The sequence below is a fragment of the Enterobacter sp. ECC-219 genome (assembly GCF_043966805.1).
Classification (GTDB): domain Bacteria; phylum Pseudomonadota; class Gammaproteobacteria; order Enterobacterales; family Enterobacteriaceae; genus Enterobacter; species Enterobacter cloacae_N.
Genome location: NZ_CP143680.1, coordinates 115344 through 224918, shown reverse-complemented (window position 1 = coordinate 224918; position 109575 = coordinate 115344). Strand labels below are relative to the sequence as shown.

The window sequence follows — 109575 nt, the reverse complement described above, 5'->3', positions numbered from 1 at the left end:
CCATCACGCTGAGTGAGCCGGACGTTGTGTTCGACCACTTCAAAGATTTGTTGCCCGCACTCGGGCTTTCGCACAGTGAACATCAGGAATTGAATAATGACTAAGCCCATCGTTTTTAGTGGCGCACAGCCTTCAGGTGAATTGACCATTGGTAACTACATGGGTGCGTTACGTCAGTGGGTCAGCATGCAGGATGACTACCATTGCATTTACTGCATCGTCGATCTCCATGCGATTACCGCCCGTCAGGATCCTGAGAAGCTGCGCAAAGCCACCCTGGACACCCTGGCGCTGTACCTGGCCTGCGGTATCGACCCAGAGAAGAGCACCATTTTCGTTCAGTCTCACGTGCCGGAGCACGCACAGCTGGGCTGGGCGCTGAACTGCTACACCTATTTCGGCGAGCTGAGCCGTATGACTCAGTTCAAGGATAAATCCGCGCGCTACTCTGAAAACATCAACGCCGGCCTGTTCGACTATCCGGTGCTGATGGCGGCTGACATCCTGCTGTATCAGACCAACCAGGTGCCGGTGGGTGAAGACCAGAAGCAGCACCTGGAGCTGAGCCGCGATATCGCCCAGCGCTTTAACGCGCTTTATGGCGACGTGTTTAAAGTGCCAGAGCCGTTTATTCCGAAATCCGGCGCGCGCGTCATGTCGCTGCTGGAGCCGACCAAGAAGATGTCCAAGTCTGACGATAACCGCAACAACGTTATCGGCCTGCTGGAAGATCCGAAATCGGTCGTCAAAAAGCTCAAGCGCGCGGTCACCGATTCCGACGAGCCGCCAGTAGTGCGCTACGACGTGCAGAACAAAGCGGGCGTCTCCAACCTGCTGGATATCCTCTCCGGCGTGACCGGGCAGAGCATTCCTGAGCTGGAACAGCACTTCGAAGGCAAGATGTATGGCCACCTGAAAGGTGAAGTGGCAGAAGCCGTTTCCGGCATGCTGACCGAACTGCAGGAGCGTTATCACCGCTACCGCAACGATGAAGCTTTCCTGCAGAAGGTGATGAAAGATGGCGCGGAAAAAGCCAGCGCGCGCGCGTCCGAAACCCTGAAAGCGGTGTATCAAGCGATTGGGTTTGTGGGCAAACCTTAAGCCTGCTTTGCCGGGTGGCGCTAACGCTTACCCGGCCTACGGGATCGTGTAGGTCGGGTAAGGCGGAGACGCCACCCGACAAATACCATCTTGCTTCCGATCTCTGCGTTAGAGATTCGAGAACCAGTTCAGCTTATCGCGCAGTTCAACCACGCGACCCACCACAATCAGTGCCGGGCTTTCGACCTGCTGCGCCAGTTCACCGAGCTGCGTCAGTGCGCCATTCACCACGCGCTGCTTGATTGACGTACCGTTTTCCACCAGCGCAACGGGCATATCCGCCTCCATGCCGTGTTCCAGCAGTTTCGCCTGAATGGTGGCGGCCTGGTTTAGCCCCATGTAGAACACCAGCGTCTGCTTTTCAGCGGCCAGATTATGCCAGTCCAGCTCGCAGCCGGTTTTGAGGTGGCCCGTCACCAGACGCACGCTCTGGGCGTAATCACGATGGGTGAGCGGAATGCCAGAGTAGGCTGAACACCCGGACGCTGCCGTTATGCCCGGCACCACGGAGAATGGAATGCCGGCATTGCACAGGGTTTCCAGCTCCTCGCCGCCGCGACCAAAGATAAACGGATCGCCGCCCTTCAGGCGCACCACGCGCTTACCTTTCTGCGCTTCGCGCAGCAGGATCTGGTTAATCTCCTCCTGCGGCACGCAGTGGTAGCCTGCGCGCTTGCCGACGAAGACGCGGTCGGCGTCGCGACGCACCAGGTTCATGATGTCATCGGAGACAAGGCGGTCATAAACCACGATATCCGCCTGCTGGATCTGCTGAAGCCCTTTCAGCGTCAGCAGGCCCGCATCGCCCGGACCAGCCCCGACCAGCACCACTTCACCACGGTGATCCAGCGGCTCGCTCAGCAGCTGCTCGGTCGTCTCTTCCACCGCTTTCGCATCCTGATTGGCCAGCGACTGCGCCAGCCTGTCGTTCACAAAGAATTTTTCCCAGAAGCGACGGCGCTCGCCAACGGTCGAGAAGGTTTGCTTCACGCGGGAGCGAAGCTGCCCGGCGTAATGGGCTATCTGACCAAGGTGCTGCGGCAAAATAGCTTCCAGCTTTTCCCGCAGCAGGCGGGCAAGAACGGGCGAGCGTCCACCGGACGACACCGCAATCATCAGCGGTGAACGGTCGATAATCGACGGCATGATAAAGCTGGCCTCTTTCGGCGCATCCACCACGTTGCAGAAGATACGGCGCGCTTCGCAGGCGTCGCTGACGCGCTGGTTCACTTCATCGTCATCTGTCGCGGCAATGGTCAGCCAGCAGGTATCCAGCAGGGACTCATCAAACTCTCCCTGCACCAGCGTGAGCATCCCTTCCTGAGCCCAGACGTCAAACTGCGGGGCGAAAGTAAGGGCATTGACGGTCAGTCGGGCTCCGGCTTCCAGCAGCAGGCGCGCTTTGCGTTCAGCCACATCGCCGCCGCCCACAAGCAGGCAGTCGCGATGGCGTAATTGACAGAAAATCGGCAGGTGGTCCACGACATTACCTCACAGCATTCAAGGAGGGGGTAAGAATTGACGTCAGGATAACAGCAGGAATCGTACAGAACATACGGTTTTTCCTGCCGTTACCCATAAGGGGTCATAAGCCTTTCCTATTGAAAAGGCGGAGGGTTACGCCTTGAGCTGCACCTTGCCGTCCTTAACGCGGACGTCGTAGTGCTTCACGGAGAAGCTTTCATCTTCCATGCAGTAACCATCGCTTAAACGGAAACGCTGCTTTTTCAGCGGGCTGGCGACCCACAGCTCACCCTGATGCTCGGCAATCAGTCCACGTGAGAGCACGCTGGCCTCGAAGAACGGGTCGATATTGCTGATGGCAAAGACCTGTTCATCGTGGCGAGGGCGGAAAATGGCGACCTGCTCGTTGCCCAGCAGCGCACACACGCCGGTGGCGGGCAGAATGTCGTTAATCTCGCAGATGTTTACCCACTGGCTCATGCGTTTTCCTCCACCAGCGTCACCGGAATACGTTCATACGGTGTCGCCGGACGATGCTGTTCACGCTCCGGTACAACCTGTACGTTCGGGTCGCGCTGGGTGCTGTTGATAAAGTGTTTGAAGCGCGTCTGCGCCGCCGGGGTGTTGACGGTTTCGGTCCACTCGCAGATCACCGCCTCGCGCAGGCGAGCCATCTCGGCTTCCAGCTGTTCGTTCAGGCCCAGCTTGTCGTCGATGATGACGGACTTAAGGTAGTCGATACCGCCTTCCAGGTTATCCAGCCAGGAAGCGGTACGGGTCAGCTTATCGGCGGTACGAATGTAGAACATCATAAAGCGATCGAGATACTGGATCAGCGTATCGCGATCGAGATCCGCCGCCAGCAGGTCCGCGTGGCGTGGTTTCATCCCGCCGTTGCCGCACACGTACAGGTTCCAGCCTTTCTCGGTGGCGATGATCCCCACGTCTTTACCCTGCGCTTCCGCACATTCGCGGGTACAGCCGGAGACGCCGAACTTCATTTTGTGCGGGGTACGGATGCCTTTGTAGCGGTTTTCCAGCTCAACGCCGAAGCCCACGCTGTCGCCGACGCCGTAGCGGCACCAGGTGCTGCCCACGCAGGTTTTCGCCATTCGCAGCGCTTTGGCATACGCGTGGCCGGTTTCGAAGCCTGCTTCTATCAACTGACGCCAGATTTCCGGCAGATCATCCTTCTGCGCGCCAAACAGGCCGATACGCTGGGAGCCGGTGATTTTGGTGTACAGATTAAATTCACGGGCGATACGGCCCACGGCGACCAGACCTTCCGGGGTGATTTCGCCACCGGCGGAACGCGGAATGACGGAATAGGTACCGTCTTTCTGGATGTTCGCCAGGAAGTTATCGTTGGTGTCCTGCAGCGGCGTGTGTTCTGGTTTGAGCACGTACTCGTTCCAGCAGGACGCCAGCAGCGAGCCGACGGTCGGTTTACACACTTCACAGCCGTAGCCCTGGCCGTGCTTCGCCAGCAGTTCGTCGAAGGACTTAATGCCCTCCACGCGGATCAGGTGGTACAGCTCCTGGCGAGAATACGCGAAGTGCTCGCACAGGTTGTTGTTCACTTCGATGCCCTGTTTCGCCAGCTCGGCGTTCAGTACCTGAGTCACCAGCGGAATACAGCCGCCGCAGCCGGTACCGGCTTTGGTTTCGGCTTTCAGCGCCGCAACGGTGTGGCAGCCTTTGTTGATGGCGGAGATCAGCATGCCTTTAGTAACGTCGAAGCAGGAGCAAATCTGCGCGCTGTCCGGCAGTTTATCCACGCCGATAGACGGCTTGCCGCTGGAGGCGTGAGCCGGGAGGATCAGCGCGTCCGGGTTTTCCGGCAGCTCAATGGCGTTCAGCACCAGCTGGAGCAGGTTACCGAAGTCGCTGGTATCGCCCACCAGCACCGCGCCGAGCAAGGTTTTGTTGTCCTGGCTGACGATGAGACGCTTGTAGACCTCTTTGCTTTCGTCGAGGTAAACGTAGCTGCGGGAGTTCGGGGTGCGGCCGTGCGCATCGCCGATACCGCCCACGTCGACGCCCAGCAGCTTCAGCTTGGCGCTCATGTCTGCGCCGGTAAAGGCGTTTTCGCTGCCGAGGATATGATCCACGGCGACCTGGGCCATTTTGTACCCTGGCGCGACCAGACCGTATACGCGGTTGTTCCAGCTGGCGCATTCGCCGATGGCGTAGATATCCGGGTCGGAAGTCTGGCAGGCGTCGTTAATCATGATCCCGCCGCGCTGCGCTACCGCCAGACCGCACTGGGTTGCCAGCTTGTCGCGTGGGCGGATCCCGGTGGAGAAGACGATGAAGTCCACTTCCAGCTCGCTGCCGTCGGCAAAGCGCATGGTTTTACGCGCCTCTGTGCCTTCCTGCACGATCTCTTTGGTGTTCTTGCTGGTGTGAACCTTCACGCCCATGCTTTCAATTTTACGCTTAAGCTGGTCGCCACCCATGTGGTCCAGCTGTTCGGCCATCAGCATTGGCGCAAATTCGATAACGTGGGTTTCAACCCCGAGATTTTTGAGCGCGCCAGCCGCTTCCAGACCCAGCAGACCGCCGCCGACCACCGCGCCGCGTTTGCTTCGACGCGCGCAGGATTCGATGGCGTTGAGGTCCTCAATCGTGCGATAAACGAAGCAATCCTGAGTCTCCGAGCCTTTAATGGGTGGGATCCACGGATACGAGCCCGTCGCCATGATCAGCTTGTCGTAAAAAACCGTACGCCCGGCGCTGGAGTGGATCACTTTTTCCTGACGGTTAATGGTGATGGCGCGTTCGCCCACCAGCACTTTTACGCCATGCTTCTCGTAGAATCCTTCGCGCACCAGAGAGAGCTCTTCGGCGGTATGATGGGAGAAGTAGGAAGACAGGTGCACACGGTCGTACGCCTTGCGGGGTTCTTCACAGAACACGGTAATATCGAACTGCTCAGCATCGGCTTTATCAAGAAGATCCTCAATAAAGCGGTGGCCGACCATGCCGTTACCGATGATAGCGAGTCTGACTTTGCTCATTTTTGCCTCGATTTCTTTTCTATTACTGCCTACCTTAACGATTCAGCAGGGGCGCTTATTGATGTAAATCAAATACGTCTTCGCCTACTCCTTAGGGGGTATGCGGCTGATTTGTCAGGATTTTTATAAGTTATGGAAATCGCAGGCTTTTCGATGTCGTCGATTTTGTGTACAAAACAATGGCGGATTTTTAAACAAAAATACGCGTAAACAATGTTGCGTTTATCAGGGGATAGGAAATGTCTACAACACCGCTTTGGCTTGTTCAGAATGTTCGCTTACCCGGCCGGGAAGGACTGTGGCAGCTTGCCATTGAGAACGGCCAATTTGGTGACATCACCCCAATGGACGACACTCACGCCGAGAGTTATGAAGTGTTAAATGCGCGGGGTGGTCTGGCTATTCCGCCGTTTATTGAGCCGCATATCCATCTTGATACCACCCAGACGGCGGGCGAGCCGAACTGGAACCAGTCCGGCACGCTGTTTGAGGGCATTGAGCGTTGGGCCGAGCGCAAAGCGTTGCTCAGCCATGAAGATGTGAAAGCGCGTGCCTGGAAAACGCTGAAGTGGCAAATTGCCAACGGCATTCAGTTTGTGCGTACCCACGTTGATGTTTCCGACCCGACGCTCACCGCCCTGAAGGCGATGCTGGAGGTGAAGCAGGAGGTTGCCCCGTGGGTGACGCTGCAAATCGTCGCGTTCCCGCAGGAAGGTATTCTCTCTTACCCGAACGGCGCGGCGTTGCTGGAAGAGGCGCTAAAACTGGGGGCTGATGTGGTGGGGGCGATCCCACACTTCGAGTTCACCCGCGAGTACGGCGTGCAGTCGCTGCATATCGCTTTCGATCTGGCGAAGAAATATGACCGCCCGCTGGATATCCACTGCGATGAAATTGACGACGAACAGTCGCGTTTTGTCGAGACGGTGGCAGCGCTGGCCTATGAGGCCGGCATCGGCCCGCGGGTGACCGCCAGCCACACCACCGCCATGCACGCTTACAACGGCGCTTACACTTCGCGGCTTTTCCGCCTGCTGAAGATATCGGGGATTAACTTCGTGGCTAACCCGCTGGTGAATATCCACCTGCAGGGGCGTTTTGACGATTATCCGAAGCGCCGCGGCATCACCCGGGTGAAAGAGCTGCAGGAGGCAGGCATCAACGTCTGCTTCGGCCATGACGACGTCTTCGACCCGTGGTACCCGCTCGGCACCGGCAACATGTTGCAGGTGCTGCACATGGGGCTGCACGTGTGCCAGATGATGGGCTATCCGCAGATCGACAGCGGCCTTAATCTGATCACCCATAACAGCGCCCGTACTTTTGGCCTGAGCGACTATGGTATTGAGACGGGAAATCCAGCGAACCTGATTATTCTGCCTGCGGAGAGCGGGTTTGAAGCAGTGCGCTGCCAGGTGCCGGTGCGCTGGTCAATCCGTCAGGGGAGGGTGATTGCCACTACGCAACTGGCGCAGACGTGGATCCAGATGGATATCGGGGGAGAAGAGGTGAGCTTTGCCAGAAACAGCCCCTCTGCCGAGCGCAAAGGGGCGTAGGGATTAGTGAGACGCCGCTGTCGCGTTGTGCTGGCGGTGGCGGGTCACAAAGCCCAGAACGAAGCACATGATGAACACCACAGCATACAGACCGTTAGCGGTGTGCAGCGCCGCCAGCGGGCCGCTGTGGGCAACGATCGGGCCCGTCACCACGAAGGTGAGCATGGTGCCGATGGTGCCGCAGGTCAGCACGAAGTTGACCAGCTTCGGCGAGGCCACTTTGGTCTGCAGGGAGCCCAGGGTGATGATCGAGGTGTAAATCGCGCTGGAGAAGAAGCCCAGGGTCAGAATGAACCACGGCATATGCTCCGGTGAACCGTTGATGAACAGGTACATCAGCACGGTCGCCAGGCCTGCGAGCACGGTCAGAATGCGCTGCAGGTCGAAGAAGCGCAGGATGAAGCTAAACGCCCACATGCCGAACATGTAAGACATCCAGAAATCGCTCACCAGTTTACCCGCATCGTTCAGGCTCATGCCCAGGCCTTTGGCGTATTCCGGTACCCAGGAGATAAAGCCCAGCTGGCCCAGGATGTAGCACAGGGCGGCGATGGAGAGGAACAGCACGCCGATGCCCCATTTCTCTTTCGCGACGGGCTCTGCAGTAGTTTGCGCTTTCTTGCCCAGCACCGGGAACTCACAACCGAAGGTCAGGATAAAGATCGCCACGTAGACGAGGCCGATGCAGGCGTATACCCAGTACCACTCAATGCTGCGCGCCAGCAGAACGGCGGCGACCATCGGGAAAATCATTCCGGCCATGCTGAAGAAGGAGTCGGTAAACAGCAGGCGCGCGCCGCGCTGACGGCCTTCATACATATGGGTAATCAGGAACGTACCGATCGACATGGTGATCCCGCTAACCAGACCAAGCACGAACATGGCGGCGGAGAACAGTGCAATGCTGTGGCTCAGCATCAGGCCCGCCACGGCGGCGACCATCAGCACAAAGCCAAAGCGCAGCTGTGTTTTCAGTGGGACAATTTCCATCAGCCAGGCATTCAGGAAGATAGAGATCAGGATCCCCGCGTTGAGGAAGGTGAAGGTATTACTCATGCTGGAAACGGGCAGCTGGAAGTAGTCTGCGATATTTCCCATCACCATCCCGGTGACGATCACCAACGCGCCGGTAAGGGCGTAGGAGAAAAAGCTGATCCATGTGAGCTTGATGCGATTGCTGTTAGTCATGTCTGGCCTGTTCAGAAAAAGAAAAGCGCCGAAGGGGCGCTGAGAGCGGGCAGATTTTAGTCGCTAAAGTGATCCATTCCTATCTTTTAAGGGTAATGATTATGTCATTGCAGGTTTTAATGTGATCTAAATCACATTAAGTGACGGTCTAACCAATCGTTTGCGCAGTAATAATTGTTTCAATTTCGTAAAATTAGGTAAAAGGCTGGTCTACGTTCATACTGCTCTTTAGAATCAAGCCATTCGCTTTTTATACTGCGCTTTGTTAAGGAATTCTCATGCTCAAATCAACACTGGCGGCTGTCGCAGCTGTGTTTGCTCTTTCTGCCGTTTCCCCTGCTGCGCTGGCAGCAAATGGGGACCCTCACGTTCTGTTGACCACCTCTGCCGGGAACATTGAGCTGGAACTGAATAGCCAGAAAGCTCCGGTTTCTGTGAAAAACTTCCTCGACTACGTGAACAGTGGTTTCTACAACAACACCACCTTCCACCGCGTGATCCCTGGCTTCATGATTCAGGGCGGCGGCTTCAACGAGCAGATGCAGCAGAAACAGCCGAACCCGCCTATTAAAAACGAAGCGGACAATGGCCTGCTGAACAAGCGCGGCACTATCTCCATGGCGCGCACTGCGGATAAAGACAGCGCTACCAGCCAGTTCTTCCTGAACGTGGCGGATAACGCCTTCCTCGACCACGGCCAGCGCGACTTCGGCTATGCGGTCTTCGGTAAAATTGTGAAAGGGATGGACGTGGCGGACAAGATTTCGCAGGTACCGACTCATGACGTTGGCCCGTACCAGAATGTGCCGTCCAAACCTGTCGTGATCCTCTCCGCGAAAGTTCTGCCATAAGCCTCTTCGACACGGGCGATCCTCGCCCGTGCTGTGTCCCCTCCCTGCGAAAGCGCGTTTTGCTGCTTATACTTGTGGCAAACGGACTATTCAGGGAGGCGTTAAGTGAAAAAACTCACCGACAAGCAAAAATCCCGTCTCTGGGAGCAGCAGCGTAACGTCAATTTTCAGGCCAGTTGTCTCCTTGAAAAAGGTAATGGTCCTTCAGAGCCCGGCATTGAGACGCTGGAGCTTGGGCCTTCAGCGCCCGGGTTACCGCATCTGTGCCTTATTCACCGTCATCTGTATCACAGAGAGATGAGGCAGGCAGGCGAATTCCGTACCGACGATATTTTTAAGGGTGACATTCCCTTTTGCCATTTTGAGTACATCGAGAAGATGGGTAATGAGTTGATGGCGGCGCTGGAAAGCGAAAAGTATCTTGTGGGTCTGGAAAAAGCGGCGTTTGTTGACAAAGTGAGTCACTACTACTGTGAAATCAACATGCTGCATCCCTTTATCCGTGGTAATGGCATTGCGCAGCGCGTCTTCTTTGAACAGCTGGCTATCCATGCAGGTTACGCGCTGAGCTGGCGGGATATCGATCCCGAGCAGTGGGTAGCGGCGAACCGAAGCGGCGCCATGGGCGATTTGAGCGCACTGAGCGCTATCTTTGCCAAAGTAGTGAGCGAAGCGCGGGAATCTGAGTAGAATAGGGCGGCATTTTTTTCGGGAGCCGCCATGATTCTGCTGATAGATAACTACGATTCTTTCACCTGGAACCTTTACCAGTATTTTTGCGAACTGGGTGCAGAGGTGGTTGTCCGCCGCAACGACGAGCTCAGCCTGGCCGATATCGAGTCGCTGGCTCCGCAGAAAATCGTCATTTCGCCGGGGCCGTGTACGCCATCGGAATCGGGCATTTCTTTGGACGTTATTCAACACTATGCCGGCAGGCTGCCGATCCTGGGCGTCTGTCTGGGTCATCAGGCGATTGCCCAGGTATTTGGGGCTACCATCGTGCGTGCCGCAAAAGTGATGCACGGAAAAACCTCGCCGGTTACCCACACCGGCACGGGCGTATTCACAGGGCTTAATAACCCGTTAACCGTGACGCGCTACCATTCGCTGGTGATTGACCCGCCGACGCTACCCGACTGCTTTGACGTGACCGCCTGGAGCGATACCCAGGAGATCATGGGGATTCGCCACCGCGAGTGGGATCTCGAAGGCGTACAGTTCCACCCGGAAAGTATCCTCAGCGAGCAGGGGCATGCGCTGCTGGCAAATTTCCTTAATCGCTGAATATCTGTTGCCTTGCTGTGATTTTTTATGCATATTTTGTGATTATATTTTCACAATCAATGTGACATAAAATGGATGGGCATGACATGGCAACTGAACAACCAGCAATTACCCGCGCGACATTCGATGAAGTGATTCTGCCGATTTATGCACCGGCTGAGTTTATCCCGGTGAAGGGGAAGGGCAGCCGCGTCTGGGATCAGCAGGGCAAAGAGTATGTGGATTTCGCGGGCGGTATTGCGGTTACGGCGCTGGGTCACTGCCATCCTGCGCTGGTGGAGGCGCTGAAAACCCAGGGCGAAACCCTGTGGCACACCAGTAACGTGTTCACCAACGAACCGGCGCTGCGCCTGGGCCGTAAGATCATTGATGCCACCTTTGCCGAGCGCGTGCTGTTTATGAACTCCGGCACCGAGGCCAACGAAACCGCCTTCAAGCTGGCGCGCTACTACGCGACAACGCGTCACAGTCCTTACAAAACCAAAATCATCGCCTTCCATAACGCCTTCCACGGACGCTCTTTCTTTACCGTCTCCGTTGGCGGCCAGCCGAAGTATTCCGACGGCTTTGGCCCAAAACCGGCCGACATCGTCCACGTGCCGTTTAACGATCTGCACGCGGTGAAAGCGGTGATGGACGACCACACCTGCGCGGTAGTGGTGGAGCCGATTCAGGGTGAAGGCGGCGTGACGGCGGCGACCCCGGAGTTCCTGAAAGGGCTGCGCGCGCTGTGCGACGAACATCAGGCGCTGCTGGTGTTTGATGAGGTACAGTGCGGGATGGGGCGTACCGGAGACCTGTTTGCTTACATGCACTACGGCGTGACGCCGGATATTCTGACCAGCGCCAAAGCGCTCGGCGGTGGTTTCCCGGTGAGTGCGGTACTGACGACGCAGGAGATCGCCTCCGCGTTCCACGTCGGATCTCACGGCTCCACCTACGGCGGTAACCCGCTGGCGAGCGCCGTGGCGGGAGCCGCGTTCGACATCATCAACACGCCGGAAGTGCTGAACGGCGTTAGCGCGAAACGCGAGCTGTTTGTGAAACACCTGAAAAAGATTGATGAACAGTACGACGTGTTCAGCGAGATCCGCGGAATGGGGCTGTTGATTGGCGCCGAGCTGAAGCCGCAGTACAAAGGCCGCGCGCGCGATTTCCTTCACGCTGCCGCGCATGAAGGCGTCATGGTGCTCAACGCGGGGCCGGACGTGATGCGCTTTGCGCCGTCGCTGGTGGTGGAAGAAAAAGATATAGAAGACGGGTTAACCCGCTTTGCCGCGGCGGTCGCGAAGCTCGTTAAAGGCTAATACTCGGTTCGCTTTAACCGGCGCGTTAACCAAATCCCGTGATGCGGGCGCTGACGCCATGCCACCGACGAAATGGTGTGCATGGTGTTCAGATGTCCCAGCACACGCTGCAAATGCTGCTCCAGCGTGCTCATCGGCCCGTAGGTTAACGTCTCCGGCGCTTCCAGAATGTTTGAGTCGCCCGATTCGCCCGGCGCGTCATACTCCAGACGCTGCTGACACCTCTGCAACGCAATTTCACACGACTGCAAATAGCGCTGCGCCAGACCCGGCGTCAGCATCGTGTGCTCGCGCGCCAGCGTCGTCATGGCGTTGATATGCTCGACGATAAACTGGCTGTGCGTCACCCACAGCTTCATATCCGCCAGATAATGTGAATTAAAGCCCGGCTCCTGCATCGCCTGATTCAGCGAGTTAAAGAGGGCGTTATGCGCCTGGTTGACCTTCATACGTTCGTAGGCAAGCGGGGAAGGCTGCGGATCGTCGCTCAGGATCAGACGAATGGCCTGCTGATCGGCCTCCAGCGCGTCGTGGGCGTTTTGCCTCAGCAGCCCGCTCTGCCACTGTGGCCACAGCCAGACCATACCGCCAAAGGCGATCAGGCAGCCAATCAGCGTGTCGATCAGGCGGGCAACGATGAACTGTTCGCCGTTAAGCGTAAGCAGTTGCAGGGTATATACCGCCGTTACCGTAAAGCCCACCATCGCCCAGCCGTAGTTTTTGCGAATGATTAGATAGCTCACCAGGGTGATAGCCAGCATGCCCGCCAGGGTATAGCCCTCGGGCACGTGAAAGTGCAGCGTCACGCCTGCAATAATCAGCCCCGCCATCGTGCCGCCCGCCCGGTGCAGAATGCGCACCCGCGTGGCGCCATAGCCGTTCTGGGTGACAAACAGCACGGTCATTAAGATCCAGTAGGGTTTCGGCAGGTGCAGCGCCATGCCCATCAGGCTGGCGATACTGAGCATGACGCTAATTCGTGCGGCGTTGCGCAGGGCGGACGATTTAAGAGAAAGATAGCTTTTGAGCGCCGGCAGCAGCGGCAGACGTTTTTGTTTATCCGCCATCAGGTCGCGGGGATAAAGCGGTCGCTGGGTGCGCAGCACGCGGGCGATGCGGCTGAAGTGCCAGGCGGCAAACTGGCCGACCGGATTTTCCGGGTGCTGACGGGCAATTTTCTCCAGCGCGCCGAGCTGTTTGTCCATGTTAAAGCGCGTGGGGTAGCGGTGATAAAGTATATCGTCAGCCAGCACCCGCAGGCGCGCGGAGACGGTCTGCGCGTTCCAGCGAATCACCGCTTCGGCATGGCTGCGCTCAACCAGCTTTTGCACCTCCTGCGGGTGATGAAGGCTAACGGAGATATGCTCCTGAAGGTCCAGCCCCACCTGGAAGGTACGCAGCAGCCGTTTGTACTCGTGGTTCTTGTTTGCGGCGAGCATATGCAGCTGCTGATAGCACTGGCTTATCAAATCCACCACTTTTTGCTGGCGCGTCAGCAGCGGCGGTAAGGATTTTTCCGGATCGGTATGCTGGGTGAGCAGGGTGTATTTGGCTTCGCAGTAATCCGCAAGCTGCACGTAGAGCAGGCTCAGAGATTCTCGCAGCGGCTGCTCTCGCCATAGCCAGAACCAGAACCAGTTAAACAGCCCGTACCACAGCGTGCCGAGGGCGTAGATCAGCAGCGGCTCCCACACGGGCATATTCCCGGCGAGGCTCAGGGTAAAGATGGCCGCAATGAGTGACGCTGGAAGCAGGCGAGCGTGCAGCGAGCTGATTTCCGCCGTGACGCCGAGGGTCATCGCCAGCACGGTCAGGATCAGTGGCAGGGGAATATCGCGAGCCAGTAACAGCTGCACCGCGAGGCTACAGCCTGCAAACAGGCAGCCACCGATAATCAGGCGTTTGAAAAAGCGCTTATGCGGCGTGTCCAGACCGGCGATGTTGCAGCAGGCGGGCACGAGGGAAAACAGCAGGCCCTGCTGAAGATGACCTAGGAGCAGGCCCACGGCCACAGGAAGACACAACACCAGCGTTTGTCGCAGTGCGTAGTTAACTTCCGGGTGATAGATCAGCCTGCGCCACATGGGGAAAAGAGACAAAAACGGCGTGACACCTCGCGATGGCACGCCGTTTAAGCAGGATTAACGGGTTCCGTAAACCACGATGGTTTTACCGTGGGCGGAGATCAGGTTTTGATCTTCCAGCATTTTCAGAATACGGCCCACTGTTTCACGGGAGCAACCAACGATCTGACCAATTTCCTGACGGGTAATTTTAATTTGCATGCCGTCCGGGTGGGTCATAGCGTCTGGCTGTTTCGCCAGGTTCAGCAGGGTTTGCGCGATACGGCCGGTCACGTCCAGGAAGGCGAGGTTACCCACTTTCTCTGACGTCACCTGCAGACGGCGCGCCATCTGGGAAGAAAGACGCATCAGGATGTCAGGGTTTACCTGAATCAGCTGACGGAATTTCTTGTAAGAAATTTCAGCCACTTCACATGCTGTCTTTGCACGAACCCAGGCGCTACGTTCCTGGCCTTCTTCAAACAGGCCCAGTTCACCGATAAAATCGCCCTGGTTCAGATAAGAAAGGATCATCTCTTTCCCTTCCTCATCTTTGATCAGCACTGCCACCGAGCCTTTGACGATGTAATACAACGTTTCCGCTTTTTCACCCTGGTGAATCAGCGTGCTCTTCGATGGGTACTTATGAATGTGGCAATGAGACAAGAACCATTCGAGAGTCGGGTCTGTTTGCGGTTTGCCAAGCACCATGCGCTGTTATCCTCTGTTATAAGCTGTCACCAGAGTCATCAGATGCATCCGGACTCTGGGGTTGCAATCGAATTCTTACCCATACCCTGGGAAGTCGGCTGTCGTAACGTTTCGCAGCCAGTAAAGTTTGATGTCCTCTGCATACATGTGTAACGTCAATGTATTACTGTAGCATCCTGAGTGTTTTAGCATAGCTTTCGCCGCGTGTCTCCTGGTGTCTCGCTTCAGCATGATGCAGGTCGCCTTCCATTGCGAGAAATGTAACGCACGCGTAATCTGTCACCAAAAATGCAACGTTGGAGTTAATGAATATGCAAGCGCGCGTGAAGTGGGTTGAAGGTTTAACGTTCCTGGGGGAGTCCGCGTCAGGACACCAGATTTTGATGGATGGTAACTCCGGCGATAAAGCGCCGAGCCCAATGGAAATGGTGCTGATGGCGGCAGGTGGATGCAGCGCGATTGACGTGGTGTCGATTCTGCAAAAAGGTCGTCATGACGTAACGGATTGCGAGGTTAAACTCACCTCAGAACGTCGCGAAGAGGCGCCACGCCTGTTCACCCACATTAATCTGCACTTTGTTGTCACCGGGAAAGCGCTGAAAGACGCGGCGGTTTCACGCGCGGTGGACCTGTCTGCGGAGAAGTACTGCTCTGTGGCGCTAATGCTGGAGAAAGCGGTAAAAATTACGCATTCGTATGAAGTGATTGAGGTGTGATTCACGGGGCATCGTGCGTGTTGATGCCCTCACCCTAACCCTCTCCCACGGGGAGAGGGAACATCTTTACGCGATCTGCTTCCCTTCCATCAACCGCTGAACCAGCGGCGTCATGATGAGCTCCATTGCCAGCCCCATTTTTCCACCCGGCACCACTAACGTATTCATGTGCGAAATAAACGAGCCCTGCAGCATCGCCAGCAGCCAGGGGTAATCAATGCCTTCAAGATTGCGGAAGTGGATCACCACAAAGCTCTCGTCCAGCGACGGGATGCTTTTCGCCGCGAACGGATTGGAGGTGTCCACCGTCGGCACGCGCTGGAAGTTAATGTGGGTGCGGGAGAACTGTGGCGTGAGGTAATTGATGTAGTCTTCCATGGAGCGCACCACGGAGTCCATCACCGCCTCGCGCGAATGGCCGCGCTCGCTCATGTCACGCGTTAGCTTCTGGATCCACTCCAGGTTAACGATAGGGACCACCCCGACCAGCAGATCCACGTGGCGCGCCACGTCGTGCTGAGGCGTAACCACGCCGCCGTGCAATCCTTCATAAAATAATACATCGGTGGGTTCCGGCAGCGGTTGCCAGGGGGTAAAGGTGCCTGGTACCTGGTTCCAGGGTACGGCTTCATCGTAGGTGTGAAGATACTTTCGGGACTGCCCGGTACCGCTCTGCCCGTATTCGCGGAAGGTTTGCTCCAGCAGACCGAAATCATTGGCTTCCGGGCCGAAGTAGCTGATGTGTTTACCCAGATCGCGCGCCTTGCGGATCGCCATGTCCATCTCCGGACGCGTATAGCGGTGAAAGCTGTCGCCTTCGACCTCCGCCGAACGGAGATTCAGCTGGGCGAAAATCTTGCGAAAAGCGAGGCTGGTGGTGGTGGTTCCCGCACCACTCGACCCCGTAACGGCAATAATGGGATGTCTGGCAGACATAGCAACTCCCTGACTGAAAAGGTTGGAAGATCAGCCGTGAAACGCGTTGCGGGGCATGATATTGACCGTCTCATGCAGTTCTGACCACACCAGCACCACGTCGCCGCTTTTCAGCTGGCGTTTAACATCGTTGACCTTTTGCTCAAGCGAACGCTCATGTTCACCATAATCGGTGCCTTCGCGTAATACAAAGCTTTCAATCAGATTATCGAGCGTTTCGGGAGCCAGATCTTGCCAGGGAATGATCATTTTGCACCGTCCAGGTAAGGAGTAAGCCAGTCAGGAATACGCGCCTCCAGCCACATTTTCGGGCGGCGCAGCGTGCCGCCGATAAACCCAACGTGGCCGCCATGTTCAGTTAACTGATAGTGAACGTTGTCGGGCAGGAATTCCTGCGCGGGGATCGAGTGGTGATCCATAAACGGGTCATCCTTGGCGTGAATGATCAGCGTCGGCTGCGTGATTTTGCTGAGCAGCGGCATGGCGCTGCACTGACGATAATAGTCAATTGCATCGGCGAAGCCGTGGATTTTCGCAGTGATCAGATCGTCGAACTCGCGAATACGACGCACCTTTTTCAACTGGCGCAGGCTTACCGGCAGGGTATCCGGGTAGGCCTTGAGCTTACGCGCCGCGTTGGCCTTCAGCAGGTTAAGCAGGTAGCGCTGATAGACGCGGGAAAAGCCTTTATCCATATGGTAGCTGCACTGCTCCAGCATAAACGGCGCGGAAACAATCACTGCAGCATTCAGCGGTACGCTGTCGCCCTCTTTGGCCAGCAGGCAGGCGAGCATATTTCCACCCAGCGAATAGCCCACGGCGGCCGTTGGCACGGTGCCAAAGTTGTCCCGCAGCCAGTGTAAGAACCACGTTCCGTCTTCGGTTTCACCCGAGTGATAAATGCGTTTCTGCCGGTTCGGCTCGCCGCTACAGCCGCGAAAATGCATCACCACGCCGAGCCAGCCGCGCGCTTTTGCCGCCTCAATTAACCCATGTGCATACGGGCTGTGCAGGCTCCCCTCGAGACCGTGAAAGACTACCAGCCGCGGCTTATGACGCGCCTGTTCCGGCGCTTCGCTCCAGGCGAGATCCAGAAAATCACCGTCTGGCAGGTCAAGCCGCTGCCAGTGCGGAGTGAACTGAACCTTGCGGCGGATCAGCCGCGGCAGCATGGTCTGCAAATGGGGATTGGCCACGCCGCGCAGGGGCACGAACTCGGTGCTGTCTTCGGCCGCAATGTCGAAGTCTGAAGGAATGATTTGGGTCATAAGCGCGATGCTGATTCTTGTCGGAAATTTACGATACTTTCCGAATTGTACCCCGTTTAGCCTGGATTTCCGAACCAGGAACTGATCCCGATCACAAATATTTACCTTGATTATTACTCTCAGGCTAATGATTCCGCCCTACGCTTAATTGATGCCTTTCTCGCCAGAGCGCAGACTTTACTCAACGTTAAGCAAATCAGAATGATGTGCTGAATCAGGAGGTTAATAATGTTATCTGGGCAAACACCCGCGCGGCAATGGAACACACGACGCAGCGAGAAAGCGCGTCGACTGGCGTCCGTACCGGTGCAGGGGAAAGTACTGCCAACCGGCGATATTGTCGGCATGCTGGAAAAACTGATCGCACCGGGCGACAAAGTCGTACTGGAGGGCAACAACCAGAAGCAGGCGGATTTTCTGTCCCGCTCGCTTGCCGAAGTGAACCCGCAAATCGTCCACGACCTGCATATGATCATGCCGAGCGTTGGCCGCAGCGAGCATCTGGATATCTTTGAAAAAGGCATCGCCCGCAAGCTGGATTTCTCCTTCTCCGGGACACAAAGCCTGCGGATCTCCCAGTTGCTGGAAGATGGTCAGCTCGAAATCGGCGCGATCCATACCTACATCGAACTGTACTCACGCCTCTATGTCGACCTTTCGCCCAACGTGGCGCTGATTGCCGGTTTTAAAGCGGACCGCAAAGGCAACCTCTACACCGGGGCGAGTACCGAAGATACCCCGGCGCTGGTGGAAGCCGCTGCGTTCCACGACGGTATCGTCATCGCACAGGTGAACGAGCTGGTGGACGACGAGTGCGATCTGCCGCGCGTAGATATTCCAGGCTCCTGGATTGACTACGTGGTCGTTGCAGATAAGCCGTTCTTCATCGAACCGCTGTTCACCCGCGACCCGCGCCTGATTAAACAGGAACATATTCTGATGGCGATGATGGCCATCAAAGGCATCTACGCGGAGCATCAGGTGCAGTCCCTGAACCACGGTATCGGCTTTAACACTGCGGCGATTGAGCTGCTGCTACCTACCTACGGCGAACAGCTCGGTCTGAAGGGCAAAATCTGTAAGCACTGGACGCTGAATCCACATCCGACGCTGATTCCGGCCATTGAAAGCGGCTGGGTCGAAAGCGTGCACTGCTTCGGCGGCGAGCTGGGGATGGAAGAGTACATCCGCGCCCGTCCGGACGTGTTCTTTACCGGTGCCGACGGCTCCATGCGTTCCAACCGCGCCTTCTGCCAGCTGGCGGGCCAGTACGCGGTGGATATGTTCATCGGCTCTACGCTGCAGGTTGACGGTTACGCCAACTCCTCAACCGTGACTCGCGGTCGTCTTTCTGGCTTCGGTGGTGCGCCAAACATGGGCCATGACCCGCATGGTCGCCGCCACGCCACGCCGGCCTGGCTGAACATGATCACCGAGCCTGACCCAATGCAGCGCGGTAAAAAACTCGTCGTGCAGATGGTGGAAACCTTCCAGGCGGGCGTGAAGCCAACCTTCGTGGAAAAACTCGATGCCGTAGACGTGGCGAAAGCCTCCGGCATGCCGCTGGCACCGGTGATGATTTACGGCGATGACGTGACGCACGTGCTGACGGAAGAGGGGATTGCCTACCTCTACCGGGCGAAAGATCTGGAAGAGCGTCGTGCCATGGTCGCCGCCGTCGCGGGGATCACCGATATCGGCCTGGGTGTGGACGCCAGGCGCGTGGCGGAACTGCGCCAGAGCGGCAAGGTGGTGTATCCGGAAGATATGGGGATTCGCCGCACCGACGCCACCCGCTCTCTGCTGGCTGCGGGCAGCGTGTCTGACCTCGTGGAGTGGTCCGGCGGTCTGTATAACCCACCTGCGAAATTCCGGAGCTGGTAATGACACTTCTGCCCCAGATTCAGGCTGAAGGCGGTGCCGAATGGCTGGCGCGAACCGCCACGCAGTGTCTGATTGACGAAGCACGTCTAAGCCCGAAACCCGGTCTGGTGGACAGTCGGGGGAACGGCGCGCACCACGATTTATCCCTTGCGCTGATGGAGCGCTCCGCGCGCAGCCTGACCCCCACGTTTCAGGCGCTGGCGCAGCAAAGCTGGCTGCGTCCGGCAGATATTGCGCTTCGACAAACCGTTGGCCGTCTTGGCCGCGAAGGCGAGAAGCAGATGATGGCGGCCACCGACGGGGTGAATACCCATCGTGGCGCGATCTGGGCGCTGGGATTGCTGGTAAGCGCGGTGGCGATGTTGGGCGGGGATGCAACTGCGCAGGCCGTCGCGAACACTGCCGCGCAGCTGGCGAAACTCCCGGACGAGGCGGCACCGAAAGTGTTCAGCAAAGGCCTGCGAGCCACGCACCGCTACCGCGTGCCGGGCGCGCGTGAAGAGGCGCAGCAGGCATTCCCGCACGTTATGCGGCGCGCATTGCCGCAGCTTCGCCTCAGCCGTCTCAACGGTAGCAGCGAAACGTACGCCAGGCTCGACGCGCTGATGGCCATCATGACCTCGCTCACCGATACCTGCGTGCTGTCCCGCGCCGGAATGGAGGGGCTGGACGCCATGCAGAGCGGTGCCCGCGCTGTACTGAACGCCGGAGGCTGTGCAACGTCCGAAGGCCAGCAGGCGCTGGCGAACCTGGACCGTCAGATGCTGGCGCTTAACGCTTCACCGGGCGGCGCTGCCGACCTGCTTGCCGCCGCGCTGTTTCTCGATCGTGTCGAAACGCCTTATTCAAAGCATTAAGAGGATGTTATGGAAAAAATTATATTGACCGTGCCCGCCAGCCGCGCGTTAAGCGGCAGGGCGCTGGCAGGTGTCGTCGGCTCCGGGGATATGGAGGTGCTCTTCACCGCCGAACCGGGCCAGACCTTAATCGTTGACATCACCACCTCCGTCGACAACAGCCGTGGCCGCTGGGAGGCGCTGTTCAACCGCCTGCACACCGTCAGCAGCCTGCCTGCAGGCAAACTGACCATCCACGATTTTGGCGCGACGCCGGGCGTGGCGCGCATTCGCATCGAACAGGTTTTTGAGGGGGTGAGCCATGCGTGATGATAGCAGCTTTATCGAACTAAAAGCGCGCCAGCGCGCGCAAGCCCTGCTGGATGACGGCAGCTACCGCGAACTGCTGGATCCGTTTGAAAGCATTATCTCCCCGTGGCTTGGGCCACAGGGCATTGTCCCGCAGGCCGATGACGGCATGGTGGTGGCGAAAGGCACCATCAACGGTCAGCCTGCGGTCGTGGTCGCGATTGAAGGCGCGTTCCAGGGCGGCAGCATGGGCGAAGTGTCCGGCGCCAAAATGGCGGCGGCACTGGAGCTGGCGGCGGAAGATAACCGCAACGGCATTCCGACTCAGGCAGTGCTGTGCCTCGAAACCGGCGGCGTGCGTCTGCAGGAGGCTAACCTCGGCCTGGCGGCGATTGCCGATATCCACGCGGCGATTGTAGACCTGCGTCGCTACACGCCCGTTATCGGGATCGTGGCCGGGACCGTGGGCTGCTTCGGCGGCATGTCCATCGCGGCGGCGCTGTGCAGCTACCTGATTGTGACCCGCGAAGCGCGTCTCGGCCTGAACGGTCCGCAGGTTATCGAGCAGGAAGCGGGCATTGAAGAGTACGACTCCCGCGACCGTCCGTTTATCTGGAGCATGACCGGCGGCGAAGTGCGCTATCAAAGCAGGCTGGTGGATGCCCTGGTGGGCGACGGCGTAAACGCGGTGAAAGCCGCGATGAACGAGGCGATTGCCAAAGGCGTCCCGGCGAAACACCGCACCGATAACTACGACGATTACCTGAACCGTCTGACCAATTTCGACACCCGCAAACAGGCCGATGCCGAACAGATTAACGCGCTTTTTGCCCGGGAGGTGAAATGATGAGTAATTCAAAAAGCCGTGGCGAGCTCTGGCTGGAAACCCTCGCCCCGAACGCCAAACGTATCGAAGGGCTCTGCCCGTCCGTACAGGCGGCAGACGGCGAGCTGAACGGTGAGGCGGTGCGCTTTGTGGCCGTGGTGCCGGATGCCAACAACCACTTCCCGCGGGCGGCGAAAGGCGAAGTGGGTCTGCTGGAAGGCTGGACGCTGGCAAAAGTGGTCAGCGAAACCGTAGCGGCGGATGCCGATAAGGCCGTGAAGCGCCCGATTGTGGCGGTGATCGACGTCCCAAGCCAGGCCTATGGCCGTCGCGAAGAGGCGTTTGGTATTCATCAGGCGCTGGCGGGAGCCGCTGCTGCGTATGCTAACGCGCGCCTGGCCGGTCACCCGGTGATTGGGCTTATCGTCGGCAAGGCGATGTCCGGCGCGTTCCTGGCGCACGGCTACCAGGCCAACCGTCTGATCGCCTTTAACGACAAAGGCGTGCTGATCCACGCGATGGGTAAAGAGTCCGCCGCGCGCATCACGCTACGTACCGTCGAGGCGCTGGAAAAACTGGCGGCAACCATTCCGCCCATGGCGTACGACATCAGCAACTATGCCACGCTGGGACTGCTCTCCAGCCTGCTGGACATCAGCAACCCGGATGCCCCATCCGATAACGATCTGGCTCAGGTGAAAACCACCCTGCAACAGGCCATCAGTGACGCTCGTCAGGACGCGACGCTTAAAAATCGTCTCGGTGCTGACAACCGCCGCAGCTCGGCGCTCGTACGCGAACGTATGCGAGCCAGCTGGTAAGTAAAAAAAAGACCTGCCAGAGATGCAAACCCCGTGGGCGCGCCTGCTGCGCCCGCGCGGGAGCCTGCATCCTGAAAATAATAATCATCGCGCCAGTGCTTAAACTTTTTTACTACAGGTGATTTATGACTTACGTAATTGTTCATGCTCTTGCACCGATTTTCGTCATCATGCTGCTGGGATTCTGGGCCGGTAAGGCAAAGATGGTCGATAACAAAAACGTTTCCCTGCTCAATATCTTCGTGATGGATTTTGCCCTGCCTGCCGCGCTGTTCAGCGCCACCGTGCAAACCCCGTGGACCGGCATCGTGGCGCAGTCACCGCTGATTCTGGTGCTGACGCTGGCGATGTGGATTACCTATGCGGCCATCTACTTCCTCGCTACCAACGTTTTTAAGAAATCCCCGCAGGACGCAGCCGTGCTGACCCTGACGGTAGCCTTACCGAACTACGCGGCGCTTGGCCTGCCTATTCTGGGCAGCGTGCTGGGTGAAGGATCGTCCACGTCGCTTTCCGTTGCGGTCTCTATTGCCTGCGGCTCAGTGCTGATGACCCCGTTCTGCCTGCTGATCCTGGAGCGTGAGAAAGCACGCGCCGAGGGGAATAATTCCGGCTCAACGCTCTCCATGCTGCCGGTGCTGATGTGGCGCTCCATTAAGAAACCGATCGTGATGGGCCCGCTGCTGGGCGTGATTCTTTCCGCCATCGGGATCAAAATGCCGGAACTGGTGCTTGCGGCGATTAAACCGCTGGGGCTGTCCGCCACCGCTGCCGCGCTGTTCCTGACCGGGGTGATCCTCTCTGCCCGCAAGCTGCAGATCAACACCATGGTGATAACCTCCACCATCGCCAAGCTGCTGATACAGCCAGCGATTGCCTGGGGTATTGTGCTTATCTTCGGTCTGCACGGCTCCGTGGCGATCACCGCTATCCTGATGATTGCGCTCTCCGCGGGCTTCTTCGGCGTAGTGTTCGGTAACCGTTTTGGCGTGCAGTCGCCGGATGCTGAGGCCGTGCTGCTGTTAAGCTCTGTACTGTGTATCCTGTCGCTGCCGCTATTTATCTCGCTGACTTCAGGAATGTAATCATGACCACAACATTACGCCCGCACGACCTCATCTGGCTTACCGCGCGCGACGCGCTGGAAGGCATCACCGAATCCTGGGTGGAGGCGGCCTGGCATACTGGCCTGCCGGTAGTGGTGCGGCGTGATGTTGATAGTGAAGGCCGCATTCCCGTTGGCGTGCGCGGTCTGCGTCGCGACCAGCGTGCGGCCGGATGGGTGAAGCCGGAAAACGTGCTGCGCGTGATATCGCCTGAAGATCTGTGCGTTACCGCCGATCTGCTGCATTCGCCGTTTGTCACCCAGCCGCCGGTTCAGGTGGCGCTGCAGCTTGCTCAGCAGGCATGGCCGTGGACGTGGGGTATTACCGGCAGCACCGGCTACGCGCTGGCGACCGGCATTCCGGTTATACATGCCGACAGCGATCTTGATCTGCTGATCCGCGCGCCGCAGCCGATTTCCCCCGATGCTTTTACCGCATGGCAGTCGCAGCTGAGCCGCGCATTGTGCCGGGCGGATACGCAGGTCGATACGCCCGAAGGAGGCTTCGCGCTGGCGGAGTGGTTGCGCGACGGAAAAACGCTGCTGAAAACTCGCCGCGGACCGCGCCTGGTGGCGGATCCGTGGCGCAGGGAGGAGTGATGAAAATATTGTTTACCTTTCCGGGACAGGGCACGCAGCATGAAGGGATGCTGCAAAAACTGCCGGGAGCGGAGCTGGAACAGGCGCGAGAGGTGCTTGGCGCCGAAGTGGATACGCTGGACGGCGCAGACGCGTTAACCCATACCCGCGCGGTTCAGCTTTCGCTGCTGATTGCCGGTGTGGCCTGGGGGCGCGAGCTGGAGCGCCGTGGCGTGACGCCGGATATCGTCAGCGGGCTGTCCATCGGCGCTTATCCGGCGGCGGTTATCGCAGGCGCGCTGGACTTTTCGGACGCGCTGAAGCTGGTGGCGCTGCGCGGTGATCTGATGGAGCAGGCTTACCCGCACGGCTACGGCCTGACGGCAATCATGGGCTTAACCCTGCCGCAGGTGGAAACGCTGATTGAGGGCACCGGAACCTACATTGCCAACCTGAACGCTGAAACGCAGATCGTGATCGCCGGAAGCGATGACGGGATGGCGCAGGTGGCGGCACGCGCGCTGGCAAAAGGGGCGAGTAAGGCCAGACGGCTGGCGGTAAGCGTGCCGTCCCACTGTGAACTGCTGTCGGAACCGGCACAAAAGCTGGCGGCGGCGTTTGAGTCCGTCACGCTGGCTCGTCCACGCTGCGCCTACCTGAGCGGCAGTACCGGCCGCGTGCTCTGGCAGCCGGAAAAAATCGCTGACGATCTGGCGATGAACATGGCGCGAACCGTGCGCTGGCAGGAGGCGGTGATTTCCGCTAACGAACGTGAAGCCCGACTGGCGATTGAAATGCCGCCCGGCGGCGTACTGACCTGCCTGACGCGGCAGGCTGCGTGGGAAGGAGAGACCATTTCGCTGGAGCGCAGCGGGGTGGACGTGGCGGTGCATCTGGCGAAGCGACTTCGTGCGTGAGTTTTTAGCCCGGTAAGGCGCAGCCGCCACCGGGCAATATATCAGACACTTTCCTGCAAGCTGCGCGCATACATCCGCCCCTCGGCGGCCAATGCCCGCAGGCTCGGATCATGCTCACGGTTGCGGGCAAAGACAATCGCGATCAGCTGCTGCATCTGGTACGGCTCCGCCAGCTTGAGGAGCTGCACGGAATTCTCGTACACCTTCTTCATCCTGCCCGGCATCAGCGTAAAACCAACGCCAGCCTGCACCAGGCTCAGCATCGAGAAAATGTCATTCACCCGGGTAACAATCTCCGGTTCGAACCCGGCGATATGAAACGCTTCCTGAAACCCTGCATACGTGGCGAACCCTTCTGCAAGAGCGACAAATTTCTGGTCTTTGTAATCACGCAGATCCGCGGGGCCGCGGGTATTCAGCGTGGCGGAAGCCGGTGCAGCAAGGAAGATGTCGTCATGGAATAGCGGCAGCACTTCGAGGCTGTTACGGTCGATGTCGCTTTCGGAAATGGAGATAAGAATCGCGTCCAGCGAGCCTTCGTCCAGCATGTGCAGCAGGGTGTCGTTGGAGCCCATCGTCAGATCCATTTCGAGATCGGGACGGCGCAGCTTCATACCCATAATAAGACGCGGCACGGTTTCCAGCGTCAGCGAGTAGAGCGTGCCCACGCGCAGCCGCCCCTGACCAACACCGGCAATTTTGCGGGACTCTTCCAGCCCGCGCTCCATCACCTGCATCACCTCCTGACAATACTCCAGCAGCGTCCAGGCGGAGGGGAGCGCAATCAGGTTACGCCCCTTATGGGTAAATAGGGGGCAGCGCACATTCTCTTCCAGGGTGTGCAGCGCGCGGTGTACGCTGACGCCGCTCAGGCCCAGCGTTTCGGCGGTCCGCGCGATGTTCCCCTTCTCCATGAAGGTCATGAAGATGCTGAGCTTACGGAATGTAATGTCGCACGTGGTATCGAAACGCATAACCCTCCCGATGGTTTAATCTGCCTGCAGCATCGCTTCCAGCTGTTCCTGCGCGTCCAGCCACGCCATCTCGCACGCTTCGAGGCTCGATTTAGTCTTCGCCTGCGTTTGCAGGCAGTCCGTCAGTTCAGCTTTTCGGCTCTGGTCATACAGACCGCTGTCGCCGAGCTTCTCTTCAACGGTGGCAAGCGTGGCGTTGAGCTTTTCCATCTCTTTTTCGAGACGGGCAATCTCTTTACGCAGCGGCTGGGTCTGGGTGCGCAGCTCCGCTTCGCGGCGCTTCTGGTCTTTACGCGACTGCGCGCTGTTGGCGTTGTCTTTGGCTGACTCTTCCGGCTGGTTTTCCTGCTTCTGCACGTCCGTCAGCCACTGCTGGTAGTCTTCCAGATCGCCGTCGAACGGTTCGACTTTGCCGCCGTGTACCAGATAAAGATCGTCCGTGGTGGAGCGGATCAGGTGACGGTCGTGCGAAACCACAACCAGCGCGCCTTCGAACTCGATCAGCGCTTCGGTCAGGGCCTGGCGCATGTCGAGATCCAGGTGGTTGGTCGGTTCATCGAGCAGCAGCAGGTTGGGCCGCTGCCAGACGATCAGCGCCAGCACCAGACGGGCTTTTTCGCCGCCGGAGAAACGCTCGGTGTTTTCGGTCACCTTATCGCCCTGGAAACCGAAGCCGCCGAGGTAATCGCGCAGCTTCTGCTCCATCTCCTGCGGCGCCAGACGCGCGAGGTGCTGAATCGGGGATTCATCCGCGCGTAAAAATTCCAGCTGATGCTGGGCGAAGTAGCCCAGCTTGATGCCCTTCGCCAGCCCGATTTCACCGCTGACCGGGTTAAGCTCGCCGGCCAGCAGTTTGATGAGCGTTGATTTACCTGCGCCATTACGCCCCAGCAGGCCAATGCGCGAACCCGGCACCAGGTTGAGCTTGATGGAGTCGAGGATGGTGCGCTCCCCATAGCCCGCGCTGACCTTTTCCATCTTCAGCAGCGGATTAGGCAGGCTTTCCGGCGCGCGGAAGCTGAAGTGGAACGGGTTATCCACGTGTGCCGGGGCAATCATCTCCATGCGTTCCAGCATCTTGATGCGGCTCTGGGCCTGCTTGGCTTTTGAGGCTTTGGCCTTGAAGCGATCCACAAAGCTCTGCAGATGCGCCACGCGCTGCTGCTGGCTTTCATACATTGACTGCTGCTGGGCAAGGCGCGTCGCGCGCTGGCGCTCAAAGGAGCTGTAGTTGCCGGTGTACTCGAACATCGTTTGCTGTTCGATATGAATGATTTTATCCACCACCGGGTCAAGGAAGTCGCGGTCATGGGAGATGAGAATCAGAGTGCCCTGATAGCTCTTGAGCCACTTCTCCAGCCAAATAACCGCATCGAGATCGAGGTGGTTAGTGGGTTCATCGAGCAGCAGCAGGTCAGAGCGGCAGATCAGCGCCTGCGCCAGGTTGAGGCGCATGCGCCAGCCGCCGGAGAAATCGCTGACCGGACGTTCAAGCTGTTCGTTGCTGAAGCCCAGTCCGTGCAGCAGGCTGGAGGCGCGGGAGCGAATTGTCCATGCGTCAATGGCGTCCAGCTTGCCGTGAACGGTAGCGATGGCGTGACCGTCGTTGCGCTCGTTCGCGGCGTTGAGTTCCGCTTCGAGCTTACGGTATTCACGGTCGCCGTCGATAACATAGTCGAGCGCCGGTTCGCTCAGGGCGGGCGTCTCCTGGTTCACCCAGGCGAGCTGCCAGTTTCCCGGATAAGTAAAGCTCCCGCCATCTGCGCTAATCTCGTTTTTCAGCAGTGCCAGCAGGGTGGATTTACCGCAGCCGTTTTTGCCGACCAGACCCACTTTCTGGCCCGGGTTGATGGTAGCAGTGGCGTTATCCAGCAGGACGCGCACGCCGCGACGAATTTGTAACGAGGAGAAAACAATCATAGAAGCGCCGTATGTTCCGACTATGTTAATTTGTCATTATGATAATGTAAGGTGTGGGCCGTTTTCCGCACCGGGCCGCCATGGTAGCCCAAAACAACGACGATACACAAAAACAGAAACAAGACCGGGAGGGGAATGATGTCTCAGACAGCAAAAGTGCTGCTGCTGTATGCCCATCCGGAATCTCAGGACTCGGTGGCAAACCGGGTGCTGCTTAAGCCGGCCACACAGCTCAGTAACGTAACGGTGCACGATCTCTACGCGCACTATCCTGATTTCTTTATTGATATTCCTTACGAGCAGGAACTGCTGCGTCAGCATGACGTGATTGTGTTCCAGCATCCGCTTTATACCTATAGCTGCCCGGCGCTGCTGAAAGAGTGGCTGGATCGCGTGCTGAGCCGGGGTTTCTCCAGCGGGGTGGGGGGCAACCAACTGGCGGGAAAGTACTGGCGCAGTGTGATCACCACCGGTGAACCCGAAAGCGCTTACCGTCACGACGGGCTGAACCGCTATCCGATGAGCGATATCCTGCGGCCTTTCGAGCTGACTGCGGCCATGTGCCGCATGCACTGGATGAGTCCGATTATTGTCTACTGGGCACGGCGTCAGGATCCGAAAGAACTGGCAAGCCACGCCAGAGCCTACGGCGAATGGCTGGCATCACCGATTCCGGCAGGAGGTCGTTAATGGAAGGATCGAATTTGCTCCTCGCCGGGGTGCTGTTTTTATTTGCGGCCGTTGTCGCGGTGCCGCTTGCCGCTCGTATCGGCATCGGGGCGGTGCTGGGGTATTTACTCGCGGGGATCGCCATTGGCCCCTGGGGGCTGGGTTTCATCAGCGACGTGGATGAAATTCTCCATTTCTCGGAGCTCGGCGTGGTGTTCCTGATGTTCATCATCGGCCTCGAACTGAACCCCTCGAAGCTGTGGCAGCTTCGACGCTCTATCTTTGGCGTGGGCGCCGCGCAGGTGCTTTTCAGCGCTGCGATTCTGGCTGGCTTGCTCATGTTGACCCATTTTTCCTGGCAGGCGGCGGTCATTGGCGGGATAGGCCTTGCCATGTCGTCGACGGCGATGGCGCTGCAGCTGATGCGCGACAAGGGTATGAACCGCAATGAAGCCGGACAGCTGGGCTTTTCGGTCCTGCTGTTTCAGGATTTAGCGGTGATCCCGGCGCTGGCGCTGGTGCCGCTGCTGGCGGGCTCGGGTGACGATCACTTCGACTGGGCAAAAATTTCCATGAAGGTGCTGGCCTTCGCGGGCATGTTGATTGGCGGACGTTTCCTGTTACGTCCGGTGTTCCGCTTTATTGCTGCCTCGGGCGTGCGCGAGGTATTTACCGCGGCGACGCTGCTGCTGGTGCTCGGCTCGGCGCTGTTTATGGACGCGCTGGGGCTGTCGATGGCGCTGGGCACCTTTATCGCCGGGGTTCTGCTGGCGGAGAGCGAATATCGTCACGAACTGGAAATTGCCATCGATCCCTTTAAAGGACTGCTGTTAGGCCTGTTCTTTATTTCTGTGGGAATGGCGCTAAATCTTGGCGTGCTCTATACCCATCTGCTGTGGGTCATTGTTAGCGTCGCCATTCTGGTGGCGGTGAAGACGCTGGTACTGTACGTCATGGCGCGTATCTACGGGCTGCGCAGTTCAGAACGCATGCAGTTTGCCAGCGTGTTGAGTCAGGGAGGCGAGTTCGCGTTCGTGCTGTTTTCTACCGCCTCCTCACAGAAGCTGTTTAAAGACGATCAGATGGCGCTGCTGCTGGTAACGGTGACGCTGTCGATGATGACCACGCCGCTGCTGATGAAGATGGTGGATAAACTCCTGTCGCGGCGCCTGAATCCGGCAGACGATGAAGATGAAGCGCCGTGGGTGGAGGACGATAAGCCGCAGGTTATTGTCGTGGGCTTTGGCCGCTTCGGGCAGGTGATTGGCCGCCTGTTGATGGCGAACAAAATGCGCATTACGGTGCTGGAGCGCGATATCAGCGCGGTTAACCTGATGCGTAAATATGGCTACAAAGTCTATTACGGCGATGCGACCCAACTTGAGCTTCTGCGCTCGGCCGGGGCGGAAGCCGCAGAGTCTATCGTCATCACCTGCAACGATCCGGAAGATACGATGAAGCTGGTGGAGCTGTGTCAGCAGCACTTCCCGCACCTGCATATTCTGGCGCGTGCCCGGGGACGTGTTGAAGCTCACGAATTGTTGCAGGCGGGTGTGAAACACTTCTCACGCGAGACGTTCTCCAGTGCGCTGGAGCTGGGGCGCAAGGCGTTAATTTCCCTGGGGATGCATCCTCACCAGGCGCAGCGCGCCCAGATGCATTTCCGCCGGCTGGATATGAGAATGCTGCGTGAGCTGATGCCGGTACATACCGATACGGCGCAGATCTCACGCGTGCGGGAAGCGCGTCGCGAGCTGGAGGAGATCTTCCAGAGAGAGATGCAGCAGGAACGACGCCAGCTCGACGGCTGGGATGAATTTGAATAAAGGGTAACGAAAGATGGCTGTACGTAAACGCTTTATCGCGGGTGCAAAGTGCCCGTCCTGCCAGGCGCAAGATACCCTGGCGATGTGGCGGGAAAATAATATTGATGTTGTTGAGTGTGTTAAGTGCGGTCACCAGATGCGTGAGGCCGACAAAGAAGCACGCGATCACGTTCGCAAAGAAGAGCAAGTGATCGGCATTTTTCATCCAGACTAGCGATATGCTCTGAGTTTTTTTAAGCTTAAGGGTACACGGGTGCAGATTTCCGCTACAATCTGCGCCAGCAATTTTCCCACGCTCAGGAGATATCATGAAAGTAGCAAAAGACCTGGTGGTCAGCCTGGCCTATCAGGTACGTACAGAAGACGGTGTGTTGGTTGATGAGTCTCCGGTGAGTGCGCCGCTGGACTACCTGCATGGTCACGGTTCCCTGATTTCCGGCCTGGAAACTGCGCTGGAAGGTCATGAAGTTGGCGACAAATTTGACGTTGCTGTAGGCGCGAACGACGCTTACGGTCAGTATGACGACAACCTGGTTCAGCGCGTTCCTAAAGACGTGTTCATGGGCGTTGACGAGCTGCAGGTTGGCATGCGCTTCCTGGCTGAAACTGACCAGGGTCCGGTTCCTGTTGAAATCACTGAAGTTGAAGACGACCACGTTGTGGTTGACGGCAACCACATGCTGGCTGGCCAGAACCTGAAGTTCAACGTAGAAGTTGTTGCGATCCGTGAAGCGACCGAAGAAGAGCTGGCTCATGGCCACGTTCACGGTGCGCACGGTCACGACCACGATCACGATCACGGCCACGACGGCTGCTGCGGTGGTCACGGCCACGACCATGGTCATGACCATGGTAAAGGTGGTTGCGGTAACGGCGGCTGCGGTTGCCACTAATTCCGTCATGCGGAAAATAAAAAAGCGGGATAATCCCGCTTTTTTTACGCCTCAATAATGAGGTGGTGGCGTCTCTTCTGACTGCGAGGCAATGTTTGACGGCTGCGTCGCCTTCAGCTTTTCCGTCAGCAGGCGCATATGATCCCGCAGTTTCGCCATTTCAAGTTCGTGCGCGGTCACGGTCTGGTTAAGCTCTTCGATGGTGATGTCCTGAAAAGCCAGGCGGCTTTCCAGCTCAGCCATTCTCGCTTCTATCGTTGTATCCTTCATCATTCACCTCGTTTATATCTGATATGCCATATTGGCCCAGCGGCGGCGCAGTTTAACTGAGTTTATCCTTAAGTACAGTCTCTATACCGTTGGCAAGAAACTTATTTAAACAAAAATAGTCTGAAAAGTGGCGAGAATTGGAAGTGTCTGTCTGTAGATTTCTTCCGCAACGTTTTATAGTACGTCACTCATTTACGTTTAACGCTGGGGTGAGAGTCCCCAGGCCCTGGAGATATGGATGAAATCACTGTTTAAAGTAACGCTGCTGGCGACGACGATGGCTGTTGCACTGAACGCGCCGCTGTCATTCGCTGCTGATACTGCTGCGAAGCCTGCTGCCACTGCAGACAGCAAAGCGGCGTTCAAAAATGACGACCAGAAATCCGCCTACGCACTGGGCGCATCTTTGGGCCGTTACATGGAAAACTCTCTGAAAGAACAAGAGAAACTGGGCATCAAACTGGATAAAACCCAGCTGATCGCGGGTGTTCAGGACGCCTTTGCTGATAAGAGCAAGCTCTCTGACCAGGAAATCGAACAGACCCTGCAGGCGTTCGAAGCGCGCGTGAAGGGTGCCGCTCAGACCAAGATGGAAGCGGACGCTAAAGACAACGAAGCGAAAGGCAAAGCCTACCGCGATACCTTTGCTAAAGAGAAGGGCGTGAAAACCTCTTCTACTGGCCTGGTGTATAAAGTTGAGAAAGAAGGTACCGGTGATGCGCCTAAAGACAGCGACACCGTTGTAGTGAACTACAAAGGTACGCTGATCGACGGTAAAGAGTTCGACAACTCTTACACCCGTGGTGAGCCTCTTTCCTTCCGTCTTGACGGTGTGATCCCTGGCTGGACTGAAGGCCTGAAAAACATCAAAAAAGGCGGCAAAATCAAGCTGGTTATCCCACCGGATCTGGCCTATGGCAAAACTGGCGTTCCGGGTATCCCGGCTAACTCCACTCTGGTCTTCGACGTAGAGCTGCTGGACATCAAACCAGCGCCGAAAGCGGATGCGAAACCGGAAGCGCAGGCAGATCAGAAAGCTGCGACAGACGCGAAGAAGTAATGTGATGCAAACCGCCGCCTTTTAAGGCGGCGGTTTTTTATTGTGGGGCAGATATAATTAACACTGGAAAGCGTTAGGCACGCTGTATTAATTTAGTTGTCCGTGTAGATAATGAGCCTGCCCTGAAAACCTAACGACAGGCTCCTGAAAAGGAGTGTTTTTTTCATGTCCAGGTCGCTTTTAACCAACGAAACCAGTGAACTTGATTTGCTGGATCAACGTCCTTTTGACCAGACCGACTTCGATATTCTGAAATCCTATGAAGCGGTAGTGGACGGGTTAGCGATGCTCATTGGTTCCCACTGCGAAATCGTATTGCACTCCCTGCAAGATCTGAAGTGTTCCGCCATCCGCATTGCTAATGGTGAGCATACCGGCCGTAAAATTGGTTCGCCAATTACCGACCTTGCATTGCGTATGTTACATGACATGACCGGCGCGGACAGCAGCGTCTCAAAATGTTATTTCACCCGCGCCAAAAGCGGCGTGCTGATGAAATCAGAAACCATCGCGATTCGAAATCGCGAGCATCGTGTGATTGGGCTGCTGTGCATCAACATGAACCTTGATGTGCCTTTCTCCCAGATCATGAGCACCTTTATTCCGCCAGAAACGCCAGACGTCGGCTCTTCTGTTAACTTTGCCTCCTCCGTTGAAGATCTTGTGACGCAGACGCTTGAGTTCACCATTGAAGAGGTCAATGCCGACCGCAACGTATCGAACAACGCCAAGAATCGCCAGATCGTTCTCAATCTCTACGAGAAAGGGATTTTTGATATTAAAGATGCCATCAACCAGGTGGCCGATCGTCTGAACATCTCAAAGCATACGGTTTACCTCTACATCCGTCAGTTCAAAAGCGGCGATTTCGTGGGGCAAGATAAGTAATGCGTTTTGCGTTAATGGTAACGGGCCCCGCGTATGGGACTCAGCAGGCCAGCAGCGCGCTGCAGTTTGCGCATGCGCTGCTGGCGGCCGGACACCAACTGGCGAGCGTCTTCTTCTATCGGGAAGGGGTGTATAACGCGAATCAATTTACGTCACCGGCGAGTGACGAGTTTGACCTGGTCCGCGCCTGGCAGGCGTTAAATGAAAAGCAGGGCGTAGAGCTGCATATCTGCGTAGCGGCGGCGCTGCGTCGCGGCGTGACGGATACAGCCGAAGCCGAACGCCTGGGGTTATCGGGCGCTAACCTGCAGCCTGGTTTTTCGTTGAGTGGTCTGGGCGCATTGGCCCAGGCGGCGTTAACCTGCGACAGAGTGGTGCAATTCTGATGAAGCGTGTGGCATTTGTTTTTACTTCTGCGCCGCACGGCAGCGCCTCTGGCCGCGAAGGACTGGATGCGCTGCTTGCGACATCGGCATTGACAGAAGATATCGGTGTCTTCTTTATGGGGGACGGCGTGCTTCAGCTTCTGGCGGGCCAACAGCCGCAGGCCATTCTGGCACGCGACTACATTTCCACCTTCAAAGTGCTGCCGCTTTACGATATTGAAACCTGCTATGTCTGTGCCGACTCTTTAACGGTACGCGGTTTAAGCGATAAGACGCCTTTTGTGCTGGATGTGACGACCTTACCTGCCGCAGCACTGCGTGAACAGCTTTCCCACTACGACACCATTCTGACTTTCTGAGGCTTCCATGCTCCATATTCTCAGCCGTTCACCATGGCAATGTGATATCGACACGTTGTTGAGCATGCTGCGCGAAGGTGACGATCTGCTGCTGATTCAGGATGGCGTGCTCGCTGCGCTTGAAGGCGGCCGTTTCGTTGAAATTCTCACGAATGCCCCCATAACTGTCTCTGCGCTGAAGGACGATCTGGATGCGCGGGGTCTTTCTGGTCAAATTTCAGCCAATATTGACGTGGTTGGCTATACTGATTTCGTCAATCTTACTGTGACGCACGCCAGTCAAATGAACTGGTGATTTGAGATCGCTGTATATTTCTTGACACCTTTTCGACGTAGCCCTAAAATTTCGCGTCCTCATATTGTATGAGGTCGTTTTATTACGTGTTTACGAAGCAAAAGCTAAAACCAGGAGCTATTTAATGGCAACAGTTAACCAGCTGGTACGCAAACCACGTGCACGCAAAGTTGCAAAAAGCAACGTGCCTGCGCTGGAAGCCTGCCCGCAGAAACGTGGCGTATGTACTCGTGTATATACCACCACTCCTAAAAAACCAAACTCCGCACTGCGTAAAGTATGCCGTGTGCGTTTGACTAACGGTTTCGAAGTGACTTCCTACATCGGTGGTGAAGGTCACAACCTGCAGGAGCACTCCGTGATCCTGATCCGTGGCGGTCGTGTTAAAGACCTTCCGGGTGTTCGTTACCACACCGTTCGTGGTGCGCTGGACTGCTCAGGTGTTAAAGACCGTAAGCAGGCTCGCTCCAAGTACGGCGTGAAGCGTCCTAAGGCTTAATGGTTCTCCGTTAAGTAAGGCCAAACTGATTTATCTTAATGTCAAACTAAACTCGTAGAGTTTTGGACAATCCTGAATTAACAACGGAGTATTCCCATGCCACGTCGTCGCGTCATTGGTCAGCGTAAAATTCTTCCAGATCCGAAGTTCGGATCAGAACTGCTGGCAAAATTTGTAAATATCCTGATGGTAGATGGTAAAAAATCTACTGCAGAAGCAATCGTATACAGCGCGCTGGAGACCCTGGCTCAGCGTTCTGGTAAAAATGAACTGGAAGCTTTCGAAGTCGCTCTCGACAACGTTCGCCCAACTGTAGAAGTTAAGTCCCGCCGCGTTGGTGGTTCTACTTATCAGGTTCCAGTTGAAGTTCGTCCGGTTCGTCGTAATGCCCTGGCAATGCGTTGGATCGTTGAAGCTGCTCGTAAACGCGGTGATAAATCCATGGCTCTGCGTCTGGCGAACGAACTTTCTGATGCTGCAGAAAACAAAGGTACTGCAGTTAAGAAACGTGAAGACGTTCACCGTATGGCAGAAGCCAACAAGGCGTTCGCACACTACCGTTGGTAATCCCTTCGGAGTATTAGTCACCAGGCGGGCGCTTCAGAGAAGCCGCCCGCTCTGGGTAACTTAACTGAACGCCTAAAGAAACAAACGAGGAATCAAATGGCTCGTACAACACCCATCGCACGCTACCGTAACATCGGTATCAGTGCGCACATCGACGCCGGTAAGACCACTACTACCGAACGTATTCTGTTCTACACCGGTGTAAACCATAAAATCGGTGAAGTTCATGACGGCGCAGCCACCATGGACTGGATGGAACAGGAGCAGGAGCGTGGTATTACCATCACCTCCGCAGCGACTACTGCATTCTGGTCAGGTATGGCTAAGCAGTACGAACCGCATCGCGTAAACATCATCGACACCCCGGGCCACGTTGACTTCACCATCGAAGTAGAACGTTCCATGCGTGTTCTTGACGGCGCGGTAATGGTTTATTGCGCAGTTGGTGGTGTTCAGCCACAGTCTGAAACCGTATGGCGTCAGGCGAACAAATATAAAGTTCCACGCATCGCGTTCGTTAACAAAATGGACCGTATGGGTGCTAACTTCCTGAAAGTTGTTGGCCAGATCAAAACCCGTCTGGGCGCGAACCCTGTTCCGCTGCAGCTGGCAATTGGTGCTGAAGAAGGCTTCACCGGCGTTATCGACCTGGTGAAAATGAAAGCCATCAACTGGAACGATGCAGACCAGGGCGTTACCTTCGAATACGAAGATATCCCGGCTGAGATGCAGGACCTGGCTGACGAATGGCACCAGAACCTGATCGAATCCGCTGCTGAAGCTTCTGAAGAGCTGATGGAGAAATACCTGGGTGGTGAAGAACTGTCTGAAGAAGAGATCAAAAAAGCTCTGCGTCAGCGCGTTCTGAACAACGAAATCATCCTGGTAACCTGTGGTTCTGCGTTCAAGAACAAAGGTGTTCAGGCGATGCTGGATGCGGTAGTTGACTACCTGCCATCCCCGGTTGACGTTCCTGCGATCAACGGCATCCTGGACGACGGTAAAGATACTCCGGCTGAGCGTCACGCAAGTGATGACGAGCCGTTCTCTGCACTGGCGTTCAAAATTGCTACCGACCCATTCGTGGGTAACCTCACCTTCTTCCGCGTTTACTCTGGTGTGGTTAACTCCGGTGACACCATCCTGAACTCCGTGAAAGCGGCGCGTGAACGTTTTGGCCGTATCGTACAGATGCACGCTAACAAACGTGAAGAGATCAAAGAAGTTCGTGCGGGCGACATCGCTGCAGCTATCGGTCTGAAAGACGTGACCACTGGTGACACCCTGTGTGACCCGGATCACCCGATCATTCTGGAGCGTATGGAATTCCCTGAGCCGGTAATCTCCATCGCAGTTGAACCAAAAACCAAAGCTGACCAGGAAAAAATGGGTCTGGCTCTGGGCCGTCTGGCGAAAGAAGACCCATCATTCCGCGTATGGACTGATGAAGAATCTAACCAGACCATCATCGCTGGTATGGGTGAACTGCACCTGGACATCATCGTTGACCGTATGAAGCGTGAATTCAACGTTGAAGCGAACGTGGGTAAACCTCAGGTTGCTTACCGCGAAGCGATTCGCGCGAAAGTTACCGATATTGAAGGTAAACACGCTAAGCAGTCTGGTGGTCGCGGTCAGTACGGTCACGTTGTGATCGACATGTACCCACTGGAGCCTGGCTCTAACCCGAAAGGTTACGAGTTCATCAACGACATCAAAGGTGGTGTAATTCCTGGCGAATACATCCCAGCCGTTGATAAAGGCATCCAGGAACAGCTGAAAGCGGGCCCTCTGGCTGGCTATCCGGTTGTTGACATGGGTATCCGTCTGCACTTCGGTTCTTACCACGACGTTGACTCCTCTGAACTGGCGTTTAAACTGGCTGCGTCTATTGCCTTTAAAGAAGGCTTTAAGAAAGCAAAACCAGTTCTGCTTGAGCCAATCATGAAGGTTGAAGTAGAAACTCCTGAAGAGAACACCGGTGACGTTATCGGTGACTTGAGCCGTCGTCGCGGTATGCTGCGTGGTCAGGAATCCGAAGTAACTGGCGTTAAGATCCACGCTGAAGTTCCGCTGTCCGAAATGTTCGGATATGCAACTCAGCTGCGTTCTCTGACCAAAGGTCGTGCATCATACACCATGGAATTCCTGAAGTATGATGATGCGCCTAACAACGTTGCTCAGGCCGTTATTGAAGCCCGTGGTAAGTAATCCACAGGATTAAAACCTAAGTCCCGTGCTCTCTCCAGAGGGGAGAGCACTATAGTAAGGAATATAGCCGTGTCTAAAGAAAAATTTGAACGTACAAAACCGCACGTCAACGTTGGTACTATCGGCCACGTTGACCATGGTAAAACTACCCTGACCGCTGCAATCACTACCGTTCTGGCTAAAACCTACGGTGGTTCTGCTCGTGCATTCGACCAGATCGATAACGCGCCAGAAGAAAAAGCTCGTGGTATCACCATCAACACTTCTCACGTTGAATACGACACCCCGACTCGCCACTACGCACACGTAGACTGCCCAGGCCACGCCGACTATGTTAAAAACATGATCACCGGTGCTGCGCAGATGGACGGCGCGATCCTGGTTGTTGCTGCGACTGACGGCCCAATGCCTCAGACCCGTGAGCACATCCTGCTGGGTCGTCAGGTAGGCGTTCCTTTCATCATCGTGTTCCTGAACAAATGCGACATGGTTGATGACGAAGAGCTGCTGGAACTGGTAGAGATGGAAGTTCGTGAACTGCTGTCTCAGTACGATTTCCCAGGCGACGACACCCCAATCGTTCGTGGTTCCGCGCTGAAAGCGCTGGAAGGCGAAGCAGAGTGGGAAGCGAAAATCATCGAACTGGCTGGCTTCCTGGATTCTTACATCCCAGAACCAGAGCGTGCGATTGACAAGCCATTCCTGCTGCCAATCGAAGACGTATTCTCCATCTCCGGTCGTGGTACCGTTGTTACCGGTCGTGTAGAGCGCGGTATCATCAAAGTTGGTGAAGAAGTTGAAATCGTTGGTATCAAAGAGACTGCGAAGTCTACCTGTACTGGCGTTGAAATGTTCCGCAAACTGCTGGACGAAGGCCGTGCTGGTGAGAACGTTGGTGTTCTGCTGCGTGGTATCAAGCGTGAAGAAATCGAACGTGGTCAGGTTCTGGCGAAGCCAGGCTCAATCAAGCCACACACCAAGTTCGAATCTGAAGTGTACATCCTGTCCAAAGACGAAGGCGGCCGTCATACTCCGTTCTTCAAAGGCTACCGTCCACAGTTCTACTTCCGTACAACTGACGTGACCGGTACCATCGAACTGCCAGAAGGCGTAGAGATGGTAATGCCAGGCGACAACATCAAGATGGTTGTGACTCTGATCCACCCAATCGCGATGGACGACGGTCTGCGTTTCGCAATCCGTGAAGGCGGCCGTACCGTTGGCGCGGGCGTGGTTGCTAAAGTTCTGGGCTAATTAATTATCCCTGAATAAAAAAAGGACGCTTCGGCGTCCTTTTTTGTTTTCTACCGAAAAGTCACTGTCATAAAAATTCGCATTTTTTGTCCGCTCCCGCCCCGTATTCCGGCGCTTGTGCTATTGTAATCATAACCATTCTCACTTACACTTTGCGCATATTTTGAACGGGAGTCTCTATGTACGTTTGTTTATGTAATGGTGTAAGCGACAAAAAAATACGTCAAGCCGTTCGCCAGTTTCAGCCACAGTCATTCCAGCAGCTTCGCAAGTTTGTTCCGGTGGGAAATCAATGCGGTAAATGCGTTCGCGCAGCGCGTGAGATTATGCAGGACGAACTGATGCAGATCCCGGAATACAAAGAGATCGCGTAAGCGCCCATCTTTTTTTTGACATCCCCGTAGCCCGATCTACGCTTCAATGAGTGGAAGCGGAGGGACTATATAATGAAAGGTGATGTTAAAATCATAAGTTATCTCAATAAATTATTGGGAAATGAGCTTGTCGCAATCAACCAGTATTTTCTCCATGCAAGAATGTTCAAAAACTGGGGTCTTACACGTCTGAATGACGTTGAGTACCATGAATCTATAGATGAGATGAAACACGCTGATAAATATATCGAGCGTATTTTATTTCTTGAAGGTATTCCTAACTTACAGGATCTCGGCAAGCTGGGCATCGGTGAAGATGTCGAGGAGATGTTGCGTTCTGACCTCAGGCTGGAACTTGAAGGTGCGAAAGACCTTCGTGAAGCCATTGCCTATGCGGATAGCGTTCATGACTATGTGAGCCGCGATATGATGATCGAAATTCTGGCAGACGAGGAAGGTCACATAGACTGGCTGGAGACCGAACTCGATCTTATCGATAAACTCGGTATCCAGAATTATTTACTGGCGCAAATCCGCGAAGAGGAATAACACCGTCTTAAGGTGCTCAGGTTATAAACCAGTAAAAATAGCCGAAGCCGCTCGCCGCCAACGCTGGTCCGAAAGGAATCACTGGCGAAACGTGCGGCTTTTTCACCATTAGCACCAGACCCCAGATGACGCCGATTAGCGACGCCGCCAGCAGGATGACCGGCAAGCTCTGCCAGCCTGTCCAGGCACCTGCTGCCGCAAGCAACTTGAAATCTCCGAACCCCAGCCCCTCTTTATGGCGCAGAAGCCAGACCAGCCAGTAAAGTGCCCATAGAAAAAGATAGCCAGCCGCAGCACCCGTGACCGCATCCTCGCAGGTCACCACGCCACTGTGGAGATTAAACAGCAGGCCAAGCCACAGGAGCGGTAGGGTGAGCGTGTCAGGGAGCAAATAGTAACGGTAATCGATCACGCTCAGGGCCAGCGCAAACCAGAAATAGAGAAAAATCGCCAACGCTAAGACAGGTGAGGTGGGGTGCTGATAAACGCTGTAGATCGATGCCAGCAGGCACAGCGCCTCAAACATCAGATATCGAAAAGGAATTATGCCGCGGCAGTATCGGCAGCGCCCTCTCAGTAGTAGCCAGCTTAGCAATGGGAGGGTGTCCCCCCGTTTCACCACATTATTGCAATGGCTGCAGTGTGAGCCCGGCGACCACAGCGTAAGCCGCGTTTTACCCACATGATCCCTGAGGTCGCGTTGCACGATCATTGGCAACCGGTCAACGACGCGCCCCATCAGGCTACCTGCAGTCAGCCCGATTGCCAGAAACAGTATCAATTGCATCTTATTTTCCTCGGGTGCCCAGAGGAAGCGTCATACGCGTGAGGATAATGCTGCTGTCACCTTGCTTACTGGCGTGAAATTCCAGCGTATCGATGGGAAGCCCCTTTTCAAGTTGCAGCTGCCACAGCCATGACATAAACGCCTCCACGTCGATCGCCGCAGCGGTGACCTCCAGTGTTTCATCCTTCTGACTAATCTTCACCGTTAGGCCTGCCTGTTTTGCATCGGCAACGACTGTATTTACTAAGGTTGTAGCCCCATTGCGTATAGGCAGTAGACCCCGTCCGGAGGCCTGTTTTTCCAGCCAATCCGTGTCGCGCTTCAGCTTTTGACAACGTAGTTGCAGCGTGTCGACGGCGCGAGACAGCGGAAGATAGAGGCCGAAGCTGTACAGGATGAAAGGAGTAAGGACGATTAACGCCACGTACAATACTCGTTCGTTTCCGTTTTTCTGTGATAGCCAGTTCTTTAAGCGATTAATCATTGCGTAGCGTCCACAATCCTTGTTGATGTTTTTCAATTCGCAGCGATAGTCCTGACGCGTCAGCGGCAATAAATTGTTTGACGGTGGCCTCATCAGGGGCAAAAAGCAAAATCCGTAGCAAACCTTGTTTGCGATCGTAGTCCACGCCCTCAAGCGATAACGTCGGAAACGTCGACATACCCTCATGTAACCGCTGCAGAATCGGGAGCGGTGCGGGAAAGGTGCGTTGCAACTGCGACGGGAGAAAGGCCTTCATGTTGTTTCGGTGCGGGTTGTCGGGTATGTAGCTTTGCCACAGCACCTGCTGTCGGTTTTTCAATTGCTGTTCAAGAGTATGGAGTTGCCAGTAAAGTCCCGCCTGGGTAAGGAGCGCAACACCAGCGGCCAGCAACACGCAACCGACGGCCACTTTTTTCAGGCGGCCCATGAGAAGTCTCGCCCTGTCGCCATCGGTAACGCGCCCGTGCAGCAGGTTGACTGTGTGGGCTTGAGGATACAGGGCGAGCAGTGGCTGCAGCGCGTGGACGCTATCGTCATGACCGATATTCGTAAGTGGGCCATAACAGAACAGCCGCGCGGGTCGATAGTGAGCAAGCAAATGTTCAAGCCAAATGTCGGACAGACAACAGGCACGCCCTTCGTGTGTTCTGACCAGCCAGGCGTCTTTATCGCGCCAAAGCGTCCAGCCCTCTTCAGTCACAGGCAGTGCGAGCGCGTCGAGCGTCACGTGGCAAAGGTTAAAACCGGCATCAAGAAAAGGCATTAACCTGGCCTTGAGCCAGGCGAGATCAATACCCACGACCCTGAGTTCCTCGTTGTGGTGACATAGGATCGTCCAGTGGTGTACTGGTTGCCCCTCATCCAGTGTCTCATCCGCCAGCCACTGTAATTTTTGGGCGGTCAACTCGTAGCCGCTTGTCGGGACGGTTAACGTTCTGAAGGTTGCCTTCTGTACCGGAAGGAGGAGGTGAGTCGGACGGTCTGCCTGTTGGCGCGCCAGCCCCGACAGCGAGGCACCCGGCTCCAGCGAGTGTATCTCGCAGCGGCTCTGTTCATCATACAGCGTCCATTCCAGAGGGCCATCCGGCGCTTCGGAAAGACGAATGAGTAAAGTAGAAGAGGTCGTTAACATCCTTTTAATCTTCCTCGCCCGCAATGAGCTGGCGCTGATAAATCTTAAACGTGCTGTTTTTGTCGTCATAAAGCAGTGTGGTGATCATTCCGGCGTTCAGTTCGCCCTGTTGGGCGGAAGCGACAATGCGAAAATAGCTGCTGCGGGTGGTCAGTAATTTCTTGACCACGTCCACTAGCGGCCTGGCAGCGCTAAACTCTTTTTGTGCCAGCCAGGTAAATTCGTCCACGCTTTTCCAGCCCCCCTCGGGACGTTTGTTTAGCAATGCTTTGGCATCTTCTACAGTGAGGTCATTACTAAACAGGGCGGCAAGCAGCGGGGCGTCCTCCTCTTTAAGGCGGTTAATATTGATAGAAAGGCTTGAGCTAAACTGGGCGCAAATGTATGGAGACAATTTTTGATAGAGTGCCGGCGTCATTCCTTTTACCCTGCGAACTTCGCTGGGAAGATAAAACAGCTGGTTTGCCGGTAATGGTTTAAGCGCCTCTTGCTGATAGTACTCGTCTTCCGCGCCGTACCGCCGCGGTGTTGTATCCGGGTCTATTGCATCGGCCAGCGAGTCCACAATCTCTCTCGCCTGCGTTTTCTCTACTCCTGCTTGTTCGAGCAGTGCGGTGAATACGGTGATGCTATAGGGTGGGGTCGCTAACGGTTCCGTCGGAGCTAAGGCCAGCGCATTGAGGTTATAGCAATGCTGAGCGTCTTCATAACGCCAGTTCACCTGCGTGGTGTCGCTGAGGATCCGCTTACCGGCAGGCTCCGGCTTTTCTTCAGGAACGGTTTTGCTTTGCAACGCCTTTTGTAGATCTGCACGCGCCTGCGCCTCCGAGTAGAAGAGCGCGTATTTGACCTGCAGCGTATCGTTAATCCTGCGACTTCTCTGCAGCTGTGTCTGGAAGCTTATCGTCATATCAGCCGCCAGTGCGGCCATTAGCGCCATAAATAGCAGAGTGATCAATAGCGCCGATCCCTTTTCACGTTTCATTTCGCCGCCTCCATAAGAGGACTATTTTCCTGCACTTTCGGGAACCAGGGCGGCAGAATGTAGATGCGGCGGATTTGCTCCTGATCCTGTAGCTCGAGCGTGAGGCTGATTGTAGACAGTGTGCCGCCGTCTTCACTGGCCTGGAAGCGGGCGGTGAAATGCGATACGTCATTTAGCATCGGTCTCGGCGGCATCTGCTTATCGCTATCAGCCGTTGGGCGTACGGCGCGATACAGTACGCCATTTTTCACAAACCAGTGGACGGTTACCAGATTGGGCGTGACGTCAAACGGCGCGGTGCTATCCGGTGCCAGCGTCGAAAAGATCATCCCTTCCGTCTCGATAAACATTGGCTGGTTGGTCTGGCGATTATTACGCGGTACATACTGAGTCAGATCGCGGTTGAGCATCCGTTCGGTGCGCTGTAGCGCGTTGAATTTTTCCGCAACCGTCTGTGCCCGTTGGTGCTGTTCCGTCGCCTGTGAGAAAACGAGTGATGCCAGGAAGCTCAACGTGGAGAAAATAGCGATGGCCAGCATAACTTCCAGCAGCGTAAAGCCTGTCTCCTTGCTCATTTTTTTGGCTCCTGAGCAGCATCGGGCACGGTCCATGAATACAGTTGCCGCGTGCGTCCATCCGGTGATGTCACCTCAATCAGAGTGCGGCCGATTGGCGGCTCTCCCACGGTGGTCTGGGTCATTTGCCAGCTGAAGTTATAGCCGCTTTGCTCTGCCTGGCCGTGTGCAGGACCCGCTTCAATGAGTGCATTGTCGGCGGTCCACAGCGCCAGCGTCTCCTGGCGCAGCGTATCGGTGGCAGTGAGTTGCCATTGCATGCTGCTGAGCAGAGCGATGACAGTAGTGGCCATAATCACCATTGCCAGCAACACCTCCAGCAGCATCATGCCGCTTTGCCGAGGATTCATGGCTGCTCCTGGGCGACCGTCAGCGTCAGCGGAAGGCTACCCTCGCTGGCGAGCGTCAACACCCGGCGACGATCGCTATCCCTGAACGTCAGGATAAACGGTACCAGCTGGCCGTCGGGTGTAATGACAATTTGCGGCTGTCCGTATTCAGAAGCCGGTGCGATCTCAATGTAAAAACCATCAAGCCAGTGGCCGGTGAGATGTAATGAATCAGCTTTTTCGATCTCGACCCATCTCCAGCCCATGTGGGGATCGTATTTCGGATGCGCGTAAAACCATCCTTCCTGTGTCACACGGATCCCAATGGCAGTGTTTTCCAGCAACGCCTCATCGGCAGCAAATTCCACAATCTGCCGGAAAGCATCCACTTTTTGCCGCAACCTTCCAGTCTCGCTCAGGCGAGCGTTCTGCGAGGAGACGACAATTGATGCCATGACGGCGATAATCGCGACCACCAGCATTACCTCCAGCAGTGTAAATCCTTTTTGCCGCTCCATGCTTAAGGCGTCTTCTTATCGATTTCCCAGTTGTTAATATCATCGGCGGTACCCGTTTCACCGTCCGGCCCCGTTGAACTGATGTCTATAGCGCCATGCTCCCCCGGGCTAATTAACAGGTAATCGTTACCCCACGGATCGGTTGGTAGTCGGCGGATATAGCCGCCCGCGCTGTAGTTTTCCGCACGGGGCGCGAGTGTCGGCGCGGTGATAAGCGCATTTAGACCCTGTTCGGTGGTGGGGTAGCGATGGTTGTCGAGCTTGTACATGTCCAGTGCACTTTCCAGCGCCACAAGATCGCTCACCGCTTTTTGTCGATCCGCCCGGTCTTTGTTGCCCATCAGATTGGGAACAACGAGACTGGCCAGGACACCGAGAATCACGATGACCACCATTAATTCCATCAGCGTAAAACCCTGCTGTTTATGGCTGTACGTTCTTTCCATTGCCTTTCCTTAGTTCATTAACGAGTTGAGCTGCAAGATGGGTTGCATCACCGATACGACGATAAACAGAACAATCATTGCCATTATGACGATCAGCGCGGGCTCAAAGATGGCCAGCGTTATCGCGATGCGATTTTGTAACTGAACGTCCTGGTTTTCGGTGGCCCGCTGCATGAGCTCGCCGAGTTGACACTTTTTTCACCCGAGGCAATCATATACAGCATCATGGGCGGGAAAATGGCGGTCTTTTCTAACGAGCGGCAGACGCTGTTTCCCTGCCGTACACTTTCGGCGGCTTCAGCCAGGCGCTGGCGGATCTCCAGATTGCTCACCCCCTCGGCCGCAAGCGACATCCCCTGTAACAGCGGGACACCGCTACCGTTGAGGATGCTTAAGGCGCGCAAATAGCGCGCGCTATTGACGGAGCATACCAGTGGCGCCGTCAAGCGAACGGTGATCAACGCGCGATGAAAACGCAGGCGATTGCCCTTTTTTCGCAGCCAGCGGACAAATAATGTTGCCGCCAGCACGAGGCTTAGCAGGAGTACCGGACCGTAAGTAGACAGCGCTCCACTGATAGCCAGAAGAATTCGGGTCGTAAGCGGTAGGGCGTGCTGCAGATGAACAAACTGTTCGGCGACTTTGGGCACTACCGTTGTGAGCAGAATCGCTACCACCAGGATAGCGACCGTCGTTAACAGGGTGGGGTAGATCAGCGCCTGCATTAGTTTGCCGCGCATCCTCTGTCGTGCTTCGTTGTAATCTGCGAGTCTTTCAAGCACTTTCCCGAGTTGTCCCACCGTTTCCCCCGCTTTTACCAGCGTACAAAATACCGCGTCGAACAGGCGCGGGTGCGATTGCATCGCTGTGGAGAGGGATTGTCCTTCGAGAATGGCCTGGCGCAGTGCGTTAATGATCGTCGATAGATTTTTGTTCTCTTTTTGCTGCTGAATAGCCGCCAGCGCCTCATCCAGTGGTAGTGCGGCGGCGACAAGCGTAGCGAGCTGTCGGGTAAAAAGGGTTAGCTCGCTGTGGCGGATACGTTTGGTTGACCATCGCAACGTCCTCGAGACTTTTTGCGACCGGATTACCTGCGGAAGCAAGCCCTGACCACGCAGCCAGGCGACCACTTCTCGCTCGCTTTGCGCGTCCAGCGTGCCTTTTGTCGCGTTACCCTGAAGGTCTGTTGCCTGCCAGAAAAATTTCATCACAGATTCTCCGGTGTGATCTGCGCTTCCGACGTGACGCGCAAGACCTCTTCAAGCGAGGTGAGCCCTTCAACGGCCACCCGCACGCCGTTAGCAAGCAGGCTGTGGTGCCGCTGCTGGCGAAGCTGTTCCAGCCGCTGTTCGTTTGCCTCTTCATGGATCGCAGCGCGCAGTTCAGATGTAATCAGTAACAGCTCGTGGATGGCCAGCCGCCCGTGATAGCCGCTGTGGCGGCAGGCCGGACACCCCTTTGCTCGCCAGAGTTGCCTGGCGTTAGCCCCTTGCGCCTGCAGCAGTGCCCGCTGTGCATCAGTGAGGGGATGCGGCGTTTTACAATGCGGGCACAGTCGCCGCACCAGCCGCTGCGCAATAATGCCCACCAGCGAGGAGGAGAGTAAAAACGGCTCAATGTTCATATCCCGCAGGCGGGTGATTGCACCTGCGGCGCTATTGGTGTGTAACGTCGATAAGACAAGGTGGCCTGTCAGCGAGGCCTGTACTGCAATCTGGGCGGTTTCACCATCGCGTATCTCACCCACCATCACCACATCCGGATCCTGACGCAGGATGGCGCGAAGCCCGCGGGCAAAAGACATATCCACACGGCTGTTCACCTGCGTCTGACCAATACCCTCCAGTTCGTATTCGATTGGATCTTCAACCGTGAGAATATTGCGCCCCGGATTATTCAGTGCGGAGAGGATGGCGTAGAGCGTGGTGCTCTTACCTGAGCCCGTCGGCCCGGTGACCAGGATTATGCCGTGCGGCAGGGCGATCAGGCGTTTAAGATTGTCGGCATCGTCGGGCGACATATCCAGCCTGTCGATGGAAAGCCGCAGGCTGCTTTTATCCAGCAGGCGAAGCACCACGCGTTCACCGTGCTGAGAGGGGAGGGTTGAGACTCGGACGTCAATGTTACGATGACCAATCTTTAGTGTGATACGCCCGTCCTGAGGCAAACGTTTCTCGGCGATATCCAGTTTCGCCATCACCTTAATGCGCGAGATGAGCAGCGAGGCTAGTTTTTTATTAGGCTGAACAACGGGATGCAAGACGCCGTCCACACGAAAGCGAATGCTCATTGTCTTTTCAAACACTTCGATGTGGATATCGGAAGCATGTTCTTTAATTGCTTCGCCCAGTACGGCGTTGATAAGCCGGATCACGGGCGCGTCAGACTCTTCATTGAGGAGGTCTTCGTTTGTAGGTATCTCTTCCGAGAGTGCATTAAGGTCGTCCGAGTTATTGAGATCTTCAGCGATCAGCTGGGCGGTACCGCTGTCCTGTTGGAAAATCTGCTCCAGTCTCTCTTCAAACTGCTGCGGTGACAGGCGAGTGAATGTTCGACATTCCACCCCAGAAGTGGCGGCGTCCAGTAGCGGCTCTAACTGCGTATCATCGGCATAGATCAGCTCGCCGTGATGGATAACGACTCCCTGCTGCTGCGCCTTTCGCCAGGTGAGCTGTGTCATTTTTCGTCCGGGCCGCTAAAAGGATTGCTGGTGCGCGGGTTAGCCGGTTTGTCGAAAATGTGGCTATCTAGCTGCTCAATATCATCGACACCTGGCAGTGTGCCGTCACGTTTTGTCTTCCGTTCTTTTTGCAGATCGCTGAAGCGTGAGTATTTCTCTTGTGAGAGCGAACGATACACATCGTCACTGCGAATGATGGTGGGACGGATAAACACCATCAGATTGCGTTTGCTCTTTTCATTGGAGGTATAACGGAACAACTGTCCAATCAACGGGATGTCGCCCAGCAGCGGGACCTTAGAGACTTCTTGCTTACTGGCATCATCCATCAAGCCGCCAAGCACCACCGTTTCGCCGCTTTTCACCAGAACCGCGTTCTGGATAGTACGCGTATTAAAGGTTGGGCCGAGCGATGACGAGTTTGCGGAGGAGTCAACGCTTGATACCTCCTGCTCAATCTCCATCAGTACGGCATCGCCTTCGTTGATTTGTGGTGTTACCTTCAGCTTGGTGCCCACCGTTTTACGTTCAACCGTGTTGAACACGTTATCGCCGGAGGTGGTTTGTGAGCCAGAAAGCACCGGCACATCCTGACCGACGTTGAAGGAGGCTTCTTTGTTATCCAGAGTGACAATGCTCGGCGTGGATAAAATATCGTTCTTATTATCGGAGCTCAGCGCAGTAAGGAGCACTGCCCAGTCGCCGTTGAAGAAGCCAGCTGCCAGGCCGCTATAGTTGCTGAAGAGATCGTAAGCGGGGTTATCGCTGGTAATACCACCCTGTTTTTTAAATTCATCGATCCCCTGCGCGGCGTTAAATATCGGCAGGCCCGAATTGCTGAACTGCTGGGCACCGACGTTTTTATTCGCCCATTGCACGCCAAGGTTCATTCCTTTCCCGTCCTGTACTTCAACGATAATCGCTTCGACAAGAACCTGAGCGCGGCGGATATCCAGTTTCTCAATGACCGGCGCCAGCTGCTGCAGTATGCTCTGATTGGCCGTGATTACCAGCGAGTTGGTCTGCTCATCCGCAGTTATAGAAACGGAGGTATTGCTGTCGGCCGTTTTTCCCGCTGCGCTTTTATCCTCTTTTAGCTTTTGTGAAATGCCGGTCAGTACCTCGACCAGCTTCTCGGCTTTGGCATACTTCAGATACCAGACGCGGGTATTCCCCTGTCCCTGTTCTTCGCGATCCAGTCTGGAAACCAGTTGCGAGATACGCGCACGTGCACGGTCAGAGCCGCTGATGATAAGGGTATTGCTGCGTTTGTCGGCAACAATACGTGCCTGTAACGTGGCGGGTCTGGTCTCTTTGCCGCTCTCGCGTGATAGATCGTTTAACACGTCTGCCAGGTCGACAGCGGAGGCATAGCGAAGGGGGATTATTTGTTCTTTCTCGCTGCCCATGACATCTACCCGCTTTACGACCTCAAACAGACGATTAACGGTAGATGCTTTACCGGTGATGATGAGTACATTCGATGGTTCATAATGAACCACATTACCCACCTTACCGCCTTCGAGCATCTGGCGAAGAAGAGGTGAGAGCGCGCGTGCAGGAACATTTTCCAGCGGCACAATGCGTGTCACTAATTCATCGCCCTGACCTGGTCGGTCGCTAGACGAAAGCCTGCCGGGCAGCGCTTTGACCTTTTCCGAACGTACGACCTTTAAAAAACCGTTATCGAGCGTGATGATAGAGAATCCATACAGATCGAGGACGCTCAAGAAAAATTGATAATACTCGGCTTCATTGAAGGTATCGGCGCTTCTGATTGAGATGGTGGCTTTCACATCGGGATCTATAAGAATGGTTTTACCGATGTTTTGCCCGACGACATCGACAAAAGAACGGATATCCGCGTCGTTAAAATTGGCCGTGTAATTGGCAGCCTGCGCCGGTTGGCCGCATAGGGAGATCAACAGTACGAGTGAAATGCTCTTTAAAAGAAAGCGGGGCGTAATTCGCACCATTTAGTTTTCCTTAACATCCTGGAACTGCGTATTAGAGTGTGGATTATCAGTCAATGCAGGCGTTGAGGCGCGCGCCAGGTTCTCGTGAGATGCGGATTTCAGCAGCGATAATTGCTTTATCTTTCCTGCACGAGAAAAAATTACCTGATTTTTCGTAATCGCAACGATGTGTACTGATGGCTCCGAACGTAGCGACTGATTTATCGCATAAATATTCTGCTGCGATCCTTCTTTGAGGATAGCTCGTGAGGCGTCATTGTGAGAGCTAAATATAATTCCGCTCAATATTACCCCTGATAAAAAAACATCTAAGTGACTTTTCGTTGCGGCAGGCTGGAAATCTACCGCAGGCTGCGCGGAGAGACGCCAGACCTGCGTAGAGGGCGTACGTAAAGACGGCAAGGTAATCTGCGACTCTTGCGCTAATTGTCGATTATTATGCCATTTACTATACGAAATATAGATTGAACCAAATGTGATCATGATGCTGATGAATATTAATAAAACAAATGTGTGCTGTAAAAGCTGCTCATGCTTCAGGAATATGTTCTTTGTAATCATGATGACTTTATTAAATTTGCTGTGGCGTAATTCTGCTTCACTGTTAGTATGCTGGATAATATAATTGCGCCGGTGAGGCGGCAAGATATTTACTTTGCTGTCGGTCATTTTAGGAAAACGATAATATACAGTTATGTGATTATTCATGGATGAAATAAATAATACTCTTACTCTTCGGCAGAAACATATTATTTCTTATGGTCTCGAAACCCTGCAACGCGAGGCGTGGCTTGCCATCGAAGGGGTAAGCGGCGCAGGGAAAACCACTATTGGATTGGCTATGGCGAAGTCTTTTGCCGGACGTGCGCTGATGCTTACTCCCGTCAACGTTAGCGGATACCGACAGGAATGGACGGTGATTTATGACAGCGAGGCCGACTGCAATCTGATTGGACGGTTACTTCCGGTTACCGCGGCGTGGCCCAGCCTTCTGAGCGAATTGCATACCGGATCGGAAGGAGCGCTTCTGATCGTTCTCGACAATTGTCATTGCCTCATGCATTTTGCTAGCACGGTCCAGCAGGTTAAGGCTATTTTTCCTGGCGCACGTTTCATTACGTTGGGAGCGTTTACCCCCCGGCAGCGTCGTCAAACGGTATGCAGACAGCCTGTGTGGTTGTCTATCCCTCAACCCACTCGGGAGGAGAGTGAGCACGTTATCGTCTGTCATGCTGGTATAGATTCTGCGTTACCGGTGTCGTTTATTAACCGGATCGCCAGCGTAAGTAGGGGAAATCTTCGTCTGTTGGCAAGAGCAGGATGGTGTCTTCGCCAGGTTATACCCCCTGATGCAGCGCTTCCGCTGGAGATAACCCAGGATGCACAACGAGCGGTACTCCGTTGTTTACCCGCACGTCGTAATCGTCTGGCGTGTTTCTTTACATTCGTTCTGCTGGCTACTGCGGGGATGACCGTAGGCTGGTCTTCTGCCAATACCTTATCCCACTGGTTTCCGGCATTTTCATCGCCGTTTCTGGTTTTGCCTTCGCATGCTGACGCCAGCCAGGTCGATCTGACAGATGAGATCATGTCGACTCAGGATGCGATGGGACTTTTGTATCACGTCTGGGGCTACGATGCCGAAAAGGGAGAAGCGTGGTGCGATCAGGCCTACCGTGCAAATTTAACCTGCCTGTCGGGTACTTCGACGCAGGAGGCGCTGGAGAAACTGGGGGTTCCGTGGATTGCGCAGCTGCACGTTGCTGAAAAGAACGTACCGGTGGTGATTATCGGCGTAAGCGACAGCGAGCTTATTGCATTGGCGGGGCAAAAAACCTGGCGCCTCAGAAAGGATTGGTTTAACGAGGTTTGGCGCGGGCATTACACCTTAATGTGGAAACTGTCTCCCGACGGCAAGTCTATGATTACCCGTAAAAGCAGCGTCGACGACATTCTATGGCTGGATATCATGCTTAGCCGCGTGCTGAATACCGAGGCCGAGAATACTGGTGAATGGACGGGGCTGCTCACCGAAAAGGTACGCCAGTTTCAGTCTCAAAACCACCTGGTAACCGACGGCATGATCGGCCAGGGGACGCTGATACGGCTTTGGCAGGCGTTGGGTGAAAGCCCCGAATTGCTTCGGGAACAGGAGACGAAATGATGTTCAGACTCTATTGCTCGGCCCGGCAGGTGGCTTTTGAGCCTGCGCCGGGGCACCAGCGTCGCACGCTAGTTCGCCTCGCACTCATGTTTATCGGCAGCATCGGCTATCTTTTCCTCTTTATTCTGGCGGGCTATTACGTGCGCAACTGGCTCTGGTGCTCGCCGTCAATCACTCCAGCAGCACAACATTATGTCCTTTCGAAGGAGCATTTCATCTATAAACAAAAGCCGCTGCCGGAACCTGTGCCTGAAGAGAATGAGGAGGAGGCTGACTCGGCCGCTGCTCAAACAGACGAGGACGAGGCTGATGAAGATGTATCTACTTACAACAGGCAGCATGATAACACCTCGCTTGAGGCGCGGGTAAAGCAGGCGATGGCAGAAATTGACAGTAAGTAAGCCCGGCTAACCCGTGGTTGATTATTATCGACACAGTTAGCTTGCAATAATGCGGCAAATACGTATAATGCGCGGGCTTGTCGTAATTGACGGCGGGTTCAATCAGAACCAGAGTAGCTCACTTTGTTACTCAACAATGCTCCCAATTGGGGAGCTACGTAAGAACGGTTACACTCTCCCATCAATCGTAATGGGTTTGAGGAGTAATCATTTTCGTTTATAAAATAATTGGAGCTCTGGTCTCATGCAGAACCAAAGAATCCGTATCCGCCTTAAAGCGTTTGATCATCGTCTGATCGATCAATCAACCGCGGAAATCGTCGAGACTGCTAAGCGCACTGGTGCGCAAGTCCGTGGTCCGATCCCGCTGCCGACCCGCAAAGAGCGCTTCACCGTTCTGATCTCCCCGCACGTCAACAAAGACGCGCGCGATCAGTACGAAATCCGCACTCACAAGCGTCTGGTTGACATCGTTGAGCCAACTGAGAAAACCGTTGATGCTCTGATGCGTCTGGATCTGGCTGCCGGTGTAGACGTGCAGATCAGCCTGGGTTAATCAGGTCATCGAGCGATTGAGAGGTTGAAACAATGATTGGTTTAGTCGGTAAAAAAGTGGGTATGACCCGCATCTTCACTGAAGATGGCGTTTCTATCCCAGTAACCGTAATCGAAGTTGAAGCAAACCGCGTTACTCAGGTTAAAGATCTGGCTAACGATGGCTACCGCGCTATTCAGGTTACCACTGGTGCTAAAAAAGCTAACCGTGTAACCAAACCAGAAGCGGGTCACTTCGCTAAAGCTGGCGTAGAAGCTGGCCGTGGTCTGTGGGAATTCCGTCTTGCTGAAGGCGAAGAGTTCACCGTAGGTCAGGACATTAGCGTTGAGCTGTTTGCTGACGTTAAAAAAGTTGACGTAACCGGTACCTCTAAAGGTAAAGGTTTTGCTGGTACCGTTAAGCGCTGGAACTTCCGTACCCAGGACGCTACTCACGGTAACTCCTTGTCTCACCGCGTTCCGGGTTCTATCGGTCAGAACCAGACTCCGGGCAAAGTGTTCAAAGGCAAGAAAATGGCAGGTCAGCTGGGTAACGAACGTGTAACCGTTCAGAGCCTGGACGTAGTACGTGTTGACGCTGAGCGCAACCTGCTGCTGGTTAAAGGTGCGGTCCCGGGTGCAACCGGTAGCGACCTGATCGTTAAACCAGCTGTGAAGGCGTAAGGGGATAGCAATGGAATTAGTATTGAAAGACGCGCAGAGCGCGCTGACTGTTTCCGAAACTACCTTCGGTCGTGATTTCAACGAAGCGCTGGTTCACCAGGTTGTTGTTGCTTATGCAGCTGGTGCTCGTCAGGGTACTCGTGCTCAGAAGACTCGTGCTGAAGTAACTGGTTCTGGCAAAAAGCCATGGCGCCAGAAAGGTACCGGCCGTGCGCGTTCAGGTTCTATCAAGAGCCCGATCTGGCGTTCAGGTGGCGTGACCTTCGCTGCGCGTCCACAGGACCACAGTCAAAAAGTTAACAAAAAGATGTACCGCGGCGCGCTGAAAAGCATCCTGTCCGAACTGGTACGTCAGGATCGTCTGATCGTTGTCGAGAAGTTCTCTGTTGAAGCGCCTAAAACTAAGCTGCTGGCACAGAAACTGAAAGACATGGCTCTGGAAGATGTGCTGATCATCACCGGTGAGCTGGACGAGAACCTGTTCCTGGCCGCACGTAACCTGCACAAGGTTGACGTACGCGATGCGACTGGTATCGACCCGGTTAGCCTGATCGCCTTCGACAAAGTCGTAATGACTGCTGATGCTGTTAAGCAAGTTGAGGAGATGCTGGCATGATTCGTGAAGAACGTCTGCTGAAGGTGCTTCGCGCACCGCACGTTTCTGAAAAAGCGTCTACTGCGATGGAAAAAACAAACACCATCGTTCTCAAAGTTGCTAAAGACGCGACCAAAGCAGAGATCAAAGCTGCTGTGCAGAAACTGTTTGAAGTCGAAGTCGAAGTCGTTAACACCCTGGTAGTTAAAGGGAAAGTTAAACGTCACGGACAGCGTATCGGTCGTCGTAGCGACTGGAAAAAAGCTTACGTCACCCTGAAAGAAGGCCAGAATCTGGACTTCGTTGGCGGCGCTGAGTAAGTCGGAGGAGTAATACAATGGCAGTTGTTAAATGTAAACCGACATCTCCGGGTCGTCGCCACGTAGTTAAAGTGGTTAACCCTGAGCTGCACAAGGGCAAACCTTTTGCTCCGTTGCTGGAAAAAAACAGCAAATCCGGTGGTCGTAACAACAATGGCCGTATCACCACTCGTCACATCGGTGGTGGCCACAAGCAGGCTTATCGTATTGTTGACTTCAAACGCAACAAAGACGGTATCCCAGCAGTTGTTGAGCGTCTTGAGTACGATCCGAACCGTTCCGCGAACATCGCGCTGGTTCTGTACAAAGACGGCGAGCGCCGTTACATCCTGGCCCCTAAAGGCCTGAAAGCTGGCGACCAGATTCAGTCTGGCGTTGATGCTGCAATCAAAGCAGGCAACACCCTGCCGATGCGCAATATCCCGGTTGGTTCTACCGTTCATAACGTAGAAATGAAACCAGGTAAAGGCGGTCAGCTGGCACGTTCCGCTGGTACTTACGTTCAGATCGTTGCGCGTGATGGTGCTTATGTCACCCTGCGTCTGCGTTCTGGTGAAATGCGTAAAGTTGAAGCAGACTGCCGCGCTACTCTGGGCGAAGTTGGCAATGCTGAGCATATGCTGCGCGTTCTGGGTAAAGCTGGTGCTGCACGCTGGCGTGGTGTTCGTCCTACCGTTCGCGGTACTGCGATGAACCCAGTCGATCACCCACATGGTGGTGGTGAAGGTCGTAACTTTGGTAAGCACCCGGTAACTCCGTGGGGCGTTCAGACCAAAGGTAAGAAGACCCGCAGCAACAAGCGTACTGATAAATTTATCGTACGTCGCCGTAGCAAATAATTTTAGAGGATAAGCCATGCCACGTTCTCTCAAGAAAGGTCCTTTTATTGACCTGCACTTGCTGAAGAAGGTAGAGAAAGCGGTGGAAAGCGGAGACAAGAAGCCCCTGCGCACTTGGTCCCGTCGTTCAACGATCTTTCCTAACATGATCGGTTTGACCATCGCTGTCCATAATGGTCGTCAGCACGTTCCAGTCTTTGTTACCGACGAAATGGTTGGTCACAAACTGGGTGAATTCGCACCGACTCGTACTTATCGCGGCCACGCTGCTGATAAAAAAGCGAAGAAGAAATAAGGTAGGAGGAAGAGATGGAAACTTTAGCTCAACATCGCCATGCTCGTTCTTCTGCACAGAAGGTTCGCCTTGTTGCTGACCTGATTCGCGGTAAGAAAGTGTCGCAGGCCCTGGACATCCTGACCTATACCAACAAGAAAGCTGCGGTATTGGTCAAGAAAGTACTGGAATCTGCCATTGCTAACGCTGAACACAACGATGGCGCTGACATCGACGATCTGAAAGTCGCGAAAATTTTCGTAGATGAAGGCCCAAGCATGAAGCGCATTATGCCGCGTGCGAAAGGTCGTGCAGATCGCATCCTGAAGCGCACCAGCCACATTACTGTGGTTGTGTCCGATCGCTGAGACTCTGGAGACTAGCAATGGGTCAGAAAGTACATCCTAATGGTATTCGCCTGGGTATTGTAAAACCATGGAACTCTACCTGGTTTGCGAACACCAAAGAATTCGCTGACAACCTGGACAGCGATTTTAAAGTACGTCAGTACCTGACTAAGGAACTGGCTAAAGCGTCTGTATCTCGTATCGTTATCGAGCGTCCAGCTAAGAGCATCCGTGTGACTATTCACACTGCTCGTCCTGGCATCGTTATCGGTAAGAAAGGCGAAGACGTAGAAAAACTGCGCAAGGTCGTAGCGGATATCGCTGGCGTTCCTGCACAGATCAATATCGCTGAAGTTCGTAAGCCTGAACTGGACGCTAAATTGGTTGCTGACAGCATCACTTCTCAGCTGGAACGTCGTGTTATGTTCCGTCGTGCTATGAAGCGTGCTGTACAGAACGCAATGCGTCTGGGCGCTAAAGGTATCAAAGTTGAAGTTAGCGGCCGTCTGGGCGGCGCGGAAATCGCACGTACCGAATGGTACCGTGAAGGTCGCGTACCGCTGCACACTCTGCGTGCTGACATCGACTACAACACCTCTGAAGCGCACACCACTTACGGTGTAATCGGCGTTAAGGTATGGATCTTCAAAGGTGAGATCCTGGGTGGTATGGCTGCTGTTGAACAACCGGAAAAACCGGCTGCTCAACCTAAAAAGCAGCAGCGTAAAGGCCGTAAATAAGGAGCGTCGCTGATGTTACAACCAAAGCGTACAAAATTCCGTAAAGTGCACAAAGGCCGCAACCGTGGTCTGGCGCAGGGTACGGATGTTAGCTTCGGCACTTTCGGTCTGAAAGCTGTTGGCCGTGGTCGTCTGACTGCACGTCAGATCGAAGCAGCACGTCGTGCAATGACCCGTGCAGTTAAGCGTCAAGGTAAGATCTGGATCCGTGTATTCCCGGACAAACCGATCACCGAGAAGCCGCTGGAAGTTCGTATGGGTAAAGGTAAAGGTAACGTGGAGTACTGGGTTGCCTTGATCCAACCGGGCAAAGTCCTTTATGAAATGGACGGTGTTCCGGAAGAGCTGGCCCGTGAAGCCTTCGGCCTGGCAGCAGCGAAACTGCCTATCAAAACCACCTTTGTAACTAAGACGGTGATGTAATGAAAGCAAAAGAGCTGCGTGAAAAAAGCGTTGAAGAGCTGAACGCTGAGCTGCTGAACCTGCTGCGTGAGCAGTTCAACCTGCGTATGCAGGCTGCAAGTGGCCAGCTGCAACAGACTCACCTGCTGAAGCAAGTGCGTCGCAATGTTGCACGCGTTAAGACTTTACTGACTCAGAAGGCGGGTGCGTAATGACCGATAAAATCCGTACTCTGCAAGGTCGTGTTGTTAGCGACAAAATGGAGAAATCCATTGTTGTAGCTATCGAACGTATTGTGAAACACCCGATCTACGGTAAATTCATCAAGCGTACGACCAAACTGCACGTACATGACGAGAACAACGAATGTGGTATCGGCGACAAGGTTGAAATCCGTGAATGCCGTCCACTGTCCAAGACTAAGTCCTGGACGCTGGTTCGCGTTGTAGAGAAAGCGGTTCTGTAATACAGTACGCCTTCTCAATACGAATAAACGGCTCAGCGATGAGCCGTTTATTTTTTCTACCCATATTGCAGAAGCGGTGTTATAATGCCGCGCCCTCGATATGGGGCTTTTTAACGGCTCTGATTTTAGAGTCTCAGGTAGTAGTTGACATTAGCGGAGCACTAAAATGATCCAAGAACAGACTATGCTGAACGTCGCCGACAACTCCGGTGCACGTCGCGTAATGTGTATCAAGGTTCTGGGTGGCTCGCACCGTCGCTACGCAGGCGTAGGCGACATCATCAAGATCACCATCAAGGAAGCAATTCCACGTGGTAAGGTCAAAAAAGGTGATGTGCTGAAGGCGGTAGTGGTGCGCACCAAGAAGGGTGTTCGTCGCCCTGACGGTTCTGTCATTCGCTTCGATGGTAATGCATGCGTTATTTTAAACAATAACAGCGAGCAGCCTATCGGCACGCGTATCTTTGGGCCGGTAACTCGTGAACTTCGTACTGAGAAGTTCATGAAAATTATCTCTCTGGCACCAGAAGTACTCTAAGGAGCGAATCATGGCAGCGAAAATCCGTCGTGATGACGAAGTTATCGTGTTAACCGGTAAAGATAAAGGTAAACGCGGTAAAGTAAAAAATGTTCTGTCTTCCGGCAAACTTGTCGTTGAAGGTATCAACCTGGTTAAGAAACATCAGAAGCCGGTTCCGGCCCTGAACCAACCAGGCGGCATCGTTGAAAAAGAAGCTGCTATTCAGGTTTCTAACGTTGCAATCTTCAATGCGGCTACCGGCAAGGCTGACCGTGTAGGCTTTAGATTCGAAGACGGCAAAAAAGTCCGTTTCTTCAAGTCTAACAGCGAAACTATCAAGTAATTTGGAGTAGTACGATGGCGAAACTGCATGATTACTACAAAGACGAAGTAGTTAAGAAACTCATGACCGAGTTTAACTACAATTCTGTCATGCAAGTCCCTCGGGTCGAGAAGATCACCCTGAACATGGGTGTTGGTGAAGCGATCGCTGACAAGAAACTGCTGGATAACGCAGCAGCTGATCTGACAGCAATCTCCGGTCAAAAACCGCTGATCACCAAAGCACGCAAATCTGTTGCAGGCTTCAAAATCCGTCAGGGCTATCCGATCGGCTGTAAAGTAACTCTGCGTGGCGAACGCATGTGGGAGTTCTTTGAGCGCCTGATCACTATTGCTGTTCCACGTATCCGTGACTTCCGTGGCCTGTCCGCGAAGTCTTTCGACGGTCGTGGTAACTACAGCATGGGTGTCCGTGAGCAGATCATCTTCCCAGAAATCGACTACGATAAAGTCGACCGCGTGCGTGGTTTGGATATTACCATTACCACTACTGCGAAATCTGACGAAGAAGGCCGTGCTCTGCTGGCTGCCTTTGACTTCCCGTTCCGCAAGTAAGGTAGGGTTACTGAATGGCTAAGCAATCAATGAAAGCACGCGAAGTAAAGCGCGTAGCTTTAGCTGATAAATTCTTCGCTAAACGCGCTGAACTGAAAGCGATCATTTCTGATGTGAACGCTTCCGACGAAGATCGTTGGAATGCGGTTCTCAAGCTGCAGTCTCTGCCGCGTGATTCCAGCCCGTCTCGTCAGCGTAACCGCTGTCGTCAAACAGGTCGTCCACATGGTTATGTGGGCAAGTTTGGGTTGAGCCGTATCAAACTGCGTGAAGCCGCCATGCGCGGTGAAGTGCCAGGCTTGAAAAAGGCTAGCTGGTAATTACCAATTGAATCACGGGAGTAAAGACAGATGAGCATGCAAGATCCGATCGCGGATATGCTGACCCGTATCCGTAACGGTCAGGCCGCGAACAAAGTTGCGGTCACCATGCCTTCCGCCAAGCTGAAAGTGGCAATTGCCAACGTGCTGAAGGAAGAAGGTTTTATCGAAGATTTTAAAGTTGAAGGCGACACCAAGCCGGAACTGGAACTTACTCTCAAGTATTTCCAGGGTAAAGCTGTTGTAGAAAGCATTCAGCGTGTCAGCCGCCCAGGCCTGCGCATCTATAAGAAAAAAGATGAGCTGCCAAAAGTTATGGCTGGCCTTGGTATCGCAGTTGTTTCTACCTCTAAAGGTGTTATGACTGATCGTGCAGCGCGCCAGGCTGGTCTTGGTGGCGAAATTATCTGCTACGTAGCCTAATCGGAGGAAAGAATGTCTCGTGTTGCTAAAGCACCGGTCGTTATTCCTGCCGGCGTTGATGTAAAAATCGACGGTCAGGTTATTACGATCAAAGGTAAAAACGGCGAGCTGACTCGTACCCTCAACAAAGCTGTTGAAGTTAAACATGCAGATAACGCTCTGACCTTCGGTCCACGTGATGGTTTCGTGGATGGATGGGCTCAGGCTGGTACCGCGCGTGCCCTGCTGAACTCAATGGTTGTTGGTGTTACCGAAGGCTTCACTAAAAAGCTTCAGCTGGTTGGTGTAGGTTATCGTGCAGCTATCAAAGGGAATGCAGTAGGCCTGTCTCTGGGCTTCTCACACCCTGTTGAGCATCCGCTGCCGGCCGGTATCACTGCAGAATGTCCGACTCAAACTGAAATCGTGCTGAAAGGCGCTGATAAACAGCTGATCGGCCAGGTTGCAGCAGATCTGCGCGCCTACCGTCGTCCTGAGCCTTACAAAGGCAAGGGTGTTCGTTACGCCGACGAAGTCGTGCGTACCAAAGAGGCTAAGAAGAAGTAAGGTAACACTATGGATAAGAAATCTGCTCGTATCCGTCGTGCGACCCGCGCACGCCGCAAGCTCAAAGAGCTGGGTGCAACTCGCCTGGTGGTACATCGTACCCCGCGTCATATTTACGCACAGGTAATTGCACCGAACGGTTCTGAAGTTCTGGTAGCTGCTTCTACTGTAGAAAAAGCTATCTCAGAACAATTGAAGTACACCGGTAACAAAGACGCCGCTGCAGCTGTAGGTAAAGCTGTTGCAGAACGCGCTCTGGAAAAAGGCATCAGCAATGTTTCCTTTGACCGTTCCGGGTTCCAATATCATGGTCGTGTCCAGGCACTGGCAGATGCTGCCCGTGAAGCTGGCCTTCAGTTCTAAGGTAGAGGTGTAAGATGGCTCACATCGAAAAACAGGCTGGCGAACTGCAGGAAAAGCTGATCGCGGTAAACCGCGTATCTAAAACCGTTAAAGGTGGTCGTATTTTCTCCTTCACAGCTCTGACTGTAGTGGGTGATGGTAACGGTCGCGTTGGTTTTGGTTACGGTAAAGCGCGTGAAGTTCCAGCAGCGATCCAGAAAGCGATGGAAAAAGCCCGTCGCAATATGATTAACGTCGCGCTGAACAACGGCACCCTGCAGCACCCAGTTAAAGGTGTTCACACGGGTTCTCGTGTATTCATGCAGCCAGCTTCAGAAGGTACCGGTATCATCGCCGGTGGTGCAATGCGCGCCGTTCTGGAAGTTGCTGGGGTTCATAACGTACTGGCTAAAGCATATGGTTCCACCAACCCGATCAACGTGGTTCGTGCAACTATTGATGGCCTGGAAAATATGAATTCTCCAGAAATGGTCGCTGCCAAGCGTGGTAAATCCGTTGAAGAAATTCTGGGGTAATTGACCATGGCAAAGACTATTAAAATCACTCAAACCCGCAGTGCAATCGGTCGTCTGCCGAAACACAAGGCAACGCTGCTTGGCCTGGGTCTGCGTCGTATTGGTCATACCGTTGAGCGCGAGGATACTCCTGCTGTTCGTGGTATGGTCAACGCGGTTTACTTCATGGTTAAAGTTGAGGAGTAAGAGATGCGTTTAAATACTCTGTCTCCGGCCGAAGGCTCTAAAAAGGCGGGTAAACGCCTGGGTCGTGGTATCGGTTCTGGCCTCGGCAAAACCGGTGGTCGTGGTCACAAAGGTCAGAACTCTCGTTCTGGCGGTGGCGTACGTCGCGGTTTCGAGGGTGGCCAGATGCCACTGTACCGTCGTCTGCCGAAGTTCGGCTTCACCTCTCGCAAAGCAGCGATCACAGCGGAAATCCGTCTGTCTGACCTGGCGAAAGTTGAAGGCGGCGTTGTAGACCTGAACACGCTGAAAGCAGCTAACATTATCGGTATTCAGATCGAGTTCGCGAAAGTGATCCTGTCTGGTGAAGTTTCTACTCCGGTAACTGTTCGTGGCCTGCGTGTTACTAAAGGTGCTCGTGCTGCTATCGAAGCTGCTGGCGGTAAAATTGAGGAATAAGTAGCAGATGGCTAAGCAACCGGGATTAGATTTTCAAAGTGCCAAAGGTGGATTTGGCGAGCTGAAACGCAGACTGCTGTTTGTTATCGGCGCGCTGATTGTGTTCCGTATTGGCTCTTTTATTCCGATCCCTGGTATCGATGCCGCTGTACTTGCCAAACTGCTTGAGCAACAGCGAGGCACCATCATTGAAATGTTCAACATGTTCTCTGGTGGTGCTCTCAGCCGTGCTTCTATCTTTGCACTGGGTATTATGCCGTACATTTCGGCATCTATTATTATCCAGCTGCTGACGGTCGTTCATCCGGCCCTGGCAGAGCTGAAGAAAGAAGGGGAGTCTGGACGTCGTAAGATTAGTCAGTACACCCGTTACGGTACTCTGGTGCTGGCAATATTCCAGTCGATCGGTATTGCTACCGGTCTGCCGAATATGCCTGGTATGCAGGGCCTGGTATTAAACCCAGGCTTTGCATTCTATTTCACCGCTGTTGTTAGTCTGGTCACAGGGACTATGTTCCTGATGTGGCTCGGTGAACAGATTACTGAGCGTGGTATCGGTAACGGTATCTCAATCATTATCTTCGCCGGTATCGTTGCGGGACTCCCGCCGGCCATCGCCCATACTATCGAGCAAGCGCGTCAAGGCGACCTGCACTTCCTCCTGTTGCTGTTGGTTGCAGTATTAGTATTTGCAGTGACGTTCTTTGTTGTCTTCGTTGAACGTGGTCAACGCCGCATTGTGGTGAACTACGCTAAACGTCAGCAAGGTCGTCGTGTCTATGCTGCACAGAGCACACATTTACCGCTGAAAGTGAATATGGCGGGGGTTATCCCGGCTATCTTCGCTTCCAGTATTATTCTGTTCCCGGCAACCATCGCGTCATGGTTCGGGGGCGGTACTGGTTGGAACTGGCTGACAACAATTTCGCTGTATTTGCAGCCTGGGCAACCACTTTATGTGTTACTCTATGCGTCTGCGATCATCTTCTTCTGTTTCTTCTACACGGCGTTGGTCTTCAACCCGCGTGAAACAGCAGATAACCTGAAGAAGTCCGGTGCATTTGTACCAGGAATTCGTCCGGGAGAGCAAACGGCGAAGTATATCGATAAAGTAATGACCCGCCTGACTTTGGTTGGTGCGCTTTATATTACTTTTATCTGCCTGATCCCGGAGTTCATGCGTGATGCAATGAAAGTACCGTTCTACTTCGGTGGGACCTCACTGCTTATCGTTGTTGTCGTGATTATGGACTTTATGGCTCAAGTGCAAACTCTGATGATGTCCAGTCAGTATGAGTCTGCATTGAAGAAGGCGAACCTGAAAGGCTACGGCCGCTAATTGGTCGCCTGAGAAGTTACGGAGAGTAAAAATGAAAGTTCGTGCTTCCGTCAAGAAATTATGCCGTAACTGCAAAATCGTTAAGCGTGATGGTGTCATCCGTGTGATTTGCAGTGCCGAGCCGAAGCATAAACAGCGCCAAGGCTGATTATTTCGCATATTTTTCTTGCAAAGTTGGGTTGAGCTGGCTAGATTAGCCAGCCAATCTTTTGTATGTCTGTACGTTTCCATTTGAGTATCCTGAAAACGGGCTTTTCAGCATGGTGCGTACATATTAAATAGTAGGAGTGCATAGTGGCCCGTATAGCAGGCATTAACATTCCTGATCAGAAACATGCTGTGATCGCATTAACTTCGATCTACGGCATCGGCAAGACCCGTTCTAAAGCCATCCTGGCTGCAGCGGGTATCGCTGAAGATGTTAAGATCAGTGAGCTGTCTGAAGGACAAATCGACACGCTGCGTGACGAAGTTGCCAAATTTGTCGTTGAAGGTGATCTGCGCCGTGAAATCAGCATGAGCATCAAGCGCCTGATGGATCTTGGTTGCTATCGCGGTTTGCGTCATCGTCGTGGTCTGCCAGTGCGCGGTCAGCGTACTAAGACCAACGCACGTACCCGTAAGGGTCCGCGCAAACCGATCAAGAAATAATCGGGGTGATTGAATAATGGCAAAGGCACCAGTTCGTGCACGTAAACGTGTAAGAAAACAAGTCTCTGACGGCGTGGCTCATATCCATGCTTCTTTCAACAACACCATCGTTACTATTACTGATCGTCAGGGTAACGCATTGGGTTGGGCAACAGCCGGTGGTTCCGGTTTCCGTGGTTCTCGCAAATCCACTCCGTTCGCAGCTCAGGTTGCAGCAGAGCGTTGCGCTGAAGCCGTAAAAGAATACGGCATCAAGAATCTGGAAGTTATGGTTAAAGGTCCGGGTCCGGGTCGTGAATCTACTGTTCGCGCTCTGAACGCCGCTGGTTTCCGCATCACTAATATTACTGATGTGACTCCGATCCCTCATAACGGTTGTCGTCCGCCGAAAAAACGTCGCGTATAACGCTCGTTTTTTAGGTTAGTTGGAGATAGAAAATGGCAAGATATTTGGGTCCTAAGCTCAAGCTGAGCCGTCGTGAGGGCACCGACTTATTCCTTAAGTCTGGCGTTCGCGCGATCGATACCAAGTGTAAAATTGAACAAGCTCCTGGCCAGCACGGTGCGCGTAAACCGCGTCTGTCTGACTATGGTGTGCAGTTGCGTGAAAAGCAAAAAGTTCGCCGTATGTACGGTGTGCTGGAGCGTCAGTTCCGTAACTACTATAAAGAAGCAGCACGTCTGAAAGGCAACACGGGTGAAAACCTGCTGGCTCTGCTGGAAGGTCGTCTGGACAACGTTGTATACCGTATGGGCTTCGGCGCTACTCGTGCTGAATCACGTCAGCTGGTTAGCCACAAAGCAATCATGGTAAACGGTCGTGTTGTTAACATCGCTTCTTATCAGGTTAAAGCGAATGACGTTGTTAGCATTCGTGAGAAAGCGAAAAAGCAATCTCGCGTGAAGGCCGCTCTGGAGCTGGCTGAGCAGCGTGAAAAGCCAACCTGGCTGGAAGTTGATGCTGGCAAGATGGAAGGTACGTTCAAGCGTCAGCCTGAGCGTTCTGATCTGTCTGCGGACATTAACGAACACCTGATCGTCGAGCTTTACTCCAAGTAAAGCTTAGTACCAAAGAGAGGACACAATGCAGGGTTCTGTGACAGAGTTTCTAAAACCGCGCCTGGTAGATATCGAGCAAGTGAGTTCGACGCACGCCAAGGTGACCCTTGAGCCTTTAGAGCGTGGCTTTGGCCATACTCTGGGTAACGCACTGCGCCGTATTCTGCTCTCATCGATGCCGGGTTGCGCGGTGACCGAGGTTGAGATTGATGGTGTACTTCATGAGTACAGCACCAAAGAAGGCGTTCAGGAAGATATCCTTGAAATCCTGCTCAACCTGAAAGGGCTGGCGGTGAGAGTTCAGGGTAAAGATGAAGTTATTCTTACTCTGAATAAATCTGGCATTGGCCCTGTGACTGCAGCCGACATCACCCACGACGGTGATGTTGAAATCGTCAAGCCGCAGCACGTGATCTGCCACCTGACCGATGAGAACGCAGCTATTAGCATGCGTATCAAAGTTCAGCGCGGTCGTGGTTATGTGCCGGCTTCTGCCCGAATTCATTCGGAAGAAGATGAGCGCCCAATCGGCCGTCTGCTGGTCGACGCATGCTACAGCCCTGTAGAGCGTATCGCCTACAATGTTGAAGCAGCGCGTGTAGAACAGCGTACCGACCTGGACAAGCTGGTCATCGAAATGGAAACCAACGGCACAATCGATCCTGAAGAGGCGATTCGTCGTGCGGCAACCATCCTGGCAGAACAACTGGAAGCTTTCGTTGACTTACGTGATGTACGTCAGCCAGAAGTGAAAGAAGAGAAACCAGAATTCGATCCGATCCTGCTGCGCCCTGTTGACGATCTCGAATTGACTGTCCGCTCTGCTAACTGCCTCAAGGCAGAAGCTATCCACTATATCGGTGATCTGGTACAGCGTACCGAGGTTGAGTTGCTGAAAACGCCGAACCTGGGTAAAAAATCTCTTACCGAGATTAAAGACGTGCTGGCTTCACGTGGTCTGTCTCTGGGCATGCGCCTGGAAAACTGGCCACCGGCAAGCATTGCTGACGAGTAACCGGATCACAGGTTAAGGTTTTACTGAGAAGGATAAGGTCATGCGCCATCGTAAGAGTGGTCGTCAACTGAACCGCAACAGCAGCCATCGCCAGGCTATGTTCCGCAACATGGCAGGTTCACTGGTTCGTCATGAAATCATCAAGACGACCCTGCCTAAAGCGAAAGAGCTGCGTCGCGTAGTTGAGCCGCTGATTACTCTTGCCAAGACTGACAGCGTTGCTAATCGTCGTCTGGCATTCGCCCGTACTCGTGATAACGAGATCGTGGCAAAACTGTTTAACGAACTGGGCCCGCGTTTCGCGAGCCGTGCCGGTGGTTACACTCGCATTCTGAAGTGTGGTTTCCGTGCAGGCGACAACGCGCCGATGGCTTACATCGAGCTGGTTGATCGTTCAGAGAAAGCAGAAGCTGCTGCAGAGTAATCTGCAGTAACGTAAAAAAACCCGCCTCGGCGGGTTTTTTTATATCCGCAGTATCCCCATTTCTCTACAATGCCTGTATCAATTTTGTTCATCCCCTGGAGCTGATGATGTGGTTGCTTGACCAGTGGGCAGAACGCCATATCCGCGATGCCCAAAATAAAGGCGATTTCGACAATCTTGCCGGAAGCGGCGAACCTCTGGAACTGGAAGATGATTTGCATATTGCGCCTGAACTCCGGGCTGGATATCGTTTATTAAAAAATGCCGGCTGCCTTCCTCCTGAGCTTGAGCAGCGCAGAGAGGCTGTTGAACTTGTCGATCTGCTAAAAGGGATCCGTCAGGACGATCCTCGACATACAGAACTTAGCCGCAGGCTTGCGCTGATCGAGCTCAAGCTGCGCCATGCAGGAATGAACACGGAGTTCCTGCATGGGGAATACGGTGAAAGATTGCTGAAGAAGATAAATGAGGAGTAGCGATGTACCGTATCGGTGAACTTGCAAAGCTCGCTAACGTAACGCCGGACACTATTCGATATTACGAAAAGCAGCAAATGATCGATCATGAGGTACGCACAGAAGGTGGCTTTCGGCTTTATACCGATAACGATCTGCAGCGTCTGAGATTCATACGCTATGCTCGACAGCTTGGCTTCACGCTGGATTCGATCCGCGAGTTACTATCGATCCGCATCGATCCTGAGCATCACACCTGCCAGGAATCCAAAAGCATCGTGCAGGCCCGGCTTGATGAAGTTGAAGCCCGTATTCAGGAACTACAAACCATGCAGCGTTCTCTGCAAAGGCTTAATGATGCCTGTTGCGGAACGGCCCACAGCAGTATTTATTGCTCAATTCTGGAAGCCCTTGAACAAGGGGCCAGTGGAGAAACTCGGGGATGTTGATTTTTAATCTACCCGGGTCTAGACTTCCGTCGTCATAAACCATGCTCAGGAGAAATTATGAGCCGCTATCAGCACACTAAGGGACAAATTAAAGACAATGCCATTGAGGCTTTACTTCACGACCCGCTTTTTCGACAGCGCGTTGAAAAGAATAAAAAAGGGAAGGGAAGTTATCTGCGCAAAGACAAACATGCAAAACGGGGTAACTGGGAGGCCAGTGGCAAGCAAGCGAATCGCTTATTTACCACTGGCCTTCCTGCTTTTGGTTACTGATTAAACGCGGTTGTTCTGCTCTTTTAACAGATCGCGGATTTCCGTCAGCAATACTTCTTCTTTCGTTGGTGCTGGTGCGGCCGCGGGCTCTTCTTTTTTACGGTTGAGCCTGTTGATCAGCTTGATAGCCATAAAAATAGCAAACGCCACAATCACGAAATCAAATACGTTCTGGATAAACACGCCGTAGTGCATTACTACTGCCGGGATATCACCCTGTGCTTCACGCAGCGTGAATGCGAACTGTTTGAAATCAATGCCCCCGATTAGCAGCCCTAAAGGTGGCATGATGATGTCTGCAACTAATGATGAAACAATCTTGCCGAATGCCGCACCAATAATGACACCCACTGCCAAATCCACCACGTTCCCGCGCATCGCAAATTCGCGAAATTCTTTAATAAAACTCATTATGTTCTCCTTGTGCCAGCTGACGACTATAAGTTTAACAAATGATTAGCCAATTGCCATTCGGGATAATTAAACGTTATGAAAATAAAAGGCACAACAATAAAGGGGGTAAAGTGCAGGTGCTCTATTGAGAGCACCCGACATATTAAAGGAAGAATGGACTTGGCTGGAATAAACGCTCGACGTCGGTAATAAATTTTTTATCGGTAAGGAACATAATTACGTGATCGCCTTGCTCAATACGTAAATTATCATTGGCGATCATGACATCATTTCCACGCACGACGGCACCGATAATTGTGCCCGGCGGCAGCTTAATTTCGTCGATGGCGCGGCCCACAACGCGAGAGGTGGTTTCATCTCCATGGGCCACCGCTTCGATCGCTTCTGCCACACCGCGGCGGAGCGATGAAACGCCGACAATGTCCGCTTTACGTACATGGCTCAGCAGAGCGGAAATGGTCGCCTGCTGCGGTGAAATAGCAATATCAATCACGCTGCCCTGAACCAGGTCGACATACGCCTTACGTTGGATAAGTACCATGACCTTCTTTGCCCCCATACGTTTGGCGAGCATGGCGGACATAATATTCGCCTCGTCATCGTTGGTGACGGCAATAAAGAGATCAACTTGATCAATATGCTCTTCTGCCAGTAATTCCTGATCTGACGCGTCGCCATAAAATACGATCGTATTTTGCAGTTTTTCCGCCAGCTCAGAAGCACGTTGCTGATCGCGCTCGATCAATTTCACGCTGTAGTCTTTTTCCAGCCTTCGCGCGAGACCCGCACCGATATTGCCACCACCGACCAGCATAATGCGTTTATAAGGCTTTTCGAGACGCTGCAATTCGCTCATTACTGCACGAATATGCTGAGAGGCCGCAATAAAGAAGACCTCATCACCTGCTTCGACAATGGTGGAGCCCTGCGGGCGGATAGGCCTGTCGTGGCGGAAAATGGCGGCGACGCGCGTATCAATATGAGGCATGTGCTCGCGCATGGTGGACAACGCGTTGCCGATCAACGGACCGCCGTAATAGGCCTTTACGACGGCAAGACTGACTTTACCTTCGGCAAAGTTCACCACCTGCAGTGCGCCTGGATATTCGATCAGACGATAGATATTGTCGATAACCAGCTGTTCAGGTGCGATAAGATGATCAATGGGAACCGCTTCTGAATTAAACAGTTTTTCTGCATCGCGAACATAGTCCGGTGAACGGATGCGCGCGATTCGGTTTGGCGTGTTGAAAAGCGAGTAGGCCACCTGACAGGCCACCATATTGGTTTCGTCAGAACTGGTCACCGCAACGAGCATGTCTGCATCGTCGGCGCCCGCCTCGCGGAGCACGCGCGGGTGTGAGCCATGACCCTGCACAACGCGAAGGTCAAATTTGTCCTGTAAAACGCGCAGACGATCGCCGTTGGTATCAACGATTGTGATGTCGTTGTTTTCGCCAACCAGGTTTTCCGCCAGCGTTCCGCCCACTTGTCCTGCGCCCAGAATGATAATCTTCATATCTCGTGACCTGTTCTCAACATCACTCTTTGATTAGCTTAGCGTAAAAGAAGCCATCACCCTCTTCCGCGCCCGGCAGGTTTTGCTGTCCTGGGCATTCAGGCGTTCCCGTATCGCGCAGCGTAGCGTCCGGGGTACGCTTAAGGAAGGCTGCGATTTGCTGGCTGTTTTCTTCTGGCAGTATGGAGCAGGTGGCATAAACCAGCGTACCGCCGGGTTTAAGATGTGGCCAAATCGCGTCAAGTATGTCCGATTGCAGTTGGGCAAGTTCCTTAATATCACGATCGCGGCGTAGCCACTTGATGTCCGGATGACGACGAATTACGCCTGTTGCAGAGCAGGGTGCATCCAGCAAAATGCGGTCGAACTGGGTTTCACCACACCATTCCGCAGGTTTGCGTCCATCGCCTTGTTTAACCTGTGCCTTCATGCCCAGGCGCTTGAGGTTGTCGTAGACGCGTGAAAGACGCTGCTCATCAACGTCCACTGCCATCACGCTGGCCTGTGGAGCCACTTCCAGAATGTGTGTCGTTTTTCCGCCAGGCGCCGCGCACAGATCGAGGATCTGCTCACCATTTTTGGGTTCAAGCCAGGTCATACAACCCTGAGCAGAGGCATCCTGCACGGTCACCCAGCCTTCATCAAAACCAGGTAAAGCATGTACCGGTGCAGCGGAGGCTAAACGCACGGCATCCGGATAGGCTTCATGCGTGAATCCACTCATTCCAGCGTCTTCCAGTAATGCCAGCCATGCGTCACGGGTGTGGTGATTGCGATTGACGCGTAACCACATCGGCGGGCGTTGATTATTCGCTTCGGCAATGTTTTGCCACTGCTTCGGATACGCTTTTTTAATGCGATTCAGCAGCCAGTCCGGGTGGAGAAAACGTGTTTCGCTTTGCGCAAATTCAGCCAGAAGCTCATCCTGCTGACGCTGGAACTGACGCAGTACGCCGTTGATTAATCCTTTCAACTGAGGACGTTTTATCGCAACGGCGCCTTCCACTGTTTCAGCAAGCGCGGCGTGAGGTGGAATGCGAGTATGAAGAAGCTGATAAAAACCCACCATGATCAAATAATGAACGGTGCGCTGCTTGCCCGTCATTGGGCGTGACATCAGCTTATTAATGAGCCACTCAAGCTGAGAAAGGGTGCGCAGAACGCCAAAGCAAAGCTCCTGGAGCAGGGCTTTGTCTTTATCTGATACTTTTTGTTGCAGGGGGGGCAGGACATTACTCAATGACTGGCCCTGCTCGATAACCTGCTCAACGGCCTGAGCCGCCATACTGCGTAGATTTTGTTTTTTCATAACCGTAAAAATAAAAATGCCCGGAAACACCGGGCCTTAAGCATATGTTTGTTCAGGCAAGGCGATTGCCCGGGATAAACCATTCGCGACGGGAATTTAAAAGATCCTGAGCGCTCATGGCTTTCTTCCCGGCCGGTTGCAGCGATTCAAGATTCAGAATCCCTTCTGCAGTCGCAACCTGGATACCGTTCTTGCTGGCGTCGATAATCGTGCCGGGTTCAGCAGCCGTATTGCCGTTAATGACTGACGCTTTCCAGACTTTCACTGGCTGCTCATCAATCTCCATCCAGCTCATCGGCCAAGGATTAAAGGCGCGGATGCAGCGTTCAAGTTGAGCGGCAGACAAGGACCAGTCGATCCGGGCTTCTTCTTTACTCAGTTTTTCAGCATACGTCACCAGCGCCTCATCCTGAACCTCAGGTTTTGCCGTATTGTCAGCAAGCTGCTGCAGCGTCTCGATAAGCCCTTGCGGACCGAGGCCTGCTAGTTTGTCATACAGCGTAGCGCTGGTATCGTCTGCAGTAATAGGGCACGCCAGTTTATGCAGCATGTCGCCGGTGTCTAAACCTACGTCCATCTTCATGATTGTGACGCCGGTTTCTGCATCCCCCGCCCACAGGGAGCGCTGGATAGGTGCCGCACCACGCCAGCGTGGGAGCAGTGAGCCATGCACGTTGATACAACCCAGACGAGGCATATCAAGCACCGCTTTCGGCAGAATTAAACCGTAAGCCACCACCACCATTACGTCGGCATTCAGGTCAGCGACCAACTGCTGATTTTCCTGAGGGCGTAAGGATGCGGGCTGGAAAACGGGAAGCCCATGCTCTTCTGCCAGCACCTTTACCGGGCTGGGCATCAGTTTTTTACCGCGGCCAGCCGGACGGTCCGGCTGGGTAAAGACGCCAACAACCTGGTGACCAGAAGATAACAGCGCGTCAAGATGACGCGCTGCAAAATCAGGGGTTCCCGCGAAGATAATACGTAGTGTTTTAGACACGATGATCCTTGTATCCGGGGGGACGTTATGCGCGAGAGCGCAAACGATCCAGTTTCTCTACTTTTTGACGAATACGCTGTTGCTTCAACGGCGAGAGGTAATCGATAAACAGCTTACCGACCAGGTGATCCATCTCATGCTGAATGCAAATTGCCAGCAGGTCATCTGCTTCCAGTTCGAACGGGTTACCGTCACGATCCAAAGCGCGGATTTTCACTTTTTCGGCACGTGGCACCAAAGCGCGTTGTTCAGGAATGGACAGGCAGCCTTCCTCAATGCCCGTTTCACCGCTCTTTTCAAGCAATTCAGGGTTGATCAGCACCAGACGCTCATCGCGATTTTCGGAAACGTCGATCACGATAATACGTTTGTGAATGTCCACCTGCGTCGCCGCCAGGCCAATGCCTTCTTCGGCGTACATGGTATCGAACATATCATCAACGATACGCTGGATTTCTGCATTCACTTCTTTGACCGGTTCAGCGACGATGCGAAGGCGCTCGTCCGGAATATGTAACACTTGCAAAACTGCCATAAATTTCCAGAGTCGTGTTCAGGAGTTGATAAGAATATTACTTCTATTCTAGACAAATCCCGGGTCGATTGACAGCATCAGTGACCAATCGCAATGATTGCGCAGGCCGCTTATGGCAGGGGGGAAAGGATGACGTCTATCGAGATATGGCTACGGCTAATACACACAGGTTCACTATGTGGCGATGGAATGCTGGAAGCGGCTGTGCAACTGCAGAAGCATGAAAACCTCGACGTGCCTGTCGTCAAAAGCGCCGGTCTGACAGCAAAACAGGTTGAACGGTTCTTTGCCTCAGATGAAAGTGAGCTGGAGCGTAGTCTGGCGTGGCTTGAGCAGCCGGGAAATCATTTATTGACGGCAAACCATCCACTTTATCCTCCTTTACTTCGAGCAATTCCTGATTATCCCGGGGCGTTATTCGTAAAAGGTAACCCTGAAACCCTTAATGCTGTCCAGCTGGCGGTAGTAGGCAGCCGTGCACCGTCATGGTATGGAGAGCGATGGGGAAAAATTCTGTGCGAACAACTTTCGCAATGTGGTTTCACGATCACCAGTGGGCTGGCCTGCGGTATTGACGGTGTTGCCCATAGTGCAGCGCTATCAGCAAAAGGACGTAGCGTGGCCGTACTGGGGAACGGCCTGTTTAGCATTTATCCCCGTCGGCACCAGGCGCTGGCTAAGCGATTAATCGAAGCTGACGGGGCGATAGTGTCTGAGTTTCCCCTTTCGGCGCAGCCCCGACCGGCAAACTTTCCGCGTCGTAACCGAATCATCAGCGGGCTTAGCCAGGGAGTATTGGTCGTTGAAGCGGCAGTGCGAAGCGGTTCGCTGGTCACGGCACGATGCGCGCTCGATCAGGGCAGGGAGGTTTTCGCCTTACCCGGCCCGATAGGTAACCCGGGGTGCGAAGGACCACACTGGCTGATAAAGCAGGGGGCGACGCCGGTAACAGAAGTGCGGGACATTCTTGAAAATTTGCAATATGGCTTGCAATGTCTGCAGGAAGATCCCGAAAAGCGACATTATTCATCAGATCAGGGAAAGGTGGCATTGCCATTTCCCAAGCTCCTGGCTAACGTAGGAGATGAGGTAACACCTGTTGACGTTGTCGCTGAACGTGCCGGCCAACCTGTGCCAGTAACGGTAGCACAGCTACTCGAACTGGAGTTAGCAGGGTGGATCGCAGCTGTACCCGGCGGCTATGTCCGATTAAGGAGGGCATGCCATGTTCGACGTACTGATGTATTTGTTTGAGACTTACATCCATAACGAAGCAGAAATGCGAGTGGATCAGGACAAATTGACACAGGATCTTACCGATGCGGGGTTTGAGCGGGAAGATATCTATAACGCGTTGATGTGGCTGGAAAAGCTGGCTGATTATCAGGAAGGCCTCGCCGAGCCGATGCAGCTTGCTTCTGACCCATTGTCAGTACGCATTTATACCGCTGAAGAGTGTGAAAGGCTGGATGCCAGCTGCCGGGGATTCATCTTATTCCTTGAGCAGATTCAGGTGCTAAACCTCGAAACGAGAGAAATGGTGATAGAGCGCGTCATGGCGCTGGATACAGCAGAATTTGAACTGGAAGATCTCAAATGGGTGATTCTGATGGTTCTGTTTAACATCCCGGGCTGTGAAAATGCCTATCAGCAAATGGAAGAATTACTCTTTGAAGTGAATGAAGGTATGCTGCACTAATTCAATGTGCAGCACCAAGAGTTGTTATGGCCAAATCAGCACTATTCACGGTGCATAAAAACGAGCCCTGCCCGCAGTGCGGGGCTGAGCTTGTTATTCGGTCCGGGAAACACGGCCCGTTTCTCGGTTGTTCACACTATCCGGAATGTGATTATGTCCGTCCTCTGAAAAGCCAGGCGGATGGACATATCGTCAAAATTCTGGAAGGACAGCTATGTCCTCTTTGTGGTGGTGAATTAGCGCTACGTCAGGGCCGTTTCGGTATGTTTATTGGCTGTAGCCGCTACCCGGAATGTGAGCATACGGAACAAATTGATAAGCCTGATGAAACGGCTATTGCGTGTCCCCAGTGTCAGCGCGGTCAACTGGTACAACGCCGTTCCCGTTATGGTAAGACCTTTCATTCCTGCGATCGCTACCCTGAATGCCAGTTCGTTATCAATTTCAAACCGGTAGCGGGCGTCTGCATTCATTGCAACTATCCGCTACTTATCGAGAAGAAAACGGCGCAGGGTATGAAACGCTTCTGCGCCAGTAAACAATGTGGAAAGCCGGTTACGGCGGATCAAAATAGTGAATAATAACCTGCCATCAGGCTCCATTGCGCATGCAGTGGACGTACTGAAAAATGAAGAAGTCATCGCCTATCCAACTGAAGCTGTTTTTGGGGTCGGTTGCGATCCTGACAGCGAGACGGCTGTGAGCCGCCTGCTTGCCTTGAAACAAAGACCCGTCGAGAAAGGGCTGATTTTGATAGCTGCGAATTACGAGCAGCTTAAGCCCTACATCGATGACTCTATGCTGACGTCGGCGCAGCGCGAGACTATTTTTTCCGCATGGCCCGGTCCAGTGACCTTTGTTTTCCCGGCACAGCCGACAACGCCACGCTGGTTGACCGGACGCTTTGATTCCCTTGCCGTTCGCGTAACTGACCACCCGCTGGTAATAGAGCTTTGTCTGGCATTTGGTAAACCGCTGGTCTCAACCAGCGCCAACCTGACCGGATTGCCACCTTGTCGTACAACCGAAGAAGTGCTGGCACAGTTCGGGAACGGCTTCCCGGTTGCTGTTGGAGAGACGGGAGGGCGCCTGAATCCGTCTGAAATTCGCGACGCTTTGACCGGCGAACGTTTTCGCCAGGGGTAATCTCATGGAAACCTATGCTGTTTTTGGTAATCCGATTGCGCACAGCAAGTCACCGCTGATCCATCAGCAATTTGCGAAGCAGCTGCAGATTAATCATCCCTATGGTCGCGTACTTGCACCGGTGGATGCATTTATTCCAACGCTGGAGGCTTTTTTCGCCGCCGGCGGTCAAGGCGCTAATGTGACGGTCCCTTTTAAAGAAGAAGCCTTCGAACGTGCGGATGAGCTTACCGAGCGTGCTTCGCTGGCTGGTGCAGTAAATACCCTGAAACGGCTTGAAGATGGACGCCTTCTGGGTGACAACACCGACGGAATAGGTTTGCTGAGCGATCTGGAACGACTGTCGTTTATTAAACCAGGTTTCCGGGTCCTGCTGATTGGTGCGGGTGGCGCATCGCGGGGAGTACTGTTGCCTCTGCTTTCTCTGGACTGTGCGGTGACCATTACCAACCGAACCTTTTCCCGGGCAGAAGCGCTGGCGGCGTTGTTTGCGCATACTGGCAGCGTAAGTGCGGCAGCGCCTGGCGATCTTGCTGGGCGTGAATTTGATCTGGTCATTAATGCCACCTCCAGTGGCATTAATGGAGAGATCCCGGCAATCCCCGCTTCTCTGGTAAGCCCTCATATATACTTCTATGACATGTTTTATCAGAAAGGGAAGACGCCTTTCCTTAACTGGTGTGAACAACACGGTGCGAAACAGCTAGCTGATGGACTGGGGATGCTGGTGGGTCAGGCTGCGCATGCGGTGCTGCTCTGGCATGGCGTGTTGCCTGCAGTCGAACCGGTTATTGAAAAGTTAAAGCAGGAGCTTTCGGCGTGAATCAGGCTATTCATTTCCCGGACAGAGAGAACTGGGATGAGAGTAAACAAGCGGTCTGTTTCCCGGTGCTGGTGCAGGGTATGCAATTGACCTGCGCCATTCATGGGGAAACGCTTTTGCGTCGCTTTGGCGGTTCAGATCCTATAGACATATTTTGCGAAAATCGCTGGGATCTGGAAGAGGAAGCCAGCGATTTAATTCGCGATCAGCAGGAAGACGATCAGGGCTGGGTTTGGTTGTCCTGATCCAAATAGTCATTCTTCCATTTTACGTAGTTGTTCGCTGAGTACTTCAGTCCTTCGATCTCTGCCTCCTTCAGGGGGCGGATCTGTTTTACCGGGCTTCCCAGATAGAGATAGCCGCTCTCCAGACGTTTGTTCTGCGGGACCAGGCTACCGGCCCCAATCATTACGTCATCTTCTACTATGACGCCATCCAGCAAAATCGATCCCATGCCAACAAGCACCCGATTACCGATAGTGCAGCCGTGAAGCATCACTTTATGACCGACGGTAACCTCTTCTCCAATGATGAGGGGATTACCCTGCGGGTTATAGGAGGATTTGTGGGTGACATGCAGAACGCTACCGTCCTGAATATTGGTACGGGCACCAATCGACACATAGTTAACGTCTCCCCTGATCGCAACGAGTGGCCAGATACTGACGTCATCGGCCATTCGGACATCACCAATGACCACGCTGGTGGCATCGATCATCACGCGATCGCCTTTTTGGGGGAACAGATCTTTATAAGGACGTAATACTGCAGACATAACTACCTCTGAGGATGAGCGCTATACGGAAGACTTGATCATATTATTGGATCGAGGCAAGGCAAAATGCGTCAATATTTAAGCAGATCGGGCGGGATTTCAGCGAAAAGCGCGGAAAATCAGCAGTCGGAAAAAAAGATCTAAAAAATACTTGTGCTAAAAATTGGGATCCCTATAATGCGCCTCCATCGACACGGCGGATGTGAATCACTTCACAGACAACCCGGTCGGTTGAAGAGAAAAAAATCCTGAAATAACGGGTTGACTCTGAAAGAGGAAAGCGTAATATACGCCACCTCGCAACGGTGAGCGAAAGCCGCGTTGCACTGCTCTTTAACAATTTATCAGACAATCTGTGTGGGCACTCAAAGTGACATGGATTCTTAACGTCGCAAGACGAAAAATGAATACCAAGTCTCTGAGTGAACATGCGTAATTCATTACGAAGTTTAATTCACGAGCATCAAACTTAAATTGAAGAGTTTGATCATGGCTCAGATTGAACGCTGGCGGCAGGCCTAACACATGCAAGTCGAACGGTAGCACAGAGAGCTTGCTCTCGGGTGACGAGTGGCGGACGGGTGAGTAATGTCTGGGAAACTGCCTGATGGAGGGGGATAACTACTGGAAACGGTAGCTAATACCGCATAACGTCGCAAGACCAAAGAGGGGGACCTTCGGGCCTCTTGCCATCAGATGTGCCCAGATGGGATTAGCTAGTAGGTGGGGTAACGGCTCACCTAGGCGACGATCCCTAGCTGGTCTGAGAGGATGACCAGCCACACTGGAACTGAGACACGGTCCAGACTCCTACGGGAGGCAGCAGTGGGGAATATTGCACAATGGGCGCAAGCCTGATGCAGCCATGCCGCGTGTATGAAGAAGGCCTTCGGGTTGTAAAGTACTTTCAGCGGGGAGGAAGGCGATAAGGTTAATAACCTTGTCGATTGACGTTACCCGCAGAAGAAGCACCGGCTAACTCCGTGCCAGCAGCCGCGGTAATACGGAGGGTGCAAGCGTTAATCGGAATTACTGGGCGTAAAGCGCACGCAGGCGGTCTGTCAAGTCGGATGTGAAATCCCCGGGCTCAACCTGGGAACTGCATTCGAAACTGGCAGGCTAGAGTCTTGTAGAGGGGGGTAGAATTCCAGGTGTAGCGGTGAAATGCGTAGAGATCTGGAGGAATACCGGTGGCGAAGGCGGCCCCCTGGACAAAGACTGACGCTCAGGTGCGAAAGCGTGGGGAGCAAACAGGATTAGATACCCTGGTAGTCCACGCCGTAAACGATGTCGACTTGGAGGTTGTGCCCTTGAGGCGTGGCTTCCGGAGCTAACGCGTTAAGTCGACCGCCTGGGGAGTACGGCCGCAAGGTTAAAACTCAAATGAATTGACGGGGGCCCGCACAAGCGGTGGAGCATGTGGTTTAATTCGATGCAACGCGAAGAACCTTACCTACTCTTGACATCCAGAGAACTTTCCAGAGATGGATTGGTGCCTTCGGGAACTCTGAGACAGGTGCTGCATGGCTGTCGTCAGCTCGTGTTGTGAAATGTTGGGTTAAGTCCCGCAACGAGCGCAACCCTTATCCTTTGTTGCCAGCGGTCCGGCCGGGAACTCAAAGGAGACTGCCAGTGATAAACTGGAGGAAGGTGGGGATGACGTCAAGTCATCATGGCCCTTACGAGTAGGGCTACACACGTGCTACAATGGCGCATACAAAGAGAAGCGACCTCGCGAGAGCAAGCGGACCTCATAAAGTGCGTCGTAGTCCGGATTGGAGTCTGCAACTCGACTCCATGAAGTCGGAATCGCTAGTAATCGTGGATCAGAATGCCACGGTGAATACGTTCCCGGGCCTTGTACACACCGCCCGTCACACCATGGGAGTGGGTTGCAAAAGAAGTAGGTAGCTTAACCTTCGGGAGGGCGCTTACCACTTTGTGATTCATGACTGGGGTGAAGTCGTAACAAGGTAACCGTAGGGGAACCTGCGGTTGGATCACCTCCTTACCTTAAAGAACCTGCCTTTGTAGTGTCCACACAGATTGTCTGATTAAAAACAGCAGTAAAAATCTCTGCAGGCTTGTAGCTCAGGTGGTTAGAGCGCACCCCTGATAAGGGTGAGGTCGGTGGTTCAAGTCCACTCAGGCCTACCAAACTCCTTTTAAAGGATGAGCGGTACAGAGATTAAAACGATGGGGCTATAGCTCAGCTGGGAGAGCGCCTGCTTTGCACGCAGGAGGTCTGCGGTTCGATCCCGCATAGCTCCACCATCTTTTACTGCGAACACAAGAAAACTTCAGAGTGAACCTGAAAAGGTGCACTGCGAAGTTTTGCTCTTTAAAAATCTGGATCAAGCTGAAAATTGAAACGACACACATGTTATGTGTGTTCGAGTCTCTCAAATTTTCGCAATCAGAAGTGAAACATCTTCGGGTTGTGAGGTTAAGCGACTAAGCGTACACGGTGGATGCCCTGGCAGTCAGAGGCGATGAAGGACGTGCTAATCTGCGAAAAGCGCCGGCGAGGTGATATGAACCTTTGACCCGGCGATGTCCGAATGGGGAAACCCAGTGCAATTCGTTGCACTATCGTTAACTGAATACATAGGTTAACGAGGCGAACCGGGGGAACTGAAACATCTAAGTACCCCGAGGAAAAGAAATCAACCGAGATTCCCCCAGTAGCGGCGAGCGAACGGGGAGCAGCCCGGAGTCTGAATCAGCTTGTGTGTTAGTGGAAGCGTCTGGAAAGTCGCACGGTACAGGGTGACAGTCCCGTACACGAAAATGCACAGGTTGTGAACTCGAAGAGTAGGGCGGGACACGTGGTATCCTGTCTGAATATGGGGGGACCATCCTCCAAGGCTAAATACTCCTGACTGACCGATAGTGAACCAGTACCGTGAGGGAAAGGCGAAAAGAACCCCGGCGAGGGGAGTGAAAAAGAACCTGAAACCGTGTACGTACAAGCAGTGGGAGCACCTTCGTGGTGTGACTGCGTACCTTTTGTATAATGGGTCAGCGACTTATATTCTGTAGCAAGGTTAACCGTATAGGGGAGCCGAAGGGAAACCGAGTCTTAACTGGGCGTTAAGTTGCAGGGTATAGACCCGAAACCCGGTGATCTAGCCATGGGCAGGTTGAAGGTTGGGTAACACTAACTGGAGGACCGAACCGACTAATGTTGAAAAATTAGCGGATGACCTGTGGCTGGGGGTGAAAGGCCAATCAAACCGGGAGATAGCTGGTTCTCCCCGAAAGCTATTTAGGTAGCGCCTCGTGAACTCATCTTCGGGGGTAGAGCACTGTTTCGGCTAGGGGGCCATCCCGGCTTACCAACCCGATGCAAACTACGAATACCGAAGAATGTTATCACGGGAGACACACGGCGGGTGCTAACGTCCGTCGTGAAGAGGGAAACAACCCAGACCGCCAGCTAAGGTCCCAAAGTCATGGTTAAGTGGGAAACGATGTGGGAAGGCACAGACAGCCAGGATGTTGGCTTAGAAGCAGCCATCATTTAAAGAAAGCGTAATAGCTCACTGGTCGAGTCGGCCTGCGCGGAAGATGTAACGGGGCTAAACCATGCACCGAAGCTGCGGCAGCGACGCTTATGCGTTGTTGGGTAGGGGAGCGTTCTGTAAGCCGTTGAAGGTGGCCTGTGAGGGCTGCTGGAGGTATCAGAAGTGCGAATGCTGACATAAGTAACGATAAAGCGGGTGAAAAGCCCGCTCGCCGGAAGACCAAGGGTTCCTGTCCAACGTTAATCGGGGCAGGGTGAGTCGACCCCTAAGGCGAGGCCGAAAGGCGTAGTCGATGGGAAACAGGTTAATATTCCTGTACTTGGTGTTACTGCGAAGGGGGGACGGAGAAGGCTATGTCAGCCGGGCGACGGTTGTCCCGGTTTAAGCGTGTAGGTGTGTGTTCCAGGCAAATCCGGTTCACTTTAACACTGAGGCGTGATGACGAGGCACTACGGTGCTGAAGTGATAAATGCCCTGCTTCCAGGAAAAGCCTCTAAGCATCAGGTAACACGAAATCGTACCCCAAACCGACACAGGTGGTCAGGTAGAGAATACCAAGGCGCTTGAGAGAACTCGGGTGAAGGAACTAGGCAAAATGGTGCCGTAACTTCGGGAGAAGGCACGCTGATATGTAGGTGAAGCCCCTGCGGGCGGAGCTGAAATCAGTCGAAGATACCAGCTGGCTGCAACTGTTTATTAAAAACACAGCACTGTGCAAACACGAAAGTGGACGTATACGGTGTGACGCCTGCCCGGTGCCGGAAGGTTAATTGATGGGGTTAGCGGCAACGCGAAGCTCTTGATCGAAGCCCCGGTAAACGGCGGCCGTAACTATAACGGTCCTAAGGTAGCGAAATTCCTTGTCGGGTAAGTTCCGACCTGCACGAATGGCGTAATGATGGCCAGGCTGTCTCCACCCGAGACTCAGTGAAATTGAACTCGCTGTGAAGATGCAGTGTACCCGCGGCAAGACGGAAAGACCCCGTGAACCTTTACTATAGCTTGACACTGAACACTGGTCCTTGATGTGTAGGATAGGTGGGAGGCTTTGAAGCGTGGACGCCAGTCTGCGTGGAGCCGTCCTTGAAATACCACCCTTTAATGGCTGGTGTTCTAACGTGGACCCGTAATCCGGGTTGCGGACAGTGTCTGGTGGGTAGTTTGACTGGGGCGGTCTCCTCCCAAAGAGTAACGGAGGAGCACGAAGGTTAGCTAATCCTGGTCGGACATCAGGAGGTTAGTGCAATGGCATAAGCTAGCTTGACTGCGAGAGTGACGGCTCGAGCAGGTGCGAAAGCAGGTCATAGTGATCCGGTGGTTCTGAATGGAAGGGCCATCGCTCAACGGATAAAAGGTACTCCGGGGATAACAGGCTGATACCGCCCAAGAGTTCATATCGACGGCGGTGTTTGGCACCTCGATGTCGGCTCATCACATCCTGGGGCTGAAGTAGGTCCCAAGGGTATGGCTGTTCGCCATTTAAAGTGGTACGCGAGCTGGGTTTAGAACGTCGTGAGACAGTTCGGTCCCTATCTGCCGTGGGCGCTGGAGAATTGAGGGGGGCTGCTCCTAGTACGAGAGGACCGGAGTGGACGCATCACTGGTGTTCGGGTTGTCATGCCAATGGCACTGCCCGGTAGCTAAATGCGGAAGAGATAAGTGCTGAAAGCATCTAAGCACGAAACTTGCCCCGAGATGAGTTCTCCCTGACTCCTTGAGAGTCCTGAAGGAACGTTGAAGACGACGACGTTGATAGGTCGGGTGTGTAAGCGCAGCGATGCGTTGAGCTAACCGATACTAATGAACCGTGAGGCTTAACCTTACAACGCCGAAGGTGTTTTGGCGGAAGAGACAGAAAAAACAATATTCAGCCTGATACAGATTAACAGAATTTGCCTGGCGGCTTTAGCGCGGTGGTCCCACCTGACCCCATGCCGAACTCAGAAGTGAAACGCCGTAGCGCCGATGGTAGTGTGGGGTCTCCCCATGTGAGAGTAGGGAACTGCCAGGCATCAAATTTAGCGTGCTGATATGGCTCAGTTGGTAGAGCGCACCCTTGGTAAGGGTGAGGTCCCCAGTTCGACTCTGGGTATCAGCACCACTTTATACTTAGGTTAAAGTTCGGCAAGAAGTAAAAGAATTTGTCTGGCGGCTTTAGCGCGGTGGTCCCACCTGACCCCATGCCGAACTCAGAAGTGAAACGCCGTAGCGCCGATGGTAGTGTGGGGTTTCCCCATGTGAGAGTAGGGAACTGCCAGACATCAAATAAGTGAGAAGGCCATCCGAAAGGATGGCCTTTTTGCGTTTATGCTCAGAAAAAACGGTAGGCCGGGTAAGACGAAGCCGCCACCCGGCAGAGCAAACGGCTAATGAATCACCTGCGACAGGAATGCTCGCGTACGTTCTGACTTCGGATGCGCAAAGAACTCATCCGGGGGCGCCTGCTCAACAATCTCTCCGCGGTCCATAAAGATCACCCGATCAGCTACCGTTCTGGCAAAACCCATCTCATGCGTTACGCACAACATCGTCATACCGGATTGCGCCAGCCCAATCATGGTATCCAGTACCTCTTTCACCATTTCGGGATCCAGCGCAGATGTCGGTTCGTCAAACAGCATGATTTTGGGTTTCATGCACAGCGAACGGGCGATAGCCACACGCTGCTGTTGCCCGCCCGAGATCTGGCCGGGAAACTTATTGGCATGCTCCGCGATACGAACGCGTTCCAGGTAGTGCATCGCCAGCGCTTCCGCTTCCTGTTTCGGCATTTTTCGGACCCAAATAGGCGCAAGCGTACAGTTCTGCAGAACGGTCAGGTGTGGAAAAAGATTAAAGTGCTGGAATACCATACCCACTTCCTGGCGCACGCGTTCGATATTGCGGATATCTTCATTCAGCTCGATGCCATCTACAACAATGCGTCCTTGCTGATGTTCTTCAAGATGGTTAATACAGCGAATGGTTGTGGATTTACCTGAACCGGAAGGGCCGCAAAGGACGATGCGTTCGCCTTGCTTTACCTTAAGATTAATGTCTTTCAGGACATGAAACTGTCCATACCATTTATTCACGTTTTCCAGCGTAATCATCGCGTCGGCGGGTGTCATAGTTATTTGGCTCATAATTTCCTCAGTGCGGTGTACGCCCGGTGTTAAAGCGCTTTTCCAGATGCTGGCTGTAGCGCGACATGCTAAAACAAAAGATCCAGTAGATCAGAGCGGCAAAGACATATCCTTCGGTGGACATGCCCAGCCAGACAGGGTCAACGGTTGCCTGTTGCACGCTGCTAAAGAGATCGAACAATCCGATGATGATCACCAGACTGGTATCTTTAAAGAGAGCAATGATCGTATTGACCAGCCCAGGGATAACCAGCTTGAGCGCTTGCGGAAGGATCACCAGCCCCTGCGTCTTCCAGTAACCGAGCGCCAGCGATTCCGCCGCTTCGTACTGGCCTTTGGGCAACGCCTGCAGTCCACCGCGTACAACTTCAGCGACATAGGCGGACTGGAAGAGAATCACCCCGACCAGGGCACGGATCAGTTTGTCTATCGTTGTACCCTCTGCCATAAACAGCGGCAGCATGACCGACGACATAAACAGTACGGTGATGAGCGGTACTCCGCGCCAGAACTCAATGAAGATAACGGAGAGCACGCGAACGACCGGCATTTTTGAACGGCGTCCCAGGGCCAGTAAAATCCCCCACGGTAGCGCGCCGGCTATCCCCACTGAAGCGATAATCAATGTCAACGTCAGACCGCCCCACTGGCGTGTTTCAACGCGTTCCAGCCCCAGGAAACCGCCATACATCAGCACCCAGACAATAATCGGATAAACCACTGTCCAGACGGCAATATAGCGTCCACGATGAGGCAGCTTTTTCCAGAACATGACCGCGACAGAGAGCAGGCCGATAACCAGCGCCAGATTAATCCGCCAGCGCTGTTCATGGGGATACAATCCATACATGAACTGACCGAAACGTTCATGAATAAATACCCAGCAGGCACCGGCTTTTGTGCAGTCAGCTCGGGTTGAACCGACCCAGTTGGCCTGTAAAAACGCCCAGTTCAGCAGGGGAGGAATCAATTCCCACATGAGCCACAGGCAGACAATCGTCAGCAGGCTGTTGCTCCAGCTGGAGAACAGATTCTTGCGCGCCCAGAGAATGAAACGTCCACCTGTCGAGCTGGCAGGGCGCGAGGAGTGCGACAGTATCGCTTTTGTCATCATAGATCCTTAGCGCTCGACCAGTGCTATACGACGGTTATAAAGGTTCATCAGCAATGAAATCACCAGGCTGATGATCAAATAGACAGACATGGTGATGGCGATGGTTTCAATGGCTTGTCCGGTCTGGTTAAGCACGGTTCCGGCGAACAGAGACACCATATCCGGATAACCAATGGCAGCAGCCAGCGATGAGTTTTTGACAATGTTAAGATACTGGCTGGTCAGAGGCGGAATAATCACCCGTAGAGCCTGAGGAATAATGACCTGGCGAAGCGTCACGGTATTCGGCAAACCGAGTGAGCGTGCCGCCTCGTGCTGACCGTAAGGCACAGCCTGAATCCCGGAACGGATGATTTCCGCAATAAATGCGGAGGTATAAATCGAAAGCGCCAGCGTTAATGCGGCCAGTTCAGGAATTAATACCATCCCTCCCTGGAAGTTGAACCCGCGCAGATGGGGAATATCCCAGTGCAAGGCCGCACCAAAAAGCCAGTGAGCAACTAACGGTAAGCCAACAAGTAGCACAGCGCCAGTTGGCCATGTTTTACGAAGCTGCCCGGTTTTAATCTGGTGCTTACGGTTATAGCGAAACAGGCCGACAGAAATGGCGAGTGCAATAACAACGGCGACGATAAAGGCGTAAAGCCCTTCGGCTACCTGAGGAGAGGGGATGTATAACCCACGGTTACTGAGAAAAAACAGCTCAAACGCATCGACGGCCTGGCGGGGGCCAGGAAGGTTACGCAGCACCGCGAAATACCAAAAAAATATCTGCAGCAGCGGTGGGATGTTGCGGAATGTCTCAATATAAATGGTTGAAAGTTTCCGCAGGAGCCAGTTTTCAGAAAGGCGCGCCAGCCCAATAAAGAAGCCCAGGATGGAAGCGAAGACAATACACAGTGCGGATACCAGCAGCGTATTCAGTAAACCGACCACAAACACGCGTCCGTACGTGTCACCTTCCTGGTAGTCAATAAGGTGCTGAACAATCCCAAACCCTGCGCTGCGATCCAGAAACGCAAACCCGGAGGTGATACCGCGATTATTCAGGTTCGTGATGGTGTTATGGATGAGATACACGGCGATAAGAACAACCGCAACAATAGCAATAATCTGGAATAGCCAGGCGCGGACCGCGGGATGAGAAAAGGATAGCGATCCTTTTACGGCTGAGCGGCGATGGGACATAAAGAAACCTCAGTAACCATGACTCTGGAGTGGGCACTGCCCGAGCAGTGCCCGTTACAACTATGACTTAACGTACTGGTGGGGCGTACTGAATACCGCCGTTATTCCAGAGATTGTTCTGGCCGCGTTTGATCTTCAGCGGGCTTTCCGATCCCACGTTACGCTCAAAGATCTCAGCATAGTTACCCACCTGTTTGATGATGTTGTAAGCCCACTTGTTATCCAGCTTCAGGTCCTTGCCGAAATCACCTTCTTTACCGAGCAGGTGCGCCATATCCGGGGTAGAAGGATTCGCCGCTTTCTCATCGACGTTTTTCGAGTTGATGCCCATCTCTTCTGCGTTCAGCATGGCAAACAGCGTCCAGCGAACAATGGAGAACCAGTCTTCATCGCCACGGCGTACAACGGGGCCGAGAGGTTCTTTGGAGATCACTTCAGGCAGGACAACCCACTCTGCCGGGTTGCTCAGCTTAATGCGTAAGGCATACAGCTGTGACTGGTCAGAGGCCAGCGTGTCGCATCGACCGGATTCCAGCGCTTTGGCTGACTCATCCGAGCGGTCGAAAGTCACAGGGGTGTATTTCATCTTATTTGCTTTGAAATAATCCGCGACGTTCAACTCGGTATCGGTGCCCGCCTGGATACACACGGTGGCGCCATCGAGCTCTTTGGCGCTTTTCAGGCCCGCTTTGTTGTGGGTCAGGAAGCCGATGCCGTCGTAATAGGTCACGCCGGTAAATGTCATCCCCATGCCTGCATCGCGGGAAGAGGTCCAGGTGGTATTACGGGAGAGCATGTCGACTTCACCGGACTGCAGCGCCGTAAAGCGTTCTTTCGCCGTCAGCGGGGTGTATTTTACTTTGCTGTCATCGCCAAAAACGGCGGCTGCAACGCCACGGCAGACATCCACATCGATACCGGTAAATTTGCCGTTCGCATCGGCATAAGAGAAGCCAGGCAAACCGTCACTGATACCGCATTGAACAAAACCTTTCTTTTTAACGGCATCCAGTGTCGTTCCCGCATGGGCTTGACCGGCTACGGCAAACAACATGCCTGCAGCGGCCAGGCTGGCTATCATCGTCTTTTTCATAATGCATCCTGTGTGGCGAAATTTATCGTTATAGAAGCGTTTTAAGCGCTTAACCTGTCTGTGGCGTTGGCCAACGTTTATAAAGCAAACGTAATGCCAGTTTTGCGTTCGACGAAATAAGAGACGAGTGAACGCTTAATGCTGAGTGTAGACAGGCTTAAATAAAACGAGCGCCCCGAAACGGTGCGAAATTACAACCTGTGCCACAAATCGGAGCAAAAGTTTTGAGTCGGGTCAGGAAAAAGAAGAGGTAGTTTCCAGGGTGAATATTGGCAGGGTATTCAATAATATTAATGTGTGAAAATCATCACGATAGAATAAGTAATTTGAATGAGTATGCGAAAAACTTGTGACTGACTTCAGTCTTGGATTAATTACGTGAATAAATACGGGGCTATTTTTTTACTTATTTGAAAATACTGCACCCATTAAAAGCAAAAGCGCGGCCAGAGCCGCGCTTTCTGAACAGATGTTACTTCGTCAGGGCAACAATACCCAACGTCAAACCTGCCACTGCGGCAGCACCGCCGGCGATAGCACCTGCTGTTTCCCAGTTATCCTGGGTGGTGCCTTTCATACAGGTATTGGTATGAACCAGTCGACCCTGGTCATCGTAAACCGGTACACATGGAGAGTCGTGCGCGCAACCAGCAAGCAGCGCAGCGAGAAGTGCAACGGAAATGAATCTTTTCATGATGTTACCTCAGTATTATTTCTCATTCGCTACAAAGCCAGGAGGGCTATTAACGAACTGGAGATTATTTTACCACCAGGGTAAGTCCCCGTTACACGAGGAATAATCTCAAATTATGTAGTTTGTAAAAATCATGGAGAAAAGTCGGGTTCAGGATGAATTCATGGAGAAATTATGAAGTGGCAAGATGGTGTTTTTACTTAATGCAAACTCATGCATTTTTAATAATCAACCCTCTAATATCTAATCCGTTGTTTATATTAAAAATAAAAAAGGCACCAAAAGGTGCCTTTCAGAGATACATTACTCTTTATGGCTGGTGAAGCGTCGCCGGACCACCACAAAGAAGACGGGCACGAAGAAAATTGCCAGAAGCGTTGCGGAAAGCATGCCTCCCATCACGCCCGTACCGACGGCATTTTGCGCACCGCTCCCGGCCCCGGTACTGATCACCAGCGGCATGACGCCAAGGATAAAGGCCAGGGAGGTCATCAGGATCGGACGAAGGCGCATTCTTGAGGCTTCTAGGGTGGCTTCAACGATCCCTTTACCTTCTTTCTCCATCAGGTCTTTAGCAAATTCGACGATCAGGATGGCGTTTTTCGCCGATAGCCCAATCGTCGTCAGCAGGCCGACCTGGAAATAGACGTCATTGTTTAACCCGCGCAGCGACGCCGCGAAAAGGGCCCCGATGACGCCCAGCGGCACAACCAGCATAACGGAGAAGGGAATGGACCAGCTTTCATACAGCGCTGCCAGACACAGGAACACCACGATCAGTGAAATGGCGTACAGTGCAGGCGCCTGGTTACCGGAAAGGCGCTCCTGATAAGACATTCCCGTCCAGTCATAGCCGATGCCGGAAGGCAGTTTTGCCGCCAGGCTTTCCATCATCACCATGGCCTCACCGGTACTTTTTCCAGGGGCTGATTCACCGAGGATTTCCATGGACGGCATGCCGTTGTAGCGTTCCAGACGAGGAGAACCGTAAACCCAGTGAGCGCTGCTAAAGGATGAGAACGGCACCATTTCCCCATTCGCGCTGCGTACGTAGAGGTTGTTGATGTCCCCCGGCAGCATACGGAATTTCGCATCCGCCTGGACGTAAACTTTTTTCACGCGGCCATGATCGATAAAGTCATTCACATAGGTACCACCTAATGCCGTCGATATCGTCTGGTTGACGTCAGATATGCTAATACCCAGCGCCTGCGCTTTCTCCTGATCGACATCCAGCTTGAACTGAGGGGTATCCTCCAGACCGTTAGGACGCACGCGAACCAGCAGATCAGGGTGCTCTTTCACCATGCCGAGCAGCTGATTACGCGCCTGCGTCAGCTGGGTATGCCCCAGGTTTGCCTGATCGATAAGTTCAAAGTCGAAGCCCGTTGCGGTTCCCAGTTCGATAATAGCCGGCAGGTTAAACGGGAACACAAGGCCGTCTTTAATCTGGCTGAATGCTTTTGTCGCACGGCCGACGATTGCCTCAACGCTATTTTCTTCCCCCGAACGTTCTTCCCAGGGCTTCAGGCTGACGAAGGCAATACCAGAGTTCTGGCCCTGGCCGCTAAAGCTAAAGCCGTTCACCGTAAACACGGATTCAACGTTCGCCTTCTCTTTATTCAGGTAGTAGTCCTGAACCTGGTCGAGAACCTGCTGAGTCCGCGTCTGGGTCGCACCAGCCGGGAGTTGAACCATTGTCATAAACACCCCCTGATCCTCTTCGGGCAGGAAGGAGGTGGGTAAGCGCAGAAACAGCACCGCCATCCCACCAACAATTATGACGTACACCACCAGATAGCGACCGGTCTTACGCAAAATACCGCTCACGCTGTTACTGTAGTGCTCCACGCTCTTGTCAAAGAGTGCATTAAACCAGCCAAAGAACCCCCCTTTTTTCTCATGATGATCGCCAGAGACGGGTTTAAGCAACGTTGCGCACAGTGCGGGCGTCAGGATCAGCGCAACCAGCACGGAGAGCGCCATGGCGGAAACGATAGTCAGTGAGAACTGGCGATAGATGGCTCCCGTCGAGCCGCCAAAAAAGGCCATCGGAACAAAGACCGCCGAGAGGACCATAGCGATCCCCACCAGCGCGCCCTGGATCTGCCCCATCGACTTCTGCGTGGCCTCTTTCGGTGGCAGCTTGTCCTCTACCATCACGCGCTCAACGTTCTCGACCACCACGATGGCGTCATCAACCAATAGCCCTATCGCCAGCACCATCCCGAACATCGTCAGGGTGTTGATAGAGAAACCGAACGCCGCCAGAACCGCAAAGGTACCCAGAAGAACCACCGGCACCGCGATAGTTGGGATGAGCGTCGCCCGCAGGTTTTGCAAGAACAAATACATGACCAGGAAGACCAGAACGATCGCTTCAAACAGGGTCTTCACCACTTCATGAATAGAAATTTTCACAAATGGGGTGGTGTCATAGGGGTAGACGACTTTAAGCCCCTGCGGGAAGAACTGTTGCAGTTGTGCCAGTTTGCTCTTGATGGCTGCCGCTGTATCCAGCGCGTTTGCCCCGGTTGCCAGCTTAATCCCCAGACCGGTGGCGGCCTTCCCGTTAATTTTGGTCACCATGTTGTAGTTTTCGCCACCCAGCTCAATGCGAGCGACATCCTTCAGGTGAACCATCGAGCCATCCTGATTTACCTTGAGCGTCACGCGGCCAAACTCCTCCGGTGATTTCAGGCGGGTTTGCGCGATGATGGAGGCATTCAGCTGCTGCCCGGGCACAGACGGCGTGCCGCCCAACTGGCCTGCCGCAATCTGGTCGTTCTGCGTTTTCAACTGGTTGATAATATCCAGCGGCGTCAGCTGGTATTTATTCATTGCATTGCTGTCGAGCCAGATGCGCATCGCATACTGGGCACCAAACAGCTGAACGTCGCCGACGCCCGTCGTTCGGCTGATGGCATCTTTGACGTTCGAGGCGACATAGTCGGAGATATCATCCTGAGTAAGGTTTTTGTTGTCCGAAACAAAACCGGCGACCAGCAGGAAGCTGCTGCTGGATTTCTCAACGCCAATCCCTTGCTGCTGTACCTCTTGCGGCAGCAGCGGCATGGCGAGCTGCAGCTTGTTCTGCACCTGCACCTGGGCGATGTCCGGATCCGTTCCTGACTCGAAGGTCAGCGTAATGGTGACGTTACCTGCTGAATCGCTGGTGGAAGACATATACATCAGGTTATCGATACCGTTCATGTTCTGTTCGATAACCTGGGTCACGGTATCCTGCACCGTCTGGGCGTCAGCGCCGGGGTAGGTTGCGGAAATCGCCACGGCAGGCGGGGCAATCGTCGGATACTGGGCGACGGGCAGTTTGAGAATAGCCAGGCCGCCAGCAATCATTAGAATGATGGCAAGCACCCAGGCGAAAACTGGCCTCTGAATAAAGAAATTAGCCATGTCGTCGTTCCTTAACCGGCGGGAGTCGTGGTGGTATCTGGCGTGGCGACGACGGTAGCGCCGGGTCTGACTTTTTGTAATCCGCTGACGATCACGCGGTCACCGTTTTTCAGCCCTTCTGTCACCAGCCAGCGATCGCCAATGGCCTGGGGCGCAACGACGGTCCGTGATTCAACCTCGTTTTTATCGTTTACCACCAGCACGGTTGCGTCGCCTCGCGGCGTGCGGGTCACGCCCTGCTGCGGAACCAGAATGGCATCTGGCTGTGTTCCCTCATCTATACGGGCGCGAACAAACATCCCAGGTAACAGCATGTGTTGAGGATTCGGGAAAATGGCGCGCAGCGTGATTGAGCCGGTGCTTTCATCCACCGTAACGTCGGAGAACTGCAGTGTGCCTTTCAGCGGATAGGGCTGGCCATTCTCCATCAGCAGCTCAACGCTGCTGGCCGTATCGCCTTTTTGCAGGCTCGTCTGCTTCAGTCGCATGAATTCATTGCTTGACTGGGTGACATCGACATAAATCGGATCGAGTTGCTGGACCGTTGCCAGCGCCGCGGCCTGTCCGTTCGTGACGAGCGCCCCTTCCGTTACGCTGGATTTACCGATGCGGCCATCGACAGGGGACGTCACTTTGGTATACGCAAGGTTGATACGCGCGCTTTCAACGCCCGCTTTTGCGGCGACGACGCTGGCATCTGCCTGCTGAGCGGTGGCCACGGCCTGGTCATACTCCTGCTTGCTGACGTACTGCGTCCCCACCAGAGGCAGATAACGTTTCACCGTCAGGTGTGCAATTTTGGCCGCCGCCTGCGCCTTTGCCAACTCGCCTTTCGCGCTGTCGTAAGCCGCCTGATAGGTCGCAGGATCAATCTGATACAGTGAATCCCCTGCTTTTACATCGCTACCTTCCGTGAAGTTGCGACGCAGAATAATACCGCTAACCTGTGGACGAACCTCCGCAACGCGGAACGCATCGGTTCTGCCCGGTAGTTCAGTTGTGACAGCCAGCGGCGCGCTTTTCACGATATGGACGCTGACCTGAGGCGCCTGCGCATGTTGTTGATGATTTTCCTGGCCATCGCATCCAGTGAGCAGCACAGCGCAGACAATGAAACCGGCTAAGGGTAAACGTCTGAAATGATTCGTCATTACTGTTCCTTTAAATACCCATTAACCGATGTTTGCCGTAGATCGGTAGTTGGGGCAGAGGGAAAAAATAAAATGTAGCTGCGTATAATAATGAGGGTATTTAATGTTTTTTAATTTATAAGTGCGAATAACGAGGCCCTGGAGGAAAATCAGAATCAGTCCCGTAGAAAATACGGATATACTTCTGCCCGGTAAATCAGGTTAATAGAGCTTAATGGATAAAGTATTCATTTCATGAATTTGATTTTAAGGATGTATTTGCATTAATTATAGATTAAGTAAATTGACTTTTTTTGTGCAAAAATAAAACGGCTTTTAGTGAATACTTCCAGCCATCCGAACCTGATGTTACATATATACCCAGTGAGTTAAGAGTAGCTGCCAATGGCGCGTAAAAAGAAAGAAGAGGCTCAACAAACCCGACAGCAGTTGATTGAAGCGGCTATCGGGCAGTTTGCGACGCGGGGCGTAGCCAGCACGACGCTGACCGATATCGCAGATGCCGCAAAGGTTACGCGCGGTGCTGTCTACTGGCACTTTAACAGTAAAGCAGAAATATTTAATGCCATTTGGGAACAGCAATTACCGCTGCGTGACATCATTCGCGACAGGCTCTCTTTCTCCGAGAGTGATGATCCGTTGTTAATGCTTCGTGAGCAATTTATTACTGCGCTGCAATATATCGCGCACGAACCTCGTCAATGTGCGCTGTTACAAATCTTGTATCATAAGTGTGAATTTACTAGCGATATGATTTCAGAAAATGAAATTCGGAAACGCATTTGGTTCAATTATGATTTTTTGCGCGTCACTCTGGAGAATTGTATTTCTCAGAACATTGTTTCGTCGCAGGTGAACGTTGAACTGACCATGATCGTATTCCACGGTTTCTTTAGCGGCATCATTAAAAACTGGTTAATGAATACCGACAGTTTTAATCTTTATCAGCAGGCGCCAGCCCTGGTCGACAGTATTCTGGCGACACTCCCTGTCTTGCGAGTGTCGCCTCGTGATGACTACAGCTCAGCGCCCGGCAACATTTCACCCCGTGCGCAAAGCGCCTCGATGGTCTGCGCGCTGGTGGGTTTACCTAACAGATAACCCTGTAAGGTATGACAGCCCAGTTCCGTCAAAAAGGCCTGCTGCGCTTCGGTTTCCACACCTTCAGCCACGACTTTCAGGTTGAGCGTTTTCGCGAGGGCTACAATCGCAGAGACAATGGTGGCATCCTCGCTTTCCCCGCTTAACTCTTTCACAAACGCTCTGTCTATCTTCAGTTCACAGGCCGGTAAACGCTTGAGGTACAGCAGGCTCGAATATCCGGTCCCAAAATCATCAATCGAAGCTTTCACACCTGCATCCGTCAGCTCTGTCAGCACCCGCACGCTCTCATCGGGGTTGCTCATTGCCGTGGTTTCCGTGACTTCCAGGATCAACATTTCCGGCGGGAGGTGATGACGCTCCAGGCAGTCGAGCACTGTTTTAACCAGCGAGGGCTGTTCAAACTGCAACGTCGACAGGTTTACCGCCATTGACCAGTTCCGATGCCCCTGAAGATGCCATTCTCGCAATTGGCGACAGGCTTCATTGATCGCCCAGTTACCAATAGGAATGATAAGCCCGGTTTTTTCCGCCAGCGGCAGGAAAAGATCCGGCGTCAGTAAACCCTGCTTCGGATGCTGCCAGCGCAGCAGCGCCTCAAACCCGAGGAGGGGGCCAGCGGGCGCGTGAAATTTTGGCTGATAAAGCAGGCGCAGTTCATTGCGATCGATAGCCATCCACAGATCGTTCATTAACTGAAGATGGGTCTGCGCCAGCGTGTTCATAGAGGGCTGGAAAAAGTGATACCCGTTTCGGCCCATATGCTTGGTGTGGTACATCGCCGCGTCGGCGTTAAACATCAGCTCACGTTCGGTTTTGCCGTCGTGAGGGTACAGGGCGATACCAATGCTAAGCGTTACCACCAGTTCGTAGGGGTCGAGAGTGAACGGGCTATCGATCGCCCGCACCAGCGAATTTGCCAGCGAGGCTGCATCGTCCGGACCTTCTCCCTCAGCAAGCAGAACAAACTCATCACCGCCAATACGTGCAAGGGTAAACTGGCCCTTCAGGAGATGCAGCAGACGCTGCGTAACGGCGACCAGCAGCCTGTCACCGACATCATGGCCGTAGGCGTCATTGATGGCTTTAAAACCGTCGAGATCCATGAACATCAGGGCGAAATGGGTACCTTCACGGTCTGCTTTGCTGATGGCCTGATCGAGCCGGTCCTCCAGCAGGATACGGTTGGGCAGACGCGTCAGCGTATCGTGCAGCGCCAGTTGCGCAAGTTCCCGGTTCGCTTCTGCCAGCGACGAGGCCAGAAGGGCGGTACGTGCCTGCAGGCGAGCATCCAGCATCGACACCAGCAGGGTTATCCCAAGAATAGAGAGCGCGACGACGCTGACCAGCACGGCCAGCCAGCTGCCGTTAATACCCTCATGGTGAACGATTGTGGACATTGGAAACTGCGCGGCTTTCATCCCGGCGTAGTGCATACCGGCGATGGCAATTCCCATCGTGATGGCGGCTCCCAGGCGCATCAGCACCACCTGCGCTGCTTCGTGGCGCAGGCGGAAGGTCAGCCACAATGCTGCAAGCGAAGCGGCAAGAGCAATCACGACCGAAATGGCTACCCACAACGTGTCCCAGATGATCCCTGGCATCACCTCCAGTGCCGCCATACCGGTGTAATGCATGGCAACAATCCCGATTCCCATCACCAGAGCGCCGGGGAGCAGGCGGCGCAAGCGCAGCTGTTCACAGCTGACGAGCCATAGTGCAAACAGTGACGACCCTACGGCAATGACCATGGATAACATCGTCAGGCTCGCGTTGTAACTCATGCTCATGGAGAGGTCCATCGCCAGCATGCCGATAAAGTGCATGGCCCATACGCCAATGCCCATTGCAACGCTGCCTCCCACCAGCCAGATGCGCGCTGCGACGCCCTGACTCCCGGCGACACGTGCAGCCATATTCAGCGCGGTGTAAGCCGCAAGGATGGCAACAACGAAGGAGAGGACTACAAGGATAGGGTTGTATTGGCTAACCAGCATGGTCGGTTCTACTCGAATGTGACGTTACGCGGGAGAGGTTGAGAAGGGCGAGACATTATCACCGTCAGGTAACGGCTCAAAGGAATTTAAATCCCCGTTTTTAGTGGGTAATACGGGGGAGAGGAAGCGGCGTCAGGTCGTTAATCGAGTTCTGAACAGTTCACTAATTTCAGCGGGTTCACGGAGTTCATATTGCGGCACTTATCGGTTTCGGTGCTCATCAGTTCAATCCACTGCATCAGGAGGGCATCGAAAAGGAAAACCGAGATTGCAAAGACAACCAGCCACCAGTATTTACGAATCATTGTGTCATTCCGCGTGAAGAGAGCCACTGAAGTGGTGGAAATATACACGAAAAGAAACGGTTTAAAAGCGGGATAAGCGAAGGTTTACAAAGCGTTGACGGTGACAGAACAAAGCAATAAAAAAGGCGCATCCCCATGCCAGGTAGCGCCTTTTTAAACAAGCATTTAACTGATTAGTATCAGTTCATGCCGTATTTTTTCAGTTTCTTACGCAGAGTACCACGGTTGATACCCATCATCAGCGCAGCGCGGGTCTGGTTACCGCGGGTGTATTGCATCACCATGTCCAACAGTGGCTGTTCAACTTCAGCCAGTACCAGCTCATACAGGTCATTAACATCCTGACCATTCAGTTGAGCAAAATAGTTCTTCAGTGCCTGTTTAACCGAGTCACGCAGGGGCTTTTGAGTTACCTGATCCTGAGAGTTAACGGTAGAAACGGTCAGTACGTCAGAATTTACGCGTTGTTCGAACATAGTTCTGTCAGCTCTTTATTTCATTACGCAAGATTTTCGAAGTATGCCTCCAACGCCTCCAGCTGTTCGCTGGCATCCTCAATGGCGTTGAATGTGCGCCGAAACTGGTCATCTGGAGCGTGCTCCTGGAGATACCAGGAGACGTGTTTACGCGCAATTCGGTACCCTTTTGCCTGACCATAGTGGTCATGCAGTTCCCGAACATGCGAACAAAGCAAGCGCTTTACCTCTGCCAGAGGCAGCGGGGCAAGCAGCTCCCCAGTGTCCAGATAATGCTGGATTTCCCGGAAGATCCAGGGTCTTCCCTGAGCTGCACGTCCTATCATCAGAGCATCAGCTCCCGTATAGTCGAGTACAGCCCTGGCTTTAAGCGGGTCAGTTATGTCGCCATTCGCGATAATCGGAATGGAAACCTTCTGCTTAACTGCCCGAATGCTGTCGTATTCAGCTTCACCATTGAACAAACAGGCGCGAGTGCGTCCATGGATGGTCAGGGCCTGAATACCACAATCTTCGGCCAGTTGGGCAATCTCTACACAGTTACGGTGTTCCGGCGACCAACCCGTGCGAATCTTCAACGTAACAGGAACGTCCACTGCGCTGACAACCGCCGTCAGGATAGCTTTCACCTGGTCGGGGTATTGCAGAAGGGCTGAACCTGCAAGCTTGCGATTCACCTTTTTGGCCGGGCAACCCATATTGATATCAATAATCTGGGCACCACTTTCCACGTTAATACGCGCGGCATCTGCCATCTCTTCAGGCACGCTTCCGGCAATTTGCACGGTGCGAATCCCTGGTTCATCAATGTGCACCATCCGAAGGCGGGATTTATCGCTTTCCCAAACCTGCGGGTTAGACGACATCATCTCGGATACGGTTAAACCGGCTCCCATCTCATAGCACAGCGTCCTGAACGGCCGGTCGGTAATACCTGCCATAGGGGCTGCGATCAGGCGATTTCTAAGCTGGTGGTGTCCGATGCGCATGAGTTAAGAAATGACCATACTGTGACTGCAAGGCGGCGTATATTACGCATTTTTTGCACGAGATGAAAGGCCAAACTTTGAACAATCCACTGTTATAGATCAAGGAATCGCCGCTCAATCTTTACGTTGAAAATTATTCATTATTTAAATCATTAGGTTATGCGTGAATGGTTGTTTTATGGGCGCTTACAATTTCCCGTAACTTCTCATCAATTCTGAAGAAATGCGACATATGAGCGGGATAATCTGCTGTTTTTAGCAGCAGACTATCCCGCTTGTTTGCGATCTACGTCGCATTTTAGAACATGATCTCAGGGCAAAAAATGCAGGTTATTCGACCACAAGACGACCATGCAGGGACTGTACCGGACGGTTATTATCGTGATGCATTGTGTGGGTGAATTTCTCAAGCTGTTCAGCGGAGACCGTCAGAGGATGTTTAAGCACGATCCAGGTGACGCCTTCTGAACAGGGTGGCGTGGTGAGCGAACCGCTAAAACGCCAGTACGTTTTATCTTCCGGCAGCAGCTTATTCATGTTGAGATCCTGTTTGATGGAGACGTTCAGCTCAGCCTGCTGAGGCATCACGTTCCACAGTTTATCAAGCTCCGGATTCTCGGCCCCTTTGTCGAACATGACCGCAACCACTGCCAGTTCTCCCTTCTCATTTTTATGCACCAGATGCATTTCCATCGCGTAATGCTTGCCATGCACGGTGTTTTCGCTCGGCGCGTGGAAATGGAACTGTTGTAGCGTCCAGGATTGCTTATCCAGAGTGATGCTGTCGCGGGTGTCGGCCTGCTCGCTTGCCTGAATGGTATGGCCATTGTTTGTTAGCGTTACAGGGCCGTCAATGTAGTGCGTTTGCAGCGGAGTGAGATGGGCGTTAGCGGTCGAATCAATATTTATGGGAGACTGGTTCATTCCGCTGTTACAGGTTTTGTACGCTTCATCCAGTTCGCCCCAGTGCTCCGGTGAACTTTCACCTTTGTAGCTCCAGTGTGATGCGCATGCTGAAGCCGAGATCATGCTCAGCGCTAACAGCGCTGCCTTGCTATAAACGTGTTTCATAATATTCTTCCTGTGAATTTTTATTATCCAAATCAAAATATATCAATATGATTTGTATGGTTATTTTACCGGAGGCAGACAGGGGGTGGGAGGAATATTAGAGGGGAAAAGGCGTGGTCAGAGGACCACGCTAAATACTTATTTTTTACGACCGGTAATACGGCACCACTCTTCCTTCTCCACAACAGGGTCGAGAGCGAAAAGATCGGCGTAGGCTTCGCAAACGCTGTCCGCCTGGCTTGCCAGGATGCCAGAAAGCCCCAGCATACCGCCCTCAACGGGCAGCACGCTGATTAATGGCGCCAGTTCACGCAGCGGGCCCGCGAGAATGTTAGCGACCACCACATCGGCTTTCATGGCTTCTGGCTGCGCATCAGGCAGATACAGCTCCAGGCGATCGGAGACGCCGTTACGCTCGGCATTATCGCGGCTGGCCTGAATGGCCTGCGGATCGATATCGATCCCGATGGCTTTCGCCGCGCCCAGTTTCAGGGCGGCAATCGCGAGGATCCCGGAACCGCAGCCGAAGTCGATCACCGTCTTACCTTCCAGATCCAGACCATCCAGCCACTGCAGGCACAGGGACGTGGTTGGGTGGGTACCGGTGCCAAACGCCAGGCCTGGGTCAAGCATCACATTGACGGCATTTTCATCGGGAACCTCGCGCCAGCTTGGGCAGATCCACAGACGTTTGCCGAACTGCATCGGGTGGAAGTTGTCCATCCACTCCCGTTCCCAGTCTTTGTCTTCCAGCTGTTCGATTTTATGCACAAAACCCGCACCCAGAAGGGGATGGTTTTCCAGAATTGCCACCACCTCTTTCATGTCGGTTTCGGCATCGAACAGGCCAATCACGTCGGTATCGCCCCACAGGCGCGTTTCGCCTGGCAGCGGTTCAAAGACCGGCGTGTCATGCGTGTCCTGGAAGGTAATGGAGACGGAGCCTGCCTCCATCAGCGCATCGCTCAGCTCTTCGGCGTTCGCGCCGGTTGTGTTCAGTTTTAGTTGGATCCACGGCATGGCAAAACTCTTTATTTATCAGGAGAAATCATAGCGGGTTGTGGGACGGGCTGACCGAAACGGTTCCCCACCACGAACGCCAGTAAACTTAGCAGTAACGAAGGCACAATCGGATGGAAGCCCAGGTACTGAATCTTAAATGTCGCAAGGATGGCATAAAGCACACCACCAACAATCATTGCGCTCAGCGCGCCTGCAGCGTTCGCGCGTTCCCAGTAAAGACCCAATACCAGCGGCCACAGGAAAACGGCTTCCAGACCGCCAAACGCAAGCAGATTCAGCCAGATGATCATCTCCGGCGGACGCCATGCGGCTAACATCAGTAAAGCTCCTAACACCAGCGTAATGACGGCAGACATCCGCTTCAGGCGACGTTCATTTTCAACCTGCTCAGGGCGCAGGTTCAGATAGAGATCTTTAATGATCGTAGCGGAACTTTGCAGTAACTGGGCGTTGATGGTCGACATAATGGCGGCCATTGGTGCGGCGAGGAAGATCCCGGCGGCAAAGGGGGGCAGCACTTTAACCATCAGGGTCGGGATCACCAGATCCGGCACGGTAAGATCGGGGATCACCGCGCGCCCTAATGCCCCCGCCAGATGCATACCAAACATCAGGATCGCGACCACAATTGTCCCGATAATGATGCCCTTGTGAACGGCTTTACTGTCTTTATAGGAGATACAGCGCACGGCGGTATGCGGCAGACCAATCACTCCGAAGCAGACTAACACCCAGAAAGAGGTCATAAAGGTCGGAGAGAGGATATCATCTGCGCCCTGCGGCGAGACCAGTTTCGGGTCAATCGCTTCCAGGGTTTCCACCGCGTGAGTGAGTCCACCCGCGGCATGGACAATGCCCACCAGCAGAACGATCGTGCCGATGAGCATAACCATTCCCTGCAGCGTATCGTTCAGCACGCTGGCGCGGAATCCACCAAACGCAGTATACAGCGCGATGCTTACCCCGAAGATAATTAGGCCCGTCTCGTAAGGGATTCCGGCCGCCGTTTCCAGCAGGCGTGCTCCGCCGATAAACTGTACGGTCATCGCACCGATAAAGGCCACCAGCAGGCTCAGGCTCGCCAGCCACACCAGCAAGCGGCTCTGATAGCGGGCAAAGAGCATATCGTTGAGCGTCACGGCATTATAACGGCGCGCCAGAATAGCAAATTTTTTGCCCAGTATGCCCAGCGAAAGCCAGACGGCAGGCAGCTGGATCATAGCCAGCAATACCCAGCCTAACCCGTACTTGTAGGCCGCACCGGGGCCGCCAATAAACGAGCTGGCGCTAATATAGGTCGCAGTCAGCGTCATCGCCAGTACAACGCCGCCCATCGAACGGCTGCCGAGGAAATACTCATTCAGGAAAGCGCCGGTCGCTCTTTTACGCATGGCATAGATGGATAAACCAAACACGACCAGCAGGTATGCGACAAGCGGCATAATGACTTCAAGCTGCATCATCGTCCTCCAGCGGAATATCCCGGTAGATGAATTTCACCATCGCCCAGCACAGCAGAATAAACACCATTGGTACCAGCAGGCAGGCCATTTCAAACCAGTGTGGGAGGCCGGTAATGCCGATAGCTGAATCAGGTATGTAAGCGGTTACTAACCATGCGGCAAGATAGAGAAGGGTCAGCCACAGCGCCCAGCGCGCTTCTTTATGGGCCTGAACAAAACGTTTGTCCATTTTTAGTCCCTTGTGGATGCAGAAAGCGGGGATTGTACATGATGGGGCTTTGCGATCCCCAGAAATAAAAAAGGCCGGATAATCCGGCCTTTTAGCAACACAGCTCTCTTACTTCTCGTTCAGGCCTAGTTTTTTCTCCAGGTAGTGGATGTTCGTCCCACCATTCTGGAAGTGCTCGTCGCTCATGATACGCATCTGCAGATCAACGTTGGTTTTGATACCGTCGATGATCAATTCCTGCAGGGCGTTCTTCATGCGGGCAATCGCCACGTCACGGTTTTCGCCGTAGCAGATAAGCTTGCCAATCATTGAGTCATAGTACGGCGGTACGGTGTAACCGGCGTAGATATGAGATTCCCAGCGCACGCCAAAGCCACCCGGCGCGTGGAAACGCGTGATTTTACCCGGGCTTGGCAGGAAGGTGTTCGGGTCTTCGGCGTTGATACGGCACTCTACCGCATGGCCTTTGACCACAACTTCTTCCTGCTTGATGGACAGCGGCTGGCCTGCGGCGATACGCAGCTGCTCTTTGATCAGGTCAACGCCGGTGATCATTTCGGTAACTGGGTGCTCAACCTGAATACGGGTGTTCATTTCAATGAAGTAGAACTCGCCGTTTTCGAACAGGAACTCAAAGGTACCCGCCCCGCGATAGCCGATATCGACACACGCTTTGGCGCAACGCTCGCCGATGTAGCGACGCAGTTCCGGGGTAATGCCCGGCGCTGGCGCTTCTTCGACCACTTTCTGGTGACGACGCTGCATGGAGCAGTCACGTTCTGCCAGATAGATCGCGTTACCCTGACCGTCGGCCAGCACCTGAATTTCGATGTGGCGTGGGTTTTCCAGGTATTTTTCCATATACACCATGTCATTGCTGAAAGCCGCTTTCGCTTCCGCTTTGGTCATGGAGATGGACTGCGCCAGTTCAGCATCGCTGCGCACAACGCGCATACCGCGACCGCCGCCGCCGCCGGACGCCTTGATGATAACCGGGTAGCCAATGCGTTTAGCATGAGCACGGTTAGCATCCATGTCGTCGGTCAGAGGGCCGTCAGAGCCTGGTACGGTTGGAACACCGGCTTTTTTCATCGCGGTGATTGCAGACACCTTGTCGCCCATCAGGCGGATGGTGTCGGCTTTCGGGCCAATGAAGATAAAGCCAGAGCGTTCAACCTGCTCAGCAAAGTTGGCGTTCTCAGAGAGGAAGCCGTAACCCGGATGAATTGCCACCGCGCCGGTGATTTCAGCGGCGCTGATGATAGCCGGGATGTTCAGATAGCTTTTTACGGACGGAGCCGGGCCAATACAGACCGTCTCATCCGCCAGCAATACGTGTTTTAAATCGCGATCCGCGCTTGAGTGCACAGCGACGGTCTTGATGCCCAGTTCTTTACAGGCACGAAGAATACGCAGTGCGATCTCGCCGCGGTTGGCGATAACAATTTTATCCAGCATGTACGCCTCGTTACTCGATGACGACCAGCGGCTCGTCAAATTCAACCGGCTGACCACTTTCGACCAGAATCGCTTTCACAGTACCTGATTTGTCTGCTTCGATCTGGTTCATCATTTTCATCGCTTCAACGATGCACAGGGTATCGCCTACGTTGACTTTCTGACCCACTTCGATGAACGCCTTCGCGTCCGGGCTCGGGGTGCGGTAGAAAGTACCAACCATTGGGGAACGTACGATGTGACCACTGATTTCTGCTGCAGCGGCAGGTGCGGCTTCAGCTGCTGCTGGCGCAACGGCTGCGGAAAGCGCAGGCTGCTGCACTGGCGCAGCGTAAGCTTGCTGCATTACCGGGAAGCTAGCGGCTGGGGCTGCACGGCTGATGCGTACAGACTCTTCGCCTTCAGAAATTTCCAGTTCGGAGATGCCTGATTCTTCAACCAGCTCGATCAGTTTTTTAATCTTACGAATATCCATGAGTGGGTTCCGTACTCTTGTTTAGTGTGATTGTGACAAGCGTTTTACCGCTGTCTGTAAAGCGTATGAATAGCCGTCTGCGCCCAGTCCGCAGATAACGCCAGCAGCGATATCCGACAGATACGAATGGTGGCGGAACGGCTCTCGGGCGTGCACGTTACTCAGGTGGATCTCGATAAACGGGATACTCACCGCGAGCAGTGCGTCGCGGATAGCAACACTGGTGTGCGTAAACGCGGCCGGATTGATCAGGATATAGTCCACATTGTCTTTAGCCTGATGAATACGGTCGATGATTGCGTACTCCGCGTTTGACTGAAAATGATCCAAATCCACATTCAGTGACGCTGCTTCCGTGCTCAGACGGTTAACAATTTCGCTCAATGTCAGCGTGCCGTACTTCTCTGGCTCACGGGTGCCGAGCATGTTCAGGTTCGGTCCGTTTAAAACTAAGATATGGAACTTATCAGTCATTATGCCGCTATCTCCTGCGATTCTCGGGTAAAAAACAAAATATACCGTCGAAGCGCAAATGTCACCTTTTCAGAGGCCCAAAACCACTGTCAGGCGAACCAAGGTCGCACATTATAACGATTTCGTAGCATTTGGCAGCTAAATACTGGTCTTATCAGGGAAGATTATCAACCGCAATCCAAAAAAGATTTGCGGTTGAGAGGTAATCTGCGGGAAAACGCACAGTTTCGCGAACTATCGCAACCACTGGCGGAACTTCTTGTAACGCCATGCTAAAAGCGCTACGGCCGCCAGCGCGTAAAGGATCGGCTGCGGAGAGAGGATCTTCACCGACCACAGATAATGAATGGGTGCGAGGATCGCGACAAGATAGACGAAGTTGTGCAGCAGCTGCCAGCGACGGCCCAGCTTTCGCTGCGCATATTGCGTGGAGGTCAGCGCTAACGCCAGTAAAATCACCCAACTCACAATACCCAGCGTCAGATAAGGTCGAGTCACCAGTTCGCGGCCAAGCAGTGTCAGATTGTTAATTCCCAGTTCCAGCAGGGCGTAGCTGGTTAGGTGCAGGGTCGCCCAGGCAAAACACCATAGCCCTAAAAGCCGACGGGTGCGTATCAATAGTGGCTGTTTAGCGTAGCGCGCCAGCGGCGAGACGAGCAAGGTGGCCAGCAAAAATTTCAGAGCCATCCGACCCGTAAAATGCTGGATATCTTTTGCCGGATCGGCGCTAAAGAGGCCCTGGCTTGCGGCCCAGAACAGCCATATAAAAGGAAGTAACCCGGCCAGGTGCAGAAGCACTTTCAGCCAGGCGATCTGCTTTGCCGTTAATCGCACTCAGAAGTTCTCCCGTAAATCGAGGCCACGGTACAGCGAGGCCACTTCATCCGCATAGCCGTTAAACAGCAGCGTGGGCTGGCGCTTTACGTCCAGCGCACCGCCGGAGCCGATAAAGCGTTCCGTCGCCTGCGACCAGCGGGGATGATCCACATGCGGGTTCACGTTGGCGAAGAAGCCGTATTCACCCGGTGCCGCCAGGTTCCATGTCGTTGGCGGACGTTCGCGGGTCAGCTTAATGCTGACGATCGATTTAATCCCTTTGAAGCCGTATTTCCACGGCACGGTTAAACGGATGGGAGCGCCGTTTTGCGGCGGAAGCGCCTTGCCGTAAACGCCGACGGTCAGGAGGGTAAGGGGATGCATGGCTTCGTCGAGGCGTAACCCTTCTACATACGGATACTCCAGCCCGCCGCCAATGAACCGGTCTTTCTGGCCCGGCATCTCGTCCGGGGCGAAGCGCGTCTGGAAGGCGACGTATTTTGCGTTGCTGGTGGGCTCAACCATCGCCAGCAGCTTATGCAGGGGGAAGCCTACCCAGGGCACCACCATCGACCAGGCCTCTACGCAGCGCATGCGATAGATACGCTCTTCGAGAGGGAAGCGTGTGGTCAGATCGTGGTGATCCAGCGTCAGGGGTTTTGCCACTTCGCCGTCGATTTTCAGCGTCCACGGATCGGTTTTCATGCTGCCGGCATTGGCGGCAGGATCGGCTTTATCCAGACCAAATTCGTAGAAGTTGTTGTAGCCGGTGACTTTATCTTCCGGCGTAAGCGCGAGTTTGTTCTGCCATTGCTCGGGTTTGGTGAAGGTAAGCGGGGCGCCGGAAGGAGCCTTCGGGCGATCGTTGCCTTTAAACCAGTCGAGCAGGTCGGCGTGTGCCGCTGGAGAGAGCGTCAGGGCGGTGGCGCTGATGCCAAGCATTTTCAGGATCTGGCGGCGCTGTAGCATAAAGACAGACTCAGACGTTACGTCGGCTTCCGTCAGTTTTCGATTTTTCATGGCATCCTCCATCATGCGTTTTCCTAAGCATGACGGAGGAGAAGGATTCGCGCGAATATGTCACGAAAATTTGAAGATTAGGCGATTTTCACCAGCGCGCGACCATGGAACTGGTTATCCATAATCTTACTGGCATATTCAGGTGCCTGGCTGAGCGTAATTTCGGTGGCGCTCTGCGTATAGAAAGATTCCGGCAAATCGCGCACCAGACGCTCCCATGCCTCAGTACGGCGAGCCGCAGGCGTCATCACGGAATCCACGCCCTGCAGGCGGACATTACGCAGAATAAATGGCATCACGGTCGTTGGCAGGGCAAATCCGCCCGCCAGGCCGCAGGCTGCCACGCAGCCGCCGTAGTTCATCTGCGCCAGGACTTTTGCCAGCACCTTATCACCGACGGTATCGACCGCGCCTGCCCAGACCTGTTTTTCCAGCGGGCGGGTCTCGGCAAACTCATCGCGGCCAAGAATGCGGCTGGCACCGAGCTGACGCAGATAATCATGCGTGCTTTCACGGCCGGACACCGCCGCAACCTGATAACCCAGCTTGTGCAGCAGCGTGACCGCCGTGCTCCCCACGCCACCGCTGGCCCCGGTCACAACAATTTCACCTGACTCAGGGCGAACACCCGCCTCTTCCAGCGCCATCACGCACAGCATGGCAGTAAAGCCTGCGGTACCGACGATCATCGCTTTGCGGCCATCCATGCCTTTCGGCATGGGCACCAGCCAGTCACCCTTCACGCGCGCCTGCGTTGCCAGGCCGCCCCAGTGATTTTCGCCCACGCCCCAGCCGGTGAGCAGCACCTGCTGGCCCGCATGGAAACGGGGATCTTCGCTGCTATGAACCCGGCCAGCAAAATCAATACCCGGCACCATAGGGAAATTTCGGATGATTTTACCCTTACCGGTGATCGCCAGCGCATCTTTATAATTTAAACTGGACCAGTCGATGTCGACGGTAACTTCGCCTTCCGGCAGGCGAGTCTCTTCTACGGCCTGTACTGAGGCAAGCGTTTTGCCGTCCTGCTGTTCTAAGATTAAAGCCTGCATACGGGGTCCTCACGGCTCAGATGATTGGAAAATAGTTCCTGAAGACTATACTCGCTCAGGGTAAAGCAATGCCGATTTAACGCAATAAATTGCCAGATACGCCAGGTTTGGTAGTATGCCGCATTTGAAATGCAAGTTAGCGCTTACTCGCTACCCCATCAACCCACGGAGTAATCTCAAGGATGCGATTAACGACGAAGTTCTCGGCTTTTATCACCCTGCTGACGGGGCTTACCATCTTTGTCACGCTTCTTGGTTGCTCTCTGAGCTTTTATAACGCCATTCAGGACAAACTGGTCAACCGGGTGCAGTCCGTTGCGTCGGTCATTGATACGCGTCTGTTGACCACTCCACTTCCTGAGCTTTCCCGGGAGCTGGATGAGTTGATGGTGCCGGTTGATATTATCCAGATCGACATTCAGCAGGGAAAGCATCCGGTTTTAAGCCATGAACGGCAGGACAGCTATCGACCTGCGGGTGTGGTGAGCCAGTATCGGGAAGTGACGGTGCACTCCCTCAAAAATCCGGGTATGACCATACGCATGGTCTACCTTGATCCGATGGCCAGCTATTTCCGTTCCATGATGACCACCGCGCCGCTCACTGTCGCCGTCGCCTTCATTATTTTGCTGATTTTCCTCGCGGTCCGCTGGCTGCGCCGCCAGCTCTCTGGTCAGGAACTGCTGGAGATCCGCTCCGTACGTATCCTGAACGGTGAACGCGGCCCGCAGGTTCGCGGCTCGGTCCATGAATGGCCGTCACGCGCCAGCAGCGCGCTGGATACGCTGCTCTCAGAAATCCAGTTTGCCAGCGACCAGCGCAGCCGTATGGATACGCTGATCCGCTCTTATGCCGCGCAGGATAATAAAACCGGCCTTAACAACCGCCTTTTCTTTGACAACCAACTCGCCACGCTGCTCGACGACCCGGAGAAAGTGGGCACGCACGGGGTGGTGATGATGATTCGCCTGCCTGATTTCGATCTGCTGCGCGACACATGGGGGCAGCGGGCGGCGGAAGAAAATCTCTTTACGCTGATCAACCTGCTCTCCACCTTTATTCTGCGCTACCCGGGGGCTCTGCTGGCCCGCTACCACCGCAGCGATTTTGCCGTATTGCTGCCGCACCGCACGCTGAAGGAATCAGAAAGTATTGCCAGCCAGCTGCTGAAGGCCGTCGACGCGCTGCCGCAGAGCAAAATGCTCGACAGAGACGATATGGTCCATATGGGGATCTGCGCCTGGCGCGGCGGACAGTCGACAGAACAGGTGATGGAGCATGCGGAAGCGGCCACCCGCAACGCCGTGCTACAGGGGGCGAACGGATGGGCTGTCTATGATGATTCGCTGCCAGAAAAAGGCCGCGGAAACGTGCGCTGGCGTACGTTGATTGAGCAAATGCTGAGTCGTGGTGGGCCACGTATATATCAAAAACCGGCGGTCATGAAAAACGGCTATGTCCATCACCGGGAATTGATGTGCCGTATTTTCGACGGGACGGAAGAGGTTATTTCTGCGGAATATCTGCCAATGGTGCTGCAATTTGGGCTCTCCGAAGAGTATGACCGCCAGCAAATTACACGCTTGATTCCGTTTTTATCATTCTGGCCGGAAGAGAATCTGGCGTTACAGGTCACCGTTGAGTCATTAATACGTCCGCGTTTTCAGCGCTGGCTGCGTGATACATTAATGCAATGCGAAAAATCGCAACGCAAACACATTATTTTTGAACTTGCTGAGGCGGATGTAGGTCAACACATCAGCCGGTTGCGTCCAGTGGTCCGTTTGATCAACGCGCTCGGTGCGCGTGTCGCGGTAACGCAGGCTGGTTTAACGCTGGTTAGTACCAACTGGATCAAGGAGCTGGATGTGGAGCTATTAAAGCTACATCCGGGGCTGGTAAGAAATATTGAAAAGCGCACGGAAAACCAGCTGCTGGTTCAGAGTTTGGTTGAAGCGTGCAAGGGAACACGAACACAGGTATTTGCCGCAGGCGTGCGCTCCAGAGGCGAATGGCAGATGTTAACAGAGCGCGGGGTGACGGGCGGTCAGGGCGATTTTTTTGCCGCCTCTCAGCCGCTTGACACCAACGTGAAAAAATATTTGCAAAGATACTCTGTTTGACCTGCCGTTTACGTTGTTTTCACGTAGAATATCGCGCCTGTAGCTTTGAGTATGTCGAGCAAAAAGCCAGTGAACGACCTTTAACGGGTTACAAATGCCAGTGAGGAACACGACTGTTTACTCAGCCCTGAGGGAGTCAGGGGATGAATTTGTAACATCAGGAAACGTACTGCACAAATTTTCACCGTTGCAGATGATTTTTGCGCCTTGTCGCTGCTGCGTGTGGTTGGTAAAGTAAGCGGATTTTGTTTTCCGCCCCAGCTTTCAGGATTATCCCTTAGTATGTTGAAAAAATTTCGTGGCATGTTTTCCAATGACCTGTCCATTGACCTGGGTACCGCGAATACCCTTATTTATGTAAAAGGACAAGGCATCGTATTGAATGAGCCTTCTGTTGTGGCCATTCGTCAGGATCGTGCAGGCTCGCCGAAAAGCGTGGCCGCAGTGGGTCATGACGCGAAGCAGATGCTGGGTCGTACCCCTGGCAACATCGCCGCCATTCGCCCAATGAAAGACGGCGTTATCGCTGATTTCTTCGTGACTGAAAAAATGCTTCAGCACTTCATCAAGCAGGTTCACAGTAACAGCTTCATGCGCCCAAGCCCGCGTGTTCTGGTGTGTGTGCCGGTTGGCGCAACCCAGGTAGAACGTCGCGCAATCCGTGAATCTGCCCAGGGGGCAGGTGCACGTGAAGTGTTTCTGATTGAAGAGCCAATGGCTGCGGCCATCGGTGCTGGCCTGCCTGTTTCCGAAGCTACCGGTTCTATGGTGGTGGATATCGGTGGCGGTACCACTGAAGTGGCCGTGATCTCTCTGAACGGCGTGGTGTACTCCTCTTCCGTACGTATCGGTGGTGACCGCTTCGATGAAGCCATCATTAATTATGTGCGCCGTAACTACGGCTCTCTGATCGGTGAAGCCACCGCAGAGCGTATCAAACACGAAATCGGCTCTGCGTATCCGGGCGATGAAGTGCGTGAGATCGAAGTACGTGGTCGTAACCTGGCGGAAGGTGTGCCACGCGGTTTTACCCTGAACTCCAACGAAATTCTGGAAGCACTGCAGGAACCACTGACGGGCATCGTGAGCGCGGTAATGGTTGCGCTGGAGCAGTGTCCACCAGAGCTGGCGTCCGATATCTCCGAGCGCGGTATGGTTCTGACCGGTGGTGGTGCGCTTCTGCGTAACCTCGACCGCCTGTTGATGGAAGAGACAGGTATTCCTGTCGTAGTTGCAGAAGATCCACTGACTTGCGTCGCCCGTGGTGGTGGCAAGGCGCTGGAAATGATCGACATGCACGGCGGCGACTTGTTCAGCGAAGAGTAGTCATGGTGAAAGGGTAGCGAATCGCTACCCTTTCTCTCTGACACGAGAATACGCATAGCCTATGAAGCCAATTTTTAGCCGTGGCCCATCGCTACAGTTTCGCCTCATTCTGGCGGTTCTGGTTGCGCTTGGCGTCATTATTGCCGATAGCCGCCTCGGTACGTTCAGCCAGATCCGAACGTACATGGATACCGCCGTCAGTCCTTTCTACTTTATATCAAATGGTCCCCGTGAACTGCTCGACTCCGTTTCTCAAACGTTGTCTTCACGAGACCAGCTCGAACTTGAAAACCGGGCATTACGCCAGGAACTGCTGCTGAAAAACAGCGAACTGCTGATGCTGGGGCAATACAAGCAGGAA

At 53.9% G+C, this 109575-nt stretch carries 124 protein-coding genes, 3 tRNA genes, 4 rRNA genes and 1 pseudogene (2 of these 132 running past the window's edge); 81 read left to right on the top strand and 51 right to left on the bottom strand.

Annotation, left to right across the window (positions count from 1 at the left end):
- Together gph and trpS are read left to right on the top strand one after the other, a co-directional pair.
- Window positions 1-104 carry the end of a phosphoglycolate phosphatase gene (gene gph, locus V1603_RS01210; RefSeq protein WP_116342688.1) on the top strand. The gene continues 658 nt to the left of window position 1, outside the view, so 104 of the gene's 762 nt are visible here — the last part of the coding sequence; the start codon falls outside the window, past its left edge; the stop codon is at window positions 102-104.
- Window positions 97-1101 (top strand): tryptophan--tRNA ligase, encoded by a 1005-nt coding sequence (gene trpS, locus V1603_RS01205; RefSeq protein ID WP_116342686.1) that lies wholly within the window; start codon window positions 97-99, stop codon window positions 1099-1101. Before gph ends, trpS begins: the two co-directional genes overlap by 8 nt.
- Before the next feature lie 108 nt (window positions 1102-1209).
- On the opposite strand, the gene cysG is transcribed toward trpS, so the two are convergent.
- From cysG to nirB, 3 genes are all read right to left on the bottom strand, one after another.
- Window positions 1210-2583, bottom strand: a complete 1374-nt coding sequence (gene cysG / locus V1603_RS01200) for a siroheme synthase CysG (protein WP_116342684.1) — start codon at window positions 2581-2583, stop codon at window positions 1210-1212.
- A gap of 135 nt (window positions 2584-2718) precedes the next feature.
- Window positions 2719-3045 carry a nitrite reductase small subunit NirD gene (nirD, locus tag V1603_RS01195; protein WP_116342682.1) on the bottom strand — a complete coding sequence of 109 codons (327 nt, stop codon included), beginning with the start codon at window positions 3043-3045 and terminating at the stop codon, window positions 2719-2721.
- Window positions 3042-5585 carry a nitrite reductase large subunit NirB gene (gene nirB / locus V1603_RS01190; RefSeq protein ID WP_116342680.1) on the bottom strand — a complete coding sequence of 848 codons (2544 nt, stop codon included), beginning with the start codon at window positions 5583-5585 and terminating at the stop codon, window positions 3042-3044. The genes nirD and nirB overlap by 4 nt, the downstream gene beginning before the upstream one ends.
- Before the next feature lie 239 nt (window positions 5586-5824).
- Between nirB and V1603_RS01185 the strand changes: the two genes are divergently transcribed.
- Window positions 5825-7141: a cytosine deaminase gene (locus tag V1603_RS01185; RefSeq protein ID WP_395313397.1), complete on the top strand. Its 1317-nt coding sequence runs from the start codon at window positions 5825-5827 to the stop codon at window positions 7139-7141.
- 3 nt (window positions 7142-7144) lie between these two features.
- On the opposite strand, the gene tsgA is transcribed toward V1603_RS01185, so the two are convergent.
- Complete coding sequence (gene tsgA, locus V1603_RS01180) at window positions 7145-8329, bottom strand: MFS transporter TsgA (protein ID WP_166712511.1); 1185 nt, start codon at window positions 8327-8329, stop codon at window positions 7145-7147.
- A gap of 278 nt (window positions 8330-8607) precedes the next feature.
- Between tsgA and ppiA the strand changes: the two genes are divergently transcribed.
- From ppiA to V1603_RS01160, 4 genes are all read left to right on the top strand, one after another.
- Window positions 8608-9180 (top strand): peptidylprolyl isomerase A, encoded by a 573-nt coding sequence (gene ppiA / locus V1603_RS01175; protein WP_116342674.1) that lies wholly within the window; start codon window positions 8608-8610, stop codon window positions 9178-9180.
- A gap of 105 nt (window positions 9181-9285) precedes the next feature.
- Complete coding sequence (locus V1603_RS01170) at window positions 9286-9870, top strand: putative adenosine monophosphate-protein transferase Fic (protein WP_116342672.1); 585 nt, start codon at window positions 9286-9288, stop codon at window positions 9868-9870.
- A gap of 30 nt (window positions 9871-9900) precedes the next feature.
- Complete coding sequence (gene pabA / locus V1603_RS01165; RefSeq protein ID WP_116342670.1) at window positions 9901-10464, top strand: aminodeoxychorismate synthase component 2; 564 nt, start codon at window positions 9901-9903, stop codon at window positions 10462-10464.
- An 86-nt stretch (window positions 10465-10550) separates the two neighbouring features.
- Window positions 10551-11771: an aspartate aminotransferase family protein gene (locus V1603_RS01160; RefSeq protein ID WP_233003211.1), complete on the top strand. Its 1221-nt coding sequence runs from the start codon at window positions 10551-10553 to the stop codon at window positions 11769-11771.
- On the opposite strand, the gene V1603_RS01155 is transcribed toward V1603_RS01160, so the two are convergent.
- Window positions 11768-13855 (bottom strand): YccS/YhfK family putative transporter, encoded by a 2088-nt coding sequence (locus V1603_RS01155; protein ID WP_395313961.1) that lies wholly within the window; start codon window positions 13853-13855, stop codon window positions 11768-11770. The genes V1603_RS01160 and V1603_RS01155 overlap by 4 nt on opposite strands.
- 57 nt (window positions 13856-13912) lie before the next feature.
- Window positions 13913-14545, bottom strand: a complete 633-nt coding sequence (gene crp / locus V1603_RS01150) for a cAMP-activated global transcriptional regulator CRP (RefSeq protein WP_000242758.1) — start codon at window positions 14543-14545, stop codon at window positions 13913-13915.
- A gap of 311 nt (window positions 14546-14856) precedes the next feature.
- On the opposite strand from crp, the gene V1603_RS01145 reads away from it, so the two are divergent.
- Window positions 14857-15261 carry an OsmC family protein gene (locus V1603_RS01145; RefSeq protein ID WP_116342663.1) on the top strand — a complete coding sequence of 135 codons (405 nt, stop codon included), beginning with the start codon at window positions 14857-14859 and terminating at the stop codon, window positions 15259-15261.
- A 66-nt stretch (window positions 15262-15327) separates the two neighbouring features.
- Here V1603_RS01145 and V1603_RS01140 read toward each other — a convergent pair whose 3' ends face one another.
- Genes V1603_RS01140 through V1603_RS01130 form a run of 3 tightly spaced genes read right to left on the bottom strand, consistent with a single transcriptional unit; the run spans window position 15328 to window position 17465 of the window.
- Window positions 15328-16197, bottom strand: a complete 870-nt coding sequence (locus V1603_RS01140; RefSeq protein WP_116342661.1) for a phosphoribulokinase — start codon at window positions 16195-16197, stop codon at window positions 15328-15330.
- A gap of 30 nt (window positions 16198-16227) precedes the next feature.
- Complete coding sequence (locus tag V1603_RS01135) at window positions 16228-16446, bottom strand: YheU family protein (RefSeq protein WP_013099053.1); 219 nt, start codon at window positions 16444-16446, stop codon at window positions 16228-16230.
- On the bottom strand, window positions 16443-17465 hold the full coding sequence (locus tag V1603_RS01130) for a hydrolase (protein WP_302221003.1): 1023 nt from the start codon (window positions 17463-17465) through the stop codon (window positions 16443-16445). Before V1603_RS01130 ends, V1603_RS01135 begins: the two co-directional genes overlap by 4 nt.
- A 228-nt stretch (window positions 17466-17693) precedes the next feature.
- Here V1603_RS01130 and mdcA point away from each other — a divergent pair, with 228 nt between their 5' ends.
- From mdcA to mdcH, 8 genes are all read left to right on the top strand, one after another.
- Complete coding sequence (mdcA, locus tag V1603_RS01125) at window positions 17694-19349, top strand: malonate decarboxylase subunit alpha (protein WP_116342657.1); 1656 nt, start codon at window positions 17694-17696, stop codon at window positions 19347-19349.
- Complete coding sequence (locus tag V1603_RS01120) at window positions 19349-20206, top strand: triphosphoribosyl-dephospho-CoA synthase (protein WP_116342655.1); 858 nt, start codon at window positions 19349-19351, stop codon at window positions 20204-20206. The genes mdcA and V1603_RS01120 overlap by 1 nt, the downstream gene beginning before the upstream one ends.
- A gap of 9 nt (window positions 20207-20215) precedes the next feature.
- A complete protein-coding gene (mdcC, locus tag V1603_RS01115) occupies window positions 20216-20515 on the top strand; it encodes a malonate decarboxylase acyl carrier protein (protein ID WP_395313396.1) in 300 nt (99 codons plus the stop codon).
- Window positions 20508-21341, top strand: coding sequence for a biotin-independent malonate decarboxylase subunit beta (locus V1603_RS01110; RefSeq protein ID WP_395313395.1), 834 nt, complete (start codon window positions 20508-20510; stop codon window positions 21339-21341). The genes mdcC and V1603_RS01110 overlap by 8 nt, the downstream gene beginning before the upstream one ends.
- Window positions 21341-22141, top strand: a complete 801-nt coding sequence (mdcE, locus tag V1603_RS01105; RefSeq protein WP_163330667.1) for a biotin-independent malonate decarboxylase subunit gamma — start codon at window positions 21341-21343, stop codon at window positions 22139-22141. The genes V1603_RS01110 and mdcE overlap by 1 nt, the downstream gene beginning before the upstream one ends.
- A 125-nt stretch (window positions 22142-22266) precedes the next feature.
- On the top strand, window positions 22267-23226 hold the full coding sequence (locus tag V1603_RS01100; RefSeq protein WP_116342649.1) for an AEC family transporter: 960 nt from the start codon (window positions 22267-22269) through the stop codon (window positions 23224-23226).
- Window positions 23227-23228: 2 nt separating this feature from the next.
- Window positions 23229-23846: a malonate decarboxylase holo-ACP synthase gene (locus tag V1603_RS01095; RefSeq protein WP_316380260.1), complete on the top strand. Its 618-nt coding sequence runs from the start codon at window positions 23229-23231 to the stop codon at window positions 23844-23846.
- On the top strand, window positions 23846-24742 hold the full coding sequence (gene mdcH, locus V1603_RS01090; protein ID WP_116342645.1) for a malonate decarboxylase subunit epsilon: 897 nt from the start codon (window positions 23846-23848) through the stop codon (window positions 24740-24742). Before V1603_RS01095 ends, mdcH begins: the two co-directional genes overlap by 1 nt.
- 41 nt (window positions 24743-24783) lie before the next feature.
- Here mdcH and V1603_RS01085 read toward each other — a convergent pair whose 3' ends face one another.
- Together V1603_RS01085 and V1603_RS01080 are read right to left on the bottom strand one after the other, a co-directional pair.
- Window positions 24784-25716, bottom strand: coding sequence for a LysR family transcriptional regulator (locus V1603_RS01085; RefSeq protein WP_163330664.1), 933 nt, complete (start codon window positions 25714-25716; stop codon window positions 24784-24786).
- 15 nt (window positions 25717-25731) lie between these two features.
- The gene (locus V1603_RS01080) at window positions 25732-27636 is read right to left on the bottom strand and encodes an ABC transporter ATP-binding protein (RefSeq protein WP_116342641.1); all 1905 of its coding nucleotides are present in this window, start codon (window positions 27634-27636) and stop codon (window positions 25732-25734) included.
- A gap of 135 nt (window positions 27637-27771) precedes the next feature.
- On the opposite strand from V1603_RS01080, the gene kefG reads away from it, so the two are divergent.
- The 4 genes from kefG (at window position 27772) to slyD (ending at window position 31024) form a co-directional block, all read left to right on the top strand.
- Window positions 27772-28326, top strand: a complete 555-nt coding sequence (kefG, locus tag V1603_RS01075) for a glutathione-regulated potassium-efflux system ancillary protein KefG (protein ID WP_021242220.1) — start codon at window positions 27772-27774, stop codon at window positions 28324-28326.
- Window positions 28326-30131, top strand: a complete 1806-nt coding sequence (gene kefB / locus V1603_RS01070; RefSeq protein ID WP_116342639.1) for a glutathione-regulated potassium-efflux system protein KefB — start codon at window positions 28326-28328, stop codon at window positions 30129-30131. Before kefG ends, kefB begins: the two co-directional genes overlap by 1 nt.
- Before the next feature lie 13 nt (window positions 30132-30144).
- Entirely contained in the window at window positions 30145-30345 is a 201-nt protein-coding gene (locus V1603_RS01065; protein WP_013099038.1) for a YheV family putative zinc ribbon protein, read from the top strand.
- A gap of 94 nt (window positions 30346-30439) precedes the next feature.
- A complete protein-coding gene (slyD, locus tag V1603_RS01060) occupies window positions 30440-31024 on the top strand; it encodes a peptidylprolyl isomerase (RefSeq protein ID WP_023331458.1) in 585 nt (194 codons plus the stop codon).
- A gap of 51 nt (window positions 31025-31075) precedes the next feature.
- Here slyD and V1603_RS01055 read toward each other — a convergent pair whose 3' ends face one another.
- A complete protein-coding gene (locus tag V1603_RS01055) occupies window positions 31076-31294 on the bottom strand; it encodes a protein SlyX (protein ID WP_008503009.1) in 219 nt (72 codons plus the stop codon).
- A 238-nt stretch (window positions 31295-31532) separates the two neighbouring features.
- Between V1603_RS01055 and fkpA the strand changes: the two genes are divergently transcribed.
- The 11 genes from fkpA (at window position 31533) to bfr (ending at window position 39736) form a co-directional block, all read left to right on the top strand.
- The gene (gene fkpA / locus V1603_RS01050; RefSeq protein ID WP_116342637.1) at window positions 31533-32354 is read left to right on the top strand and encodes an FKBP-type peptidyl-prolyl cis-trans isomerase; all 822 of its coding nucleotides are present in this window, start codon (window positions 31533-31535) and stop codon (window positions 32352-32354) included.
- 165 nt (window positions 32355-32519) lie between these two features.
- The gene (locus tag V1603_RS01045; protein WP_014885489.1) at window positions 32520-33242 is read left to right on the top strand and encodes a transcriptional regulator; all 723 of its coding nucleotides are present in this window, start codon (window positions 32520-32522) and stop codon (window positions 33240-33242) included.
- Window positions 33242-33628, top strand: a complete 387-nt coding sequence (gene tusD / locus V1603_RS01040; protein ID WP_116342635.1) for a sulfurtransferase complex subunit TusD — start codon at window positions 33242-33244, stop codon at window positions 33626-33628. The genes V1603_RS01045 and tusD overlap by 1 nt, the downstream gene beginning before the upstream one ends.
- Complete coding sequence (gene tusC / locus V1603_RS01035) at window positions 33628-33987, top strand: sulfurtransferase complex subunit TusC (RefSeq protein ID WP_116342633.1); 360 nt, start codon at window positions 33628-33630, stop codon at window positions 33985-33987. The genes tusD and tusC overlap by 1 nt, the downstream gene beginning before the upstream one ends.
- A 7-nt stretch (window positions 33988-33994) precedes the next feature.
- Window positions 33995-34282, top strand: coding sequence for a sulfurtransferase complex subunit TusB (gene tusB / locus V1603_RS01030; RefSeq protein WP_395313394.1), 288 nt, complete (start codon window positions 33995-33997; stop codon window positions 34280-34282).
- 124 nt (window positions 34283-34406) lie between these two features.
- Complete coding sequence (gene rpsL, locus V1603_RS01025) at window positions 34407-34781, top strand: 30S ribosomal protein S12 (RefSeq protein ID WP_000246815.1); 375 nt, start codon at window positions 34407-34409, stop codon at window positions 34779-34781.
- A 96-nt stretch (window positions 34782-34877) separates the two neighbouring features.
- Window positions 34878-35348 carry a 30S ribosomal protein S7 gene (gene rpsG / locus V1603_RS01020; protein WP_003861706.1) on the top strand — a complete coding sequence of 157 codons (471 nt, stop codon included), beginning with the start codon at window positions 34878-34880 and terminating at the stop codon, window positions 35346-35348.
- Window positions 35349-35444: 96 nt separating this feature from the next.
- Window positions 35445-37559, top strand: coding sequence for an elongation factor G (fusA, locus tag V1603_RS01015; protein ID WP_029882142.1), 2115 nt, complete (start codon window positions 35445-35447; stop codon window positions 37557-37559).
- A 69-nt stretch (window positions 37560-37628) separates the two neighbouring features.
- The gene (gene tuf / locus V1603_RS01010) at window positions 37629-38813 is read left to right on the top strand and encodes an elongation factor Tu (protein WP_014068448.1); all 1185 of its coding nucleotides are present in this window, start codon (window positions 37629-37631) and stop codon (window positions 38811-38813) included.
- 179 nt (window positions 38814-38992) lie between these two features.
- On the top strand, window positions 38993-39187 hold the full coding sequence (gene bfd / locus V1603_RS01005; protein WP_008503493.1) for a bacterioferritin-associated ferredoxin: 195 nt from the start codon (window positions 38993-38995) through the stop codon (window positions 39185-39187).
- A gap of 72 nt (window positions 39188-39259) precedes the next feature.
- Window positions 39260-39736 (top strand): bacterioferritin, encoded by a 477-nt coding sequence (gene bfr / locus V1603_RS01000; protein WP_233003706.1) that lies wholly within the window; start codon window positions 39260-39262, stop codon window positions 39734-39736.
- Window positions 39737-39752: 16 nt separating this feature from the next.
- Here bfr and V1603_RS00995 read toward each other — a convergent pair whose 3' ends face one another.
- The 12 genes and pseudogenes from V1603_RS00995 to V1603_RS00940 all read right to left on the bottom strand — a co-directional run bounded on the left by V1603_RS00995 (window position 39753) and on the right by V1603_RS00940 (window position 50317).
- Complete coding sequence (locus V1603_RS00995; protein WP_269837496.1) at window positions 39753-40523, bottom strand: A24 family peptidase; 771 nt, start codon at window positions 40521-40523, stop codon at window positions 39753-39755.
- Between the two features lies 1 nt (window position 40524).
- Window positions 40525-41007, bottom strand: a complete 483-nt coding sequence (gspM, locus tag V1603_RS00990) for a type II secretion system protein GspM (protein ID WP_233003705.1) — start codon at window positions 41005-41007, stop codon at window positions 40525-40527.
- Window positions 41000-42139, bottom strand: a complete 1140-nt coding sequence (gspL, locus tag V1603_RS00985) for a type II secretion system protein GspL (RefSeq protein ID WP_233003704.1) — start codon at window positions 42137-42139, stop codon at window positions 41000-41002. Before gspL ends, gspM begins: the two co-directional genes overlap by 8 nt.
- Window positions 42140-42143: 4 nt before the next feature.
- Window positions 42144-43124: a type II secretion system minor pseudopilin GspK gene (gspK, locus tag V1603_RS00980; protein ID WP_395313393.1), complete on the bottom strand. Its 981-nt coding sequence runs from the start codon at window positions 43122-43124 to the stop codon at window positions 42144-42146.
- Window positions 43121-43699, bottom strand: coding sequence for a type II secretion system protein J (locus tag V1603_RS00975; RefSeq protein ID WP_233003702.1), 579 nt, complete (start codon window positions 43697-43699; stop codon window positions 43121-43123). The genes gspK and V1603_RS00975 overlap by 4 nt, the downstream gene beginning before the upstream one ends.
- A complete protein-coding gene (gene gspI, locus V1603_RS00970) occupies window positions 43696-44049 on the bottom strand; it encodes a type II secretion system minor pseudopilin GspI (RefSeq protein WP_395313392.1) in 354 nt (117 codons plus the stop codon). Before gspI ends, V1603_RS00975 begins: the two co-directional genes overlap by 4 nt.
- Window positions 44046-44546, bottom strand: coding sequence for a type II secretion system minor pseudopilin GspH (gspH, locus tag V1603_RS00965; RefSeq protein WP_395313391.1), 501 nt, complete (start codon window positions 44544-44546; stop codon window positions 44046-44048). The genes gspI and gspH overlap by 4 nt, the downstream gene beginning before the upstream one ends.
- Window positions 44547-44548: 2 nt before the next feature.
- Complete coding sequence (gene gspG, locus V1603_RS00960; RefSeq protein ID WP_233003699.1) at window positions 44549-44992, bottom strand: type II secretion system major pseudopilin GspG; 444 nt, start codon at window positions 44990-44992, stop codon at window positions 44549-44551.
- 9 nt (window positions 44993-45001) lie between these two features.
- Window positions 45002-46200: pseudogene (gene gspF / locus V1603_RS00955) on the bottom strand (type II secretion system inner membrane protein GspF).
- Entirely contained in the window at window positions 46200-47672 is a 1473-nt protein-coding gene (gene gspE / locus V1603_RS00950; RefSeq protein ID WP_395313390.1) for a type II secretion system ATPase GspE, read from the bottom strand. The pseudogene gspF and the gene gspE overlap by 1 nt, the downstream one beginning before the upstream one ends.
- Entirely contained in the window at window positions 47669-49648 is a 1980-nt protein-coding gene (gene gspD / locus V1603_RS00945) for a type II secretion system secretin GspD (protein WP_395313389.1), read from the bottom strand. Before gspD ends, gspE begins: the two co-directional genes overlap by 4 nt.
- Window positions 49649-50317, bottom strand: coding sequence for a type II secretion system protein N (locus tag V1603_RS00940; protein ID WP_395313388.1), 669 nt, complete (start codon window positions 50315-50317; stop codon window positions 49649-49651).
- Window positions 50318-50354: 37 nt separating this feature from the next.
- On the opposite strand from V1603_RS00940, the gene V1603_RS00935 reads away from it, so the two are divergent.
- From V1603_RS00935 to V1603_RS00775, 33 genes are all read left to right on the top strand, one after another.
- Window positions 50355-51812, top strand: coding sequence for a peptidoglycan-binding domain-containing protein (locus V1603_RS00935; RefSeq protein WP_395313387.1), 1458 nt, complete (start codon window positions 50355-50357; stop codon window positions 51810-51812).
- A complete protein-coding gene (locus V1603_RS00930) occupies window positions 51809-52213 on the top strand; it encodes a hypothetical protein (protein WP_395313386.1) in 405 nt (134 codons plus the stop codon). The genes V1603_RS00935 and V1603_RS00930 overlap by 4 nt, the downstream gene beginning before the upstream one ends.
- Window positions 52214-52457: 244 nt before the next feature.
- Window positions 52458-52769, top strand: a complete 312-nt coding sequence (rpsJ, locus tag V1603_RS00925) for a 30S ribosomal protein S10 (RefSeq protein ID WP_001181005.1) — start codon at window positions 52458-52460, stop codon at window positions 52767-52769.
- A gap of 32 nt (window positions 52770-52801) precedes the next feature.
- Entirely contained in the window at window positions 52802-53431 is a 630-nt protein-coding gene (gene rplC, locus V1603_RS00920; RefSeq protein ID WP_003863274.1) for a 50S ribosomal protein L3, read from the top strand.
- A gap of 10 nt (window positions 53432-53441) precedes the next feature.
- Window positions 53442-54047, top strand: coding sequence for a 50S ribosomal protein L4 (gene rplD / locus V1603_RS00915; protein WP_000424395.1), 606 nt, complete (start codon window positions 53442-53444; stop codon window positions 54045-54047).
- On the top strand, window positions 54044-54346 hold the full coding sequence (gene rplW / locus V1603_RS00910; protein ID WP_000617546.1) for a 50S ribosomal protein L23: 303 nt from the start codon (window positions 54044-54046) through the stop codon (window positions 54344-54346). Before rplD ends, rplW begins: the two co-directional genes overlap by 4 nt.
- 17 nt (window positions 54347-54363) lie before the next feature.
- Complete coding sequence (gene rplB, locus V1603_RS00905; RefSeq protein ID WP_000301859.1) at window positions 54364-55185, top strand: 50S ribosomal protein L2; 822 nt, start codon at window positions 54364-54366, stop codon at window positions 55183-55185.
- Between the two features lie 16 nt (window positions 55186-55201).
- A complete protein-coding gene (rpsS, locus tag V1603_RS00900) occupies window positions 55202-55480 on the top strand; it encodes a 30S ribosomal protein S19 (protein ID WP_001138117.1) in 279 nt (92 codons plus the stop codon).
- 14 nt (window positions 55481-55494) lie between these two features.
- Entirely contained in the window at window positions 55495-55827 is a 333-nt protein-coding gene (gene rplV / locus V1603_RS00895; RefSeq protein ID WP_002919773.1) for a 50S ribosomal protein L22, read from the top strand.
- 17 nt (window positions 55828-55844) lie between these two features.
- The gene (gene rpsC / locus V1603_RS00890; protein ID WP_000529945.1) at window positions 55845-56546 is read left to right on the top strand and encodes a 30S ribosomal protein S3; all 702 of its coding nucleotides are present in this window, start codon (window positions 55845-55847) and stop codon (window positions 56544-56546) included.
- Between the two features lie 12 nt (window positions 56547-56558).
- Window positions 56559-56969 carry a 50S ribosomal protein L16 gene (gene rplP, locus V1603_RS00885; RefSeq protein WP_002919759.1) on the top strand — a complete coding sequence of 137 codons (411 nt, stop codon included), beginning with the start codon at window positions 56559-56561 and terminating at the stop codon, window positions 56967-56969.
- Window positions 56969-57160, top strand: coding sequence for a 50S ribosomal protein L29 (gene rpmC / locus V1603_RS00880; protein WP_003863282.1), 192 nt, complete (start codon window positions 56969-56971; stop codon window positions 57158-57160). Before rplP ends, rpmC begins: the two co-directional genes overlap by 1 nt.
- Window positions 57160-57414, top strand: coding sequence for a 30S ribosomal protein S17 (gene rpsQ, locus V1603_RS00875; protein WP_008503489.1), 255 nt, complete (start codon window positions 57160-57162; stop codon window positions 57412-57414). Before rpmC ends, rpsQ begins: the two co-directional genes overlap by 1 nt.
- Window positions 57415-57580: 166 nt before the next feature.
- Window positions 57581-57952 carry a 50S ribosomal protein L14 gene (rplN, locus tag V1603_RS00870; RefSeq protein WP_002919748.1) on the top strand — a complete coding sequence of 124 codons (372 nt, stop codon included), beginning with the start codon at window positions 57581-57583 and terminating at the stop codon, window positions 57950-57952.
- Between the two features lie 10 nt (window positions 57953-57962).
- On the top strand, window positions 57963-58277 hold the full coding sequence (gene rplX, locus V1603_RS00865) for a 50S ribosomal protein L24 (RefSeq protein WP_003863287.1): 315 nt from the start codon (window positions 57963-57965) through the stop codon (window positions 58275-58277).
- Between the two features lie 14 nt (window positions 58278-58291).
- Window positions 58292-58831, top strand: a complete 540-nt coding sequence (gene rplE / locus V1603_RS00860; RefSeq protein WP_001096202.1) for a 50S ribosomal protein L5 — start codon at window positions 58292-58294, stop codon at window positions 58829-58831.
- A gap of 14 nt (window positions 58832-58845) precedes the next feature.
- Window positions 58846-59151 carry a 30S ribosomal protein S14 gene (gene rpsN, locus V1603_RS00855; protein WP_003863291.1) on the top strand — a complete coding sequence of 102 codons (306 nt, stop codon included), beginning with the start codon at window positions 58846-58848 and terminating at the stop codon, window positions 59149-59151.
- Window positions 59152-59181: 30 nt separating this feature from the next.
- Window positions 59182-59574 (top strand): 30S ribosomal protein S8, encoded by a 393-nt coding sequence (gene rpsH, locus V1603_RS00850; RefSeq protein WP_006178918.1) that lies wholly within the window; start codon window positions 59182-59184, stop codon window positions 59572-59574.
- Between the two features lie 12 nt (window positions 59575-59586).
- Entirely contained in the window at window positions 59587-60120 is a 534-nt protein-coding gene (rplF, locus tag V1603_RS00845) for a 50S ribosomal protein L6 (RefSeq protein ID WP_003863296.1), read from the top strand.
- Between the two features lie 9 nt (window positions 60121-60129).
- The gene (rplR, locus tag V1603_RS00840; RefSeq protein WP_003863297.1) at window positions 60130-60483 is read left to right on the top strand and encodes a 50S ribosomal protein L18; all 354 of its coding nucleotides are present in this window, start codon (window positions 60130-60132) and stop codon (window positions 60481-60483) included.
- A 14-nt stretch (window positions 60484-60497) separates the two neighbouring features.
- Window positions 60498-60998, top strand: a complete 501-nt coding sequence (gene rpsE / locus V1603_RS00835) for a 30S ribosomal protein S5 (protein ID WP_003863299.1) — start codon at window positions 60498-60500, stop codon at window positions 60996-60998.
- A 6-nt stretch (window positions 60999-61004) separates the two neighbouring features.
- A complete protein-coding gene (gene rpmD / locus V1603_RS00830) occupies window positions 61005-61184 on the top strand; it encodes a 50S ribosomal protein L30 (RefSeq protein ID WP_003863301.1) in 180 nt (59 codons plus the stop codon).
- A gap of 3 nt (window positions 61185-61187) precedes the next feature.
- Entirely contained in the window at window positions 61188-61622 is a 435-nt protein-coding gene (rplO, locus tag V1603_RS00825; RefSeq protein WP_014885468.1) for a 50S ribosomal protein L15, read from the top strand.
- Between the two features lie 7 nt (window positions 61623-61629).
- Complete coding sequence (secY, locus tag V1603_RS00820) at window positions 61630-62961, top strand: preprotein translocase subunit SecY (protein WP_003863305.1); 1332 nt, start codon at window positions 61630-61632, stop codon at window positions 62959-62961.
- Between the two features lie 31 nt (window positions 62962-62992).
- Window positions 62993-63109, top strand: a complete 117-nt coding sequence (gene rpmJ, locus V1603_RS00815; RefSeq protein WP_000868187.1) for a 50S ribosomal protein L36 — start codon at window positions 62993-62995, stop codon at window positions 63107-63109.
- Between the two features lie 146 nt (window positions 63110-63255).
- A complete protein-coding gene (gene rpsM, locus V1603_RS00810; protein ID WP_013099021.1) occupies window positions 63256-63612 on the top strand; it encodes a 30S ribosomal protein S13 in 357 nt (118 codons plus the stop codon).
- A 16-nt stretch (window positions 63613-63628) separates the two neighbouring features.
- A complete protein-coding gene (rpsK, locus tag V1603_RS00805) occupies window positions 63629-64018 on the top strand; it encodes a 30S ribosomal protein S11 (RefSeq protein WP_003863312.1) in 390 nt (129 codons plus the stop codon).
- Between the two features lie 32 nt (window positions 64019-64050).
- A complete protein-coding gene (gene rpsD, locus V1603_RS00800) occupies window positions 64051-64671 on the top strand; it encodes a 30S ribosomal protein S4 (RefSeq protein ID WP_004868345.1) in 621 nt (206 codons plus the stop codon).
- Between the two features lie 25 nt (window positions 64672-64696).
- Window positions 64697-65686 carry a DNA-directed RNA polymerase subunit alpha gene (locus V1603_RS00795; RefSeq protein WP_002919219.1) on the top strand — a complete coding sequence of 330 codons (990 nt, stop codon included), beginning with the start codon at window positions 64697-64699 and terminating at the stop codon, window positions 65684-65686.
- 40 nt (window positions 65687-65726) lie between these two features.
- Window positions 65727-66110, top strand: coding sequence for a 50S ribosomal protein L17 (rplQ, locus tag V1603_RS00790; RefSeq protein WP_001216368.1), 384 nt, complete (start codon window positions 65727-65729; stop codon window positions 66108-66110).
- Between the two features lie 107 nt (window positions 66111-66217).
- The gene (locus V1603_RS00785) at window positions 66218-66586 is read left to right on the top strand and encodes a DUF1992 domain-containing protein (RefSeq protein WP_233003707.1); all 369 of its coding nucleotides are present in this window, start codon (window positions 66218-66220) and stop codon (window positions 66584-66586) included.
- 2 nt (window positions 66587-66588) lie between these two features.
- Window positions 66589-67014, top strand: coding sequence for a Zn(2+)-responsive transcriptional regulator (gene zntR / locus V1603_RS00780; RefSeq protein ID WP_014885465.1), 426 nt, complete (start codon window positions 66589-66591; stop codon window positions 67012-67014).
- Window positions 67015-67071: 57 nt separating this feature from the next.
- Window positions 67072-67287 carry an alternative ribosome-rescue factor A gene (locus V1603_RS00775; RefSeq protein WP_151413590.1) on the top strand — a complete coding sequence of 72 codons (216 nt, stop codon included), beginning with the start codon at window positions 67072-67074 and terminating at the stop codon, window positions 67285-67287.
- Here V1603_RS00775 and mscL read toward each other — a convergent pair whose 3' ends face one another.
- The 5 genes from mscL to def form a co-directional block, all read right to left on the bottom strand.
- Window positions 67288-67698, bottom strand: coding sequence for a large-conductance mechanosensitive channel protein MscL (gene mscL / locus V1603_RS00770; protein WP_014833515.1), 411 nt, complete (start codon window positions 67696-67698; stop codon window positions 67288-67290). It abuts the gene before it with no gap.
- Between the two features lie 145 nt (window positions 67699-67843).
- Window positions 67844-69220 (bottom strand): Trk system potassium transporter TrkA, encoded by a 1377-nt coding sequence (gene trkA / locus V1603_RS00765; RefSeq protein ID WP_014885463.1) that lies wholly within the window; start codon window positions 69218-69220, stop codon window positions 67844-67846.
- A 22-nt stretch (window positions 69221-69242) separates the two neighbouring features.
- Window positions 69243-70529 carry a 16S rRNA (cytosine(967)-C(5))-methyltransferase RsmB gene (gene rsmB / locus V1603_RS00760; RefSeq protein ID WP_233003692.1) on the bottom strand — a complete coding sequence of 429 codons (1287 nt, stop codon included), beginning with the start codon at window positions 70527-70529 and terminating at the stop codon, window positions 69243-69245.
- A gap of 52 nt (window positions 70530-70581) precedes the next feature.
- Window positions 70582-71529: a methionyl-tRNA formyltransferase gene (fmt, locus tag V1603_RS00755; protein ID WP_233003691.1), complete on the bottom strand. Its 948-nt coding sequence runs from the start codon at window positions 71527-71529 to the stop codon at window positions 70582-70584.
- A 25-nt stretch (window positions 71530-71554) separates the two neighbouring features.
- Window positions 71555-72064, bottom strand: a complete 510-nt coding sequence (gene def, locus V1603_RS00750) for a peptide deformylase (RefSeq protein ID WP_006812188.1) — start codon at window positions 72062-72064, stop codon at window positions 71555-71557.
- A gap of 129 nt (window positions 72065-72193) precedes the next feature.
- Here def and dprA point away from each other — a divergent pair, with 129 nt between their 5' ends.
- Genes dprA through V1603_RS00720 form a run of 6 tightly spaced genes read left to right on the top strand, consistent with a single transcriptional unit; the run spans window position 72194 to window position 75977 of the window.
- On the top strand, window positions 72194-73318 hold the full coding sequence (gene dprA / locus V1603_RS00745; RefSeq protein WP_395313385.1) for a DNA-protecting protein DprA: 1125 nt from the start codon (window positions 72194-72196) through the stop codon (window positions 73316-73318).
- The gene (gene smg, locus V1603_RS00740; protein ID WP_008503477.1) at window positions 73290-73763 is read left to right on the top strand and encodes a DUF494 family protein Smg; all 474 of its coding nucleotides are present in this window, start codon (window positions 73290-73292) and stop codon (window positions 73761-73763) included. Before dprA ends, smg begins: the two co-directional genes overlap by 29 nt.
- A gap of 26 nt (window positions 73764-73789) precedes the next feature.
- Window positions 73790-74344 (top strand): type I DNA topoisomerase, encoded by a 555-nt coding sequence (locus tag V1603_RS00735; protein ID WP_116344084.1) that lies wholly within the window; start codon window positions 73790-73792, stop codon window positions 74342-74344.
- Window positions 74337-74909, top strand: coding sequence for an L-threonylcarbamoyladenylate synthase type 1 TsaC (gene tsaC / locus V1603_RS00730; RefSeq protein WP_395313384.1), 573 nt, complete (start codon window positions 74337-74339; stop codon window positions 74907-74909). Before V1603_RS00735 ends, tsaC begins: the two co-directional genes overlap by 8 nt.
- Window positions 74910-74913: 4 nt before the next feature.
- Window positions 74914-75732, top strand: coding sequence for a shikimate dehydrogenase (gene aroE, locus V1603_RS00725; RefSeq protein WP_166712483.1), 819 nt, complete (start codon window positions 74914-74916; stop codon window positions 75730-75732).
- The gene (locus V1603_RS00720; protein WP_166712481.1) at window positions 75729-75977 is read left to right on the top strand and encodes a DUF1488 domain-containing protein; all 249 of its coding nucleotides are present in this window, start codon (window positions 75729-75731) and stop codon (window positions 75975-75977) included. The genes aroE and V1603_RS00720 overlap by 4 nt, the downstream gene beginning before the upstream one ends.
- On the opposite strand, the gene V1603_RS00715 is transcribed toward V1603_RS00720, so the two are convergent.
- Complete coding sequence (locus V1603_RS00715; protein WP_116344080.1) at window positions 75953-76507, bottom strand: gamma carbonic anhydrase family protein; 555 nt, start codon at window positions 76505-76507, stop codon at window positions 75953-75955. The genes V1603_RS00720 and V1603_RS00715 overlap by 25 nt on opposite strands.
- A gap of 471 nt (window positions 76508-76978) precedes the next feature.
- Between V1603_RS00715 and V1603_RS00710 the strand changes: the two genes are divergently transcribed.
- From V1603_RS00710 to rrf (V1603_RS00680), 7 genes are all read left to right on the top strand, one after another.
- Window positions 76979-78518 (top strand): 16S ribosomal RNA (locus V1603_RS00710).
- A gap of 69 nt (window positions 78519-78587) precedes the next feature.
- Window positions 78588-78664 (top strand) — tRNA-Ile (locus tag V1603_RS00705).
- A 41-nt stretch (window positions 78665-78705) separates the two neighbouring features.
- Window positions 78706-78781: transfer RNA gene (locus V1603_RS00700), tRNA-Ala, on the top strand.
- 170 nt (window positions 78782-78951) lie between these two features.
- Window positions 78952-81856: ribosomal RNA gene (locus tag V1603_RS00695) — 23S ribosomal RNA — on the top strand.
- Window positions 81857-81929: 73 nt separating this feature from the next.
- Window positions 81930-82045: ribosomal RNA gene (gene rrf, locus V1603_RS00690) — 5S ribosomal RNA — on the top strand.
- Between the two features lie 14 nt (window positions 82046-82059).
- Window positions 82060-82135 (top strand) — tRNA-Thr (locus tag V1603_RS00685).
- 43 nt (window positions 82136-82178) lie between these two features.
- Window positions 82179-82294, top strand: a 5S ribosomal RNA gene (gene rrf / locus V1603_RS00680).
- Together the 16S, 23S and 5S rRNA genes with 3 tRNA genes alongside form the textbook arrangement of a ribosomal RNA operon.
- Before the next feature lie 106 nt (window positions 82295-82400).
- Here the strand turns inward: rrf (V1603_RS00680) and V1603_RS00675 are convergent.
- The 7 genes from V1603_RS00675 to V1603_RS00645 all read right to left on the bottom strand — a co-directional run bounded on the left by V1603_RS00675 (window position 82401) and on the right by V1603_RS00645 (window position 91816).
- Window positions 82401-83159 carry an amino acid ABC transporter ATP-binding protein gene (locus V1603_RS00675; protein WP_014885454.1) on the bottom strand — a complete coding sequence of 253 codons (759 nt, stop codon included), beginning with the start codon at window positions 83157-83159 and terminating at the stop codon, window positions 82401-82403.
- 7 nt (window positions 83160-83166) lie between these two features.
- On the bottom strand, window positions 83167-84270 hold the full coding sequence (locus V1603_RS00670; RefSeq protein WP_395314014.1) for an amino acid ABC transporter permease: 1104 nt from the start codon (window positions 84268-84270) through the stop codon (window positions 83167-83169).
- 9 nt (window positions 84271-84279) lie between these two features.
- A complete protein-coding gene (locus V1603_RS00665) occupies window positions 84280-85461 on the bottom strand; it encodes an amino acid ABC transporter permease (protein WP_116343553.1) in 1182 nt (393 codons plus the stop codon).
- A gap of 67 nt (window positions 85462-85528) precedes the next feature.
- Window positions 85529-86554, bottom strand: a complete 1026-nt coding sequence (locus tag V1603_RS00660; RefSeq protein WP_116343552.1) for an amino acid ABC transporter substrate-binding protein — start codon at window positions 86552-86554, stop codon at window positions 85529-85531.
- 472 nt (window positions 86555-87026) lie between these two features.
- Window positions 87027-87248: a lipoprotein gene (locus V1603_RS00655; RefSeq protein WP_008502867.1), complete on the bottom strand. Its 222-nt coding sequence runs from the start codon at window positions 87246-87248 to the stop codon at window positions 87027-87029.
- A 303-nt stretch (window positions 87249-87551) separates the two neighbouring features.
- Window positions 87552-90665, bottom strand: coding sequence for an efflux RND transporter permease subunit (locus V1603_RS00650; protein WP_395313383.1), 3114 nt, complete (start codon window positions 90663-90665; stop codon window positions 87552-87554).
- A gap of 11 nt (window positions 90666-90676) precedes the next feature.
- Complete coding sequence (locus V1603_RS00645) at window positions 90677-91816, bottom strand: efflux RND transporter periplasmic adaptor subunit (RefSeq protein ID WP_302221317.1); 1140 nt, start codon at window positions 91814-91816, stop codon at window positions 90677-90679.
- 384 nt (window positions 91817-92200) lie between these two features.
- Between V1603_RS00645 and envR the strand changes: the two genes are divergently transcribed.
- Window positions 92201-92917, top strand: coding sequence for an acrEF/envCD operon transcriptional regulator (gene envR, locus V1603_RS00640; protein ID WP_116343549.1), 717 nt, complete (start codon window positions 92201-92203; stop codon window positions 92915-92917).
- On the opposite strand, the gene V1603_RS00635 is transcribed toward envR, so the two are convergent.
- The 14 genes from V1603_RS00635 to V1603_RS00570 form a co-directional block, all read right to left on the bottom strand.
- A complete protein-coding gene (locus V1603_RS00635; protein ID WP_395313382.1) occupies window positions 92833-94914 on the bottom strand; it encodes a putative bifunctional diguanylate cyclase/phosphodiesterase in 2082 nt (693 codons plus the stop codon). The genes envR and V1603_RS00635 overlap by 85 nt on opposite strands.
- A gap of 140 nt (window positions 94915-95054) precedes the next feature.
- Complete coding sequence (locus V1603_RS00630) at window positions 95055-95219, bottom strand: DUF2556 family protein (protein WP_014885446.1); 165 nt, start codon at window positions 95217-95219, stop codon at window positions 95055-95057.
- A gap of 179 nt (window positions 95220-95398) precedes the next feature.
- Complete coding sequence (gene fis / locus V1603_RS00625) at window positions 95399-95695, bottom strand: DNA-binding transcriptional regulator Fis (RefSeq protein ID WP_000462905.1); 297 nt, start codon at window positions 95693-95695, stop codon at window positions 95399-95401.
- A gap of 23 nt (window positions 95696-95718) precedes the next feature.
- Window positions 95719-96684, bottom strand: a complete 966-nt coding sequence (gene dusB / locus V1603_RS00620) for a tRNA dihydrouridine synthase DusB (RefSeq protein ID WP_008502861.1) — start codon at window positions 96682-96684, stop codon at window positions 95719-95721.
- 330 nt (window positions 96685-97014) lie between these two features.
- On the bottom strand, window positions 97015-97755 hold the full coding sequence (locus tag V1603_RS00615; RefSeq protein ID WP_116343547.1) for a carbonic anhydrase: 741 nt from the start codon (window positions 97753-97755) through the stop codon (window positions 97015-97017).
- Window positions 97756-97893: 138 nt separating this feature from the next.
- The gene (gene prmA / locus V1603_RS00610) at window positions 97894-98775 is read right to left on the bottom strand and encodes a 50S ribosomal protein L11 methyltransferase (protein WP_116343546.1); all 882 of its coding nucleotides are present in this window, start codon (window positions 98773-98775) and stop codon (window positions 97894-97896) included.
- Window positions 98776-98786: 11 nt separating this feature from the next.
- Window positions 98787-100238: a sodium/pantothenate symporter gene (gene panF, locus V1603_RS00605; protein WP_395314013.1), complete on the bottom strand. Its 1452-nt coding sequence runs from the start codon at window positions 100236-100238 to the stop codon at window positions 98787-98789.
- The gene (locus V1603_RS00600) at window positions 100228-100470 is read right to left on the bottom strand and encodes a YhdT family protein (RefSeq protein ID WP_395313381.1); all 243 of its coding nucleotides are present in this window, start codon (window positions 100468-100470) and stop codon (window positions 100228-100230) included. The genes panF and V1603_RS00600 overlap by 11 nt, the downstream gene beginning before the upstream one ends.
- A 108-nt stretch (window positions 100471-100578) precedes the next feature.
- Complete coding sequence (accC, locus tag V1603_RS00595; RefSeq protein ID WP_003860388.1) at window positions 100579-101928, bottom strand: acetyl-CoA carboxylase biotin carboxylase subunit; 1350 nt, start codon at window positions 101926-101928, stop codon at window positions 100579-100581.
- Window positions 101929-101938: 10 nt separating this feature from the next.
- Window positions 101939-102403 carry an acetyl-CoA carboxylase biotin carboxyl carrier protein gene (gene accB, locus V1603_RS00590; protein WP_008502856.1) on the bottom strand — a complete coding sequence of 155 codons (465 nt, stop codon included), beginning with the start codon at window positions 102401-102403 and terminating at the stop codon, window positions 101939-101941.
- 21 nt (window positions 102404-102424) lie between these two features.
- Window positions 102425-102877, bottom strand: coding sequence for a type II 3-dehydroquinate dehydratase (gene aroQ / locus V1603_RS00585; protein WP_163329768.1), 453 nt, complete (start codon window positions 102875-102877; stop codon window positions 102425-102427).
- Between the two features lie 234 nt (window positions 102878-103111).
- A complete protein-coding gene (msrQ, locus tag V1603_RS00580) occupies window positions 103112-103711 on the bottom strand; it encodes a protein-methionine-sulfoxide reductase heme-binding subunit MsrQ (protein ID WP_116343542.1) in 600 nt (199 codons plus the stop codon).
- Window positions 103712-104713, bottom strand: coding sequence for a protein-methionine-sulfoxide reductase catalytic subunit MsrP (gene msrP / locus V1603_RS00575; RefSeq protein ID WP_116343541.1), 1002 nt, complete (start codon window positions 104711-104713; stop codon window positions 103712-103714).
- 77 nt (window positions 104714-104790) lie between these two features.
- A complete protein-coding gene (locus tag V1603_RS00570; RefSeq protein ID WP_163329767.1) occupies window positions 104791-105765 on the bottom strand; it encodes an MDR family oxidoreductase in 975 nt (324 codons plus the stop codon).
- Between the two features lie 182 nt (window positions 105766-105947).
- On the opposite strand from V1603_RS00570, the gene csrD reads away from it, so the two are divergent.
- The 3 genes from csrD to mreC form a co-directional block, all read left to right on the top strand.
- Window positions 105948-107888, top strand: a complete 1941-nt coding sequence (gene csrD / locus V1603_RS00565) for an RNase E specificity factor CsrD (RefSeq protein ID WP_192983834.1) — start codon at window positions 105948-105950, stop codon at window positions 107886-107888.
- A 282-nt stretch (window positions 107889-108170) separates the two neighbouring features.
- Complete coding sequence (gene mreB / locus V1603_RS00560; RefSeq protein WP_000913396.1) at window positions 108171-109214, top strand: rod shape-determining protein MreB; 1044 nt, start codon at window positions 108171-108173, stop codon at window positions 109212-109214.
- 61 nt (window positions 109215-109275) lie between these two features.
- Window positions 109276-109575 carry the 5' portion of a rod shape-determining protein MreC gene (gene mreC / locus V1603_RS00555; protein WP_032650442.1) on the top strand. The gene runs 717 nt beyond the window's last position, so the window shows 300 of its 1017 coding nt (coding positions 1-300); the start codon lies at window positions 109276-109278; its stop codon lies off the right edge, out of view.

What these genes read in the sequence shown, in the direction of transcription:
- trpS (WP_116342686.1), top strand. Translation starts at nt 97, where the DNA reads ATGACTAAGCCCATCGTTTTTAGTGGCGCACAGCCTTCAGGTGAATTG.
- nirD (WP_116342682.1), bottom strand. Translation starts at nt 3,045, where the DNA reads ATGAGCCAGTGGGTAAACATCTGCGAGATTAACGACATTCTGCCCGCC.
- nirB (WP_116342680.1), bottom strand. Translation starts at nt 5,585, where the DNA reads ATGAGCAAAGTCAGACTCGCTATCATCGGTAACGGCATGGTCGGCCAC.
- V1603_RS01185 (WP_395313397.1), top strand. Translation starts at nt 5,825, where the DNA reads ATGTCTACAACACCGCTTTGGCTTGTTCAGAATGTTCGCTTACCCGGC.
- tsgA (WP_166712511.1), bottom strand. Translation starts at nt 8,329, where the DNA reads ATGACTAACAGCAATCGCATCAAGCTCACATGGATCAGCTTTTTCTCC.
- ppiA (WP_116342674.1), top strand. Translation starts at nt 8,608, where the DNA reads ATGCTCAAATCAACACTGGCGGCTGTCGCAGCTGTGTTTGCTCTTTCT.
- pabA (WP_116342670.1), top strand. Translation starts at nt 9,901, where the DNA reads ATGATTCTGCTGATAGATAACTACGATTCTTTCACCTGGAACCTTTAC.
- V1603_RS01160 (WP_233003211.1), top strand. Translation starts at nt 10,551, where the DNA reads ATGGCAACTGAACAACCAGCAATTACCCGCGCGACATTCGATGAAGTG.
- V1603_RS01155 (WP_395313961.1), bottom strand. Translation starts at nt 13,855, where the DNA reads ATGTGGCGCAGGCTGATCTATCACCCGGAAGTTAACTACGCACTGCGA.
- crp (WP_000242758.1), bottom strand. Translation starts at nt 14,545, where the DNA reads ATGGTGCTTGGCAAACCGCAAACAGACCCGACTCTCGAATGGTTCTTG.
- V1603_RS01145 (WP_116342663.1), top strand. Translation starts at nt 14,857, where the DNA reads ATGCAAGCGCGCGTGAAGTGGGTTGAAGGTTTAACGTTCCTGGGGGAG.
- V1603_RS01140 (WP_116342661.1), bottom strand. Translation starts at nt 16,197, where the DNA reads ATGTCTGCCAGACATCCCATTATTGCCGTTACGGGGTCGAGTGGTGCG.
- V1603_RS01135 (WP_013099053.1), bottom strand. Translation starts at nt 16,446, where the DNA reads ATGATCATTCCCTGGCAAGATCTGGCTCCCGAAACGCTCGATAATCTG.
- V1603_RS01130 (WP_302221003.1), bottom strand. Translation starts at nt 17,465, where the DNA reads ATGACCCAAATCATTCCTTCAGACTTCGACATTGCGGCCGAAGACAGC.
- mdcA (WP_116342657.1), top strand. Translation starts at nt 17,694, where the DNA reads ATGTTATCTGGGCAAACACCCGCGCGGCAATGGAACACACGACGCAGC.
- V1603_RS01120 (WP_116342655.1), top strand. Translation starts at nt 19,349, where the DNA reads ATGACACTTCTGCCCCAGATTCAGGCTGAAGGCGGTGCCGAATGGCTG.
- mdcC (WP_395313396.1), top strand. Translation starts at nt 20,216, where the DNA reads ATGGAAAAAATTATATTGACCGTGCCCGCCAGCCGCGCGTTAAGCGGC.
- V1603_RS01110 (WP_395313395.1), top strand. Translation starts at nt 20,508, where the DNA reads ATGCGTGATGATAGCAGCTTTATCGAACTAAAAGCGCGCCAGCGCGCG.
- mdcE (WP_163330667.1), top strand. Translation starts at nt 21,341, where the DNA reads ATGAGTAATTCAAAAAGCCGTGGCGAGCTCTGGCTGGAAACCCTCGCC.
- V1603_RS01100 (WP_116342649.1), top strand. Translation starts at nt 22,267, where the DNA reads ATGACTTACGTAATTGTTCATGCTCTTGCACCGATTTTCGTCATCATG.
- V1603_RS01095 (WP_316380260.1), top strand. Translation starts at nt 23,229, where the DNA reads ATGACCACAACATTACGCCCGCACGACCTCATCTGGCTTACCGCGCGC.
- mdcH (WP_116342645.1), top strand. Translation starts at nt 23,846, where the DNA reads ATGAAAATATTGTTTACCTTTCCGGGACAGGGCACGCAGCATGAAGGG.
- V1603_RS01085 (WP_163330664.1), bottom strand. Translation starts at nt 25,716, where the DNA reads ATGCGTTTCGATACCACGTGCGACATTACATTCCGTAAGCTCAGCATC.
- V1603_RS01080 (WP_116342641.1), bottom strand. Translation starts at nt 27,636, where the DNA reads ATGATTGTTTTCTCCTCGTTACAAATTCGTCGCGGCGTGCGCGTCCTG.
- kefG (WP_021242220.1), top strand. Translation starts at nt 27,772, where the DNA reads ATGATGTCTCAGACAGCAAAAGTGCTGCTGCTGTATGCCCATCCGGAA.
- kefB (WP_116342639.1), top strand. Translation starts at nt 28,326, where the DNA reads ATGGAAGGATCGAATTTGCTCCTCGCCGGGGTGCTGTTTTTATTTGCG.
- V1603_RS01065 (WP_013099038.1), top strand. Translation starts at nt 30,145, where the DNA reads ATGGCTGTACGTAAACGCTTTATCGCGGGTGCAAAGTGCCCGTCCTGC.
- slyD (WP_023331458.1), top strand. Translation starts at nt 30,440, where the DNA reads ATGAAAGTAGCAAAAGACCTGGTGGTCAGCCTGGCCTATCAGGTACGT.
- V1603_RS01055 (WP_008503009.1), bottom strand. Translation starts at nt 31,294, where the DNA reads ATGAAGGATACAACGATAGAAGCGAGAATGGCTGAGCTGGAAAGCCGC.
- fkpA (WP_116342637.1), top strand. Translation starts at nt 31,533, where the DNA reads ATGAAATCACTGTTTAAAGTAACGCTGCTGGCGACGACGATGGCTGTT.
- V1603_RS01045 (WP_014885489.1), top strand. Translation starts at nt 32,520, where the DNA reads ATGTCCAGGTCGCTTTTAACCAACGAAACCAGTGAACTTGATTTGCTG.
- tusD (WP_116342635.1), top strand. Translation starts at nt 33,242, where the DNA reads ATGCGTTTTGCGTTAATGGTAACGGGCCCCGCGTATGGGACTCAGCAG.
- tusC (WP_116342633.1), top strand. Translation starts at nt 33,628, where the DNA reads ATGAAGCGTGTGGCATTTGTTTTTACTTCTGCGCCGCACGGCAGCGCC.
- tusB (WP_395313394.1), top strand. Translation starts at nt 33,995, where the DNA reads ATGCTCCATATTCTCAGCCGTTCACCATGGCAATGTGATATCGACACG.
- rpsL (WP_000246815.1), top strand. Translation starts at nt 34,407, where the DNA reads ATGGCAACAGTTAACCAGCTGGTACGCAAACCACGTGCACGCAAAGTT.
- rpsG (WP_003861706.1), top strand. Translation starts at nt 34,878, where the DNA reads ATGCCACGTCGTCGCGTCATTGGTCAGCGTAAAATTCTTCCAGATCCG.
- fusA (WP_029882142.1), top strand. Translation starts at nt 35,445, where the DNA reads ATGGCTCGTACAACACCCATCGCACGCTACCGTAACATCGGTATCAGT.
- bfd (WP_008503493.1), top strand. Translation starts at nt 38,993, where the DNA reads ATGTACGTTTGTTTATGTAATGGTGTAAGCGACAAAAAAATACGTCAA.
- bfr (WP_233003706.1), top strand. Translation starts at nt 39,260, where the DNA reads ATGAAAGGTGATGTTAAAATCATAAGTTATCTCAATAAATTATTGGGA.
- V1603_RS00995 (WP_269837496.1), bottom strand. Translation starts at nt 40,523, where the DNA reads ATGCAATTGATACTGTTTCTGGCAATCGGGCTGACTGCAGGTAGCCTG.
- gspM (WP_233003705.1), bottom strand. Translation starts at nt 41,007, where the DNA reads ATGATTAATCGCTTAAAGAACTGGCTATCACAGAAAAACGGAAACGAA.
- gspL (WP_233003704.1), bottom strand. Translation starts at nt 42,139, where the DNA reads ATGTTAACGACCTCTTCTACTTTACTCATTCGTCTTTCCGAAGCGCCG.
- gspK (WP_395313393.1), bottom strand. Translation starts at nt 43,124, where the DNA reads ATGAAACGTGAAAAGGGATCGGCGCTATTGATCACTCTGCTATTTATG.
- V1603_RS00975 (WP_233003702.1), bottom strand. Translation starts at nt 43,699, where the DNA reads ATGAGCAAGGAGACAGGCTTTACGCTGCTGGAAGTTATGCTGGCCATC.
- gspI (WP_395313392.1), bottom strand. Translation starts at nt 44,049, where the DNA reads ATGAATCCTCGGCAAAGCGGCATGATGCTGCTGGAGGTGTTGCTGGCA.
- gspH (WP_395313391.1), bottom strand. Translation starts at nt 44,546, where the DNA reads ATGGAGCGGCAAAAAGGATTTACACTGCTGGAGGTAATGCTGGTGGTC.
- gspG (WP_233003699.1), bottom strand. Translation starts at nt 44,992, where the DNA reads ATGGAAAGAACGTACAGCCATAAACAGCAGGGTTTTACGCTGATGGAA.
- gspE (WP_395313390.1), bottom strand. Translation starts at nt 47,672, where the DNA reads ATGACACAGCTCACCTGGCGAAAGGCGCAGCAGCAGGGAGTCGTTATC.
- gspD (WP_395313389.1), bottom strand. Translation starts at nt 49,648, where the DNA reads ATGGTGCGAATTACGCCCCGCTTTCTTTTAAAGAGCATTTCACTCGTA.
- V1603_RS00940 (WP_395313388.1), bottom strand. Translation starts at nt 50,317, where the DNA reads ATGACCGACAGCAAAGTAAATATCTTGCCGCCTCACCGGCGCAATTAT.
- V1603_RS00935 (WP_395313387.1), top strand. Translation starts at nt 50,355, where the DNA reads ATGGATGAAATAAATAATACTCTTACTCTTCGGCAGAAACATATTATT.
- V1603_RS00930 (WP_395313386.1), top strand. Translation starts at nt 51,809, where the DNA reads ATGATGTTCAGACTCTATTGCTCGGCCCGGCAGGTGGCTTTTGAGCCT.
- rpsJ (WP_001181005.1), top strand. Translation starts at nt 52,458, where the DNA reads ATGCAGAACCAAAGAATCCGTATCCGCCTTAAAGCGTTTGATCATCGT.
- rplC (WP_003863274.1), top strand. Translation starts at nt 52,802, where the DNA reads ATGATTGGTTTAGTCGGTAAAAAAGTGGGTATGACCCGCATCTTCACT.
- rplD (WP_000424395.1), top strand. Translation starts at nt 53,442, where the DNA reads ATGGAATTAGTATTGAAAGACGCGCAGAGCGCGCTGACTGTTTCCGAA.
- rplW (WP_000617546.1), top strand. Translation starts at nt 54,044, where the DNA reads ATGATTCGTGAAGAACGTCTGCTGAAGGTGCTTCGCGCACCGCACGTT.
- rplB (WP_000301859.1), top strand. Translation starts at nt 54,364, where the DNA reads ATGGCAGTTGTTAAATGTAAACCGACATCTCCGGGTCGTCGCCACGTA.
- rpsS (WP_001138117.1), top strand. Translation starts at nt 55,202, where the DNA reads ATGCCACGTTCTCTCAAGAAAGGTCCTTTTATTGACCTGCACTTGCTG.
- rplV (WP_002919773.1), top strand. Translation starts at nt 55,495, where the DNA reads ATGGAAACTTTAGCTCAACATCGCCATGCTCGTTCTTCTGCACAGAAG.
- rpsC (WP_000529945.1), top strand. Translation starts at nt 55,845, where the DNA reads ATGGGTCAGAAAGTACATCCTAATGGTATTCGCCTGGGTATTGTAAAA.
- rplP (WP_002919759.1), top strand. Translation starts at nt 56,559, where the DNA reads ATGTTACAACCAAAGCGTACAAAATTCCGTAAAGTGCACAAAGGCCGC.
- rpmC (WP_003863282.1), top strand. Translation starts at nt 56,969, where the DNA reads ATGAAAGCAAAAGAGCTGCGTGAAAAAAGCGTTGAAGAGCTGAACGCT.
- rpsQ (WP_008503489.1), top strand. Translation starts at nt 57,160, where the DNA reads ATGACCGATAAAATCCGTACTCTGCAAGGTCGTGTTGTTAGCGACAAA.
- rplN (WP_002919748.1), top strand. Translation starts at nt 57,581, where the DNA reads ATGATCCAAGAACAGACTATGCTGAACGTCGCCGACAACTCCGGTGCA.
- rplX (WP_003863287.1), top strand. Translation starts at nt 57,963, where the DNA reads ATGGCAGCGAAAATCCGTCGTGATGACGAAGTTATCGTGTTAACCGGT.
- rplE (WP_001096202.1), top strand. Translation starts at nt 58,292, where the DNA reads ATGGCGAAACTGCATGATTACTACAAAGACGAAGTAGTTAAGAAACTC.
- rpsN (WP_003863291.1), top strand. Translation starts at nt 58,846, where the DNA reads ATGGCTAAGCAATCAATGAAAGCACGCGAAGTAAAGCGCGTAGCTTTA.
- rpsH (WP_006178918.1), top strand. Translation starts at nt 59,182, where the DNA reads ATGAGCATGCAAGATCCGATCGCGGATATGCTGACCCGTATCCGTAAC.
- rplF (WP_003863296.1), top strand. Translation starts at nt 59,587, where the DNA reads ATGTCTCGTGTTGCTAAAGCACCGGTCGTTATTCCTGCCGGCGTTGAT.
- rplR (WP_003863297.1), top strand. Translation starts at nt 60,130, where the DNA reads ATGGATAAGAAATCTGCTCGTATCCGTCGTGCGACCCGCGCACGCCGC.
- rpsE (WP_003863299.1), top strand. Translation starts at nt 60,498, where the DNA reads ATGGCTCACATCGAAAAACAGGCTGGCGAACTGCAGGAAAAGCTGATC.
- rpmD (WP_003863301.1), top strand. Translation starts at nt 61,005, where the DNA reads ATGGCAAAGACTATTAAAATCACTCAAACCCGCAGTGCAATCGGTCGT.
- rplO (WP_014885468.1), top strand. Translation starts at nt 61,188, where the DNA reads ATGCGTTTAAATACTCTGTCTCCGGCCGAAGGCTCTAAAAAGGCGGGT.
- secY (WP_003863305.1), top strand. Translation starts at nt 61,630, where the DNA reads ATGGCTAAGCAACCGGGATTAGATTTTCAAAGTGCCAAAGGTGGATTT.
- rpmJ (WP_000868187.1), top strand. Translation starts at nt 62,993, where the DNA reads ATGAAAGTTCGTGCTTCCGTCAAGAAATTATGCCGTAACTGCAAAATC.
- rpsK (WP_003863312.1), top strand. Translation starts at nt 63,629, where the DNA reads ATGGCAAAGGCACCAGTTCGTGCACGTAAACGTGTAAGAAAACAAGTC.
- rpsD (WP_004868345.1), top strand. Translation starts at nt 64,051, where the DNA reads ATGGCAAGATATTTGGGTCCTAAGCTCAAGCTGAGCCGTCGTGAGGGC.
- V1603_RS00795 (WP_002919219.1), top strand. Translation starts at nt 64,697, where the DNA reads ATGCAGGGTTCTGTGACAGAGTTTCTAAAACCGCGCCTGGTAGATATC.
- rplQ (WP_001216368.1), top strand. Translation starts at nt 65,727, where the DNA reads ATGCGCCATCGTAAGAGTGGTCGTCAACTGAACCGCAACAGCAGCCAT.
- V1603_RS00785 (WP_233003707.1), top strand. Translation starts at nt 66,218, where the DNA reads ATGTGGTTGCTTGACCAGTGGGCAGAACGCCATATCCGCGATGCCCAA.
- zntR (WP_014885465.1), top strand. Translation starts at nt 66,589, where the DNA reads ATGTACCGTATCGGTGAACTTGCAAAGCTCGCTAACGTAACGCCGGAC.
- V1603_RS00775 (WP_151413590.1), top strand. Translation starts at nt 67,072, where the DNA reads ATGAGCCGCTATCAGCACACTAAGGGACAAATTAAAGACAATGCCATT.
- mscL (WP_014833515.1), bottom strand. Translation starts at nt 67,698, where the DNA reads ATGAGTTTTATTAAAGAATTTCGCGAATTTGCGATGCGCGGGAACGTG.
- trkA (WP_014885463.1), bottom strand. Translation starts at nt 69,220, where the DNA reads ATGAAGATTATCATTCTGGGCGCAGGACAAGTGGGCGGAACGCTGGCG.
- rsmB (WP_233003692.1), bottom strand. Translation starts at nt 70,529, where the DNA reads ATGAAAAAACAAAATCTACGCAGTATGGCGGCTCAGGCCGTTGAGCAG.
- def (WP_006812188.1), bottom strand. Translation starts at nt 72,064, where the DNA reads ATGGCAGTTTTGCAAGTGTTACATATTCCGGACGAGCGCCTTCGCATC.
- dprA (WP_395313385.1), top strand. Translation starts at nt 72,194, where the DNA reads ATGACGTCTATCGAGATATGGCTACGGCTAATACACACAGGTTCACTA.
- smg (WP_008503477.1), top strand. Translation starts at nt 73,290, where the DNA reads ATGTTCGACGTACTGATGTATTTGTTTGAGACTTACATCCATAACGAA.
- V1603_RS00735 (WP_116344084.1), top strand. Translation starts at nt 73,790, where the DNA reads ATGGCCAAATCAGCACTATTCACGGTGCATAAAAACGAGCCCTGCCCG.
- aroE (WP_166712483.1), top strand. Translation starts at nt 74,914, where the DNA reads ATGGAAACCTATGCTGTTTTTGGTAATCCGATTGCGCACAGCAAGTCA.
- V1603_RS00715 (WP_116344080.1), bottom strand. Translation starts at nt 76,507, where the DNA reads ATGTCTGCAGTATTACGTCCTTATAAAGATCTGTTCCCCCAAAAAGGC.
- V1603_RS00675 (WP_014885454.1), bottom strand. Translation starts at nt 83,159, where the DNA reads ATGAGCCAAATAACTATGACACCCGCCGACGCGATGATTACGCTGGAA.
- V1603_RS00670 (WP_395314014.1), bottom strand. Translation starts at nt 84,270, where the DNA reads ATGACAAAAGCGATACTGTCGCACTCCTCGCGCCCTGCCAGCTCGACA.
- V1603_RS00665 (WP_116343553.1), bottom strand. Translation starts at nt 85,461, where the DNA reads ATGTCCCATCGCCGCTCAGCCGTAAAAGGATCGCTATCCTTTTCTCAT.
- V1603_RS00660 (WP_116343552.1), bottom strand. Translation starts at nt 86,554, where the DNA reads ATGAAAAAGACGATGATAGCCAGCCTGGCCGCTGCAGGCATGTTGTTT.
- V1603_RS00655 (WP_008502867.1), bottom strand. Translation starts at nt 87,248, where the DNA reads ATGAAAAGATTCATTTCCGTTGCACTTCTCGCTGCGCTGCTTGCTGGT.
- V1603_RS00650 (WP_395313383.1), bottom strand. Translation starts at nt 90,665, where the DNA reads ATGGCTAATTTCTTTATTCAGAGGCCAGTTTTCGCCTGGGTGCTTGCC.
- V1603_RS00645 (WP_302221317.1), bottom strand. Translation starts at nt 91,816, where the DNA reads ATGACGAATCATTTCAGACGTTTACCCTTAGCCGGTTTCATTGTCTGC.
- envR (WP_116343549.1), top strand. Translation starts at nt 92,201, where the DNA reads ATGGCGCGTAAAAAGAAAGAAGAGGCTCAACAAACCCGACAGCAGTTG.
- V1603_RS00635 (WP_395313382.1), bottom strand. Translation starts at nt 94,914, where the DNA reads ATGCTGGTTAGCCAATACAACCCTATCCTTGTAGTCCTCTCCTTCGTT.
- V1603_RS00630 (WP_014885446.1), bottom strand. Translation starts at nt 95,219, where the DNA reads ATGATTCGTAAATACTGGTGGCTGGTTGTCTTTGCAATCTCGGTTTTC.
- fis (WP_000462905.1), bottom strand. Translation starts at nt 95,695, where the DNA reads ATGTTCGAACAACGCGTAAATTCTGACGTACTGACCGTTTCTACCGTT.
- dusB (WP_008502861.1), bottom strand. Translation starts at nt 96,684, where the DNA reads ATGCGCATCGGACACCACCAGCTTAGAAATCGCCTGATCGCAGCCCCT.
- V1603_RS00615 (WP_116343547.1), bottom strand. Translation starts at nt 97,755, where the DNA reads ATGAAACACGTTTATAGCAAGGCAGCGCTGTTAGCGCTGAGCATGATC.
- prmA (WP_116343546.1), bottom strand. Translation starts at nt 98,775, where the DNA reads ATGCCGTGGATCCAACTAAAACTGAACACAACCGGCGCGAACGCCGAA.
- panF (WP_395314013.1), bottom strand. Translation starts at nt 100,238, where the DNA reads ATGCAGCTTGAAGTCATTATGCCGCTTGTCGCATACCTGCTGGTCGTG.
- V1603_RS00600 (WP_395313381.1), bottom strand. Translation starts at nt 100,470, where the DNA reads ATGGACAAACGTTTTGTTCAGGCCCATAAAGAAGCGCGCTGGGCGCTG.
- accC (WP_003860388.1), bottom strand. Translation starts at nt 101,928, where the DNA reads ATGCTGGATAAAATTGTTATCGCCAACCGCGGCGAGATCGCACTGCGT.
- accB (WP_008502856.1), bottom strand. Translation starts at nt 102,403, where the DNA reads ATGGATATTCGTAAGATTAAAAAACTGATCGAGCTGGTTGAAGAATCA.
- aroQ (WP_163329768.1), bottom strand. Translation starts at nt 102,877, where the DNA reads ATGACTGATAAGTTCCATATCTTAGTTTTAAACGGACCGAACCTGAAC.
- msrP (WP_116343541.1), bottom strand. Translation starts at nt 104,713, where the DNA reads ATGAAAAATCGAAAACTGACGGAAGCCGACGTAACGTCTGAGTCTGTC.
- V1603_RS00570 (WP_163329767.1), bottom strand. Translation starts at nt 105,765, where the DNA reads ATGCAGGCTTTAATCTTAGAACAGCAGGACGGCAAAACGCTTGCCTCA.
- csrD (WP_192983834.1), top strand. Translation starts at nt 105,948, where the DNA reads ATGCGATTAACGACGAAGTTCTCGGCTTTTATCACCCTGCTGACGGGG.
- mreB (WP_000913396.1), top strand. Translation starts at nt 108,171, where the DNA reads ATGTTGAAAAAATTTCGTGGCATGTTTTCCAATGACCTGTCCATTGAC.